This is a genomic window from Nocardia paucivorans NBRC 100373 (assembly GCF_000308675.1).
GTDB lineage: Bacteria > Actinomycetota > Actinomycetes > Mycobacteriales > Mycobacteriaceae > Nocardia > Nocardia paucivorans.
The window spans coordinates 115,343-230,685 of the sequence record NZ_BAGE01000001.1 but is presented as its reverse complement, the minus strand read 5'-3'; the positions used below and the strand labels follow the sequence as shown (position 1 = coordinate 230,685).

The following is a 115,343-nucleotide window of genomic DNA, read 5'->3' as shown; positions in this document are numbered from 1 at the left end:
ATTGAAACGACCCGCGTCGACATAGATTCCGCCATTGCGACCGACCCGAGAGGGGTTGACACAGTCGAAGGTGTCCGCGCCCGCCTCGACGGCGGCGAAAAGATCCTCGGGTTCGCTGATTCCGAGCATATGGCGCGGCTTGTGTTCGGGCAGCTCATCACCGCACCAGCCGACAATGGTGCCGAGATTGTGCTTCTCCAAGGCACCACCGATACCGTAACCATCGAATTCCGTTCCGGCAGCGCCCCGAATCGCTTCCAGATCACGAGATGCCTTGCGACGCAGGTCTTCGTACTGGGCACCCTGTACCACCGCGAACAGTGCCTGGTACGGGCGGTGGTACCGCTGCTCGGTCAACCGCTCGTGCTCGTCTATACAGCGCTGCGCCCAATCGTGGGTGCGCTGCACCGACTGCTCCTGATAACCGCGGGTGTTCATGAGCGTGGTCAACTCGTCGAAGGCGAACATGATGTCTGCGCCCAATCGGTGCTGGATCCCCATCGACACCTCGGGGGTGAACCGGTGTCGGGAACCGTTCAGGTGGGAACGGAAGGTGACGCCGTCGTCGTCCACCGTGGCCAGACGTTCCTTACCGGCCGCGATCACCTCGTCACTGCGCACATCCACCGTTTCCATGGCCAGCACCTTCTTGAAGCCGACCCCCAGCGACATCACCTGGAAACCGCCGCTGTCGGTGAAGGTGGGGCCGGACCAGTTCATGAAGGCGGCCAACCCCCCGGCCTCGTCGACGATATCCGGCCCCGGCTGCAGGTACAGGTGATAGGCGTTCGCCAGCAGAGCCTGCGCTCCCAGCTCCCGCATCGTCTCCGGGAGCACCGCCTTGACCGTGGCCTTGGTCCCCACCGGGATGAATGCGGGGGTGGCGATACTGCCGTGCGGGGTCCGGATGACACCGGTTCGGCCGTGCCGCCCCTCCAGACGGGCATCGATATGGAAGGAGAACCCCTTGTCGGACGCGGTTGTAGGCTCGGACACGCCGGTCATCCTCTCAGGCGGCGTCCGAACGCCGAACAGCGGCGCGAGCGAAACGCTCAGGCCTCGGCCGCGGCGGCGACGAACTGGGCGTGGTAGAGCCGATGGTAGGCGCCGCGTTCGGCGAGGAGTCGCTCGTGGGTACCGTGCTCGACGATCCGCCCCTGCTCCATGACGACAATCAGGTCGGCATCGCGGATGGTGGACAACCGATGCGCGATGACGAAGCTGGTACGGTCGCGCCGCAGTTCCGCCGTGGCCTGCTGAACCAGCAGTTCGGTGCGGGTGTCCACCGAGCTGGTCGCCTCGTCCAGGATCAGGATGGACGGTTTCGCCAGGAAAGCGCGGGCAATGGTGATGAGCTGCTTCTCCCCCGCGCTCACCCCGGCGCCCTCCTCGTCGATGACGGTGTCGTAGCCGTCGGGCAGGGCGTGCACGAATCGGTCCACATAGGCGGCTCGGGCGGCGGCGAGGATCTCATCCTCGGACGCGCGCGGATCGCCGTAGGCGATGTTCTCCCGGATCGTTCCGTGGAACAACCAGGTGTCCTGCAACACCATCCCGATCCGGGATCGCAGGACCTCCCGGGGCAGCTCGGTGATATCGACCCCGTCGATGGTGATGGTGCCCGCGTCCAGTTCGTAGAACCGCATGAGCAGGTTCACCAGTGTCGTCTTACCGGCCCCGGTAGGGCCGACGATGGCCACCACATAACCGGGTTCGGCCACCAGCGACAGCCGTTCGATAACCGGCTTGTCCGGTTCGTACCGGAACGACACCGCCTCGAACTCGACCCGCCCCCGGTCCATCGGCAGGGCCGACGGCAGCGGCGGATCCGGGCTCTGTTCCTCCGCGTCGAGAATCTCGAAGATCCGCTCGGCCGAGGCCACCCCGGACTGCAGCAGATTGGCCATGGCGCCGAGCTGGGTGAGCGGCTGGCTGAACTGGCGAGAGTACTGGATGAACGCCTGCACCTCACCCAACGACAGCTGTCCCGTGGCCACCCGCAGACCACCGACCAGGGCGACCAGCACGAAGTTCACATTCCCCAGGAACATGATCGACGGCATGATCAACCCGGAGATGAACTGCGCCTTGAAACTGGCCTGGTACAACTGCTCGTTACGGCGGTCGAACTCGGCGATGACCTCCTGACCACGACCGAAGGCGGTCACCACCTCATGGCCGGTGTAGGCCTCCTCCACCTGGGCGTTCACCATGCCGGTGTGCTTCCACTGCGCCACGAAATGCGGTTTGGAGCGTTTGGCGATCTGCGCGGTGACCGCCCCTGCCACGGGTACCGTCACCAGCGCGACCACGGCCAGCAGCGGAGAGATCCAGAACATCATCACCAGAATGGCCACCACGCTGCACAGCGAGATCAGCAGCTGACTCATGGTCTGTTGCAGCGTCTGTGACACATTGTCGACGTCATTGGTGACGCGGCTGAGTACATCCCCGCGAGGAGCGGAGTCGAAATAGCGCAACGGCAGTTTGTGGATCTTGTCCTCGACATCGCCGCGCAGCCGTTTCACCGTGCGGTTGATAACCGTATTGAGCAGATAGCCTTGCAACCAGCCGAACAGCGCGGCGGCGAGGTAGCACGCGAGCACCCATGCCAGGACCCGGCCCACGGCCGCGAAATCGACGCCGAGCCCCGGCACCACATCCATACCGGTCAACATGTCCGCGAGGGTGTTCTGACCTCGAGCGCGCAACCCCTCGACGGCTTCGTCCTTGCTCAGCCCGGCGGGCAGCCGTTTACCGATGACACCGTCGAAGACGGTGTCGGTGGCCTTACCCAGCAGATATGGCCCCAGCGTGTTCAGCACCACCGAGGTGGCCGCCAATACCACGATGGCCACCACATACCTGCGTTCCGGGACGAGCCGGCTCAGCAACCGCCTCAGTGACGGCCCGAATGATTTGGGTTTCGCATCCGGAGCCCCCGGCCCCGGCATCCCCGGCCTCATCGCGCCTCCTTGCTCATGCGGGACACCCGCACCCGGTCGGCGCCGACGAGCACCGCGCGATTGTCGCTCATCGCGCCTGCTGTGCTCATGCGGGACACCCGCACCCGGTCGGCGCCGACGAGCACCGCGCAATTGTCGCTCATCGCGCCTCCTCGGCACTCAGCTGCGATTCGACGATCTCCCGGTACTCCGCGCATTCACGCAGGAGCTGCTCATGGGTGCCGAGACCGGCCATTCGTCCGTCCTCGAGGACCACGATCTGGTCGGCGTCGCGAATGGTGGCGACCCGCTGGGCCACGATGATCACCGCGGAGTCGGCGGTTTCCGGACGTAGCGCCTCCCGCAACCGGGCATCGGTGGCGACATCGAGTGCGGAGAACGAATCGTCGAACAAATAGATCCGCGGCCGGCGCACCAGGGCGCGGGCAATGGCCAATCGCTGCCGCTGCCCACCGGAGACCGTAGTGCCGCCCTGGGCGAGTGGAGTCTGTAGCCCTTGGGGCATCTCCCGGACGAAATCCGCGGCCTGGGCGATCTCCAGGGCATGCCACAGTTCCTCGTCGGTGGCATCCGGTTTCCCGTAACGGAGATTACTGGCCACCGTCCCGGAGAACAGATACGCCTTCTGCGGGACCAGGCCGATCTCGGCACGCAGCACGGCCGGGTCCAGCTCCCGCACATCGGTGCCGCCGACATGGACCGCGCCCTCCGTAACATCCATGAGCCGCGGAATCAGGTTGATCAGAGTGGTCTTGCCCGCCCCGGTGGAGCCGACGATGGCGGTGGTCCGTCCCGGTTCCACTCGAAAATCGATCCCGCTCAGCACCGGTTTCTCGGCGCCGGGGAAGCTGAATCCGGCCGAGCGCAGCTCCACCAGCCCAGGGTCCTCCCGGAACGGCTGCGGCACCGCCGGCGGCCGCACCGACGATTCGGTGCGCAACACCTCGCCGATCCGGTCCGCCGACACCGCCGCGCGGGGGGCCATCATGGCAAGGAACGACGCCATCATGACGGCCATCAGGATCTGCATGATGTAGGCCAGCATCGCGGTGAGCGAACCGATCTGCATCTGTCCGGAGTCGACGGCGTGACCGCCGAACCAGATCACCGCGACCGTGGTGAGGTTGCTGATCAGCATGACCGTCGGAAACATCAGCGCCATCAACCGACCGACCCGCAGGGCGGTATCGGTGAGCGCGGTATTGGCCAGGCCGAACCGCCAGACCTCCCGCCGCTCCCGCACGAAGGCGCGCACCACCCGGATACCGGTGATCTGTTCGCGCAGAATCCGATTGACCGTATCGAGACGGGCCTGCATCTCTCGGAAACCGGGCACCATCCGGGCTATGAGCACACCCATGCTCGATGCGAGTACCGGTACCGCGATCAACAGCACCCAGGACAGTCCGAGGCTTTCCCGCAGCGCCATGATGATGCCACCCACGCACATGATCGGCGCCATCACCAATACGGTGGACGCCATGACGATGAGCAGCTGCATCTGCTGAATATCGTTGGTATTGCGGGTGATCAGCGAGGGGGCGCCGAATAGGCCGACCTCCCGCGCGGAGAATGTGCCCACTCGATGCAATACCGCCGCGCGCAGATCACGACCCGCGGCCATGGCGGCATTGGCGGCGAGATACACCGACGCGGCCGAGGCGATGATCTGCACCCCCGACACCAGCAGCATGCGCATCCCGGCCGACCAGATATAGCCGATATCGCCCTTGGTGACGCCCTCGTCGATCAGGTCCGCGTTCAGGCTCGGCAGATACAACATGGCGATCACCGAGATCAGTTGCAGCACCACCACACCGGCCAACTGGGACCGGTAAGGGGCCATATATCTGCGGAGCAACGAGATGAGCATGATGATCGCAGGCTACCGGCAGACACCGACCTCGGTCTCGGCGATTTCCGCCGGGGCCGCGCGAGGTTCGCGGCGCACCCAGGCGCCGGGATCGGCGGTGAGTTCGACGAGGAAATCCGGTAGTTCACCCGCCGCGATATCGGCAATGGTCACATTCTCGAGCACGGCCCGGATATTCACGCGCAGCGCGATCCACACCCGCTGCAGCGCATCCGCCGCCCCGGTGTAGTGCACGTCCTCGGGCCGCTGCCCGCGCACCGAGGCCAGGGGTCCTTCCACCGCTCGGATCACATCGGCCACCGATATATCCGCGGCCGGACGCGCCAGCCGGTAGCCACCGTCGGGCCCACGCCGACTGGTGACCAGGCCGGTCCGCCGCAATTCCCCGAGCACACCTTCCAGCACCTTGGGCGGTATCTGCTGGGATATCGCGATCGTTTCGGATTTCACCGCCACCGACTGCGTCGCCGCCGCGATCTCGAGCAGGGTGCGAACAGCATGGTCCACCCTCGCGGAGATATGCACGACCAACCTGACCTTTCCGGCTGCTATGCCGTCTGCTGACCAGATCGAATCTACGCGGCGCGGCGCTCGAGCACCGCCGTTGCGGCGTCCAGGAGGGTGGACTCCACCAATTCGTCGGAGGCCTCGGGAACCATTTCCATGGACAGCAACGCCACCCGCAAGGCTTCGAGCGCGGCTGCGGCCCGTAGTTTCGCCTCTGCGGTGGGCTCGGGCCCCGCCAGCCAGGCACACAGGGTCTGGTGCGCGTTCCACAGTTCCGGGTAGCGATCGCCCATGGCGTTGAAGATCGCCACGGTGTCGCGCAAGATCAGCGCGCCGGCGTCACGGTGGCGCATCATGCCGCGCACATAGGTTCGCAGGACAGCGCGCCGGCCCTCGGCGTCGTAGGGCACACCCGCTATATCGGCAACCACGGTGCGCAGATGGTCGAGGATCGGATCGATGATCGCAACCAGCAGATCCAGTTTCGAGGAGTAGTGATAGTAGAGGGACGCCTTTGTGATTCCTACCGCATCGGCGACCTCCCGGAGGCTGGTGGGCTCGAACCCTTTGGTCCCGAACAGCCGTACAGCCGCGTCCCTGATCGCCTGTTTAGTGCCTCCAACTGCGGAAATACCGCAGGATGCATCACGTATGGCCATTCACTTCCTCTCATCAACCCTGACGCCGAGCGCACGATCCCCCGCACCGGACCGGGTTGTCCCGTTCCATAACCCACGGGTAGTCTACCTACCGCACGGTAGGCAAAGGCGCGTTTAATGGAGGCAGGCCGAGGAAGGCCGCGGTGAGGCGCTGTCTACAGGTTGTCCAAAGGTTTCGGATCGAAACCCCGCCCCAAGCACGTCCCAGCTATTGCTAGGAGAAACTCCTCGTGTCCGTATATCTATACCGATGGGGAAGGTTCGCTTTCCGCCGGAAATGGATAGTGCTACCGGCCTGGCTGCTGCTCCTCGTACTTCTCGGCGGCTTCTCCGCCACCGTGGCCAAACCATTCCAGGACAAGTTCGAAATGCCGGGCCTGCCCTCCGAACGAGCCACCCGAATCCTCGAAGAACATATGCCGGAAATGGCGTCGATGTTCAGCCTCGACGCCATCACCGGCACCTATGTCATCGCCGCACCGAGCGGCACCCTGACCGACGCGAACAACAAGAGCGCGCTACAGGCCTTCGTTCAGGAACTGAACCGGCTCGATATCGTCGATCACACCAAACCGCTGATCGATCCGGTCACCACGACCATGATGATGCCCGCGAGCTCTGCGGCCGCCGCCAAACAGGCCGAGGCCGCGGCAACGGGTGGCAAGCCGTCGGTACCGACGCCGAACTGCCTCGACGGTAAGGACTCCCCCGAGTTCAAGGCCCTGTGCGGCGGCGCCCCGCTGAACGTGCTCAATACCGAACGGCCCAATACCGTCGCCGTACTCGACGTCCCGTTCACCATGGCGTCCTTCTCCGATATCACCCCGGAGGACCGGGAGAAGGCCCAGGCGGTCGCCGACAAGGCACGCGCCGCGGGGCTCACCGTCGAGATGACCGGCTCCATCGCCCAGGAGCAGCCCGAAACGGGTCGGTCCGAGATGATCGGTATCGCTGTCGCGTTCATCGTGATGATGATCGCCTTCGGCGCCATCATCGCCTCGTTCGTGCCGATCGTCACCGGTGTGGTGGGTGTCGCCTGCGCCGGCGCGCTCATCCTGACCGGTACCTCGCTGACCGCGGTCCCAACCTTCACCCCGATACTGGCCTCGATGATCGGTCTGGCGCTGTCGATCGACTACGCCTTGTTCATCGTGTCCCGGTACAAGCACGAATTGGCCGTGCAGAAGTCCCCGGAAGAAGCGGCCGGTGTCGCGGTCGGCACCGCCGGGTCCGCGGTGGTGTTCGCCGGTCTCACGGTCGTCATCGCCCTGCTCGGCCTCAGCGTGGTCGGTGTCGGCTTCCTCACCATGATGGGTCTGGGCGGCGCGATCGCCGCGGCGTTCGCAGTCCTGGTCGCCATCACCCTGATGCCCGCCCTGCTGGGTGCGCTCGGCCGATTCCTGTTCAAGCCGAAGCTGCCCCTGGTCGCCCAGCACGACCCCGAGGACGACACCGTCGTCACCAATGGCGTGCGCTTCGCCCGGCTGATCGCCAAGGCACCGGCCGTGGCCCTGGTACTGAGCGCGGTCGTTCTCGGCGCCCTCGCGGCGCCCGCGCTGAACCTGAACCTGGGTCTGCCCGGCGGCGACAGCATGCCCGCGGACTCCTCCGCACGCAAGGCCTACGAGCTGCAGACCGAAGGCTTCGGCGAGGGTAGGAACGGCACCCTGATGGTCGCGGTCGATCTCTCCGCGGTGCCCGGGGACCAGCGCGACGTGGCCCTCACCGATCTGCGCGACCGGCTGGCCGGCTACGAGGGCATGGACTATCTGTCCGCCGCCCAGCCCAGCCCCGACGGTCAGGCCGCCCTGTTCTCGGCGGTGCCGAAGTCCGGCCCCAACAGCAAGGACACCCAGGATCTGGTGGTCCACGCCCGCGACGCCGAAGCCGAACTGAAGGATCGGTACGGCATGGAATACGGCATCACGGGTGTCACTGCCATCTATGCCGACGTCAACCGGGTGCTGCTCACCAGCATCCTGCCGTACCTGGCGATCGTGGCGAGCGCGGCCTTCGTGCTGCTGGTGATGGTGTTCCGGTCCATTCTGGTTCCGCTCACCGCGGCGATCGGATTCCTGCTGTCGATGGCCGCCACCTTCGGTGTCACGGTGCTGATCTTCCAGGAGGGCGCGTTCGGGATCATCGACGACACCCACCCGATCATCAGCTTCCTGCCGATCATGCTGATCGGCCTGGTATTCGGCCTCGCCATGGACTACCAGGTGTTCCTGGTGACCCGCATGCGCGAGGAATACGTGCACGGCAAGTCGCCCAAGCAGGCGATGGTCGACGGCTACCATCACGGCGCCCGTGTGGTGACCGCGGCGGCCGTCATCATGATCTCGGTCTTCGGCGGCTTCATGCTGGCGCCCGATATCACCTCGAAGTCCATGGGCTTCGCCATGGCCGCCGGCGTGTTCTTCGACGCCTTCCTGGTGCGCATGGTCCTGATCCCGTCACTGCTGGTGCTGCTGGGCGAACGGGCCTGGTGGATCCCCAAGTGGCTCGACCGCATCCTGCCGGATATCGACGTCGAGGGTGCCAAGGTCCGCGACCTGCAGCAGCGCGAGACCGATGCCGCCACGACCACCGATCGGCAACCCGCCGAGGTCGGCTGAGTCCGAACCGCCACGGCAGACGACCGACCGGTGCCCCACGATCGTGGGGCACCGGTCGGTCGTTTTTCTTCGACTACTGGCTCGGCTCGGGCAGATTACAGTCGCCGATTTGGGGATTCACCCCCATGTAGTTGAGCGGGCCGGCCAATACCGTGGCCGCGAGAGTGGCCAGTCCCGGGCAGGTTTCGGGCGCGGCGCTGAAATACCCCCGCTGCCCGGCGGCCACCAGGCCCGCCACCAACCAGATCAAGACGATCACACTGAGAAATCTGCTACCGGCATATGTGGTGCGCATGACAATCGGTCCTTCCGAGTCCCCGATATTGCGGGGATACCCGCTGCAAGCCGGTCTATCCGCACGCCCTTCACGCATATGGGAGATACCCACCTCGACCTCTGGCGAAGTATCGCCCTCGTCGACCTCGGTGGACAGAACCCGTCGGCCACCAGGCGTAGGTGCGCACCGGGTTCACGGTGATGACATCGGCGATCGACACCAGGGTCCGGGGCACGATGCCGTCGAAGTGCTCCAGGCCGGGGACGAACAGCGCTTCGACGCCGGCGCGACCGATCGCATACACCAATTCGCCGATCGGATCCTCGGTGAACTCGCCGAATACGATCGCCTTGCACAGGTCGTACCCGAATCGCTTGGCCAGACTGCGCATCTGCGCCTTGTCCCACTGCTGATGAACACCGGACTTGGCTTTCCGCAAATGTCCGAGCCTTCGGTTTCGTCATGTGATGATCCCCTGCCGTAATGAAATCCCCCAAGCGAATGGGTCCGCATACTCTGTTCGGTCGGTCACGTGCTTTTCAGCCCCATGACGACGCGCTCCAGCAGCACCACGTCATCACAGACGTCGGCATCCATGACGGAAAACCGTTGTCGGACGCCGTGAACGAACTATCCGTGCTGTTGACCGAAAGGCCGATACGCGCGAGCACTGGAACCTGGTTCACTGGCGCAGCTCGAGGCGGATCCGTCCACGGCACAGGATCTGTACCGCCGAGATCGCCCCCGGAAGACCATCGAGGTCCTACCCAACATCATCCGTCGACTGCATGGTGCCGCGAGGGAACTGTCCGAGGACGAGAAGGCCCACGTATACACACTTCTCACTGCCGCGTATGTACTCGCCGAACGGTCGGCTCGACGAACCGGCCACCTACTGCTCACTCTGCCCGCACTGGAGTTGGCCGACACCTACGCACCGATGGCCGATGACCCCAACTGGGGTGCGTTCTCCATCCTGGTCCGCGCCCGAGTGCTCACCCATTACGGGGAATCGGAAGTCACCGGACAACTCATCGACTCGGCAATAGTGATGGCCGACGACAGTCGTGCCGGTCTGGTCCTGGACGGCTACGCTCACCTTGCCGCCACGGTGAACGATGCCCGGAAACTGAACTACACGGGAGCGTCCGACCATATCGAGGCGGCTCGCGAGATCGCCGCACGCACCGGCGAGACAGACCTGCACCTGGTGGACTTCGGGCCGCTCAACACCGGGATCCACTCTCATGCGGTCGAGCTGGAAGCCGGCGACCCGAACCGGTCGGCGATCGAGGGAGCCGCGCTCACCTACCCGGCCGGAGCATCACGCACCCGGATAGCCCACCACTGGCAGGACAATGCGCGGGCCTGGCCGATGTCGGGCAAACCGGACAAGGCTCTGGCCTCGCTGCACCAGGCCCGCGCCGCGGCGCCCCAACAAACACGCCTGCACCCATCGGTACGGGAAACGGTGCGCGGGATAGCGGCGGCGCAACGGCGACAGAGCGAGGGGCCGGCGGGCTTCGCGTCCTGGCTCGGCACGATGCTGTAGCACCCGAAATCGCCGACACGACCGACGGATAGACATGAAAATGCCCCCCACCCGGTATTCCGGATGAGGGGCGTGAGCGGTGGCGGAGGGATTTGAACCCTCGGAGGGGGGTTACCCCTCACACGCTTTCGAGGCGTGCTCCTTAGGCCGCTCGGACACGCCACCGCGGACAACCATACCGTAACGTTGGGCTATCACTAAATCCGCTGGTCAGCGTTGACCGTGGAAGAACGTATCGAGGAGGGCGGCGCATTCGGCCTCCAGGATTCCGCCCCGGACCTGGGGGCGGTGGTTGAGCCGGCGGTCGCGCACCACATCCCACAGTGAGCAGACGGCTCCGGTTTTCGGTTCCCATGCCCCGAACAGGAGCCGCTCCACCCGAGCCAATACCAGGGCACCCGCGCACATGGTGCACGGTTCCAGGGTGACGGCCAGGGTGGCGCCTTCCAGCCGCCAACCGTCACCGTGGACCTGGGCGGCCCGGCGCAGCGCGAGAACTTCCGCGTGTGCCGTGGGGTCGCCGAACGCCTCCCGGGCATTGGCGGCGCGGGCCAGTTCGCGACCGTCCGCGTCGAATACCACCGCGCCCACCGGAACATCCCGGGGGTCGGCGGAGGCGGCGGCGTCCAGCGCCGCCCGCACCATCTCCTCCTCGGTCACCACCTCAACGGGAGAGTTTGTCCAGCACCGCCGAGTACTCGCCGGCGAAACCGAGTCGTTCGGCGATCTCGGCCAACTGTTCGTCGGCGTACAGGTCGCTTTCCGAGAGGATCACGCTGAGCACCGGTTCGGGTAGGCCCAGATCGGCGAGCACACCGAGGTCACCTTCCTCCCAGGGTTCGATCTCGTCCAGTTCGTCCGGGTCGATATCGGGGATTTCGATATTCAGTGCCTCCAGTACGTCGGCGGCGATGTCGTAGTCGATCGCGGCGGTGGCGTCCGAGAGCAGTAATCGGGTGCCGCTGGGGGCCGGGCGGACCACGACGAAGAACTCGTCGTCGACGTTCAATAATCCGAAGACCGCACCGGAACTGCGGAGAGCCTTGAGTTCGGTTTCGGCGGCGGATAGGTTGGTGAGCGTTTCCGGGCTCAACGGACTGCACCGCCAGGTTCCGTTTTCCCGGACAACGGCTATTGCGAACCCTTCCACGTCGTCGTAATCGTCCGACGCTGCCCTGTTCGTGCCGGAGCGCTGAGCTGCCATGGGCGCAACGGTAGTCGGCTCGAGGCCGATTGTTGAAGTCGTATGCCAATCTGTTCCGGTGACTGGTGACGGCCGAACCGCGCTCTGTGTTCTCGGGGTGGGATTGATCGGGGGTTCTCTGCTGCGTGCGGCGGACGCGGCGGGGTACGACGTGTGGGGGTTCAATCGTTCGGCGGCCGGGGCGGACGCCGCCCGCGCGGACGGGTTCGATGTCACCGTCGATCCCGTCGCCGCCCTGGAGCGCGCCGCCGCGACCGACGCGCTGATCACGGTGGCGGTGCCGATGCCCGCCGTCGACTCGGTTCTGGCCACCGTGGCCGCCACCGCGCCCGACTGCGCGCTGACCGATGTGGTGAGTGTGAAGGCCCCGGTCGCGGAGGCCGTGCGACGGCACGGGTTGACCGAGAACTATGTGGGCGGTCATCCGATGGCCGGTACCGCCAGTTCCGGCTGGTCGGCCACCGATCCCGATCTGTTCCGCGGTGCCGCCTGGGCCGTGGGGGTGGACGAGGGAACCCGACCGGGGCCGTGGACCCGCGTGGTGCGGCTGGCCCTGGACTGCGGTTCCGTGGTGGTGCCGGTGGTCGCCGAGGAACACGATCGCGCGGTCGCCCGAATCTCGCACCTACCGCATGTCCTGGCCGAGGCGCTGGCGTTGTCGGGCGCCGGCGGGGGCGCGCTCGCCCTGGGATTGGCGGCGGGCTCGTTCCGCGACGGCACCCGGGTCGCCGCGACCGCTCCGGAATTGGTGCGCGCCATCTGTGAACCGAACAGCGCGGCCCTGCTGGAAGTGCTGGACGAAACCCTCTCCGTTCTGTCAATGGCCCGTGACACGCTGGCCGCCGATGGCTCGCTCGCGGAACTGGCCGCGACCGGTCATGCCGCGCGGACGAGTTACGAGTCGGCGCGGCGGTGGGAGATCACCGATATCGAACCGGGTCGAGACGACTGGTTGGCACGGCTGCGGGAGGCCGGCCGGCGCGGTGGCGTGATCGGCCGGTTGCCGGCGGATCAGATACGTTCGGCCAACCCGGGATAGTTGAGGACGAAACCATCCGGATCGACGGTGAGGGTCGCGCTGGACACCGGTGACAACACGCTGATCCCGTCGCTACCGCTGCTGTAGGTGAGACTCGCCTCCTGCACGGTCAGCTCCGGTAGCCGCACATAGATCACCGGCACCTGCACGTCCTCCACCGCGTGCTGCAGGTCGAAACGCCGCACCGGCAGAGTGTTGAAGAACGGACTCAGCACCACGTCCACGTCCAGCGCCCCACCGAAGGTGGATCGGATATGTGTCTCGGTGGCGTCGACCATCCAGTAGTTCTCCCCGTCCCGCGCGATCGAGGCATGGCGTTCACCCGCCGCGGTGGTACTGCGCATGGAGAGCCGTTTGGTGGCGCCGTTCTCATCGGTGACCAGGTCGTAGGACGCGCTGAACGGCGGATGCTCGGCGCATTCGCCACCGATGATGCGGCCGGTGGCCCGGATACGGTTGCCGCTGAGCGTCACCCGGACCGATTCCATCCGGGTGGCATCGTGTGCGCGCCAGGTGAGAATCGTCGGCCGCCGCGCGGGCGCCGAACCGGGCCGTGGGCCCGAGGCTTGATCGCTCACATCCGTCACACCTCTACCGTAGGCGAGATGGCGGTGCCCGTCGCCGATGTTCACCCATGAGCCGCGGTATATCCGCGCTGCGGAATTATCGGCCCCGCCTCCGGCTCGAGTAACCTGCCTTTTCGACGGTCGAGCCGAATGAGGAGAGGATCTCGTGGCGGGCGCGCGGATGGTGGGGCTGTTCGCCGGGATCGGCGGACTCGAGCTCGGTCTTTCCCGGCACGGTTGGCGAACCGAACTGCTGTGCGAGATCGAACCCGGCGCCCAGGCCGTGCTCACCGCTCGGTTCCCCGACACACCCCTGCACCCGGATATCACCCGGTTGCGGGCACTACCTGAGGGAACCGAGCTGGTCGCGGCCGGTTTCCCCTGTCAGGACCTATCCCAGGCCGGGCGCACCGCCGGAATAACCGGCTCCCGCTCGGGCCTGGTGGACCAGGTGTTCCGGCTGGTCCGGCGCAAACGCGGGCCGCGCTGGCTGCTGATCGAGAACGTCCCGTTCATGCTGCAACTCGGGCGCGGTGCGGCCATGCGACATATCACCGACGCACTCGAAGAACTCGGTTACACCTGGGCCTACCGTGTGGTCGACGCCCGTTCCTTCGGGCTGCCGCAGCGCCGCAATCGGGTGCTCATGCTGGCCTCGCGCACCGAGGACCCCCGCCCGGTGCTCTTCGCCGACGACGCGGGATCGCGCACGGTGGGCGACCCCGAACACGACCCGTGCGGTTTCTATTGGACGGAGGGGGTGAGGGGGCTCGGCTGGGCGGTGAACGCGGTCCCCACCTTGAAGGGTGGTTCCGGTCTGGGTATCGCCAGCCCGCCGGCGGTGCGGCTGCCCTCCGGCGAGATCGTGACCCCGGGAATTTCGGATGGCGAACGGTTACAGGGGTTCGACCCCGGGTGGACGGCACCGGCACTGGAGGTGCCGGGATTCCGGCAGGGCCACCGCTGGAAACTGGTGGGCAATGCGGTGAGCGTGCGGATGGCGGACTGGGTGGGCGCCCGGTTGAGCTCCCCCGGCGACCCCATCCCCCCCGACCGGCCGCTCCCCGCGGACAAGCCGTGGCCGATCGCCGCCTGGGGGCATGCCGGCCGCGCCCACGCGGTGCCGGTGTCGACCTGGCCGGTGCACGAACCCTACGAGGATCTGAGCGGTTTCCTCACCGAGGCCCGGCTGCTCTCCGCCCGCGCCACCGCGGGTTTTCTGCGCCGCACCGGTATGGGCACCCTGCGCTTCCCCGACGGATTCCTCGACGATGTGCAGTCCCATCTCGCCCGCATGGGAGGGTGGGCGGCATGAGTGGCCGGCATCACACGATCGGGGAGCGCATCGCGTCATGACCGAGGAACACCGCGCACCCACTTCGGACGAGGCGGCGAAGCCACCGGAGCCGCGTCCGCGCAGCTATCGTCCCGGCACCGACCCGAAGACCAGCGCCCGCATGTCCCGGCAGCGCCGCGCCGACACCAAACCCGAGCTGGCCCTGCGCCGAGAACTACACCGCCGCGGCATCCGCTACTTCGTGGACCGCGCTCCCATCCGTGGCCAGCGGCGCCGCGCGGACCTGGTGTTCCCGCGTCGCCGCATCGCCGTTTACGTGGACGGTTGTTTCTGGCACTGCTGTCCCGAACACGCCACCTACCCGAAGAACAACGCCGAATGGTGGGCCGAGAAACTCGCCGGCAATGTCGCCAGGGACCGAGAAACCGACGCCGCCCTGGCCGCCGCCGGGTGGCGGGTCATCCGCATCTGGGAACACGAGGACGCCATACTCGCCGCGGACCGTGTGCAGGCCGCTCTCGGCGAATGAGAGCCTCCTCATACCGTTATCCCGGACCAACACCGCCTCGGCCTACGGTAGCCACGGCGCTAATGTCGTAGCGTGCCCAGCGAAGCCATCGAGCGCATCGAATCCCAGCTCGCGGTGGTGACCGCCGCGACCACCCGTCTACTGGCCACCGTCGACACCCTCGACGACGCCGCGATCCCCCAGCCGTCCCTGCTGCCGAACTGGACCCGCGGCCATGTCCTGGCGCACCTGTCCCGCAGTGCCGACGCCCTGGTCAATCTCCTGCTGTGGGCGCACACCGGCGTCGAGACCCCGCAATACGCCAATGACGCCTTGCGGGATGCCGATATCGAACTCGGCGCCCCGCGTCCCCTCGCCGAGCAGCGCGCCGACCTGGTGCAGTCCGCCGACCGCCTGCTCGGCCTGGCCAAGGCCCTACCGGCCGAGAAATGGAACGCCGAGGTGCGCACCCGACAGGGCCGGACCATCCCCGCGTCCCAGGTGCCATGGCTGCGGTTGCGGGAGGTCGAGATCCACCACGTCGATCTCGACGCCGGCTACACCCCGGCCGATTGGCCCGCCGATTTCGTGAACACCCTGCTGCCCGAGATCACCGCGAGTCTGAGCCCCGCGGCGGAAACCCCGTTCGCGATCCGCGCCGCCGACACCGGCTTCGAGGCGGTCGTGGGCTCCGGTGCCCCCGACCGAACCATCACCGCTCCCGCCTGCCGACTACTGGCGTGGCTCATCGGCCGCGGCGCGAGCGAGGACCTGCCCCGACCACTGCCCGCGCTACCCGCCTGGCTCTGAAATCCCCGACCGGCCGGAGCAGGATCGGTCCGCCTCATTTTCTTTGGGCCGCAACCCAATGCCGACGACCTTGCTAGCGTGTGTGACCATGGCCGCAGTGTTTCCGTCGCCACACGGGCTCCACGACAATATCGAGGCCCGCATCCTGGACGCGGCCCTGATCAGATTCGGCGAGTCCGGCGTCCGGAAAACCACCATCGAGGACATCGCCCGCGAAGCCGGTGTCGACCGGGCAACGGTGTACCGGCGGATCGGCTCCCGCGACGAGGTGGTACAGGCGGTCGCCAGCCGCGAGGTGGCCGCCGTGCTCACCGAGGTGGACGCCATCTCCACCCGGCACGACAACCTGGAAGACCTGATCGCCGACATCTTCGTCACCGTAATGACCCGCTGGCGCGAACACGCTCTGGTGCAGCGGATGCTCGAACAGGAACCGGAACGCCTACTGGAGAAACTCACCGTCGACGGCAGCCCGGTGGTCGCCATGTCGGTAGCGGCCACCCACTCGGCCCTGTGCCGCGCCGTCGACGCCGGCGCGCTCGACGAACCACCGGATCTGCTGAACCGAACCGAGGTGCTGTGCCGGGTGGTGCACTCTATGCTCCTGTGCCCGTCCGTGACGGTCCCCACGGACTCGGATTCCGACCTGGACGAGTTCGCCCGCATCTACCTGGTTCCCATCATCACCGGCTGACCCCGACGTCGAACTACCCGACGACCTTTTCCACGGGTCTGTGGCCGGGGAGGACATGGTCGACGCTTGCGACGAACTTTCGTTCAGGTGACAGCGGTCGGTGTGCCCACCATTGTGGTCAGCGTATCGACGAGGGACTGCGGGTCGGCGGTTCCGGTTGCCGCCCATGCGATGTAGCCATCCGGTTCCGGATGCGCCCTACATGGGCTCGTTCTTGGTAGCGCCAACTTCGAATCGCTGTCTGACTACCGATCACCGTTCAACGTTGTCGGCGAGTTGGATCTCTGCGTCCTCGACAAGCAGGAGTCGATCTTCCGGGCGATTTCATCGGCGATCTCCGTGGCATCTTGATGCTCCCAGAACCGCAGCACCGTCCAGCCTTGCTCGCGCAGCATCTCACTGACATGACGGTCGCGCTCGACATTTCGCTCGACCTTGGACGACCAGTAGTCACTGTTCGACTTAGGGGCCCGATGGTGCTCCTCGCAGCCGTGCCACCAGCATCCGTCGATGAACACAGCCACCTTTGCTCGCGTGAAAACGATGTCGGCTCGATTCCTGAGGTGTCTACGTTCGGGCGCGTAGTCAACGCGATACCGCAGGCCACGCGCGTGGAGCAGCTTTCGGACCGCGATTTCGGGAGCGGTGTCGCGTCGCCGGTTCGACCTCATAGACTTGCGCACTGCCGGCGTCGACGCCCAGCTTTCAGCCGCACTGTTGATTTGACAACGGCTGCGATAGCCATCGCCGTCGACCATCTCTCGCTGGGAGCCGGTCGGATCGTCGAGCGCCATACGACGATGATATTCGGGTGTGATGGATCAACGGGGCCGGCCAGGGGTGCTATGCGCCGACCCGGGTGTGCCTCTAGGCTAATCACATGCCTGTCATTCCATTGCGCCCTGGGCCCCGCGTGCTGGAGTTTTTCGCCGGGGTCGGACTCGCCCGGATGGGTTTAGAACAGGCTGGCTTCGAGACTGTCTGGGCCAATGACATTTCTCCGGACAAGGCTGCGATGTACCGCGCGCAGTTCAAGGATGATGTCATGGTAGTCGACGACGTCAACGATGTGAACCCGGCGACCCTCCCTGCCGCCGACCTGGCCTGGGCGAGCTCGCCGTGCACCGACTTGTCGCTGGCGGGAAACCGCACAGGCCTATCCGGCCGCGAATCCTCGGCATTTTACGCATTCACCAAAGTGCTGCGCGCCATCCCTGAGCACAGACGACCCACAGCGCTGGTGCTGGAAAATGTGATCGGACTGTCCACCTCGCACGGCGGCGACGACCTCACCGCCGCGATTCGCGAGTTCAACGACCTGGGATACTCGGTTGACATTCTCGCGATCGATGCGCTCCGCTTCGTTCCCCAATCCCGGCCACGACTGTTCCTCGTGGGCTCCCTCGAGCCGGTCGAGTCCGACGAGGAGGAGCATCCCTTGCGACCTGGTTGGACCGAAGCGTTCTTCAGCGATCCCACGCTACGCACCCATCGCGCAAGACTGGCCTTCCCCCCTAACTACCTCACGGAAGGGCTTAGCTCCAAATTGGAGAAGCTGCCCGACAACGATCCTCGCTGGTGGGACACCGACCGCGTGAACGCCTTTCTCAACTCCATGTCCAAGGTCCAGCTCGATCGGCTCAAAAAGTTGCGCTATCAGTGTCACAGCCACCAATATCGCACCGCTTACAGGCGCACCCGCGGGGGAATCCCCGTATGGGAGATGCGCTCCGATGATGTGTCGGGTTGTCTGCGGACCGCGCGCGGCGGATCGTCCAAACAGGCCGTCGTCCGCATGGGCTACGGAAAGGTCGCCGTTCGCTGGATGACCGGCGTGGAGTACGCCGCCCTGATGGGCGCCGAGAAATACAACATAGATGAATTCCGGGACTCCCAGGTGCAATTCGCCTTCGGAGACGCCGTGGCAGTACCGGCAGTCGGCTGGCTTGCCGAGAATTACTTGATGCCACTTGTCAAGGGGCATTTTGCCCGTGCAACGCTATTTGGTGAGGATCTCGTCGTTGGGTAGTAGGGGGATCGCCAGCTATAACGATCCGGACAGGAAGCCACCGGCCAAGAAGTCGATGCCGACCCGCTTTGTGCGGGGGTTTCGCGAGAAGTTATCCGAAGCCCTGGACACCGTGGACGAAACGAGCGGCGTCAAGCTGAACAAGTGCATGGGCGTGTACGTCTTCTACGACTATGACGACCAGCCGATCTATGTCGGACAGACCACCGAAGATTTCGGGACCCGAATCGGTCGTCACCTGCGCGGACAGCGCTCGGACACCCTGGCTTATCGAATCCTTGACCCGTTCGAAGTCGCAAAGATGAAGCTGTACCCTGTGGAGTATCTCCGTCAAGAGCCGGCCAAAGTACGGCGCGCACAAGTAGATGCCATCGAGTACTCCGCCTATGTGCACGCGATCGAGGAATCGAGCTATAAGGCGATCCTCAACGAGAAGATCCCTCCATTCTCTCCGATCGTCGACCTGCCCAGACCGTACTGCTTCGACCTCATCCCCAAGGATATGCGTGAGGACCGCGAGCATCCCGATGTGCGGATCGCGCGCCGGGCAGAAACTCTGGCCAGACTAGCAGCAGTTGCCCACGAGCGCGGCGAGGTCTCGCACGGACTCCGACGCGTCATCGTAATCCAGGCGGTGCGACTGGCCGATCTCGCAGCCGCGCGCCTGGCCTATGCAGAGGGCCGCGCACGACCCGCACCAGACGCCATCGACGTGTCCGCGCTCGTCGGAAACGTTATGGCGGAGTCCGAGGGAGCGGATTCAGACGATAGCTGAAACCGAACCGAGGTGCCGTGCCGGGTGGTGCACTCGATGCTCCTGTGCCCGTCCGTGACGGTCTCCATGGACTCGAATGCCGAGCTGGAGGAGTTCGCCCACGCCTACCTGGTTCCCATCATCACCGGCTGACGCCGACGTCGAATCACCCGACAACCTTTTCCACGGGTCTGCGGCCGGGGAGGACATCGTCGGCGCCTGCGGCGAACATTCGTTCAGGTGACGGCGGTCGGTGTGCCCATCATCGTGGTCAGCGTATCGACGAGGGACTGCGGGTCGGCGGTTCCGGTTGCCGCCCATGCGATGTAGCCGTCCGGGCGCAGGAGAAGCGCATCCGTGTCGGGCGGTGTGCCCGCGGGTGTCGCCGTGACGGCGGTCAGCCGGCCGGCCCACCGGTCGGCAACGGCCCGCAGATCGTGCCGAGCGGCGAGATCGATCAGAACGAACCGTCCCGCTCGTAGCAGTTCGGCCGGTCGCGTCGGTCCGGCCGGTGTCTCCAGAGGTAGATCGGTGTATAACGGCCGACGAGCGGATGTCCGGTCTCGCCGTGGGTGAGACGTGGGTTAGATATGTGATATCGAGTCCCGCGAGCCGTCGGGCCAGGCGGCGACCACCTTGTGGGGTGCCGGCAAGAGTGGCGACCACATCGCGAACTGCATCGATATCATGGCCCGGCCGCATGAGATGCACTTGTGCTCGAGTGTTTTCGATGACCCGCGCAACCACGGGGAATCGCTCGGCGTGATAGGTGTCCAGCAGGTCCGCACCGACATGGCCCGCGACGACCGAGGCGAGTTTCCATCCGAGATTTACCGCATCCTGCAACCCGCAGATTGAGCCCTTGTCCCCCCGGCGGGGAAGTGAACGTGGGCCGCGCCACCGGCCAGCGATACACGACCGAGGCGGTAGGCGTCGGCGTGACGGGTGTTGTCGGTGAATCGGATGATCCAGCGCAGGTTCTCGATCGCAACGTCGATACCGCTGACCCGATGGATACTCCGGCACAGTTCGTCACCGATGGCGCGCATGGATCCCGCGTGCCATCGGTGACGATCAGACTGTCGTATCGCGTTCGAGCACCGTAACCGATATCCCGGCCCGCCGTAGTTCACCTGCCGGCATCAGCCCGGTCGAACCGGCGCCCACGATGATCACGCCTGTATCGATGTCGCGATGCCGTCTTCGGCAGTGATTATCTTCTGCCTCCTTGTCTCGGATGCCGTTGGACGTATCGAGCGAATCGTTGATGGGCGGCTTGTTTACTGATCCCGAATGCCGCGCCGATCTCGCTCCATGAGCGACCGTGGTCGACCGCTATGACCACCGCGTGCGCACCGGCCTCCCGAGCTCCTCGTTCGAGGCGGGCAGCGATCGACAACGCTTGCAGCGGATCCGTCCCGCCGAGACGGACCAACTGATCCAACGCCGCGTCGACGGTGCGCACGATGACGTTGCCGTCCGGTCGGGGCGCCTCGACTGTGTCGTTCATAGCGTCAAGGTTATTTGACGATACTGCCGATCGTCAAGGAACCATGACGATTGGGTGCGTGGCGCGAACAGGACCGCGACCGCGGTAACGACACAGGCACTCACCGGGTTTGCGGCACCCACGGACCATCCGAACCGATGCGAATCCCCTCGGTTCGACCGAAGACTCTCGATACAACGTGAAGGCGACAGGAGAGACGGCACGGTTACTCGTGGCGTGCGATAGAGGAAGTAGATAGAGAAAGCAACGGAGTGGCCGGCCCTCCGTGCCCATAAAGAAAGTCCCCGACCCTTCATAACCGGCCGGGGACTTCCTGATGTGCGCCCGAAGGGATTCGAACCCCTAACCTTCTGATCCGTAGTCAGATGCTCTATCCGTTGAGCTACGGGCGCGTGGCGTGTTCAATTGTGGCCCGGTTACCCAGGCATGGCGGAGGCGAGAGGATTTGAACCTCCGGTCCCCGTGAAGGGACAACTCATTAGCAGTGAGTCCCATTCGGCCGCTCTGGCACGCCTCCTGGAGCCTTCTCTTCGAGGGCACCGGTCCTTTCGAACCGCCGAGCAGAAAGGCTACCCGACAGTGTCCCCGAATCGCAAAACGGCTGGTTGTTCAGCGTAAATTGCTGTCGAACCAGTCGAAGATACGGGTCTGGGGGTCGATGTGTTCCTCGCCCCCGATCCCATTTTCCTCATTTTCCTCTTCGGTGGACTGATCGGCACGGTGCAGCAGACCGGGATAAGAGACAACCAGACTCGCCACCGCCGCCCGCGCGCACGCATCGCGCAGTTCCTCCACCTCTTCGGGCGGGGTGCCCGCCTCGGCACCGAACATACCCAGCCAGGGCGCCTTCAGATTCGGGGCGGCGGTCACCAGGGCTTCGGCATCCTTGGTCAGCGGTTTCTTGATACCGGGGGCGCCGACGCTCACCGCCGCGCCGACCGGGCGGTTGGTGGCGACCAGGAAGGCGGCCGTACCGGCGGTATCGAAACCGAGCACACCGATACAGTCCGGGAACACTCCGTGACGGGTCAGCCAATCGAAACAGGCGTCGAAATCCTCGAACAGTTCGTTGCCGAAGACCCCGGTCGATTCGGCGGTGGCCCGGTGGAACAGATTGGGCGCTACGACCATCCACCCCTCGTCGGCCAGGGCCTGCATGAGTTCCAGCAGCGAGCCGGTGAACTCGCGGGACTCGTGCAGCAACACGATCCCGCCACGGGCGTGGTGCTCCGGTTCGACCACCGTGATAGGCACCTGCTCGACGACTTCCGGCACGCGTCGCACCTGGGCCGGTTCCTGTTCGGTACCGTTCGTCACCTCCGCGAAGCGACGCAACACCGCCACATCGTTATAAGTACCCGGCATGTTCCCAGCCTAGGGCGAGAACACGGGCACGTGAACGAACTGCCCGGTCAGCAGCCCAAACGTAACGCAAATCGAGCCGGAACTATGGTTTAAGCGTGACCGCGCACATCCGAGGAGACCTCGATTCCATCCCGGCCTACGTTCCGGGCCGTAGCCACCCCGGCGCGGTCAAACTGGCCAGTAACGAAACCACGGCGGGTCCGCTGCCCAGCACCGTGAAGGCCATAGCCGAGGCGGTCGAGGAGGCCAACCGGTACCCGGACAACCAGTCCGGGGAGTTGCGGGCCGCGCTCGCCGATTTCCTCGGCGTCGCGACAGCGAATGTCGCGGTGGGTTGCGGCAGTGTCGCGCTGTGTCAGGAGCTGGTGCAGATCACCTGCTCGGCGCCCACCGACGAGGTGGTGTTCGCATGGCGTTCGTTCGAGGCATATCCGATCATCACCCGGATCGGGAACGCCACCCCAGTGCCGGTGCCGCTCACCTCGGGGGCGGTACACGACCTGGACGCGCTCGCGGCCGCGGTGACCGAACACACCCGATTGATCTTCGTCTGCAACCCGAACAACCCCACCGGCACCGCGGTCGGCCGGACAGCGCTGACCCGGTTCCTCGATGCGATCCCGGCGCATGTGCTGGTGGCATTGGACGAGGCGTATTTCGAATACCTGCGACTCGACCCCGACGACCACCCGGACGGTATCGAGCTGGCCCGCACTCGGCCCAATGTGGTCGTGCTGCGCACCTTCTCCAAGGCGTACGGACTGGCCGGACTGCGGGTGGGTTACGCAGTGGGCGCGCCCGAGGTGATCACCGCCCTGCTCAAGGTGCATATTCCGTTCAGCGTGAGCCGGGTGGCCCAGGCCGCGGCCATCGCATCCCTCCAGGCCCGGCACGAACTGCTCGACCGCACCGAGCACGTCATCGCCGAACGGGAGCGGATGCGCGCGGAGCTGCTCGCCGCGGGATACCGGGTGCCCCCCAGCGAGGCCAACTTCGTCTGGCTCGATCTCGGCGCCGAAGCCACGGCGTTCACCGAGGCGAGCGCGGAGGCGGGAGTGCTGGTGCGGGGATTCACCGGCGAGGGTGTGCGGGTCACCGCCGGCGATCGGCACGAGAACGACCTCTTCCTACGGTTCGCGACCGCCTCGGAAACAGTCGAGCGGTTCACCCGGGGAAAGCGGTCCGCCGCAGTGTGAGACCGCCGCTCAGTCCATCCCCAGCCCGGCCGCAACGATAGGCCAGGAGCGGACCAGTTCATCCGCCCAGTACGGCCACGCGTGGGTGCCGGTGGGACGGAAATTGGCCGTGTAGGGGATGCCGATGGTGTCCAAACGAGCGGTGATCCGGTGCGTGCAGGCAGCGGTGGCGGCTTCCAGCGGACCGCCGAAACCGACGGCCGCGGGGTATTCGGGAGTACCGGGCACATCATGTTCGCCGGGGAGACCACTGCCGACGGACAGATAGATCGCCTTGCCCCGCAGGGCCTCTGCGTACAGGGTGACGTCATGGTCCAGCCAGGCGGGATCGTCGGGGCGACCGAACATATTGTCGGGGTCGCCGTCATAGGTGGCGACGACGGCGCGAGCCTGCGCCTGACCGAGATCGGTGCCGGTGGAGAAGCAACCGCTGTGCGCCGCGACGGCCGAGTACAGATGCGGTTTGCGGGTGGCCAGCATCATGGCCGCCTCCGCACCCATGGAAACTCCCATAACGGCATTGCGGCCGTTGCCCTCGAACTCGGCGTCGATCAGGGGCGGCAGCTCCTCGGTGAGGAAGGTTTCCCACATATTGGTGCCGAGTACCGGGTCGGGTTTGTGCCAGTCGGTGTAGAAGCTGGCCGGGCCACCCACGGTGAAGACGACATTGACATTTTTGTCGGCGTAGAACTCGGCGGCCCGACCCTGCTCGAGCCAGTTGTTGCTGTAGGGCAGGGTGGCGCGGCCGTCGAGCATGTAGACGGTGGGTCGGGGCGCGCTCCGATCACGCGGCACCAGCACCAGCACCTCCACCGTCCGGCTCATGGCGGGTGAGTCGACGTGCACGCGCAGCAGCCGATCGTCGAGCCGGGTGATGCGGGCAATCCTGGCGCCGGGCGCCATCGGGCGGGTTCGCTCGGCCGGGCCGGGGCCGTCGGACGAGCCGGTACCGGGTTTGTCCGGCGCGGCATGGGCCAGTGGTGCGGCCACGGTCGCATCGACCGGAAACGCGACGCTCAGCAATATGGCGGCCAGACCGGGCAGGAGGCGGTGCCGAGTCAGCATGCGCCCCATCCTGCCAGAGCACACGAGTCGGACAACCACCCCCTGGGCCGGGATCGGACCTGGTCAGGACGTCCACAGGGTTTCGAAGGGATTCGTTCTGCCGGGTGGTGCCCGGCGGCAGGGCGATTCGGAACGGGATCTCGGACCCGGGCGTGTCGGGCCCGGCCCCGTATCGACAACGGGGCCGGGCCCCTCCGAAACCAGCGGAGACGGAGGGATTTGAACCCCCGGTCGCTCTCACGACTCTCGCTTTCAAGGCGAGTGCATTCGGCCGCTCTGCCACGTCTCCAGGCCCCTGATGGTAACCGATACGCCGATCCATCCGATCCGATGCCGAAAACCACCCGTCCCGTTCACCGCTGGATGGCGAGCAGCCCCCGTCCGAGCGCGGCGAGATCGACACAACCGGAAAGACCCATGGCCGAATCGAAATCGGCGAGCAGCAGGCGCAGGGCATGCCGCACCCCGTCACGACCGGCCGTGCCGAGCGCATAGGCCCACGGACGGCCGTAGAGGACCGCCTTGGCGCCGAGCGCCAAGGCCACCAGCACATCCGACCCGGTGCGGATACCGGAATCGAACAGCACATCGGCGCGGTCGCCGATGGCCGCGACCACGGTCGGCAGCGCGTCCAGGGCGGCGATCGCATTGTCCACCTGACGGCCACCGTGGTTGCTGACCACCACGGCATCGGCTCCCGCATCCACGACCAGCCGCGCGTCCTCGGGGTGCAACACCCCCTTCACCGCGATCGGCAGATCGGTCCATTCCCGCAACCGCGCCACATCGGTCGGACGCAGGGTGTGATTACCGAACAACCCCACCCAGGTCAGGATGGCCAGGCGCATGGCCTCTTCGCTCTCCTCCGGCGGCGCGGACAACTTCGCCCGGAACACCGGATCGGAGAGGTAGTTGGCGATGCCCTTGCCGAACAGGAACGGCAGATGCGCCAATTCGAGGTCGCGGGGACGCCATCCCAGCGCGGGCGTGTCCACGGTGACCACGATCGCCTTGGCGCCCGCCGCCTCGGCCCGCCGCACGAAGGAGCAGGCCAGTTCGTCGTCGGCGGGCCAGTACAGCTGGAACCACCAGTCGGTGGCCACCGCCCCCACTTCCTCGATGGTCGACGACGACGCCGTGGACAGGACGGTGCCGATTCCGAGCTCCGCGGCGACCTCGGCGACCACCACCTCACCGTGTTCGTGCAGAAGTTCCAGCACTCCCACAGGCGCGGTCAGCACCGGAGCGGCGAGTCGGGTGCCCAATACCTCGACGCTCAGGTCGCGCGCATCGGGTCCACTGGCCGCGCGCAGCATGCGCGGCACGATCCGGTACCGCTCGAAGGCCGCCCGGTTGGCCGTGGCGGTTCGCTCACCGGACGCGCTTCCGGCCACATAGGCGTAGGCCCGCGCATCGAGCAGCTCCCGCGCCCGTGCCTCCAGCCCATCGGCCGTCATCGGCAGTTCGGGCACCAACCCGCCCATTCCGCGCAGATAGATCTCGTTCTGAAAATTTATGAAGCCGCTCACATTCGGCAACGCTAGTCCCTGTCCGGGCTTCGCATCGGTTCTCCACGCAATCCTCCAGGGTCGACACTGGCGACACACGGGCGCCGACCTGCGTTATTGAACCGAAACTCGCTGGGCGGCAGCATATCCCGCAACCGCAGGCCGAACGATCTGACAATGGTCCGATACATGCCGGTGGCCACCCCGCTACCCGGCCCGCCATCTGCGAGCAAACGACATCCGCGACCGAGGCGACGCGCACCGCAGCGGCATGCGAACCATCGGCCCTCGCCGGCCGGTGCGGCACTATGGGGCGATGCGCGCGATCAACGTGACCGAGTTCGGAGAGCCCGAAGTAATGCAGTGGGGTGAGGCACCCGACCCCGCTCCCGGAGCAGGCGAGGTGCTGATCGATATCGTCGCGGCCGGGGTGAACCGCGCCGATCTGCTCCAGCGGCGCGGGTACTACCAGCCGCCTCCGGGGGCGAGCGAGATCCCCGGGCTGGAATGTTCGGGGGTGATCGCGGCGGTCGGCGCGGGAGTGGACGAATGGGCGGTCGGCGATCGGGTGTGCGCCCTGCTGTCCGGTGGCGGATATGCCGAGAAGGTGGTGGTGCCCGCCGGACAGGTGCTGCCGGTTCCGGAGGGACTGGATCTGGTGGCGGCGGCCGGCCTGCCCGAGGTGGCGGCCACGGTGTGGTCGAACCTGGTGATGACGGCGGGGTTGCGGTCCGGTCACCTGCTGCTCGTCCACGGCGGCGGTAGCGGTATCGGCACCCACGCGATCCAGATCGGGGTCCGGCTGGGGGCCCGGGTCGCGGTGACCGCGGGATCGGCGGCGAAACTGGAACGCTGCCGGGAACTCGGCGCGAGTGTGCTCATCAACTATCGGGACGAGGACTTCGTGGCCGTCGTACGCGGCGAACAGGGGCTCGGCGGACCGGGCGCCGATATCATCCTCGACAATATGGGCGCCGCCTATCTGGCCCGCAATGTGGAAGCGCTGGCCCTCGACGGACAGCTGGTCGTCATCGGTATGCAGGGCGGTACCCGCGCCGAATTGGATCTGGGTGCCCTACTGCGCAAACGCGGTGCGGTGCGGGCCACGAACCTGCGCGGTCGCCCGGCCACCGGACGGGGCAGCAAGGCCGAGATCGTCGCCGAGCTCCGCACACACGTATGGCCACTACTCGCCGAGGGCGCCGTCGTACCGGTGATACACGCCGAGGTGCCGATCGCCGAGGCCGCCACCGCCCACCGCATGCTCGACGAATCCGACACCTTCGGCAAGGTCGTCCTGCGAGTCGGCGCGGACGCGGATCGGTAGCTCAGGTGAGCGCCGCGAGCGCGCTGCCCAGCTGTTCGATCTCGAATTTCGTGGTGTAGGGGGCCAGTCCCACGGTGACCGCTCCCCCCTCGTCGTTGACGCCGAGAGCGTCCAGCAGTCGACTGCCGCCATGGGTGCCGGCCAGGACGAGGATCCGCTCGCGGGCCAGTTCGGCGGCGATCTTCTCCGCCCGCATCCCGTCGATGGTGAAGCTGACGGTCGGGATGCGAGTGGCGGCCCGGCCGATCACATGCAGGCCGGGGATCTTCTCCAACAGGTCCAGCAGGAATTCGAACAGCTGCTCGTGGTAGTCCTGCAACGAGGTGATGGAGATCTCGAGCCGCTCGCGGCGGGAACCGGTGGCGTCATCGTCCAGTCCGGCCAGATAGTCGATGGAGGCGGTCAGCCCGGCCAGCAGCGCGTACTGGTGCGTTCCCATCTCGAGCCGCTCCACCCCTTTGGCGTAGGGGCTCAGCGACATGGACGGAATCCGGTCCAGAAACGCCGGATCGCGGAAGACCAGCGCACCCACCGCAGGCCCGCCCCAGGAGGCGGCGCTCAACGCCACCACATCGGCATTGAGTTCCTCGATATCGACCAGCGCGTACGGCGCCGCGCCGAGCGCGTCCGCGACCAGCAGCCCACCCACCTGATGCACCCGGTCCGCCGCGACCCGCACGGCGGGCGCGGATCCGACGATCGGGGAGGCCGCGGTCAGTGCGACCAATCGCGCGGTGGGACCGATCAACTCCTCGAACTGCCAGGACGGCATCTCACAGGTTTCGATCTCCACCTCCGCCCAGCGCACATGGGCGCCGTACCGGTTGGCGATCCGCAGCCAGGGAGCGACATTGGCCTCGTCGTCCAGCCGGGACAGCACGATCCCGGTGCCCAACCCCAGCCGGGAACTCAGCGATTCGGCCAGACCGGCCAGCAGGACCGCCCGATCCGCTCCGAGCACCACCCCGTCCGGGTCGCCACCCACCAGATCGGCGACGGCCTCACGCGCCGAGCGTAGGATCTCCGCGCTGTGCCGATGCACCGGGTGCGGCCCACCGTGGGAGAAGGATGTGGTGCGGAAGCCGGTCGAGACCGCCCGCGAGACCGATTCCGGAACCAACATGCCCAGCTGGGGGGCCAGATGGGTCCACCCGTCGCCCAGGGACGGTATCAGGCCCCGAACCCGCGCGACGTCGTAAGTCATGCTGGCCACTTTAAGGCCAGCGGTCATGACCCGGTAACCCTGGTCGGCCGCGGTGCGCTCGAACAATCCGTGCCGACACCACCGGCTTTAGCGTCTTCGCCGAGAACGCGCAATGATGGGGACCATGACGCAATCGGATGATCCCTCGGAACCCGTGGTGGTGATCGGGCCGGAAGGCCGTCGACTGATCCTGCCCGCACATCCCGAGTCGGGCGCGGCGTACACCGAGCGCGAGAAATCCGCGGAGGAGTCCGACGAGCACGCGGATTCGGGCGAATCGTTGACGGATATGGTCGAGCAGCCGGCGAAGGTCATGCGGATCGGCACCATGATCAAGCAGCTGCTGGAGGAGGTGCGCGCCGCCCCGCTCGACGATGCCAGCCGGACCCGCCTGGCCGAGATCCACAAATCGTCGATCCGGGAACTGGAGCAGGGGCTGGCCCCGGAACTGCGCGAGGAGCTGGAGCGGCTGGCGTTGCCGTTCAGCGAGGAGGCGGTGCCCTCGGATGCCGAACTGCGGGTGGCCCAGGCCCAGTTGGTGGGTTGGTTGGAGGGGCTGTTCCACGGTATCCAAACCGCGCTCTTCGCCCAGCAGATGGCGGCCCGGGCACAGCTGGAGCAGATGCGCCAAGGAGCGCTGCCGGCGGGTCTGCACGCCGCCGAGGGACGCGCCGCGCAGCACGGCCAGTCGATCGGCGGTACCGGACAGTATCTGTGAGTTCCCCGGCACAGGCGGACACGCAGGTCCCATGGGCCCCGAAACCCCACGGCAGTAGCCGTGAACACCACATCTGGGTGTGCGCTCCGGCCGCACCCGAGTAGTCTCGTGCATCGTGCCCGCAGCTGCCGCTCACTCCGATCAGGTGACAGACGAGACCACAGAGCGCCCCGACGAGAGCTCGGCGCGCCCTGACGACTCCCCAGTTGCAGATGAGAAGCCTGTGAGTTCCGAAACAACCTCGGTATCCGACAACGACACCGCAACCCCCGCGACGGTCGCCGAACCGGACCCGATCGTCAACGACTCACAATCCTTCGCCCGCGCCTGGCGCGATGTTCGTGACGGATTCGCCCAGCGGGAGCTGTGGCTGTCGCTGGGCTGGCAGGACATCAAACAGCGGTATCGCCGCTCGGTGATCGGCCCGTTCTGGATCACCATCGCCACCGCGGTGCAGGCCACCGCCATCGGCATTCTGTACGCGGCCTTGCTCGGCCAACCATTGGCCGATTATCTGCCCTATGTGGCGGTCGGTCTGATCGTGTGGAATGTCATCCAGGCCGGGATCCTCGAGGGCGCCGAGGTGTTCATCGCCAACGAAGGACTGATCAAACAGCTACCGTCGGCGCTGAGCGTGCACATCTACCGGCTGATTTGGCGGCAGATGCTGTTCTTCGCGCACAATATGCTGATCTACCTGGTCATTCTGGTGGCGTTCGGCGTGTGGCGGGATCTGCATCCCACGGCGATCATGGCCATCCCGGCCTTGGCGTTGATCTTCCTGAACGCCATGTGGGTGTCGATCGTGTTCGGCATCTTCAGCACCCGCTACCGCGATATCGCGCCGATCCTGAGCAGTATGACGTTGATGCTGTTCGTGCTGACGCCCGTGATGTGGAGCACCAAGAGCCTGTACGAGCAGGGTGGTGAGATCGCCAACCGCGCCCGGCTCGCCGAGATCGTCCCCACCTACCATTACCTGGAGATCGTCCGCGCTCCGCTGCTCGGGGACGATCAGCAGCTGTATCACTGGGGGATCGTCGGAGCCATTACCGCGGTGGGCTGGATCGTCGCTGTCTTCGCCCTGAAGCAGTACCGGTCGCGCGTGCCGTACTGGGTGTAGGAGGCAGGCGGATCATGACGGATCGAGTCAGTATCGAAACCCGCAACGCGTGGGTGGAGTTCCCGATCTTCGACGCGAAATCGCGGTCGTTGAAGAAGGCGTTCCTCGGCAAGGCAGGCGGCGCAATCGGGCGCAACCAGTCCGATGTGGTGGTTGTGGAGGCGTTGCGCGATATCACCCTGTCGCTGAAGGAAGGCGACCGGGTCGGGTTGGTCGGGCACAATGGCGCGGGCAAGTCCACCCTGCTGCGATTGCTGTCCGGAATCTACGAACCATCCCGTGGTAGCGCTCGCATCCGGGGGCGGGTGGCGCCGGTCTTCGACCTCGGCGTCGGCATGGACCCGGAGATCTCCGGCTACGAGAACATCATCATCCGCGGGTTGTTCCTCGGCCAGACCCGCAAGCAGATGTTGGCGAAGATCGATGAAATCGCCGATTTCACCGAGCTCGGCGAGTATCTGTCGATGCCGCTGCGCACCTATTCGACCGGTATGCGGGTGCGACTGGCGATGGGGGTGGTCACCTCCATCGACCCGGAGATCCTGCTGCTGGACGAGGGGATCGGCGCGGTGGACGCCGAATTCATGAAGAAGGCGCGGCTGCGACTACAGGAACTGGTCGCCCGTTCGGGCATCCTGGTATTCGCCAGCCATTCCAACGAATTCCTCGCCCAACTCTGCGATACCGCATTGTGGGTCGACCACGGACGGATCCGGTTGCAGGGCGGTATCGAGGAAGTCGTGCGAGCCTACGAGGGCCCGGATGCCGGTAACCACGTCGCGTCGATATTGCGCGAACTGGAGGCCGAACGCACCGCGGCGAGTGCGCCCGCGACCGTAGAGGGGTCCGAACCGGTCGGGGAGACGGAAAGAGAATTGGAGAAAAACCAGGTATGAGCGAGCCGACCGGCCAGAACACCGCGGCGTCCGCGGATTCGCGGACAGATGCCGATGCGGGGGCGGTGCTACCGGAGCCGGGGGCCGAGTCACCTGGGCCGGAAAGCGAGAAACCCGAATCGCCTTCCGAGCCCACCACATCCGAGACGGCGACCACCGAAGCCGGGGCCGGGTCCGACTCGGGAGACGGGGGCGCGGCGGAGACGGGGCCGCCCGAGCCCGGAACCGTGCTGCGGGAGGTCGAATTCGGTGAGACGGCGAAGATCGTCGCCGTCGTCGTCACGCACAAGCGGCGTGAACTGCTCGCCGAATCGCTGAAGGCCATTGCCGTCCAGACCCGCCCGGTCGACCACCTGATCGTGATCGACAACGGAAACGAGCCCGAGGTGGCCACCCTGGTGGGGGAGCAGCCGATGGAGACCACCTACCTCGGATCCGCCCATAATCTCGGCGGCGCGGGCGGTTTCGCGCTCGGTATCCTGCATGCCCTGGCGCTCGGCGCCGACTGGGTGTGGCTGGCCGACGACGACGGCCGCCCGGAGGGCCCGGAGGTGCTGGCCACGCTGTTCTCCTGCGCGCGTCGGCACCGTTTGGTCGAGGTGTCGCCGGTGGTCTGCGATATCGATGACCCCGACCGGTTGGCGTTCCCCTTGCGCCGCGGTGTGGTGTGGCGACGGCTACGCTCCGAACTCGGCAGCGACGATTTCCTGCCCGGTATCGCCTCGCTGTTCAACGGCGCACTTATCTCCGCCCAGGCCGTGGATGTGATCGGGGTTCCGGATCTGCGCCTGTTCGTCCGCGGGGACGAGGTGGAGGTGCATCGCCGACTGGTGCGCTCGGGTCTGCCCTTCGGCACCTGTCTGCAAACCGCGTATCTGCACCCCAACGGTTCGGCCGAGTTCAAACCCATTCTCGGGGGACGGATGCACACGCAGTATCCGGATGACCCCGTCAAGCGCTATTTCACCTACCGTAACCGCGGATATCTGATGTCGCAGCCGGGCATGCGCAAGCTGCTCCCCCAGGAATGGATCCGGTTCTCCTGGTTCTTCCTGGTCACCCGCCGCGACCCCGCGGGCCTGCGCGAATGGTTCCACCTGCGCAGCCTGGGCCGCAACGAACAGTTCCAGAAACCGGACTAGAGCGGGCGACCGAACCCGACAGTCTTTCGTCGAACCCGGGTTCCGCGGATATCTGCGCAACCCGGCACCGATGCCTACCCTCTAGATCGGAGGCCCGCCGCGGTCGGCCCGACCGTGGCAGCGACGACAGGAGGGCAGGCAATGACCGACCCCGCAGCCAAACCGTTGGCCGGCCGGACGATGATCATGTCGGGCGGCAGCCGCGGTATCGGCCTCGAAATAGCCCGACGGGCCGCGGCCGACGGCGCGAACATCACCCTGATCGCCAAAACCGACCAACCGCACCCCAAACTGCCCGGCACCATACACACGGCGGCCGCCGAACTCGAGGCCGCGGGCGGGACCGTGCTGCCGTTCGTCGGCGATATCCGCAACGACGACGCGGTCGCCGAGGCGGTGCGGCAAACCGCCGAGCGGTTCGGCGGGATCGATATCGTGGTCAACAACGCCTCGGCCATCGACCTGTCCCCCACCGAGACACTGTCGATGAAGAAGTACGACCTGATGCAGGACATCAACTGTCGAGGCAGTTTCCTGCTGTCCAAGCTGTGCCTGCCGTACCTGCGCGAATCGGCGAAGGCCGGGCGTAACCCGCATATCCTCACCCTGTCCCCGCCACTGAATCTCGACCCGAAGTGGGCAGGGGCCTCGCTCGGTTACACCATCGCCAAGTACGGCATGTCGCTGACCACGCTCGGTCTTGCCGAGGAGTTGAAGAACGACGGTGTCGGCGTGAACTCGCTGTGGCCGCGCACCACCATCGCCACCGCGGCAGTGCGCAATCTCCTCGGTGGGGAGCAGATGATCGCAACCTCGCGCACCCCCGATATCTACGCCGATGCCGCCTACCTGGTGCTCACCTCGCCCGCAGAGAAGACCACCGGCAATTTCTTCATCGACGAGGAGGTGCTCGCCGCGCACGGCATCACAGACCTCGACAAATACCGTGTCGTCCCGGGGGACTCCGAACTCACCACCGACCTGTTCCTCTGATCGGCGCCCGATCCGGGTGCCCTTGCGGACGCCCGGATCGGGGATCGCGCGGCTCAGTCGCCGATGCCGTAGAGGCGCTCCCAGTTGGCGCGCCCGGTGAGTTCCGGCATGGCGGCGCGGTAGCGCTCCTGCAAGGTGGGCAGTTCGCGGCGCAGGCGGCGCAGGACACGGAACGTGCGCAGCAGCAGTTGGCGCGCCCGGGCCTTGTCCCGTCGTCTGACCCGCACACCCGACTGCGAGGCATCGGTCACCACGACATGGTCGAACAGGGATACGTGCCACCAGTGCGCATCCTCGCGGGTGACCCCGACCGGTCCGTGCTCGACCCGGCCGGTCCACTGCATGATCGCGCGTTTGACGAGCACCGCGAGCAACCTGCTCGGTTCACCACCGGCTCGCCGGATCCGGATCTGGGATGACGGCACCGGCGGGTTCGCGGCCGGGTGTTTGATGGTCTCCGGGTAGTCGGCGCGGCTCGACCTGGCCTTCGCCAGGGCGGCGACTCCACCATCGGCCAGGATTTTCGGCCCCTCCAGGAAATCCTCGATGCCCTGCAGGGTGGTGTGGGCGAGGCCGTACTGCATGGCGACCAGGTATTCGGCCAAATTGCGGAACAACAGCCGGGTGACGACCTTGGGGTCGAGGTCGGTGTGCAGGGAGCAGACGATGAGCGAATTGCGGGTGCTGAAATACCGCGCCCAGTCGTCGAAGTCCTTCCAGTAGAAATCCGCGTGCCATACCGCCGCGTTCGGCAGCGTGACCGTGGGATAGCCGTGTTCGCGGGCACGCAGCCCGTATTCGACGTCGTCCCACTGGAAGAAGATCGGGATGGGCAGACCGATCTCGGCGACCACCTCGGCGGGGATCAGACAGGTCCACCAGGCGTTGTAGCCGGCGTCGACGCGGCGTTCCTGGTTGCGCTTGAGCATGCTGGTGTTGCGCAGCGCCTTGGGTACCCGTTGACCGTGCATGAGCTTGTCCAGCCGCACGTCCTCGGCCCCGACATTGAGGTAGTCGGGGTTGAGCAGAAACAGCATCTGCGCGCCGACCAGGGTCGGCTGGGTGGTGAGGTTGGCGAAGGCGTTGAGCCGCAGAACGGTCTCGGGCTCGCAGAGGATGTCGTCGTCCATCAGGATGACATCGGCGTGCTCGTTGACCGCCGACACCTCGTAGAGGCCACGGGTGAAACCGCCCGCACCGCCCAGGTTCGGCTGCCGAATGTAGCGCAGTTTGTCGCCGAAGGCCGGGCGAGTGCTCTGGTAGAGGGGCCGGTCGCAGACCAGGTCGGTGCCCTGATCCACCACGTACACCGCGTCGATGACCGCCAGTACGGTCGGGTCGGAGGCCAGCGCGGCGACGGTATCGGCGCAGTCCTCGGCCCGATTGAAGGTGCAGATGGCGATGGCGACCGGGCGCACATGTTCGGGCGCGGAGGCGGTCCAGGTCAGTTCGGAGACGGTGACCTCGCCGCCCACGGCGTCGAACTCCAGCCACAGCGCCCCACCGTCGACATACTGGTCCAGCGGCGCGGACAGCGTCACCGGACCGTCGGCATCGACCTCGGCGGATGTGATGATGCGGCGGTGACCGGCGATATCGGAGGCCACCAGACGGACCCGGGCCCGGGCAGCGACATCGAGCACCATGGTGGTCTCGATCTCGGTCACGGTGGTCCAGCGCTGCCAGTAGCTGGCGGCGAACCGGCCGAAATAGGTGTTGGTATGGGCGGTGGCGCCCTTCTCCAACCGCAGACTCAGCCGCTCACGCGACGACCGGCCCTTCACGACCGCGTACAGTTCGTCGCTCACTCTGGGCGACGGCCCCGTGAAGATACCCCGCTGTAGGACCAGCCGGTCGGACGCCCGCCGGTGTTCCGAGCGCAGCGACTCCGGCGCGGCCGACGAGAGGTCATTCGTTTCGGTAACTGCCTGCGTGGCCGACTGGTCCATGAACTCCTCGAAATTCCTCATAGTGCCGACGGGACAGGCGTAGCGTCCCCGGATACGGTTCGCGGCGGGAGCGAGGATATCAATCGGTCACGCCGCGCGCCCGTTCGGCAACCGGGGTATCACTTTCTCCGGTGAATACGAACTTGTCATAGGCCCAATATCGGAACAGCACCGCGACGATCTGGCCTATGAGCGTTCCGGAAATATTGTCCGCGACCGGCCCCGCCAGATCCAGGACATAACGAGAAAAGCCCAGACAACCCAGCTGAAGACCGATCGCGACCACATTGACGACGGCATACAGCAGATACTCCCGGACCCGTCCGTCGCTCTTCTTGTGGGAGAAGGTCCACCATTTGTTACCGAAATAGGTGACCACGGTGGCCACCGCGATGGCGATGATCTTGGCGGGCAGTGGCGCGTGGTAGAGCACGCCCTCCCCGTCGAATACCGTCCCGCCCTCCCAGAACACCAGCAGGTTGTAGGCGCCCGCGTCGACCACGAACCCCACGGCGCCGACCACCAGGAAGGCCGCGCCCCGGCGTAGCGCGGCGAACAACCGCGCGACCGGCGAGCGCGACACCGACTCCGCGGCGGGCGCCGACCCGTCCGGCGACACGGATTCGGCATCGGTATCCGATACGGCCGGTGACTCACTGGTTGACACGGGCCGACGGTACCGCAGCGCACCTTGCTCGGCCGACGCCGCGCGAACCCTGTAGTCTCCCGGTGTTCCGATATACCGCCGATCTCCGAGGATTGACCGGGTGGACTCCACCGACCTCCGCATTGCCGCCGTGGTCCCGTGCCACAACGAAGAGGCTTCGGTCGCCAAGGTCGTCACCGACCTGCAGGCCGCCGTGCCCGGAATCGTCGTCTATGTCTACGACAACCTGAGTACGGACGCGACCGCCGAAAAAGCGCGCGCCGCCGGCGCCATCGTGCGCACGGAACACGCCAAGGGCAAGGGCAATGTGGTGCGCCGCGCCTTCGCCGATATCGAGGCCGATGTGTACTTGATGATCGACGGCGACGACACCTACGAGGCGTCGGCGGCACCGCTGATGATCAAAACCCTGCTCGAGGGTCCGTACGACCATGTGTTGGGCATTCGGCAACAGGACGAGGGCGCCTCGGCATATCGAGCCGGCCACGAAACCGGTAACAAGGTGCTCAATGGTGTGGTCTGCAAGGTATTCGGCGAGAACGTCGAGGATATGCTCAGCGGTTTCCGGGTGTTCTCGCGCCGGTTCGTGAAGAGTTTCCCCGCGGTTTCGCGGGAATTCGAGATCGAGACCGAATTGACCGTGCATTCCCTGCACCTGCGAGTTCCGCAGACCTCGGTGCGCGTGGGATTCCGGGATCGCCCCGCAGGCAGCGAGAGCAAACTGCGCACCTATCACGACGGTTTCAAAATCCTCGCCCTGATCATCGGGTTGGCGCGCCATGAACGACCGGTGGCGTTCTACGGCCTGTTCGGTACATTGAGCTGGATTCTTTCGGTGGCGTTGAGTGTCCCGATCGTCGTCGAGTACTACAACACCCATCTGGTGCCGCGCTTCCCGACCCTGTTCGGGGCCTTCACCCTGCTACTGCTCGGCTGCCTGGCCTGGACCGCGGGCCTGATCCTGGACGGTATCCGTCGTTCCCGGCACGAGGCCGCACGTCTGGTGTATCTGCGCTATTCGGCGCCGGGCGTCACCGACGCGTCGTCCCGTTCCGCCGGCGAGGCAGCGCGTTGACCGCCTCGACCGAGGACACCGGCCCCACCGCTGCCCCGGAACGCGATACCGCTACCGCAACCTCCGGTGACGAGGCCGAGAACCCAATCGGGTCGGACGTTCCCGCAGCCCCCGCACCGAAGCGGTTCCGCGCGCTGTGGGCGGCGCTCATCACCCGCCTCGGCCCCGCAACCCTGGCCTTCGCCCTGCTCGCCGGATTCTTCGGCCTGGTGTTCACGGTGACCGCCCCACCCATGTGGGGACATGACGAGATCACCCAGTTCGGCCGCGCCTATCAGGTCGCCCACGGTGGCTTCCTGCCCACCGAGATCGAGGACGAGCGCGGTGTCGCCTACGGCGGCCCGGTACCGACGTCGATCGATGCGCTCATGGCCTATGCCCTGCACGATTACACCACCAACCCACCGGAACCCCACCCGATGGTGGCCGATCCGCACGACTACGACCGGCTCAAAGCCGCCGAGATCACTTCGGACAAGCGGGATGTGTGGTTCACCAATACCGCGGCCTATTCGGCGGTCCCCTATGTGCCCGCCGCCCTCGGTATCCGCACGGCCGAACTGATCGGCGCCGATGTGGGCGGCATGGTGCTGCTCACCCGGCTCGCCGGACTGCTCTCCTATCTGCTGGTGGTGGGCTTCGCGCTGTGGACGTTGCGCGGATATCGCATCCAATGGTTGGTGTTCGCCGTCGCGGTGCTGCCCATCGCGGTCTTCCAGGCCGGCACGGTCACCGCCGACACCCTGACCAACGCATTGGCCCTGCTGGTATCGGCGCTGCTGGTGAAGGGCCTGTTCCTCGGCGCGAACCTGAACCGGGTGGAGCTCGCAGCGCTGCTGATCACCGCCCTCGCCCTACCGTTGTGCAAACCGACCTATGTGCTGCTCGCCTTGCTGATTGTGCTCATTCCGAGCTCCCGGCTGGGGCTGGCGGGATGGTCGCGGGCGCTGCCGTGGATTTCCGCGGCGATGGGCGCGATCGGCTTCGCGATCTGGATGAAGATCGCCGCACCGACCGGTGAGGGCACCAGCCTCATGCGCCCCCCGCACCAGTGGTACACGGTGCACCCGGACGAACAGCTGCGCCATATCCTCGGCCATCCGCTGGATTTCCTCGACACCTTCGGCGACAGCATCCTGCGCCGCGACCAGGAATGGTTCACCGAGTTCTTCGGGGAACTCGGATTCGCCTACATCGACGTTCCCGCCACCACGATCGTCACCTGCCTGTTGGCGTTTGCGGTGAGTGTCGGTATCGCGGAACGGTTGAGCGCCCCCGATTTCCGGCGCACTCTGGTGGTGGCCCTGACCGTCGCCGCGGGCGTGGCCATGATCTACGTCACGCTGTACATGTCGTTCACGCCGGTCGCCTACTTCATCATCGACGGTGTGCAGGGCCGGTATTTCGTGCCTTTGGCGGTCCTGGCGTTCGCGGTTTTGCTGCGGTGGATGCCCTTCCGACTCACCGCGCCGAACGGGCGCACGCCGGGCCGCGGCGCCGCGATCACCGTGATCGCGGCGGCCGCCATCGCGCTACTGGCCGCCGCGGCCAAATATCACCTCATCGTGTGGGGGTGATGGTCACCTCGCCCGCCTCGGCGTACGCGCGTTCGGTGGCGGCCTTGTAGGGACGCCACCAGGATTCGTGTTCGCGATACCAGGCGATGGTGTCGGCGAGACCGGCTCGGAAATCGACATAGCGCGGTTCCCAACCGAGTTCGGTGCGCAGCGGGGTGGCGTCGATGGCGTAGCGTTGATCATGGCCCGCGCGGTCGGTGACATGGTCGAAATCGTTCGGGTCCCGGCCGAATTCGGCCAGGATCATGCCCACCACGGTGCGATTGTCGAGTTCGCCGTCGGCACCGATCAGATAGGTTCGACCGATCTGCCCGCGTTCCAGAATGGCCCAGACCGCGCGGTTGTGGTCGTCGACGTGAATCCAGTCCCGAACCTGGTGGCCGCCGCCGTACAACCGCGGCCGCACCCCATCGATGAGATTGGTGATCTGGCGCGGAATGAATTTCTCCACATGCTGATACGGACCGTAGTTGTTCGAACAGTTCGACAGCGTGGCGCGGATACCGAAGGAGCGCACCCAGGCCCGGACGAGCATATCGCCGGCCGCCTTGGTCGCCGAGTAGGGACTGGACGGGTTGTAGGCGGTGCGCTCGGTGAACGGGGGGTCCTCGGGCCCGAGATCACCGTAGACCTCGTCGGTGGAGACATGGTGATACCGCACCCCGTGACTGCGCACGGCCTGCAACAGCGAATAGGTGCCGACGATATTGGTCTGCACGAACGGCCACGGCTCGGACAGTGAGTTGTCGTTGTGCGACTCGGCGGCGAAGTGGACCACCGCATCGACCCCGCTGACCAGGTCGTCGACCAGGTCCAGATCGGCGATATCGCCGTGGACGAAATCGATCCGGTCGGCGACCGGATCCAGGGAGCTCCGATTGCCGGCGTAGGTCAACGCGTCCAGCACGGTCACCGTCACATCCGGTCGCTCGGTGACGGTTTGCCGTACGAAGTTCGCTCCGATGAAGCCGGCCCCGCCGGTCACTAGCAATCGCACCTTTGCAACTTTACGTCGAGGGCCGTATTGTGCCGGCCACTATGCCGAATCACGGAACATGTGTGACGGGCCACTACATCTCACTCGCCCGAGAGCTCCACTCCCCCACCAGAGTTCAGAAAACCGTATGGTCGGCAGATAAGCAGTTAACGGACAGTGAATAACTGCTCATAACACTTCACAATCATTCGCATCTCCTGAATCCTGATGATTCGGTCGACATGATCTTGCCGACAACACCCTTTCGATGAGGAAACGAGTATGCTGATCAAGAAATTCGCCACGACCGCGGCGCTGCTCATCACCGCCCTGGGTGTGAGCACCGCCACAGCGCATGCCGAGCCCACACCCCAGCCGGCGCCGGTCAACTTCACCGCTCGTGAAGAAGGGGGTCGGTCGATCATCACCACCGATTCCGGTTCCATGGTGGTCGAGGACGGCATCTTCAAGATCAAGGCAACGGACGGCACCGTCCTGGCCGGCACCCCGCTCGCCTTCCGCATCGACGATTTCGAACTGCCCATCGAAGCGGAGATCAACGGCCACACCGCCACACTCACCCCACAGCTGGACGTCTCGAAGGCCGTCTACAAGCCGGTGGCCCTGCCGCACCAGGACTCGGCGCCCTGGAAGACGCCCTACGACCGTGAGGTCGCCGCCTTCACTCGACTGAAGGACACCATCGCCACCGGTGCGGCCATCGGCACCACCGTCGGTTCGCTGGGCGGCGCCGCGATCGGTTGCGTGCTCGGCGGTATCGCGGGCGCCACCGTCGCCTCCGCGACGATCATCGGTCTGTTCGGCCCGTTCATCCCCGCCGCGATCATCGGTTGCCTCGGCGGCGTCATCGCCGTCGGCGCGCTGGGCACCATCGCCGGCCAGCTGTTGGTGACCGCGCCGGTCGCGATCGGAGCGATCATCCAGTACTTCACCACGATCAACGAACCGTTCCCCCCGGCCCAGTAATCGGCGGCGAACCAACGCCGAAGGTCCCGTTGCCCGATGGGTCTCCCACCGGGCAACGGGGCCTTCGGTGCATCGGGGAGACGCGCGGAAACCGCCGATTCTCCGCTCGCCGTGATGTGTCGGACGGCCCGCAGCACCCGGACCGACGGCTGCCGGCAGACTCGACGGACATGCGCGGAATCATCTTGGCCGGCGGCACGGGGTCACGACTGCATCCGATCACGCGCGGGGTCAGCAAACAGTTGGTCCCGGTCTACGACAAGCCGATGATCTACTATCCGCTGTCCACCCTCATGCTGGCGGGTATCCGCGACATCCTGGTGATCACCACCCCCGAGGACGCCGCGGCGTTCCGCCGATTGCTCGGGGACGGTTCGCAATTCGGTATCGCCATCGATTACGTGGTGCAGCCGGTGCCGGATGGACTGGCCCGGGCCTTCGTCCTGGGTGCCGACCATATCGGCACCGATCGGGTGGCCCTGGTGCTCGGCGACAATATCTTCCACGGCCCCGGCCTCGGCACCAGCCTGAACCGATTCGCCGAGATCGACGGTGGGGCGATATTCGCCTACCGGGTCTCGGATCCGAGCGCCTACGGGGTGGTGGAATTCGCCGACGGCAAGGCCATATCCATTGATGAGAAGCCCAAAGTGCCTCGATCGAACTTCGCCGTGCCCGGGCTGTACTTCTACGACAACGATGTGGTGTCCATCGCCCGCGGGCTGCGGCCGTCGGGACGGGGCGAGTACGAGATCAGCGATATCAACCGCGCCTACCTGGAGGCGGGCAAGTTGCACGTCGACGTATTGGCTCGCGGTACCGCCTGGTTGGACACCGGCACCTTCGATTCCCTGCTGGATGCCGCCAACTATGTCCGCACCATAGAGGAACGTCAGGGACTCAAGATCGGCTCCCCGGAGGAGGTCGCCTGGCGGATGGGATTCATCGATGACGACCAACTGCGCGCCCTGGCCGACCCGCTGCTCCGTTCCGGCTACGGTAGATACCTGCTCGATCTACTCGAGCGTGGACGAAGTTGGTGAGTATGCAGTTCAAGGAGATGGCGATACCGGGTGCGTGGGTGTGCACGCCTCGCGTCCTGCGCGATGACCGCGGCACTTTCGCCGAAATGTTCAAGGCCTCCGAATTCGAGAAGGCCACCGGCCGGTCGTTCGACCTGCTCCAGGTGAACACCTCCGTCTCGGCCGCGGGTGTGCTGCGCGGTATCCATTACACCGATACCCCGCCGGGGCAGGCGAAATACGTGAGCTGTGTCCGTGGCGCCTTCCTGGACGTGGTGGTGGACCTGCGGCCCACCTCCCCTACCTTCGGCCGATGGGACAGCGTGATCCTCGACGATATCGACCGTCGGTCGGTATTCCTGTCCGAAGGGCTGGGCCATGCCGTGCTGTCCCTGGCGGACGACTCCACCCTCACCTATCTGTGCTCGCTCGAATACACCCCCGAGCTCGACCACGATCTCGACGCGTTCGACCCGGATCTGGCCATCGATTGGCCCACCACCGATCGGGCGGGACGGCCGCTGCGGTACCTGCGCTCCGCCAAGGACGCGGCCGCGCCACGGCTCGAAACGATCGTCTCCGGCGGCCACTGACCGGCCCTGCCCCCGGAACCGCCGCCCATAACCGGTGGCCTTCCCGGATATTCCCCCGGAATCCAACGATTGACCTGCGTTTTCCCCTATAGCACCGACTTATGACACTTGTCTGCGAATGAGACGTATCCGACAGTCGCAAAAAATTTCGGAATTGGCGTAACGCTTTGGATGTCTGTCGTCGATACGACCTACGAGTGCCGGATCTGATCTGTACCGGGGAATGGAGATGACAGTGCGTACGACGTTTTCGACTTCCGTCTCGGCTGAAGCCAAGGCCGCGGCTGCGCGGGCCTATGGCGAGCGCGGCTGGACGGTTGCCGAAACGGCCAACGGTGTGTGCCTGATCACCGATGACAACTTGGCCGCCGTCGAGGTCAGCGGGGAGCTGGCCGGAGAAGTACGGCGTTTTCTGCGGGCGAACAACCTGTCCGGGCCGGTAATCGAGATCCCGGGTCAGGAGCGTCGGGAAATTCATCTGGTTACCGGTGTCCGCAAGGCCGCCATGGCGATCGAGGCGCTGCGCGCGGCCGGTGCGATCGTCCACATGGACGGCGCGGGTGTCCCACTGCCGCCCACCCACCTGTCCGCCGGCTCGGCCAGCTGGGGTGTGAGCCCCGACGAGGCCCGTTGGATCCCCCCGGTGGTCGCCATCGGGGCCGCCGTGCGGTCTGCGCTGGCCCGGCGTCGCGCACCGCTCACCAGCATCGCCTGCTGAGTCGAAGGCTCACCCGATCCGAGCGGCCTCGACCCTCGGCCTCCCATCTCGGGACACACCAGCGCTCAGTGCCCGGCCCCATCACCCCGTGGGCCGGGCACCACGCTGTTTTCGGCGGATTGCTGTTTTCGCCGAATTTCGAAGATCTTTTCAGCGGAGTTTGAAGATCACTACCCGCTGCACCACGAAATTGATCACCGTCGCCGTGCCCTGGGCCACCACGAAGGCCAGCGGCACCCGCCACCACAGCTCCTCGTCCAGGGCCCCATACACCAGCCCGTTGAGACCCACCTGCACCGCGAAGGTCACCGCATACAGCACCACCACCGCGATGAAGCGGGCCCGACTGGGCGGCGCCTGGAACGTCCAACGGCGGTTGATCAGATAGGCGGTCGTGGTCCCGGCGATAAAACCTATGGCCTTGGCCGGGTCGACCGGCAGACCCACCACCTTCAGCAGCAGGACGTAGAGCCCGAAGTCCACCACCGCGGACAGCCCACCGGTCAGCACGAACCGGATGATCTGCGTTTTCAGATCGACCTGGGTTCCGCCCGGCTCATCCGACAGCGGTATCTCGACCGGAAGCGCCTGCGGTCCGGCCTGCGGTTCGACGGCAACCGGTTCCTGCGCGGAGCGGACCTGCTCGGAAGACTCGGAAGACGCTCCGGCGGACTCCGGTGGCCGGGGGGTGGCGTTGCTGTGTGCGGGCATCGACCGAAATGTACTTGTCGACGACCTCGCGCACGACTACTGGGGTCCGCACGATGAACCGGATTCCGGTGATGCCTGTAGCCTCTATGCCGATGTCCACGAAAGCTCCGACCACCACGACCGGTGCCATGGGGACCGCAGGCAACGACGACCGCGATACGCAGGCCTCCGAGGGCGCGACAGCGTCCCCGCAGCCCGCCGCGGCGCTGCCGACGCGGACCCGGACGCTGACCGGGTGGGGTCGCACCGCACCAACCTCCGCAGAAGTGCTCTCGACCAGCGATCCGGAAGTGATCGCCAAGGCCGTCGCCATGGTCGCCGAGGACAACGACAGTAAGCCCGCCCATCTACGCCGCGGCATCATCGCCCGCGGTCTGGGTCGTTCCTATGGCGACAATGCCCAGAACGCCGGCGGGCTGGTCGTCGACATGACCGCGCTGAACAAGATCCACCGCATCGACCGGGACACCCGGCTGGTGGATGTCGACGCGGGTGTGAACCTGGACCAGCTGATGAAGGCCGCGCTACCGTTCGGCCTGTGGGTGCCGGTGCTGCCCGGCACCCGGCAGGTCACCGTCGGCGGCGCCATCGGCTCCGATATCCACGGTAAGAACCACCACAGCGCGGGTAGCTTCGGCAACCACGTGCGCTCGATCGACCTGCTCACCGCAGACGGCGAAGTCCAGCACATCACCCCCAAGAAGAACGCCAAACTGTTCTGGGCGACCATCGGCGGCTGTGGTCTGACCGGGATCATCCTGCGCGCGACCATCGAGATGACCCCGACGGAGACCGCGTACTTCATCGCCGACGGCGATGTGACCGCCGATCTGGACGAGACCATCGCCTTCCACAGCGACGGCTCCGAAGACCGTTACGAATACAGCTCGGCCTGGTTCGACGCGATCAGCCCGATGCCGAAACTGGGCCGCGCGGCCATCTCCCGCGGCAATCTGGCGAAGCTGGACGAGCTGCCGAAGAAACTGCGCAAGGACCCCCTGCGGTTCAACGGCAAAACCTTCTTCACCCTGCCGGATATCTTCCCCAACGGGCTGGCCAACAAATACACCTTCACCCCGATCGGCGAGCTCTGGTACCGCAAATCGGGCACCTATCGCGGCAAGGTGCAGAACCTGACGCAGTTCTATCACCCTCTGGACATGCTGGGTGAATGGAACCGCGGCTACGGTTCCAACGGCTTCCTGCAGTACCAGTTCGTGGTGCCGCCGGAGTCGGTGGACGAGTTCAAGCGCATCATCATCGACATTCAGAAGTCCGGGTTCTATTCCTTCCTGAACGTCTTCAAACTCTTCGGCCCCGGTAACCAGGCGCCGTTGAGCTTCCCGATGCCGGGTTGGAATATCTGCGTCGACTTCCCCATCGCACCCGGACTCAACGAGTTCGTCACCGAATTGGATCAGCGGGTGCTGGAATTCGGCGGCCGGCTGTACACCGGTAAGGACTCGCGCACGACCGCCGAGACCTTCCACCGGATGTATCCACGGATCGAGGAGTGGATCAAGGTTCGCCGCAGTGTCGATCCCACAGGCGTTTTCATGTCCGATATAGCGAGAAGGCTGGAGCTTTCGTGATCAATGCCGTTGGCAATCCGCAGACCATTCTGCTGCTCGGCGGAACCTCCGAAATCGGTTTGGCGATCTGCGCCGAGTACTTGAAGAAGAGTCCCGCCCGGATCGTGCTGGCCGCCTTGCCGAATGATCCGCTGCGGGAGAGCGCGGTCGAGCAGATGAAGGCCGCCGGTGCGAGCGAGGTCGACGTAATCGATTTCGACGCACTCGATACCGACGGCCACCCCAAGGTGATCGAGGCCGCCTGGGACCGCGGCGATATCGATGTCGCGATCGTGGCCTTCGCGCTGGACGGCGACGCCGAGGAACTATGGCAGAACCAGGCCAAGGCAGTGCGCGTCGCCGGCGTCAACTACACGGCCGGTGTCTCGGTGGGCGTGCTGCTCGGCGAGAAGATGAAGGCCCAGGGCTACGGCCGCATCATCACCATGTCGTCGGTGGCCGGTGAGCGGGTGCGCCGTTCCAATTTCGTGTACGGCTCCACCAAGGCCGGTCTGGACGGGTTCTACCTCGGCCTCGGTGAGGCCCTGCGGCCACACGGGGTGCGGGTCCTGGTCGTGCGCCCCGGACAGGTGCGCACCCGATTCAGCGCGCATGTCAAGGAAGCGCCGCTGACCGTCGACAAGGAAGAGGTCGCGGCACTGGCGGTCGCGGCATCGCAGAAAGGCAAGGAGATCGTCTGGGCGCCCGGCGCGTTCCGCTTCGTGATGATGATCCTGCGCCATATTCCGCGCCCGATCTTCCGCAGGCTGCCCATCTGAACCCGCTCGCACACCGCGGGCCGTATGCCGTCTCGACATACGGCCCGCGGTCGAGCTCGAACGAGTCGATGTGCACGAAGGACCGTCGGACTCGACGTCGTGATGTGGTCGTTGCGCCCCATCTTTCCGATACGGCACAACCGATCCGGCGCGAGGGCATGGCGCCGAAACTCCATTAGGCTGGCCCGGACGTGCAGGCGTATGGATGGAGCCGGAGGTTGGCACGCCGATGACGACGAACGACAGGGCGCGACCGGGACCGCTGGTGCGCCGGGCCGGGACCGCTCTCGGTGAGGCGTTGGCGGCGGCAGTGGTCGCCACGGTGGTCACCGCCATTGGGCTGGTCGCCTTTTCACAGGTGGATTGGCCCGCCTTCAATTCGTCGAATGTCACGCGGGCGCTCACCACGGTGGGGCAGGTGGTATCCGCCGTCATGGTGGCGGGCGCAATCGCGCTGCTGCGGTTGCGACGGGCACGGTGGATGGCGAAACTGCTGTCCTGGACGGGTATCGCCGCCTTCGTCACGGTGACCCTCGGCATGCCGCTGGCCGCCACCAAGCTGTATCTGTTCGGGGTTTCGGTGGACCAGGAGTTCCGCACCGAATACCTCACCCGACTCACCGACAGCCCGGCACTGCGCGATATGACCTATGCCGATCTGCCGCCGTTCTACCCGGCGGGCTGGTTCTGGGTCGGTGGACGGTTCGCCAACCTGCTCGGCATGGACGGCTGGGAAGCGTTCAAGCCGTACGCGATCGGTTCGATCGCGGTGGCCGCGGTGATCGCGCTGGTGCTGTGGTCGCAACTGGTGCGGGCGGACTGGGCGGTGGGGGTCGCGGCGGCCGTGACCGCCGTCACGGTGGCCTATGCCTCGCCCGAGGCCTACGGCGCGGTCATCGCGGTGCTGCTGCCGCCGGTTCTGGTCATGGCCTGGGGCGCCCTGCATCGACCCGCCGAATACGCACGGGATGCCTCGTCGCGGGATTCGGGTGCGACGGCACGGGGTTGGGGCGCCGCGCTCGGCACCGGCCTGTTCCTCGGGCTCGCGGCCGTCTGTTACACCCTGTACTTCGCCTTCGCGGTGTTCACCATCGTGCTGATGGCAGTGATCGCCGCCGGACTCGCCGTACACGCGCATCGCGTCGCCGAACGGGTGCGGCGCCGCACCGGTGGGGAACCGGTGGGCAGTGCGCGCCGGGCCGCGCTCACCCCGCTGCCACGACTGATCCTCATGGGTGTCGTCGCGGGGGCGATCGGCCTCATCGTCTACCTGCCGTTCCTGCTGCGGTTGCTCGAGGGCGTCGGCGCACGGTCCGGGACCGCCTTCCACTATCTGCCGGAAGCGGGCACCCAACTGCCTATGCCGATGACGAACCTGTCGCTGCTGGGTGGGCTGTGCCTGGTCGGCACGCTGTGGCTGGTGCTGCGGGCCGGGTCGTCCCGGCGGGCCCAATCACTCGGTATCGGGGTGCTGGCGGTTTATCTGTGGTCGCTGCTGTCCATGGCGGCCACGGCGGCGGGGACCACGCTGCTGTCCTTCCGGCTGGAACCCATCCTGCTGGTGTTGCTGGCCGCGGCGGGCGGTTTCGGCTTCGTGGAAGGGGCCCGCGCGGTCTACCGGGCTTTCAACGAACCGGCTCGGTTCCGGTTGGCCGCGGTGACGGTGGCTGCCATCGGCGCGCTCGCCTTCACCCAGGACATCCCTCGGGTATTGGCCGCGGAGATCACCACCGCCTACACCGATACCGACGGCGACGGTGTCCGCGCCGATCGCCGGGATCCGGCGGCCGAGGTGCACTACCGCGAGATCGACACCACGTTGCGGGAACAGACCGGTCGTCGACGCTCCGATACCGTGGTGCTCACCGGCGACACCACCTTCCTGGCCTTCTACCCCTACTTCGGTTTCCAGGGGATGACCTCGCACTACGCCAATCCGCTCGCCGATTTCGCGGCCCGGACCACCACCATCGAGGAGTGGAGCGAACTCGACACGCCCCAGCAACTGCTCGACGCCATGGCCGCGGCTCCCTGGCGGGCCCCGGACGCGTTCCTGTTCCGTCGTAGCGGGGAGAACTACACCTTGCGGCTCACCGAGGACGTCTACCCGAATGATCCGAACGTGCGGCGATTCACCGTCGCCTTCCCGCGGAAGATATTCGCAGACCCGCGTTTCACCAGCACGGATATCGGGCCGTTCACCCTCGTCGTGGTGCGGGATCGGTAGCTCGCTCGGATACCGGGGGCCGAGTGCGCTGCTAGGGTGCGGTCGATACCGGCCGGGCACCCGCGATCCGGGTGACGAGGAAGTCGAGCCGTTCCTCCTGCTCGTCCGGGGGTATACGGCCGCAGGCCGGTAGGACGACCATGCCGTGCAAGGCGCTCCAGAGGACTTCGGCGGCCGCCTCGCGTCGCTCGTCGTCCGGGGGGAAGCAGGCGACGAACTCGGCAAAAGCGGCCCGTAGCGGTGGCGGTGGGTCGGCGCTCGCGAACTTCGAGTCGATGGGCAGGATGAACATGGCCCGGTAGAGGGCGGGTCGCTCGGCCGCGAATTCCAGGTAGGCGCGGCAGATGGCACGCAGGGCCTGCTCGGGTTCGGCGACGGCCCGTCGGGCGTGGCGCAGGTGTGCGGCGAGTTCGTCGAACCCGTCCATGGCGACGGCGTTCACAATGGCGTCCTTGCCGTCGAAGTGGCTGTACAGAACCGGTTGGCTGTATTCCACCCGTTCGGCCAGCCGCCGTGTCGTCACCGCCTCCCAGCCCTCGGTCTCAGCGAGTTCGCGTGCGGCCGTGACGATCAGCCGATGGCGTTGCGCGCGTTCCCGTTCGCGGCGTTCGCTGATGGCGGACATGCCGGGATCATAGCAATGCTAGATATCCTGTCGCAGATAAAGCTTCCCGGCCGGATACGCCCCCGGCGGATACGCGCGCCCCGGAGGCGGCGCTCGGCGGGGAGGAGGCAGGTCATAGAGTCTCCCCGTGCGACCGGAACGAACCCCCCGAGCATCGACCCGCATCCGTCTGATCGCCCTCGTCTCCGGGCTTCTCGGATTCGTGCTGGCACTGCTGACGCCGCTGCTCCCGGTGCGGCAGGACCATGCCGCCCTGGACTGGCCCCAGGCGGGGGCGACCAGTGTCGAGGCGCCGCTGGTGAGTTACCAGCCGCTGCGAATGGATCTCACGGTGCCGTGCCAGGTCGTACGGGAAACCACCGGCACCCTGGTCTCGACCGTCCCGGTCGATTCGGGACAGGCCTCGTCGCGCGGTCTGGTGGTGGCGGTCCACGACGACACCCTCTCGGTGTTGCTGCGCGATGTGCCATTGCTCTCGGCGAGCCGCGATGAGCTCGCGAACTGCGAATCCCTCACCGTCTCCTCGACGGCCGCGGCCACCACGGCGGAGCTCGTCGGCGCGCAGCGGTCGGACGGAACATCGTTCGCCGCCCAGGTGGATCGGGATATCCGACCGCAACTGGTCGGGGTGTTCACCGATCTGGACGCCGACCGGCTCGACGGTATCCGGTTGCACGCCGACCTCGATTCCCGGTTCACCTCCTCACCCACCCCGCTGAAACTGGCCGCCATACTCGCGGCGGCGCTGTGCACGGTGATCGCCCTGATCGCCCTGCACCTGCTCGATGTCACCGACGGCCGACGGGCACGGCGCTTCCTGCCCGCGCACTGGTGGCGGTTCGGACTCGCCGATATCACAATCCTCGGCACCCTGGTCGGCTGGCATCTCTTCGGCGCCAACACCTCCGACGACGGCTACATCCTGAGCATGGCGCGCACCGTCGAGCGCTCCGGATACCTGGCCAACTACTACCGCTGGTTCGGGGTGCCGGAGGCACCGTTCGGCTGGTCGTACGAGGTATTGGGCTGGATGTCACGCATCTCCGACGCCAGCCCGTGGATCCGGCTACCAACCTTGCTCGCGGGAATCGTCTGCTGGATGGTGATCAGCCGCGAGGTGCTGCCCCGGCTGGGCGCCCGGATACGCGACAACAAGGTGGCGCTGTGGACCGCCGGACTGGTGTTCCTCACCTTCTGGCTCCCCTACGACAACGGTCTGCGCCCGGAACCGCTCATCGCCGCGGGCGCGCTGTTGACCTGGTGCTCCATCGAACGTGCCATCGCCACCGCCCGGCTGCTGCCCGCGGCCGTTGCGGTGCTCGTCGCGGCCTTCTCGCTGGCCGCCGGCCCCACCGGGCTCATCTGTATCGCGGCGCTGATCGCCGGATCCCGTCCGGTATTGCAGATCATCGTGAAACGGGCCGGCGGGCCCGCTCCGGGCGCGGTGCTGCGCTATGCATCGCTGCTCGCTCCCGGACTGGCGGCCGGGACGCTGGTACTGGTGGTGATCTTCGCCGACCAGACCTTGTCCACGGTGCTGGAGGCCACCCGGGTGCGCACAATCGTCGGCCCGAACGTGGCGTGGTTCGACGAGCGCACCCGCTGGGATTCGCTGCTCATGCTCTCGCCGGACGGTTCACTGGCCCGCCGGTTCGGCGTGCTGCTCATGCTGCTGTGCCTGCTGGTATGCGTATTGCAGGTGCTGCGCAAGGGACGGATCCCGGGGACCTCCCGCGGCCCGTCGGTGCGCATTCTCGGCATCGTGTTCGCCTCGCTGCTGCTGATGATGTTCACCCCGACGAAGTGGACCCATCATTTCGGCGTGTACGCGGGTCTGGCCGGGTCGCTGGCCGCGCTGGCCGCGGTGGCGGTGAGCACCAACGGTATTCGCGCCCCACGCAATCGGGCGTTGTTCGCCGCGGCGGTGCTGTTCCTGCTGGCGATCACTTTCACCGGTTCCAATGGCTGGTGGTATGTCTCCAGCTATGGTGTCCCGTGGTGGGACAAGGCGCCGCTGGTGGCGGGTAAGGGCTTTTCCACCCTGTTCCTCGGTCTCAGCGGAGTGGCGCTGTTGGTCGCGCTCTGGCTGCACTATCGCGCCGGATTATCGACCACGTCCCGCTCACGTGCCGGCTCCCCGTCCCGGACGGTCCGTTACGCCTCGGCCCCGCTGACCGTGGCCGCCGCGCTGCTGGTGCTGTTCGAGGTGGCCTCACTGGCCAAGGCAGCGGTGGGCCAGTATCCGGCGTATTCGGTGGGCAAATCGAATCTGCGCTCCTTGGCCGGCGATCCGTGCGGACTCGCCGACGACGTCCTGGTGGAAACCGATACCGCCGACTCCCTGCTGCTCCCCTACGAGGGCGCACCGGCGGACGGTCTCATCTCCACCGATCCGGATGCGCAGACGGTGGGTTTCACCCCCAATGGGGTGGCGCGCGATCTGACCGCCGACGCCGAGGAAACGGTGAGCGGAAGCGCGAACTCGGTCGAATCGGATACCGAGAACAAGACCACCGACACCACCGGCGCGGGCACCGGCGGCGGTACCACCGCAGAACCGGGAATCAACGGGTCCACGGTGGCACTACCGTTCGGCCTCGATCCGGCCCGCACCCCCGTACTCGGCAGCTATCGGCAGGGCGAACAGCAGCAGGCGAAACTCACCTCGCAGTGGTATCGCCTGGACCTGTCCGACAGCATGCGCGCCGATCCGGCCTATCGGGTGCTCGCCATCACCGCCGCCGGACGGATCCGGTCGGTCGACTCCGACGGTGTGGTCACCTATGGCCAGGAACTGCTGTTGGAGTACGGCACCCGCGCCGCGGATGGGTCCGTGCAGGTATTGGGCTCGGTGTCCCCGCTCGATATCGGCCCGTCGCCGTCCTGGCGGAACCTGCGGGTGCCGCTGGACCGGCTACCCCACGAGGTGAACGCGGTACGACTGGTGGCGGTGGACAACGACATCACCGAACGGCAGTGGTTGGCGGTCACCCCGCCCCGGCTACCACGCCTGGCCACCCTCGATTCCGTAGTGGGACACACCGATCCGGTGCTGTTGGACTGGCATGTCGGACTCGCTTTCCCCTGCCAGCGCCCGTTCGACCACCACGACGGTATCGCCGAGGTGCCCCGCTACCGCATTCTGCCCGACCGGGTCGGCTCCGACGCCTCCAATGCCTGGCAGGACCATATCGGCGGCGGCCCGCTGGGCTGGACGGAACTGCTGTTGCGGGCCGAGACCGTTCCCGCTTATCTGCGCGACGACTGGGGTCGCGACTGGGGCTCGTTGGAACGGTTCACTCCGTATGTGCCCGACGCCCGGACCGCGGATCCGACGGTGCAGGTGCGAACTCGCATGGGATGGGAGACCGACGACCCGATCCGGGTCCAGTGAATCGGGCGGGCGGGCAACCGCCTCTGACCGTTGTGGGTTTCCTCACAGTTTGAAACCCTCCCAGGTGAGGGAAAGGGTGTCGGATGACGGAATCCGGATCCGCTCGTAACCTGTGCTGCATGACGGCGGAACTCGATGACATGGACCTGCGCGATCTCGTCGGACTACTCACCGAGGAAGAGCAGCGCGAGCTGCGTCCTACGGTACTGCGGGTGCTCAACCGGCTACCCGATCCGGAAGTGCTGCGCCGCGAACTCAATATGCGGATGGCACGCGTCTGACGCACCGAACACCGAACGCGGGGCAGCCGGCTCGACCAGCCGAACTCCGCACCACCACTTCGGCACTGTGGGCCGCCGCCTCGGACAACCTGTCCGGGCGGCGGCCCACAGTGTTTCGTACCGCTTCGGTTTCGTGGCCCTTCGACCGGTTCCGCGGACCGGCCGGGCCGGCGATCCGCGGAACCGTATCGCGGCTCAGAACACCCGCAACCGGCCCGGGTCCCAGAAACCGGAGCGCGTGGCGGTTCCGGTTTCCAGCTTCGCCGGGGTGGCCTCGTAATACTGCTCGTAACGTTCCAACGAGCCCCAGTCCCGGGCCCAGTCGTCCCGCAGGTAAGTGGGGACGGTGACCGATTTCGCCAGCATCTGCGAGAAGCCGAGCGGTCCACCGAACTCCTGGGCCTGCCAGGTATTGGTGGAGCTCACCGCCAGTGGCCGGTCGGGCAGGATGCGGTAGCGGGGCACCTCGGCCACACCGTTGCGGTGGTAGAACGGCCGCTGGCAGGGGAACTGCAGACCCACCGCCCAGTCCAGCAGGATCGGCTGCTCGGAACCGAGGTAGCTGTTGATCGTCTGCAGGGTCGGCACCCGCGGCGGGGTGAAGGCCAGCCACTGGTCGCCGATCAGAATCGGATCGTTGGCAACGATACGTACCGCGTCGGCATCGGCAGCGATCTCGTCCAACGGCACCCGCAGATTCCGCCACGACGGAGCCGGACCGATATCGCGCGGCAGGTAGGTGCCCAACGCGGTGACCGTACCGTCGGACTGCCGTTTACCGTATTCCACCACGAGCGACTGGCCGTACTGCATGGCGCCGGTGTCGTCGTAGGACAGAATGCGGCCCGCCGCGCTGATCACGATCAGCGGGGCATCCGGCGAACGTTCGGGCAGGGCGTACCAGCTGGAGGTGAGATGCGCCGGCTGCTGTACCCCGTTCTGGTAGCTGCCCAGCACCGGAGTGGTGGCCGGGTCCAGGCCGAACGGCAGCGCAACCGTACTGCCGTTCACCCCGAGTGCACCCTGCCCACCGCCGGTGCCGGCGCTCTGGCCTTCGGCGAACGCCGCGCCCACCGATTGGCTGGAGGTATTGCCGGTACCCGGCTTCACCTCGACGGCGTCGGCGGACAGATCATCGGGCACCCCATTGGGATCGAAGCCCACCGGATCGACACCGGCGAGCGGATCGTTCGGATTGGTGGGCGGATTCGCCGGGTCGATGATCGGCTGCAACAGCCCGGCGTTCGGATCGGTCTCCACCAGCACATCATTGGCCAGACCGCAGCTCTTGCCGGTGAGCGCGTCGGTGTTCGAGCGGGCCAGCGAATACGCCGGGTACTGCGAATAGGCGCCTTTCGCCAGTGACAGCACCTCGAACAACACCATGGCCGCGGCCACCAGCGTCAATGGGATGGCGGCGAATTTCCGGATCCGTCGACCGCGCGTGGTACGCGACGAACTCGGCGGTTTGGCGTAGCCCTCTCGCAGCGAATGCCAGGCCACCAGGGCCAGGGCCACACCGAACAGGATCAGAATCGCGGTATTGGACTGGTATCCGTGCAACGACACCCGCTTGTCGAACCACGGAACACCGTAGCTGGACACATACCAGTACCCGTTGATGCCGGAGAACGCCACGGCCAGGACGAACAACAGACCGGCCAGGAAGATCGCCCGATTCTTGCGCGCCCGCAGCGCCGTCGCCGACACCGCCACCGCCGTCACCGCCGCCAGAGAACCGGCGATACCGGCGTATGCACCGAAGTGGTGGGTCCACTTCGTCGGGTTGAACATCATGAAGAAGATCGTTCCGTAGACCACGCCCATCAACCGCCAGGTCGGAGCGGCGGCGATACCCGGCACCCGACGCCGGCGCAGCAACACCAGCATGGTGGTGAACAGGCACAGCAACATCACCAGGAACGCGAACCGACGCGACAGCGAACCGTCGACGGTTTCCACGAACAGGTAGTAGTAGCGCAGGTAGTCCTCGTACCAGGCCAGGTTCGGACCGGTCAGCTGCCGCACACGGTTGGCCTCCATGATCCCGGCGAAGGTCTGATCGGAGAACACCACGGTCAGCACCAGGAACCCGGCCGCGGCGAGCGGCGCCAGCAACGCCACCGTGCCGTGTTCACGATGCCGACGCACCACCAGCCGGGTGATCGGCCGGATACCGGCCAGCAGCGCCGCCACACACATCAGACCGGTAGGCGCCGCCGCCAGGGTGAATGCCGCCACCACCACCGCGACCGCGGCGGGCAGCAGGCGGGCGGTGGCAATGGCCCGTTCGATCGACACCCAGGTCAGCAGAGCGCCCAGCGCCACGATCGGCTCGGAACGCAGACCGTTGTCGTAGGGCAGCCAGAACGCCAGGAAGACCAGACCACCGGTCCACAGCGGGACACTGCCGAACCGCAGCTGCGCCGCGCGGCTACCGCGCATACCGCGCAGGCCACGGCCCAGTCGCGGCACCACCTCGCGGCTGATCAGCATCCAGCACAGAATTCCGCAGGCCAGGGCCGGTAGACGCACCCACGGGCTGGCGGTGGAGACCTCTGCGAACAGCTGGATCACGTAGTAGTACCAGCCGAACGGCGCCTCCGGGACGCCGTACCAACGGAAATAGTTGGCCATATAGCCGGCCTCCGGGGCCACCCGGACCATGTTCAGGATGTAACCGTCGTCGGAGGTATTGGCACCGATGAAGTGCCAGAGCACCAAGGTGCCGATGACGGCGGCGTCCGCCCAGGTCGGTTTGAACCAGTTCGCCGGGAAGAACCGGCGATGACCGCGACCGTCGCTGGTATCCAGCCGGGCCAACGCACCCAGCGCGATAAGCGTGCACAACACCGCGGCGATCATCGCGACGAGCTTGATCACCGTCGGGCTGGAGCTGAACCGGGTGTCGATGGTCGCGTCGAACGTCAGACCCTCGGGCACTGCGCCCGTCAGATCGCTGAACACACCCACCACCTGCGGGCGCAGATCACCGATCAGCTGCCCTTCCAGAGGATCGCCCGCCTCATTGGTCAGGCCCTGGAACGTGGCCTGGGTTCGGTCGATATCGGAGTCGATGACAATCGACGAACAGTTGGTCATCTCCGCACGCGGAGCCGAGGCGACCACCGCATTGCGATCCACCACATCGACGGAGTCCTGCGAGACCCGCACGAACAGCGCCTCCAGCGCCGCCCGGTCGCCCTGCGGAGGTGCAGTGGCGAGCAACATGCCGCCCTGCGGAGGTAGCTGCTGCACCGCGGCGCAGGGGATGCTCGCCGTGAGCTCGATCGGCACCTGCGACATCAACGGCGCCTGCACATTGCCGAGCGCGCCGTTTTGCGGCCAACTCAGTGTCGCCGTTGTCTGGACGACCGGCAGAAACGGCGTCGCCAGTGCGAACAAGGCCCCCAATATTCCGAAAACCACGGCGAGCAGGCGCGCCACTCGAAAGTCCCGGGGGGCGACCGTGACGGGTTCGGGCGACGTCTTCGTCGGTACTGCTATGGCGACTCCTGACACGGCTAGCCATGCTAGCCGGGTCGTTTCCCTCGGGTTGGATCAACCACACCGGTCACCGGAATCCATGGGTTATTCGAGGGGCCCGACCGGGTAAAGGGGAGTGGGTATCCCAGGCAGAATCGCGCCGAAACACCCCCGAATGCGAGGGGTTGTGTGGCGGTAATGGAAAGGTAGAGGACATGACCAAGGTGAATCTCGAGACGAACTTCGGCACCATCGGCCTTCAGCTGGACGAGGAGAAGGCACCCAACACCGTGCGCAATTTCGTGGAATACGTGAAATCCGGCCACTACGACGGCACGATCTTCCACCGTGTCATCCCGGGCTTCATGATCCAGGGCGGCGGCTTCACCGGCGAAATGCGGCAAAAGCCCACTCAGGCGCCCATCCAGAACGAGGCGGCCAACGGGCTGAAGAACGACAAGTACACCGTTGCCATGGCGCGGACCAACGACCCGCACTCGGCCACCGCGCAGTTCTTCATCAATGTCGCCGACAACGACTTCCTCAACCACACCCAGCCGTCGGGCCAGGGCTGGGGGTACGCGGTGTTCGGCACCGTCACCGAGGGCACCGACGTGGTCGACCGGATCGCGGCGGTATCCACCTCGTCGAAGGGCATGCACCAGGATGTCCCGGTCGAGAACGTGGTGATCGAGTCGGCGAACATCGCCGGCTGATGGCATCACTCGGCTCGGGCCCGGGCGAATGATCGCCGGGCCCGGGCCCGCCCCGGTGCGGGAACGACTCCCGCCCTCGGCTACAACGGCAGCAGGTGGTGCTTGCGCGGATTGCGGATGACCTTCTTGTCCCGCAGCAGGCGCAATGCCTTGCGCAATTCCAGCCGGGTAGACGCCGGCTCGATGACGGCATCGATGAATCCCCGCTCGGCCGCCACCCACGGCGTGGCCACGGTGGCGTTGTAGAAGTCGATCATCTGCTGTCGGACGGCGGCCTTCTGGTCTTCGGGGGCCGCGTCGATCTGCCGAGCGCCGATCAGACTCACCGCGCTCTCCGCGCCCATGACCGCGATTCGCGCGGTCGGCCACGCCAGGTTCACATCGGCGCCCAGCTGTTTGGAACCCATCACGGCATACCCGCCGCCGTAGGCCTTACGGACCACGACGGTCACCTTCGGCACCGTCGCTTCCACGAAGGCGAACAGGAACCGACCACCGCGTTTGATGACGCCGATCTTCTCCTGTTCCACACCGGGCAGGAAGCCGGGGGTGTCGACGACGAATACCAGCGGAATCTCGAACGCGTCGCACAACCGCACGAAATGCGACGCCTTGTCCGCCGCTCTGGCGTCCAGAGAGCCCGCGTACACCATCGGCTGATTGGCCACCACGCCCACACTGCGGCCGTCCACCCGAGCGAAACCGGTGATGATATTGCGCCCGGATTCGGCGGCGAACTCGTGGAAATTACCGTCGTCGAAGATCCGCAGCAGGACCTCGTGCATATCGTAGCCGGCGTTGTCGGCGTCCGGGATGATCGAGTTCAGCTCCAGGTCCGTCTCGGTGATCTCCGGCTCCAAACCGGGATTCACCACCGGCGGCAGCTCCTGGCAACTGCTCGGCATATAGGACAGGTATTCGCGCACCCACTGGAAAGCGGCCCGCTCGTCCTTGGCGACATGGTGGATATTGCCGTACTGGGCCTGGCTGTGCGCGCCGCCGAGCTCTTCCAGGCTCACATCCTCGCCGGTCACCTCGCGGATCACCTTGGGACCGGTGACGAACATGGACGCGTCCTCGGTCGCCACCACCACATCGGTGTTGATCGGGGAGTACACCGCGCCACCCGCGCATTTACCCAGGATCAACGAGATGGTCGGCACCATGCCCGACAGCGGCTCCTGGCGTCTGCCCAGTTCCGCGTACCAGGCCAGCGAGGACACCGCCTCCTGCACCCGGGCCCCGCCGGAGTCGTTGATACCCACCATCGGGCAGCCGACCTTGGCCGCGTACTCCATGATCGCGGCAACCTTGCGACCGAACATCTCACCCACCGAACCGCCGTAGACGGTCTGATCATGTGAGAAGACCGCGACCGGACGTCCGTCGACCAGTCCGTGTCCGGTCACCACGCCGTCGCCGTACAGCGCCGACGGGTCACCGGGACGCCGAACCAGCGCACCGATCTCCACGAAGGTGCCCGGATCGAGCAGCATATTGATCCGTTCGCGAGCGCTGGGGATCCCCTTCTTCGCCCGCTTGGCCACGCCGGCTTCTCCCGCCGGTTCCTGGGCCAGCTCCAAACGCTTGCGCAGATCCGCGAGTTTCTCGGCGGTAGTGCTCACTTGCTCCCTTTCGCGGCCACGCCCCTCGATGTGCTGATTTCCGCGAGTTTAGCGGTCAGATCGGCACCGATCCGGCCGATACGTGGCTCATCGATGATCTGGAGATGGTCGCCCGGAATGTGGATGACCTCCAGGTTCGGCAGGTACTCGTCCCAGCCGCCATTGGGTCGCCGATGGGCGTAGCGGGGCTCGAGTTCGATCGCCCCATCGTGGTAGCGATCGGCCAGGTAGAGCACGACATCACCGTCGTAGTGGGTCGGCTGCACCTGCTGTAGCGCGCGATTCTCGATCCATGAGGTCTTCTGATGTTCGAGGACACCGCCGGGAATCTTGGCGCCGGTCATCTTGATCAGATCGGAGATCATCTTGAACTGTTCTTCATCGGATGCCTCCGCGAGTTCGCGCAGCTGCTCCGGTCCCAGTTCACCCGTCACGCCATAGGTCTTCTTGGCGAAGGCCTGGTAACGCTGCATCCGAGCGAGCCGCTCGGCCGGGCTGTTGTCCTCCGGTTCGGTGGGGATCGCCAGGTCGATCAGTCCGACGACCCGCACATCGGCACCCTCGGACCGCAGGATCTGCGCGACCGCCATGGCCAGTACCGCACCCAACGACCAGCCGTACAGCACATACGGCCCCTCGCCCTGGAGTTTTCGCAGTTCGGGCACGTACTGGCGGGCCCGTTCCTCGATCGACCCCTCCACCCGCTCGAACCCGTACATCGGGGTGTCGGCCGGCAGGCGCTTGAGCAGCGGTTCGTAGACCAACGTATTGCCGCCGGCGGGGTGGAAGACGAAGACCGGAACGGCATCCGATCCCTCCGGACGGGCACGCAGCGGACGGATGAAACCGTCCACATCGGCACCACTGTCCTGCAGGGTTCGCACGATATCGGCGAGTTCTTCGATGGTCTCGGAGTCGAGCACATCGTCGATGGTGACCTCCGCGCCCACCCGCTCGGTGAGGCGGGCCGCCAACTTCTCTGCGGTGTCCTCGTCCAGGATCGGGAGGGTGTTGAAGATACCGCCGGCCGATTTACCGGTCACCACGGCCCAGGTGGCGAAGGTCAGTCGTTCGGCGGCGTCCCGTGGGGGGACATTGTCATCGTCGGAACCGGACTCCGGGGCACCACCGAACAGCGCGGCGGCCCCGGCCGGAACCGGATCGTCCTGCGTCGCACCGGCTTCGACGGTAACGGACTCACCAGCCGAATCGGAGATACCCGAATCGGACTGCCCGGCAACACTTTCCGTCGCATTCGAGGCGGATTCCGCAGAGGCCTCGGCCGTTTCGGGGCTCGTCGCGGCATCCTCGGTTGCGTCCACGCCTTGTGCCAGGGCGACAACCGGGTCCGCACCCGCTTCCATGGCGGCCTTGGCGGCGGCGACGAAATCGTCGTCCACGGTCAACTCGGCGGATCCCCCGGCGGCCCGAGCCGCGGCCTGCTGGTCGGCCATGGCCTGCACCTGGTCACGGTGCTCGATGGCGTAGTGCAGCACCTTGGCGACCTCGTGCAGGTTGGCATCGCGCACCGCCGACACCTGCAACTGCGGAATATCGAATTCGTATTCGACCCGGTTCTTGATCCGCATGGCCATCAACGAATCCAGCCCCAGCTCCATGAGCGGAATCTCCATGGGCAGGTCCTCGACGGCATAGCCCATGGACTCGGCCACGATCAACGCCAGCCGCTCCTCGACGGTCTGGCCGCTGTCGGGATCCCAGCGCTCCCCGAAACCCGCGGTGTCCGGGGCCTCCTCGGCGGCGGTATCGGCAAGCGGAGCGGAATCCGGCACGGCGACAGCGGTTTCGGCGGAAGAGGCAACTACGCCACCACCGGTGACCACCGCGTCGAACAGCAGTCGGAAGGTGCCTTCTTCCCGCACATGGACCTGCACCGAAGCGCCGCCCGGATGCGGGGTGAGTGTGGTGGTCAGCGTGCCCGAAGCGGGAACCGCACCGTGGGCGACGGTCGCGCCCACCGAGACATCGCCGAGCACCTGCGCCGCGGCGGCCCGCACCAGCTCCACCGGATCGGTAACCGCGGACGCCGATATCTCCCAGGCATGACGCCCATCCGGCAGCGCGACATGCGCGCCGGGCACCCGGGAAGCACCGCCACCGGCGACGAGGGCGCGGGTCTTGGGCCAGTACGACTTACGCAGGAAAGCGGTCCGCGGAATATCGGCGTACTCGCCGGCGGGCAGCAGCGACGCCAGGTCCACCGCATGGCCGTGCACATACAGCTGGGCCAATGCGGCGATGACACCGGCCGATTCGTCTTCCTTGCGCTTGAGTGTGGGAATCAACTGCGCGTCGTGCAGGCCGGCGGCGTAGGTGGTGCCCAACACCTGCATCAGCGCCACGGAATTCGGCGCCAATTCCAGGAAAGTGGTGATACCGCTGTCGACGGCCAATTTGATCGCATTGGTGAAGTACACGCTGTGGCGCATGTTCTTCACCCAGTAGGCCTCGGTGTGGACCGGATCGTGGCCAGGGCGGTAGTACTGCTCCTTGTCGACCGTGGAGTACAGGCCGACCTTCAACCTGGTGGGTTCGATACCGGCCAGTTCGGCGGCCAGTTCACCCAGCAGGGGGTCCATCTGCGAGGTGTGTCCCGCGCCGCGGGTCTGCAGGACCCGGGCGAATTTGCCCGCCTCCTCGACCCGCGCCACGATCGCGGCCACCTGGTCCACCGGCCCACCGATCACGGTATTGGTCGGCGCCGCGTACACCGCGACCTCGACATCGGGGAATTCGTCCAGCAGTGCCTCGATCTCGGCGGCGCTGTACTCCACCAGGGCCATATTGCGCACATCGGCGTCGCTGAGCATCTGCTCACCCTCGCCCATCAACCGCGAGCGGGCGCAGATCACCCGCACCGCGTCCTCGAGCGGCAGACCGCCCGCGATATAGGCACCGGCGACCTCACCCATCGAATGGCCGACCACGGCGGCCGGCTCGGCCCCGTGCGCGCGCAACAACGCGGCCAGGCCGAGCTGGATGGTGAAGATACCGACCTGGGAGGTCCCCACGTCGTAGTCCTGGGCGTCGTCCAGGATCATCTCGCGCACCGAATACCCGGCCTCATCCTGTACCAGCTCGTCGACCTGATCGACGGTGCGGCGGAAGATGGAGTTCTCCCGATAGAGCTGTTTGCCCATCTTGCGGTGCTGGGCGCCGAAACCGGCCATCACCCACATCGGCCCCTGCGCGGCCGGGGCGTCGGCGGTGAACACCCCCGGCCCCGGTTTACCCGCGGCAATGGCGCGCAGTCCGGCGACGGCCTCCTCATGGGTCTTGGCCAGCACAACGCCGCGAGAACGCCAGTGGCTGCGTTTGGCCAGCGACCGGGCCACATTCTCCAGCGGGGTACGACGCCCCTCCTCGGTTTCCAGCCAATCGGCCAGGTCCGCGGCGGCGCGCCGGCGACGCGACGGCAGATATCCGGAGACCGCGAGGATCACCGGCAGCGGCTCTTCCCGCTCCGTCGACCATTCCGGTTCGGACACTTGGTCTTTCGTCGCGGCGGTGTCGGGCGCATCGGGCGTCCCGTCCGCCGCGGACTCGCTCGCGGGCACGTATTCCTGCAGTACGACATGCGCGTTCGTACCGCCGAAGCCGAAACCGGAGATACCGACGGTCGCGACCCCGCTGTACCGCGGGAACTCCGTCGGCTCGTCGACCACCTTCAACCGGGCCTGCTCGAACGGAATATACGGATTGGGTCCGGCGAAGTTGATATTCGGCGGCAGCACATTGTGCTGGAACGCCATGACCACCTTGGCCAGGCTCGCCGCACCCGCACCGGATTCCAGGTGTCCGAAGTTGGTCTTGGCCGAGCCGAGCAAGGCCGGTTTGTCGGCGTCGCGCCCATGGCCCACCACCCGGGCCAGAGCCTCGGCCTCGATGGGATCGCCGAGCAGGGTGCCGGTGCCGTGCGCTTCGATGTAGTCGACGGTGGACGGCACGATCCCCGCGTCGCGGTAGGCGCGCCGCAGCACATCCACCTGGGCCTCCGGGTTCGGCGCGACCAGACCGTTGGAACGACCGTCGCTGTTGACCGCGGAGCCTTTGATGACGGCGAGGACGCGGTCGCCGTCACGTTCGGCGTCGGCCAGTCGTTTGAGCACCACCATGCCGGCGCCCTCGGAGCGGACCATACCGTCGGCATCGGCGGAGAACGCCTTGATCCGACCGTCCGCCGATACCGCCCCGATCTTGTCGAAACCGAGGGTGGCCATCGGCATGAGCAGCATGTTCACCCCGCCGGCCAGTGCTATATCGGCATCACCGTCTCGGAGGGCGCGCACCGCCTGGTGCACCGCGACAATGGTGGACGAGCACGCGGTGTCGATGGCCACCGACGGCCCACGGAAGTCGAAGAAGTAGGACACCCGGTTGGCGATAATGCTCGACGAGCTGCCCGTGATCGCATACGCCTGGGCCGAGGCCGGAACATCGGGGTCCTGTTCCCCCAGACCGAGCGCGGAGATCAGCTGAAAATCGTTGGTGGAGCTACCGATGAAAACACCGACGGGCTCGCCCTTGAGCTCGCTTGCCGGAATCCGGGCGTGCTCGAGCGCCTCCCAGGTGAGTTCCATCATCAACCGCTGCTGTGGATCGACACGCTCCACCTCGACCGGCGACATGGCGAAGAACTCCGCGTCGAAACCGGTGACCACGTCCTGGTCCAGATAACCGCCGCGGGTATTGGCCTCGGCGACGGCCCGGGCCAGCTCCGGCTCGTCCAGGAACTCCGCCCACCGTCCCGGCGGCAGATCCCGGATCGCGTCACCGCGATTGATCAGGAACTCCCAGGTCGATTCCGGGGTGTCACCGGCGCCCGGCAGCCGGGTGGACAGGCCGACAATGGCGATATCGCGCTGCTCACCCGGGGTGTAGCCGGCGGTGTAGAACAGGTCGTCCGACGCCTCGGCGGGCTGCTGAGGATCGCCGTTGACGATGACCTCGGCCAAGGAGGCGATGGTCGGGTGCTGATACACCACCGTGGCGTTCAACACCACCCCGGTCAGCTCCTCGATATCGCCGCCGAGGGCGAGGGCGTCGCGGGAGGCCAACCCGAACTCCTCCATGGGCCGGTCCACCGTGATGTTCTCCAGCGGTTGGCCCGTGGCCTCGGCCACCCAGCGACGCAGCCACTCCCGTAGCTCGGCCACCGTGATCTCGGTGTTCGCACCGGACGACGGCGCGTCCGCACCGGTCCCGCCGGCGGCCGCGGCCTCGGTCGCGGGAAGGTTCTCGGTCGTCTCGTGGGACGTGCCCTCGTTCTCAGCCATCAGTCCTCAAGCTACCTGTCGATGTACGGCACGTGGGGTGTCGGCCGACGCACCGCGGCCATTCTTCCCGGACGCTGTTCGAGGGTCGCGGCCGGGCCCGTCTGCGAACACCTCGCACAAGACGCCGGACAGCACCGCTATTCCTCGGGGGCGTCCGGGAAGGACTGCTGGGTGTAGCCGCCCCGCAGGGTCCCCTCGAGATACGCGGCCTTGCAGGCGCGACGCGCGATCTTGCCACTGGAGGTACGCGGAATCGAACCCGCGGGTACCAACAGCAGGTCACGCACGGTCACCCCGTGGCGGTGCGAAATGGCCGCCCGCACCGCGTCCACGATCGGACCTGGATCGGCCTTACCGGCACCGGGACCACGCTCGGCCACGACGACCAGTTGTTCGGAGGTGTCCTCGGGGTCGAACTTCAGACCCGAGTGTGCGCCCTGCTCGAACACCTCGGCGGGCAACTGGTTGGCGGGCACCGAGAAGGCGGCGATGAAACCGGGCCGCAGCGCGGAGCTGGCCTCCTGGGCGGAAAACTCCAAGTCCTGCGGGTAGTGGTTGCGGCCGTCGACGATCACCAGGTCCTTGACGCGGCCGGTGATGTAGAGCTCGCCCTCGAAGTAGACGCCGTAGTCGCCGGTGCGCATCCAGTTGGCGTCCTCGTCGGCCCCCTCGGCGTGGCTGCCCTCGGGGAGCCGATGCACGACCTTGTTCTGGAAGGTCGCCTTGGTTTCCTCCGGCCGGCCCCAATAGCCGATACCCATGTTGTTTCCGTGCAACCAGATCTCACCGACATGGCCGTCCGGCTGTTCCCGCGCGGTGCCTTCTTCGATGGACGCCGGATCGACGATCACCGCCCACTGGGAATGCGCGACATAACCGCAGCTCACCTGAGCGATGGCGTTTTCCGCATTCGGATCCACCCGCACCATGCGGCCCGCGTTCAGCTCGGCGCGGTCGACATAGGTGACCTTGGCCTCGTCCTCGTGCTTGGTCGCCGAGACGAACAGCGTGGCCTCCGCCATGCCGTAGCAGGGCTTGATTGCGGTCTTGGGCAGCCCGTACGGCGCGAACGCCTCGTTGAACTTCCGCATCGACGAGGTGGTGACCGGCTCGCTGCCGTTGATCAGGCCGATGACATTCGACAGGTCCAGCGTTTCGCCGTTCTTCGGCAGACCGCGAGCGGCGGCGTGCTCGAAGGCGAAGTTCGGCGCGGCGGCGAAAGTGCCGGCACCGTCGGATACCGCGGCCAGCTCCTTGATCCACCGGTAGGGCCGCCGCACGAACGCGGTCGGCGACATGATGGTGATGAACTTGCCGCCCACCGCGGGCAGGATCACCGTCAGCAGGCCCATATCGTGGAACATCGGCAGCCAGGTGACGCCGCGCGAGTTCTCGTCCAGTTTGATGGCGTCCACCATCTGCAGCAGGTTGGTGCCGACCGCGCGATGGGTGATCTCCACACCGGCCGGGGTCCGGGTGGAACCCGAGGTGTACTGCAGGTAGGCAATATCGTCCACCGAGATATCCGGGCGTACCCAGCTTTCGCCGACACTGTCCGGAATGGCGTCCACGGCGATGATGCGCGGGCGTTCGGCGGCCGGCAGCGAACGGAAGAACTGCCGCACCCCGGCCGCGGACGAACCGGCGGTGAGGATCGCCGACGGTTTGCAGTCGCCCAGCACGGCGTGCAGCCGGTCGGTGTGGCCGGGCTCTTCCGGGTCGAACAGCGGCACCGAGATGGTGCCCGCGTAGATGGCGGCGAAGAAGGAGATCACATAGTCCAGCCCCTGCGGTGCGAGCACCGCCACCCGGTCACCGGTCTTGGTGACCTGCTGGAGTCGAGCGGCCACCGCGCGCAGCCGGACACCGAATTCACGCCACGTCAGCTCGTGTACCTCACCGTCCCGCTCCCGCGAGTAATCGATGTAGCGGTACGCCAAGGTGTTCGCGTCGTTTCTGGTGTGCTTCTCGACGTGGTCGACCAGGGTGAGATGGTCGGGAATCGAAATCTTCCCGCTCTCGTCCAGGTAGTCGTCGAAAGTCTCGTCCATTCCTTCTCCTCCGAGGCACACGCAGCAAGACGGCGAGATGCCGCTATCACCTGTGAGGCCCCGACTCGCTTTCGCCCGCAGGTGCCCTCCTCGGTGGGAGGGCCGGCCAGCAGATTTTGGGGTGCGGTCTGCGCGGTGACCGCTATCGGCTAGATGTTCTCAAACCAGAGACATGTTACAGAGAAGCAGCTGTCACTCATCCCTCAGCAGGGGAATCACGGGTGCGAAGGCATCCATCTGGGTCGGGAAGATTCCCACATAGGACATACCGGTGAGCTGTCGCACCCGCCGTATCTGGTCGGCGATCTCCTCGAAGGTGCCGATGGCCACATACGGCGAGTCCAGAATTTCCTCCACCGTCAGTTTCACATCGACCTCGAGATCCGGGTGCAGTCCGCGGTCGAGCGCCGACAGCGCCATTTCCGCGGTCTTCTCCCGGTCGTCGGTGATCACCACCGCGGTGATCGCCCAGTTCAGCTCGATCTGGTCGAATCGATCCCCGGCCGCCTCCTTGATCAGTTGCACCTTCTCGATGGTCTTCTCCATCGTGATGGAGGACAGCATGCCCTTGCCGTTGGAGTTGGTGATCGGCACGACGGAGATGATGTCGGCGTGCTTGGCGGCCAACCGCAGCATCTTCGGACCACCACCACCGGTGCACAACGGCGGTCGCGGACCCTGCCGCGGCCTGGGAGTGCCCTTGACACCCTTCACCTGGTAGTACTTGCCCTCGAAGGTGCACTCCTGCCCCCGCAGCAGCACATCCAGGATGGTGAGTGTCTCCTCCAGTTTGGCCAACCGGGCGCCGGGCCGCTCATAGGGCAGCCCCGCCGCCAGGAATTCGTCCTGCTTCCAGCCGGCGCCGATGCCCACCTCGAGCCGTCCCTTGGACAGCACGTCGATGGTGGCCAGATCCTTGGCCAACACCACCGGATTGCGGAAACCGTTGGCCAGCACCGAGGTACCCAGACGGATCCTCTCGGTGGCCTGGGTCAGCGCGCCGAGGGCTGCGATCGGTCCGACCTGGTCGCCGAGATGGTCCGGCACCACGAAGGTGTCATAGCCGTACTCCTCGGCCTGCTGCGCCGTCTGGATGAACTTGCGCGCACCGCCCTCCTGCTTGTTTCCCTCCCCGGCGGCCGCGAAACGGAATTTGCGCAGCGGGGTGCCCAGCGCGCTCAACTCACCAACCGGTGCGGCGGCTTCTGTCATGAACTCATGCTCCTGGCTATCGGAAAATTACTGCGCACCCCGGGCGAGGAAAGCGACGGGCGCACGATTATCAGCGCACTTTACCGCCTGCCCCGAACTACCCGGCGTGCTGTGTGCGGTGTCCATTGCCGGTCACAACATCACCCGATCAGGAATGTGGCGGATGGGGTGCCGACTCGATGAGTCCGCCGGCCCATTCGGCCGTCCACCGGGTGGCCGTCGTACCGTTCCCGTCGACCACGAAGTCGTGGTAGAGGCTGTGGATCGGGTTGCCGACCGCCTGCACCAGGGTGCCGAGGCTACCGAAGATATTGGTCGGGCTCAGCGCCTGCCGCGGGGCATCACAGATCAGATCGCCCGGCGCGCAGATCGTGTATGTGCGATCGGCCAGCTCCCCGAACCCTCCGACACGCGGACCGGTCATCGTGATCCCGGGGACGTTCAGACCCCCGAGCGCGACTTCCGCGCCCACCCCGGTCGGCACCTCACCGATCGGGATCGGCTGTCCCGGCCCCGGCTCACCACTGCGGCGACCGTCGGCGATCAGGGTCACACCCAGCACCAGATCCGCGGGCACCGGGCCTTCACCCGCGCCGATCCGGGCCGCGATATCACCGGCGATCACCGCTCCCTGGGAGAATCCGGCCAGCACATAGGTGGTCAACGGGCATTCCGCGTGCATGCGTGCCAGCTCGTCGATGGCACGCTGGGTGCCTTCGGAGCGGCTGACGTTATAGGAGGCCTGACCGTCCGGCGGGAACGCGATGGGATTGGAGAACTGCGCCACATACGGCACGGTGTAGATCTCGAGCCGCTCCTCCGGGAACTGCGGCCGCACCGCATTGGTGACGTGCAGCATGAGCGACGCCGGATTCGCGGTCGGGTTTTCCGGATTGTCCTCACGGCTGGATTCCCAAGTACCGGGAATCGACATGAACTGCACATCCGGGCAGGTCTCCGGCTGGGTGAGGGGCGGCTCGGGCGGCGGTGGGGGGCCGGGTTCCGGCTCCCGTAACCGCCCCGCCAGCAGGTACCACAGCAGCAGCACCACGATGACGACCAGCACCACGACCGCGATCGGAATCAGGCATCCCGGTGGTCGCGAGAAACGGGACGCCGTGGAACGACGCGCACTCACTGGCAGTAGTGCTGCTCGGCGGTGTCGATGTAGATCTTCCCGGCCTGCTCAACCGGCATCTTGGACGGGTCGAACGACGGATCGGAACCGGCCATCGCATTGACGAAGGTCGTCATCTCTTCCCTGGACACGCCCTGCGCCAGTCCCTGGCAGACATAATTGCCGATATTCAGGGCGATCTCCGGACTGGCCGGGGACACCCCCTGTTTGCCCAGCTCGTCCAGGAACTGCTGCTCCTTGTCGCCGACCGGGGCGCTATCGGGCGATTCCTGCGGCGGCAGGGGTGCCGGGCGCTCCGGTTCGGCCGGCGGCTCCCCGGCCGACTCGCCCTCGGGAGGCGCGGGGGCCTCGCCCTCCGGCGCCGGGGCCTCGGGGACCGAGCTCGCGGACTGCGGCGCGCTGGTCGCCGCGGACGACAATGTCGGCGTACTCGTCGCGGTCGACTCCTCGTCACCGCAGGCGGCGAGTAGACCGGAAACGGCGATAGCCGCTACCACACCGAAAACCTTGCCTCGGGTCCGATACATACACATCCTGTCCGTGTCCTTCGCCGCGCTTTCGGCGCGGCCGGTCGGGGCCCCTCGGATCTCGGCCGCGAACCTCTCGGGTTCACCGTCGGTTGCGAACCGGCAGGGCGCGACCACCGAGGGTAATACCCGAACGGGCTGTTCGCCGGGCCGGCCTCCGAAGTCTGCGACACCGGCCACCGGCGAACGGCCCACCGCACCGGCCGCACCCGTATCGCACCACCGGCACCGCCGCCTGCCCGAAGCGGCCGGCTCAGCGCGGCGGGTGCACCTCGACCCGATTGTCCCGAATGGTGATGAAACCGCCCTGGAAATTCTGCTGGACGCCTCCCGGCACGGCGAATTCGTCCCCCACCGGATACCCGAGCCTGCCGCCCTCGAACCCGGCTTCCCGCCAGGCGTCCATAATCGGCCCGTTGAGCACCGTCCAGGCGCCGGAAGCCGGAGTCCAGTAGATATTGCCGCCCTCGAAACGACTGAACCGGCCGTCGTCCTTCAGCGGTAGTTCCTCGTCCACGGGGAAACCCAGCCGACTGTTCTCGTACCCGAGCGCCGCGTACTTCTCCAGGATGAGTCCCTGCACCAGGTGGGCTCCGGCGGGTGGGGAGAAATACATGAGCCCATGCTCGAAGCCCTGCACGGCGCCGTCGCGGTGCGGTGTTCGCACCTCCGGACCCATCGGATATCCGGCGGGCCCGCCTTCATGGCCCTGCCTTCCCCATTCGGCCAGAATCTCGCCTCGCACCGGCTGCGCCCCGGTCTGTGGCGTCCAGTACAGCGAACCGTTGCGGAACGGCTGGAACCGCCCTCGTCCGTCCGGCAGCGACTGTTCCGGCCCGGTCGGCAGCCCCAATGAGCCTCCGGGGCCCGCGAAGGCCTGGTATCCGCCCCCGATCATGCCCGCCACCGGTTGTGCCCCACCTTCATCGGAGAAGAACACCCGGCCATGCCGGAAGTCCTGGGCGAGCCCGCCCGGCACCTGGTATTCACCGGTGAGACAGTCACCCAGCCAGGGATTCGCCGCGGCCACCGCGCCGATCGCCCCCTCCGCGGCGCAGGCCGGTTTATCGAGAGGAACACCGAGTGCGGCGGCGGCGTACGGCCAGGACTGCCGCATTTCGAAATCCCAGTAAGGCCAGGTGTGGGTGCCCGCCGAGCGATAGTTGACCTGGGCCGGAATCGATAGTTTCCCCAGTTCGGCAACGAAATTCCGGGAAGTGATCAAAGACAACGTCTCCAATCCCATACCGGCCATATTCGTGCTGACGCCCGGGATATCGGCGCCCGGATCATGGTCCCCGGAGGCACCGGTACCGCTGGAGACGTAGAGAGCGACACCCCGAAGTCGCTCGGCCAACAGCAGCGGATCGTGTTCCCGCCATTCGGGACTGCCCGGCGGCCCCCACATGGCCGTGGAATCGAAACCACCCGCATCGGCCATGGCGAGCTGGATGGCCTGTGGCATTCCCATCGTGGTGGTGGTGAGAAAACCCGAATAGGACGCGGCGTATTTCGCGAAACCGGGATTGCGGGCGGCCAGGAACATGGCCGCGGTGCCACCCATCGACAGACCCGCCAGACCACGGGTCGTCGCAGCCCGCCACTGGCTTTCCAACAGCGGCGGCAACTCCTTGGTCAGGAATGTTTCCCACTTGTAGTTCTTGCCGTTGTCCGGTTTCAGCCAATCGGAGTAGAAACTGGACCGGCCGCCGACCGGTAGGACCACCGTGACGTCCTTGTCGGCGAAGAAATCCACGGCACCGGTTTCGGTGATCCAACCGCTGTTCTCATCGGTGGCCCGCAAACCGTCGAGCATGTACAGCACCGGAAATTTCGCGTCGGACCGGGCATTCCACTCCCGGGCCAGGAGTAGTCGCACCTGGATCGCCTCGCCCATGGCCGGTGAATTCACCCACAACACCACATGTCGATCGGTGAGCCAGACGACATCGCGGACCGTCGCCGACTCCGTGGCCGCGGCCGGGCGGGCGGCGGCCGGTGCGTGGCCGACCCACCACGGCATGACCAGCGCGGTCACCAGCGCCGCCAGGCACCGACGGAGCGACCGTCGGCGGTGACCGGCCCACAACGTGCCCCCACTCCCATGTGTTACCCCTGCCACACACCTGTTTGTACCGTGGCGGCGTGCGAATCCCTAGCGACTCGCGCGGGGATTGACCAGGTCGTTGTGCGCCGGCGACCTTCTCGAATACGAAAGGCGCCCCCTGCTTCCCGGGAAGCGGAGGGCGCCTTTCGAGTCGGCTATCGGTGTGGGATCACCAACCGTTGGTGGAATCCAGGAACATCGGCCGGGACGCGGCGAGCTGGTCCTGCCAGTAGCGCCAGCTGTGCGTACCGGTCGCCGGGAACTCGAAGTGGGCCGGGATGCCCAGAGTCCTCAGACGCGCCTGGAAGGCCCGGGTGTTCACCAGCGACAGCGCTTCCAGTGCCATGGCGTTACCGGTGTTGAACGCGCCGACGGCCGAGTTGGGGTTGTCGTACGGGCCGGGCAGACCGCTACCGGCCGAGATGTACATCGGCAGACCGCGCAGCTGCGGGGCGAAGACGAAGGGGTCCATCCGCAGCCACTGCGGGCTCCACGGCGGAGCCATCGAGTCGACGTTGTAGCGACCGGCGTCCAGCATGGCGATCCGGAGCGCCTCGCGCATACCCGGCGCGGAGATGTTCAGGTAGCCGGAGTAGGAAGCGGCCGACTTGAACTGATCACGGTGGTAGGCGGCCAGGGTCAGGGCGGCGCTACCACCCATGGACAGACCGGCGACCGCGTTGTTGGTGGGCGAGACCCCGTAGTTCGCCAGGAAGGCGGGCAGTTCCTTGGTGAGGAAGGTCTCCCACTTGTAGGTGAACTTCTGGCCGTTGGTGTTGCTCGGGGCATACCAGTCGGCGTAGAAGCTCGACTGACCACCGACCGGCATGACCAGGCTGATGTTGTCGTTGCGGAACATCTCCAGCGCGTTCGTCTCGAACGACCAGGCGTTGCGGTCGTCACGCGCGCGCATACCGTCGAGCAGGTACAGGGCCGCGTCGCCGCCACGCGAGGCCCACTGGACCTGGACCTTGATCGGTCCCATCCCGGACGGAACCATCAGTTCCTCGTAACCACCGGCGGGAGCCCGCAGCACCGGCGCGTGCGCGGGAGCCGCGACCGCGGCGGTCGGAGCCGCGAAACCGGCCGCCACCGGTAGCGCGAGCGCCGCAGCGCCTATGGCCAGAATCCGGTTACGCCAACCGCGAGGTGCACCCCGCCGCCCCGTTCTTCCCTTCGGGGCGGCCGCCCTGCCGAAACGCATGAATTCCGCTCTCTTTCTGCTGTCTGTGATGTCGTCCGCCACACCGCGTGGACAACACCCCTTTTTGTCGGCGAGCGCCATCGGTCCGTTACCGGTTCCCGACCTACTCGACACATCACCGACGGCACTACAACGATCCGGTCACAGATGTGCTCGGTGACAATATTCGACCAATGGGGGCCTTAGCAAGGCCGAGGGGACCCGATGGCCGAAATGCGCCCGCGGAGACTCTGTGATTGCGTCGTGACACTACCGCCTTCGGCTGTTGATGTCTCGCGGGAGAGATTATTTGTTCCATATCTCATTTCCGCCCGCACAACCGCGATGTGTATGCGAACCACCGGCAAATAGGTGTCAGGTTCCGGATACGACACCGCCCGTCGGATACGTCGACCGACGCATCCGGCGGGCGGTGGGATCGAGCGGCGCTAACCGATATGGGCGGACAGATCCGGAATCATCCGGTGAGCTTCGGCCTGCCAATAGGTCCAGGAGTGTATGCCCAGATTCGGGAACGAATAGACGACATTGTTCGCCCCCAGCGTCATCATCCGCACTTGGAAGGCGCGGGTATTGGCCAGTGCGAGCGCTTCCAGCCCCATACCGGTGACGGTATTGCCGTCGAACCCGTCGGCGAGCTCGGGCAGGCCGCTACCGGCCGAAATCCACAACCGCGTGTTGTTGTCCCGCAGCCGCGGCGCGAATACGAAGGGATCCATGTTCAGCCACTGCGGGCTCCACGGGGCGGCCATCGAATCGACGTTGTAGCCCCCGGCATCGATCATGGCCAACCGGATCGCCTCACGCATACCGGGCGCGGAGATGTTCAGATAGCCGGAATAGGAACCGGCGAAGCTGAACTGGTCCGGATAGTAGGCCGCCAGCTTCAGCGCGGCGCTACCACCCATCGATAGCCCGAACACCCCGTTGCGATAGGGGTTGAACCCGAGTCGATCGCGCAGCGCCCAACGCAGATTCTGGGTGAGGAACGTTTCCCATTGGTATCGGTAGCTCTTTCCCGGCCCCTCGGAGAGGACGTTGAGCGCACCCGAACCCGAGGACGAACCGGTCGGTGGCGCTCCGAAGAACGAACTCGGCGCGGCCCAGTCGGCATAGAAACTGGACATACCACCGATCGGCATGACGACATTGATATTCCAGTCCATAAGCGCCTGGGCGATATCGGTTTCCATCTCCCAGCCGTTGTGCGTCTCGGGAGCACGCATACCGTCCAGGGCGTAGACGACCCGATCGGTGTTGCCGTCCTTCGCACGGAAGATCCGAGACCGAATGGGGCCCATCGGAGAGTCGACCCAGAAATCGAATCCCGCGGGGTTCGGCGCCGCCACGGCGGGCGCGACCGAGCTCGTCGCCGAGATTCCGAGCGGCAGGAGTACGGCCAGGGCCAGCCCCAGCGAACCGATCCCCCTCGTCCACCGCTTCAGCCATGAACCGGAGCGCTCCGATCTCCCGGCCCTGCGCGCACTTCGCATTCGACTAGACCTTTCGCCTGGACAGTCGGACAGCAAATCACGAGCTACGTTACCGTCCTGTTGCTCGACATTCCGGTAGGCGAGACCGTACCGCAACGAAACCCGCCCCGGGCGCGTTCACCGGTTCGACCGCGCGCCCCACGGCAAAACAGAGACGGCGCCGCGGAGTCGACCCCGCGGCGCCGTCGACGACTTCCGGTTGTCCCGGCCGATCCGGCTAACCGATATGAGCCGACAGATCCGGGATCATCCGATACACCTCGGTTTCCCAATATCGCCAGTTGTGCACCCCGACGGCCGGGAAGTCGTAGGTCACATTCGTGGCCCCGATCGACATCATCCGCGCCTGGAAGGCACGGGTATTGGCCAGCGCCAGTGCTTCCAGGGCCATGGCGCTGACGGTGTTGCCGTCGAATCCATCACCCGGGCCGGGCAATGCACTACCGGCCGAAACCCACAGCCGCGTATTGTTCTGGCGCAATTGCGGCGCGAAGACGAATGGATCCATTCGCAGCCACTGTGGACTCCACGGCGGCGCCATGGCATCGATATTGAAACCACCGGCGTCGAGCATGGCCACCCGCAATGCCTCCCGCATACCGGGGGCGGAAATGTTCAGATAACCCGAATACGAACCGGCATAAACGAACTGGTCGGGATGATAGGCCGCGAGAGTGAGGGCGGCACTACCACCCATGGACAGGCCGAACACCCCATTGCGATTCGGGTTGAAGCCGAGGCGGTCACGCAATGCCCAACGCAGATTCTGGGTGAGAAACGTTTCCCATTTGTACGTGGTCGACTTACCCGGTCCGCCGGACGAACCCGAGGCCAGTCCGGATCCGGAGGCCGATCCGGTGGCCCCCTGGGCACTTCCGGTGCCACTGAGCCCGAAGAAGTTACTCGGCGCGATCCAGTCGGCGTAGAAACTGGACATACCACCGACCGGCATGACCACGTTGATATTCCATTTGGTCAGCTCACGAGCAATATTCGTGTCGATTTCCCACCCGTTGAGCTCGTTCCCGGCCCGCATCCCGTCGAGCGCGTACACCACTCGGCGGGTATTACCGTCGGCGGCGCGGAAGATCCGGGATTTGATCGGCCCCATCTCCGAATCGACCCAGAAATCGAAACCACTCGGGTCGAATGCCGCCGACGCGGGCGCCGCCGGGCCGACCACCGAAACTCCCAGCGGTAACAGGGCGGTCAGCGCCAACAACACCGAACGGCGCAACCGACCGCGAATACCGCCTCTCGCCCCCCGACCGGTACGCGCACGACGTCCACCCTCACCCTGCTCCTCGGAACCTGTGTGGACACTTTCCACGGATATGTGCGCCACCCCCTCCCGGCGATGACCGCTCATGCTGGACATCTGTTCTCGGCCTTCCCTCGTGCGGCACACTGCCGCGTTACCCCACAAGGCGCCCCCACCGGAACAGCGAGGGCGCCGACACCACGGCAGCCTAACCCGACCACCGGGCCCGCGCGTGCCCCGAATTCCTCCCTCACCCCGAGATTTACCGCACCGAAACGAGGAAGGCACGGGTCAGCGTGGTGACGACGGGTGCGGGTCGACCAGGCCACACCGCTGGATCTCGTACTTGGGTACGCGGTCGATGCGGTAGGAGGCGAACCGCAGGGCGTTGCGCAGATTGTGCGCGAAACGTTTCCAGCCGAGTGGCTCCCGATACGACAGCTGCAAGGCGATGGTGTCCGGGCAGGACATGGCGACCCGGGCCTGATCGACCCATTTCTCGTCCATGTACCAGGGCATCCACGGCTTGCGGTCCACCATCCCGGTATCCACGATCACCCAGTCCGAGTACAGGCTCTTGTCGTGGCCGATTCGTCCGTCGGTGAGCCGGTCGGTATGCGCGGCCAGCGGATAGGCCAGCCCCATCGGATCCAGAACCCGAACATTCAGGGGCACGTTCATACTGGTCATCCCCAGATTCAGGAAGTAGACCGTATGACCGGCCCCACCTTCGGGGATCGGCAGCGGCGGGGGCACCACATGCCAGAACATGAACGACGGCGAGTTCAGCAGCAAACCCCCGTCGGGGTGCTGTTCGATGGCCTCGACCATGGGCCGTATCCGGGCGTAGTCGAGGTAGTGCTCGGCGAGGATGGGATGGTCGTGGCCGGTATTGAGCACGTAGTAGACGCGCTCGTCGACGATCCCGGACCTGCTGATCTTGGTGCCGGTCGTGATGGCGGTGGTTCCCATCGCCAGCAGCGCCCAGACCACCACGACGGTCAGCGCGATCGCGGGCACCCCGATCGTTTTCCCGAGCCCCTCCCGAGACAGCGCGGGAACGCGGACTGGGAAGACCATTACCGGAAGCAGCAGCAGGAACAACTGCGGCAACAACATCCGGCCGTGCATGAAATCGCCGCCCACCCGCAAGGCGTAGACGGTGAGCAGCGCACCGGCGAACAACACCAGCGCGACCACCGCACTCGGCGACCGCAACCGCTTCCGCACCCGGTGCAGCCGCTCACGACCACTGCCCTCGCCGAGGCCGGCGAGCACGATCGGCCGGCGGCCCCATGTCGCAACGGCACCCACGGCGAGCAATGTCAGCAGCGGCACCCACAGAAAATACGGGCCGACCAGATCCCACAGATAGGTGAAACCCTGGCCCCATTTGGCGCCACCTGCGTCCTTGGCCACCGCCGTATTCGGATAGGGCAGACCGTAATAGCCCATCCGGAAGACCTGATACGCCAGCGGCACGAATCCGGCGACGGCCACGATCACCAGTCGCAGTGTCGTCGGCCGCCACCGCGACTCCGGCATCGGCGCCAGCCAGATCAGCAGCAGGGCCAACCCGCCCACCACGGTCATCTCCGGCCGGATGAGCGGCGCCAGTCCGGCGAGGAAGACCAGTCCGAGCAAGGCGGGCACCCGGGGGCGAGCGGCCTGGCTCCAGCGCAGCAACAGCCACCACAGCAGGCCGATCCAGCAGATGACCAGGCAGTTCTCCAGGCCCGAGGTGGCGTAGTCGCGGGCGGGCGGAAGCGCGATATAGACCAGCACACCCGCCGGCAACAACAGTGCCGAGGACGTACCGCCCCACAGCCGGCCGGTGCCGAGCATGGCGAACGTCACGGCCAGCACCGACAGCACCAGCGCGATCCCGAGCACCACGTACTCCAGTCGCGCCTGGGTCACCCAGCTGAAGAACCAGACGATATAGGTCCACGCGGTGCTGGTGTTGGTTTCCACTCGCTCGCCGGCATTGAACACCGGGCCATTGCCCGCCAGCAGATTGCGGACGGTGCGCAATACGATGAGCCCGTCGTCGGCGATCCACCGACGCTGCCAGCCGCCGAGCGCGAACAGGGCGGCGACGAGCACGATCCCACCGACGAAAGTGGTGCGGGACAGTCGCACGAACCGCGACGGAAATTCCCCTTCGACCGCGGAGCGCTCGTGCGCGGGTTCGATTCGCTCCGCCTCCGCTACCAGCTTTTCGTCAGGTGAGGTAGACAGCGACACCTACCGCTCCGATCCAGGCTACGGCGAGAAGTTGCAGAACACGGTCCCGGAAGGCGATCTCCTCGGGCTCACCGGCCTCACCACCGTCCACATCGACCGCGTACCGCAGAATCGCGATGGTGAACGGCACCATCGAGATCGCAAACCACTGTGTGTCGTTGTTCTGGTTCTGCTCGAAGGCCCACAAACCGTAGAACACCACCACCGCGGTCGCCGCCAGGGTCCAGATGAACCGCAGGTAGGTGGGTGTGTAGTACTCCAGCGATTTGCGGATCTTGGCGCCGGTCGACAGCGCGATCTGCAGTTCGGCATAACGTTTACCGGCCGCCATGAACAGCGAGCCGAACGCCATGATCAGCAGGAACCACTGCGACAGCGGTATCCCCGCCGCGGCGCCGCCCGCCACCGCGCGCAGTAGGAAGCCCGAGGACACGATGGAGATGTCCAGGACCGCCTGGTGTTTGAGCCCGAAGCAGTAGCCCAGCTGAATGGCGATGTAGACGGCCATCACCACGGCCAGCTGCCAGGCGGCCAACAGCGAGACCAGCAGTGATCCGATCAACAGCACCGCCGCCAACGCATAGGCCAGGTTCACCGGCACCACCCCGGCCGCGATCGGACGGTTCCGCTTGGTCGGATGCGCCCGATCGGCCTCCACGTCCATGGCGTCGTTGACCAGGTAGATACCCGAGGCGGCCATACAGAAGACCACGAAGGCGATGCCGACATGGGCGAGCACGTCGACATCGGTGACCGTGCCCGCCGCCAGCGGAGCCGCCAGCACCAGGACGTTCTTCACCCACTGCCGCGGACGGACGGCCTTGACCAGGCCGCCGACCAGTGTTTTCGGCGGTCCTTTGACAACGGCTTCGGCCAGATCGGCGCCGGTGGGTTCTTCGCTCATATCAGGCAGCGCCTTTTCTTCTTGTGCGGTCACTGTCGAGTCTCTTTTCGGCGGCGAGCAGGGCGGCGGCGGACGCGGCACCGAGCGCCGAACCGGCGAGTACATCGGAGGGATAGTGGACCCCGAGCACAACCCGTGAGAGCAACATCGGTGGTACGAGCACCGCAGGCAAGGGTAGCCCGGTCAATTTTCCGAGCAACACCGCCGCCGCGGTCGTGGAGGTGGCATGCGAGGACGGGAAGCTCAACTTACTCGGCGTCGATACGTTGACCTGCACCGACGGCGCATGCGGCCGGGGTCGGCGGACGATCCGCTTGATCACGATCGAGGCCGCGTGGGCGCCGACCGCGCCGACCGCCACCCCGACCCAACGCCGCCGCCGCGGCTTGTCCAGCAAGGCGCCGACCGCGGCGATACCGACCCACCCGAGCGCGTGCTCGCCGAAATGCGACATCCCGCGCGCCGCGGAGATCACCGCCGGCGTGCCGATCGCGCCCTGCACGGCCTCGATCACCGCCACCTCGGGTGCGGGGCCGGCACCGCTGCCGGCGTTCAATGCCGTATTCACCGAGGTCACCGATTACCGTCCTTGTTCTCGTCCGTGGTAGCGATACCGAAAACCCGTTCCCAGGCGGCGGTGCTGGTCAGTTTCGGATGCGCGGCCCGATAACGCTGCTGCATTTCGGGGAACCGCGCGGCCAGCTCCTTACGCAACCGCATGGCCTCGGTGAACAGGCCGTAGGCCTGCCTCGGATCGCGTTTGCGGTACACCACACCGCGCCCGTCGGCCGTGGTGACGGTGACCCCGTCGACCTGTGAGAGCAGGAACCAGCGCGCGTCCAGCGTCGGCACGTTCAGCTGCGGACGCTCATGGTGTTCCGCCTTCGCCGGGCGCAGGTTGTGCACCAGGCCCTTACCCAATCGGATGATCTTGGCGATCGGGTTGGGCGGTTCACCCACCGCGCCGATATCGGCCCGACTGGCCTGTGGCAGCGCGGTGGACGAGGGCAGGATGACCGCATCCGGATACTGTTTGCGCAGATCGTGTACGGCGCCGAGGGCGCTGGGCAACAGTTCGAACAACCGGTCCGGTCCGGCCAGGAAATCGCGAATCGCCAGGTTCTGGATGGCGACCGTCGAGTACTCCAGACACAGCAGGTGCTTGATGGTGGCCTTGACCGTATCGAGGATCAGGCCTCGACCGTTGCCCGGCTGGTACAGCGACGCGACCACCAGGCGATTACGCAGGTGGAAGTAGGCCTGCCAGTCGATGGCGTCGTCCTTGTCGCTCCAGGCCATATGCCAGACCGCGGCGCCCGGCAGGGTGACGGTGGGATAGCCGGCGGCGCGGGCCCGCAGCCCGTATTCGGCGTCGTCCCATTTCAGGAACAGCGGCAGCGGCTGGCCGAGTTCCTGGGCGACCCGACGCGGGATCACACAGGTCCACCAGCCGTTGAAGTCCACATCGATTCGCCGGTGCAGCAGTTTGGAGTTGTCCCGATCCCGCAGCGGATATTTGGCGAAATCGTGGTCGTATTCCACATTCGGGGCGGCCGTCCACATGAAGACATTGCGGTCGACCACCTCTCCCATGACGTGCAGATGGGACCGTTCCTGCAGGTTGAGCATCTGACCGCCGACCAGGACCGGCGATTTCGCGAACCGGGAGAACGCCAGGGCACGCAGGATCGAATCGGGTTCGATCTCGATATCGTCGTCCATATAGACGATGTATTCGGCCTCGGTGGTCTTCAGCGCCTCGTACATGACGCGGCTGTAGCCACCGGACCCGCCCAGATTGGGCTGGTCGTGAATGGCCAGTCGATCGCCGAGCACCGCGGCGGCCTCGTCGAACCCCGGTTCGTCGACCACCTTGCGGGTGCCCTGGTCGGGGATGATGACGGCCTCGATCTTCTCCAACACCAGCGGGTCGGAGCCCAATGCCCGCAGGGTGGCGACGGCATCGGTGGGTCGGTTGAAGGTGGGCATACCGACCGCGATGGTGCCCTCACCCGGGGCCTCGATCGGCGCGTACCAACCACCGGCGACCAGGGTGACCGCGGTGTCGGTGGTGATGTCGAACCACATCCAGCCGCCGTCCTCGAACGGGCCCAGATCGGCTTCCATTTCGACGAATACCGTCTCGGCGCCCGACGCGACCGCGAATTCCCGTCCCTGGACGTGGATTCGAGAACCGTCGGCCTTGGAACGGTACAGGTCGACCCGCCCGTGTCCGGCCAGTTCCAGCCGCAGAACCACCGAGCCGAGGATGGACCAGCGGCGCCAGTAGCCGGCGGGCAGAGCGTTGAAGTAGGTGCAGAACGACACCTCCGATTCCGCGCCCACCGACAGGGAGGTGCGGGTGCCGGCATGCGCGCGCCGCGTATTGGTCGCCGATTCCTCCAGGTAGAGGGCGCGCACATCCAGTGGTTCGCCCGGTCGGGGCAGGATGATGCGCTGCAACAGCGATTTCGCGCGGGTTTCGGTGTCGATATGCGCCAGCGATGCGGAGGTCATGCGTCTCCGTTCTCCTGGACCAGCGGCGCACCCGATTCCAGGTGCGGACGCAAAACGTTGTCGAACATATTCAGCGCGCTTGCGATGGCCATGTGCATATCCAGGTATTGATAGGTGCCGAGGCGGCCGCCGAACAGAACTTTCGAGGTGGCGGTCTCCTGCTTGGCCAACGCGCGATACGCGGTCAGTTTGGCCCGGTCCTCGGGGGTGTTGATCGGATAGTACGGTTCGTCGCCGGTCTTGGCGAAACGCGAGTACTCGCGCATGATGACCGTTTTGTCCGTCGGATAGTAGTCGCGCTCGGGATGGAAATGGCGCGGTTCGATGATGCGGGTGTAGGGCACGTCCGCATCGTTGTAGTTCATCACCGAGGTGCCCTGGAAATCGCCGGTGGGCAGTACCTCGGTCTCGAAGTCGATGGTGCGCCAGCCCAGCTCACCCTCGCGATAGTCGAAATAACGATCCAGCGGACCGGTGTAGACGACCGGCGCATCCGGGTTCTGCGCGCGCAGTTCCTCCCGGATATCGAACCAGTCGGTCTCCAGCCGAACCTCGATCAATTCACTGGCCGCCATATTCTCCAGCCACTTGGTGTAGCCGTGTACGGGCAGGCCTTCGTAGGTGTCGTTGAAGTAGCGGTTGTCGAAGGTGTAGCGGACCGGCAGGCGGGTGATATTGCTCGCGGGCAGATCCTTGGGGTCGGTCTGCCACTGCTTGGCGGTGTAGTCGCGGACGAATGCCTCGTACAACGGACGGCCGATCAGCGAGATGGCCTTTTCCTCGAGGTTCTGCGCGTCCTTGGTCTCGATCTCGGACGCCTGTTCGGCGATCAGCGCGCGCGCTTCGTCGGGAGTGAAATAACGACCGAAGAATTGCGAGACCAGTCCCAGCCCCATCGGGAACTGGTACGCCTGCCCCTTGTGCATGGCGAAGACCCGGTGCTGGTAGTTGGTGAACTCGGTGAACTGCGTGACATAGTCCCAAACCCGCTTGTTCGAGGTGTGGAACAGATGTGCACCATATTTGTGCACCTCGATACCGGTTTCCGGTTCCGGCTCCGAATAGGCGTTACCGCCGATATGCGGCCGGCGATCCAATACGAGCACTCTCTTGCCCAGTAGGTTGGCGGTGCGCTCGGCAATGGTCAGCCCGAAGAAACCCGAGCCGACGACGATCAGGTCGAACTGTGCGTTGTTATCTGAGTTACCCGGAGACGATGCGGCGGTCACGGGAGCCCAGAGTATCGGAAGCCGTTCGAACCGCCAGTCCGAGCCGGAGGGTCCGCCTTGTTCCCAGGTCCGCCGGGTGAAATGAGAAACGGAGGATACCGCGGCCGGCATTCGAATCGGACCGCTCGAACGACAATGCCCGCCCCCGAACCCGGGAGCGGGCATCCGACGACGGAATGGGTGATGTCATCCGTAGGTCGGATAGGGCGGTTGACCGTAACCACCGGCGACCGGCATCGGCGACCGACCGGCCTCGATCCAGCGTTTGGTGGACCCCGACGAGGCCATTACCAGAGTGAGCACCGGGAAGAACACGGACAACGGACCGGCGAACGCGCCGACCCGGGCAATACCGACCACTATCATGAGCAGATACACCGAACAGCCCACGATGACCATGATCCGCCCGATACCGCTGCGGCGGAGAAGCATGATGCCGCCGATCAGCAGGAGCAGGGCCACAAGGGCGGCGACGACGCCGAGGAAGAGACTCAGGCCATCGATCCCGCTGAGGTCGATATCGACATCCACATCGCTATGGCTCGAACTACTGCTCCCACGCCTACGCGCGCCGGTTGCCAGTGAACTGTCGCGCCGGTCGAATGCTGCGATAATCCCGGATACGGCGATCAGGAGACTCACCACCCCGCCGATGATCGCCAGGATCCCGGCGGTGATAGCGGTACCGCCGCTCGGTGGCCGCGGCACGTATGGGTAGCCGTATCCCGCCGGGGCCGGGTAGCCGGGCGGTACCGGATGGCCCGGTGGATGCGGATGGCCGGGTCCACCGTATGGATAACTCATCGGGATTCCCTCCCCTGGTCCGTGCGCCCCCGTGGCCGTGCGCATGCGGACCCACTGTGCCACAACGGCCGCCGGAAACGACAGAAAGCGTCTGCACCCGAAGAGTGCGGACGCTTTCCGGTCGCCTCGACGCCCTTACCGTCCGGTGCCCTACGCCAGGTTGATATCGGCGTAGACCCGCATGGCATCACGGACGAATTCCGCGGTACCCGCGCCGTGGACCTCGTAATTCGCCGCGAAACGCTCATCGGCCACATACATCTCACCCAAACCGGCGAAGGCCTGCGCATCGGGTCGTCTACCCTGCCATCCCTGCGCGACCCACTCGTAGTGGCGAGCCGCGATGGCCTGCGCCTCGGCGCTGTCCGGGGCGAGCCCGGCGGTGTGGGCCCGGCCGTAGTCGGCCGCGATATCGCTATGGGTCTGCAGGAATGTCCGTTGGTCGGCCTCGCTCATCGACCGCCACCAGCGGTCCCCGCTCTCGTACGCCTCCTTCCCCCAGCGCTCGATGACCTCGTCCTTGTATCGGGTGTTGTCGAACCCGTCGAAAACCTCGGCGGCCACGAGTCGTTCACCTCTTTCCATCTTGCTCAGCGTGGTGTGTACCGACTCGATCCGGCGGCGGATCCGATCCTGTTCCTGCCGCAGCAGTTCCAGATGGGTGCGCAACGCGGCGGTGGCATCCTGCTCTCCGGCGAGGACTTCGGCGATGACCGGAAGTCCGAGTCCGAGGTCGCGCAACAGCAGAATGCGTTGTAGCCGTACCAGCGAGTCCTGGTCGTAGTAGCGGTACCCGTTGGCGCCGATCCGGCTGGGCGGCAACAGCCCCAATTGCCCGTAGTGGCGCAGGGTGCGGCTGGTGGTACCGGCCGCCTTGGCCAGATCCTGGATGGACCACTCGTCCCGGGTCCGCGTTCCCACGACCTTTCTCCTTTCCGTTCGCGTCGGTACCACCAGCGTGCAAGTTGACGCTACGTCAAGGTCAAGGCCGAATTCCGGCGTTCTCGACCGTTCTCTCGCAGGGGTCACCGCGGGCCGGTACCGGCGGGCGCCTCGGAGTCGGCCGGCCCCTCGGGCAGTCGAGGGGCCGGTATGGCCTGGGACGGGCCCGCGTCACCCGGTTCGGTTCCCTCCATTCCGGGGACCATCCGCATCAGGGCGTCGAAATCGACGACCTGGGTGCCGAGCATGGGGGTATCGATGATCACACCCTTCTCGAACAGTCGGTAGGTGCCTCGATTACCGGGCAGCCGCATCTCCGGACCGAGCGGTTTCCCGACGACGCTGTCGGCGCCGCCCAAGCGGGCGTATTCGGTCTCGATCGCCGTCGGTGGCCGCCTGGGTGTATCGGAGGCACCCGGCGAGTCGGTGGGCGATCCGGTGCCGGGCGCGCCGGGATCGCGGTTCGCGGAGGCATTCGGTTCGGATGCCGCGGGCGCGCTCGGTTCCGCACCCGCCGGAGCACCCGGCCCGGCTCCTGGTGGCGGCCCGGCCGGAGCACCCGGTTGCTGCCCCGGCGAAACATCCGGCCGGGGCCCCGGCTGCGACCCCAGGGGAAGGGAAGCGTTCGGCACCAGCTCGACCCGTTCGTGCCGGGCCTGCTCGGCGGTGGCGGGGTCGGTATTCGGGTCGACGGGCACCCCGAGATCGACCCGGAAGCGCGGCGCGCCCGGAACCGGCGTTCCGATGGTCAGCTCGGCCGGCGTCGGCCCCACCTCGAAGATCCGGATATCCGCCGGAGGGCCGTCCTCGGACGCGGAGGAGTACTCCGCCCGCAGGATCCGTCCCTCCCGCAGCAGGACGGTGCCCGTGGTGGAGTCCACCGCGACGTTGGTGCGCCGGTCTTCCTTGGCGGTCCCGGGATAGGTCTGACAGTCGGAGGTATCGCAGGTCTGGGCGAAGGGATAGCGCTGTTCGGCCAGGGCGTAGGAGCGGGCGGCGATGGCCTGTGCGCGCAGGGCCTCGGCGGCGCCGGAGTCGGCCCAATTCGCCTGGACCTCGGCCGGGAGCACACCGAGCAGATAGTCCTCGACATCGACCCGGTTCACCGTGTGGACGGCACCGCCGGACTCCGCCACACCCAGGGAACCGCGATAGGAGCCACCACCGCACAGGGTCAGATGTTCGGTCGCCGGCCGGTTCGGCGAGGGATCGAGGGGGTAAATCCAGGGATCGTCGGTTTCGGTCTGCCAGATCACCTCGCCTTCACAGCCGGTGGTCACCTTGACATCGGCCCGCCCGTTCGGCCGCGGGATCAGATGGGCCACCTGTCCCGGTTTCACCAGCCGACCGGCCACACGCGCGCCCATATCGGAAAAGGCGCTCAGATCGGCGCCGTCCCGACTGGTGAGCCATACCGATATCGAGGCGGGACCGACGCTGCCCAGGGTGGCGCCCGGATAGTAGTGCCCCAGAATACGTTCGGCCGTCCATCCGTCGCGCGCATTGCGCATGGCGCCCAACTGACTCAGCCCGCGCCCATGCGTGGGTTCGGCGACGGTGCGATAGGCCGGGTCCGCGCTGTCACCGGGCCAGATCAGGGGTTCGGCGAGCAAACCGGCCGCGACCCCGATGGCGAGCGCTGTACCGGCCCGAATGGTTCTCCGCCATGTCAAGCGGGATAACCAGGCCCTTACCGGCGTGTTTCGCGGACGCCGGCCCGGCTGGGGGCGGTTGTTGTGGTTTTGTTGTGGCATCCGTGCACTCCCTCGTTCATCCCTACGCGGCGCGTCCGGCATGTCGTATCGGCGGGTCACGATTCGAGAGCTACATTCGAGCGATCAGGTAAAGCCTCAACCACAGGTTTAGAGATGTGACGTTTGTGACTAGTGTGATCTTTGAGACGTCTGTATGCAAGAGCGAAACATCTCATTGATCACCGGTTCGAAAAACCCTGATTGGAGACGCTCGTGCTCTACCCCAAACCGAAGCGTTCCTATGTTCTCCCTGTAATCGCGGTTCTCGCGGTTGCAACTCCGGCGCTCCTGCCCGGAGATTCCGGCGACTACCGCACAACCGGTGACAACGAACCCGCCGCCGTCGGGACACGGCTGGTCGAGGTGGGCCTGCACACCGCCTCCGATACCGTGCTGCCGCTACGCGAACTCATCGGCGCCGAGTTCTCCGACCTGAGGCTTTCCGATCTACCCGCAACGCTGCCGATCGCGACCGCTGCCGGCCCCACACCCGACGGCATCCAATTCGTCGCCGACCCCCACGCCCCCGCACCGCCCCCCGCTGCCGTCCCACCCGAACTCGGGAACGACGTGGGGGCGCATGTCAAGGAACTCACCCAGGAGACCCCGTTCAGCGTGGTCGCCCTCACCGCCGAAGACCTGACGAACACCACGGCCCTGATCCGCGCGCGGCAACCGGACGGCACCTGGGGTCCGTGGTACCGGGCCGAACCCATAGAGGAACAAGGCGGCACCGCGACGAACGGCCCCCACGGCACCGAACCGATCTATGTCGGCAATACCCAGGCGGTGCAGATTCTGGTGACCCGGAAGGAAAGCGCCCCACCGGCCGACCCCGCGGTCCAACCCGTCACCACGGGCCATCCGGTGGGCGCGACCGTCCCGGGCCTCACCGCGGTGCTCATCGACCCGGGCAACGGGGCCGGTGACGCCGAGCTCGACAGCATCGCGGCGGAACTGCCGAACGGCGGACCGCGCGTGATCACCCGTGGCCAATGGGGAGCCGACGAATCCATCCGCTGCCAGGAACCCACCTACGACGACGGTCTGGGCGGGGTCACCATCCACCACACCGCCGGCCGCAACGACTACTCCAAGGCCGAGTCGGCCGGAATCGTCCGCGCCATCTACACGTATCACGCGCAGACCCTGGGCTGGTGCGATATCGGCTACAACGCCCTGATCGATAAATACGGGCAGATCTTCGAAGGCCGTTACGGCGGGCTGGACAAGCCGGTTCAGGGCGCCCACGCGGGAGGGTTCAACGAGAACACCTCCGGGGTGGCGCTCATGGGCAACTACGAACGCGAGACCCCGTCCGAGGCGAGCATCGAGGCCGCCGGGCGGTTCGTCGGTTGGCGGACCAAGATCGCCGGGCTCGACCCACAGGGACGCACCGTCATGTACTCCGAGGGCACCCAGTTCACCCCGTACGCCCGCGGGGAACAGGTGGAGTTGCCAATCGTCTTCGCCCACCGAGATGTCGGTCACACCAGCTGCCCCGGCGACGCCGCCTACGCCCAGATGGATCGCATCCGCGCCATCGCCGCGGGCACGGCCGGCGGCGGCAGCGTCCGACCCGAACAAACCCGGCGTCCGAACCGGTCGGATATGGCGGCTCTGGCCGCGCTCACCGCCAAACTGCTCGCCATGGCGCACGACAACCTCGTCGCCAGGTATTGGGCTTCCACCGGCGGACCGGACGGTCCACTCGGCCAGGCGGTATCCGAACCGATGCCCGCGGCGCAGGGCCAGCAGTACGCCGAATTCGTCAACGGCAATGTCTACACCGCACCGGACGGATCGGCCCACGAGGTAACCGGCAAGATCCTGGATCGTTTCCTGGAACTGGGCGCCGACACCGGCGCGCTCGGCCTGCCGCTCAGCAATGCCTACCCCGTACCCGACGGGCTGCGCCTCGACTTCCAGAACGGTTCGCTGATCCTCAACGAACTCACCGACATAGTCACCACGGTGTGGCGCAGCTATATCCAGACCCACCAGCAACAGGCCCCGGGCAATACCGAGCCGGACCAGGGCGGACAGCCCCTACCGGCCCCCGCGGCACCGGTTGCCGAAACACCGGCGCCCGCGGCCCCGCAGCCCGGCGGCGACCCACAGCAGGGCGTGTCCGGGCCCGAGCAGACCCCCGTCGCGGAACCATCTCCCGGCGATACACCCCCGCAGGCGGAACCCGAACCGACCCTGGCGGGCTGAACAACCCGATCTCGAACACTTCGGGACGGGCGACAATCGACGTCGCCCGTCCCGAAGTGTTGTCGGGCCCATCCCCGCCGACCGGATACCGTGAGTTCAGTTCCACCAACGCTCGAGCACCCGCGCCACCCCGTCGTCGGTATTCGACGCGGTCACCTCGTCCGCGGCGGCCAGCGCCTCGGGATGGGCCTGGGCCATGGCGACACCGTGTCCGGCCATGAGAAGCATCGGCACGTCATTGGGCATATCACCGAAGGCGATCATGGTCTCCGGATCTATCCCCAGCCGCTCGGTGACCACTGTCAGTCCCGACGCCTTGGTGGTCCCAGGGGCGGACAGTTCGATGAGACCGTGCTCGGTGGAATAGGTGATATCGGCTCGGTCACCGACCAGCGGAGCCAGCGTGGCGCGCATGTCCCCGCTGCGCGCGCCCGGTAGACGGATCAGCATTTTGATGGCGGGCGCGTCGATCACCTCGTCCCGGGCGACCGCGGTGTCGTCGGGGTTGAGCCAAGCGTGTTCGTATTCGGGTGAGCTGACGAATTGCGGGGTCGCCGCGTCGTGGGCGCTGGCGCCCACCCGTTCGGCGGCCAACCCACAGCCGGGTAGTTCCTTCTCGGCGAGCTCGGCCAACCAGCCCAGGGTGTCCACGTCCAGCGCCCGGGCAGCCAACACCCGATCGGCGGCGCTGTCGTAGATGACCGCGCCATTACCGCAGACGCACAACGGCGCGAAACCGAGCCCCTCGACCACCGGCGCGATCCAGCGCGGCGGACGCCCGGTGGCCAGCACGAACGGCACCCCATCGGACACCAGCGCCCCGACCACGGCCTTGGTGCGAGCGCTCACCCGTTCCGCGGGGTCGATGAGGGTGCCGTCGACATCGGTGGCGACAAGCTTCGGTTTGGGCAGTTGCAGACGCGTCACCTCTTCCATTCTGCTGTGTCCCGCGCGGCGCCCTGCTGTGTCCCATCCAGGACGCCGACAGCGTCGTTTGCCGACCGGATCACACCGCCGTACCGAAAGGGGCCGGTGGGCGAACACGCAGCGCGGCCGTTGCCTGCGCGCATCGGGCATCCGCTCCCTATGATCGGGTGCTACACCAGCTCACGAGGGGACGCATGACCGGCTTTCTGCTACGACGCGCGCTCAACTACGTCGTTCTGTTGCTGTTGGCGTCGTTCCTCACGTTCGGCCTCGCGTCACTGACATTTCGGCCGCTGGACAGTCTCGAACAGCGTAATCCGCGCCCGCCCCAGTCGGTGATCGATGCCAAGGCCGAGGAACTGCATCTCAACGATCCCATCCCGCAGCGCTATCTGATCTGGGCGCGGGGGGTGTTGCACGGCGACTTCGGCACCACGCTCACCGGTCAGCCGGTGAGCGAGGAACTGCCTCGCCGGGTGGGGGTGAGTCTGCGCCTGCTGCTCATCGGCTCGATCGTCGGTACCGTACTCGGGGTGCTGATCGGGGCGGCCGGGGCCATCAGGCAGTACCGGTTCAGCGACTATTTCACGACGGTGGTTTCGCTGCTGATCCTGTCCACTCCGATCTTCCTGCTCGCGACCTTGCTGAAATACGGGGCGCTGGAGATCAACGCGCTGACCGGCCAACAGATCTTCCTCTACACCGGTGAGACCTCCGCCGGCAATATCGAGGGTTTCGGCGCGCAACTGCTCGACCGCCTACAGCATCTCGTGCTGCCCACCCTGACCCTGGCATTGGGTGGGATGGCCGGTTACAGCCGCTACCAGCGCAACGCCATGCTCGATGTATTGCAGAGCGATTTCATCCGCACCGCCCGCGCCAAGGGCCTCACCCGCGGCCGGGCCCTGTACAAACACGGCCTGCGCACCGCGCTCATCCCGATGGCAACCCTGTTCGCCTACAGTCTGGGCGGCCTGATCACCGGCGCGACCTTCACCGAGAAGATCTTCGGCTGGCACGGGGTCGGGGAGTGGCTGGTCGATTCGGTCAATGCCCAGGACGTGTACGTGGTGGTCACCGTGACCGCCTTCGCGGGGCTGGTCATCCTGATATCCGGTCTGCTCTCCGATATCGTGTACGCGATTCTCGACCCGAGAGTGCGGGTTGGATGAATATCAGGGCCGAAGCAGGCGACTCGTGTGACCACGTGGGGCCGATATATCCCGCCATGGGGGCAGCATGACCGAAGCCGAGATCATCGTTCAGGGCGCCCCCGAGGTCGCCGCCTCGGGCAGACGCAAGCTGGTATTGCGTCGTTTCCTGCGCAACAAACCGGCCGTGGCCGGAGGCGTGATACTGATCGCGCTGTTCCTCGCGAGTTTTGCGCTCCCGCCGTTTCTTCCCTACGACTACCAGGAACTCGACTACACCGCGCTCCTCCAGCCGCCGAGTCCACAACATCCGTTCGGAACCACCGAGATCGGCCAGGACGTTCTCGCGCAAACCCTGCGCGGATTGCAGAAATCCTTGCTCATAGGCCTGTGTGTGGCGGTGTTCTCCACCACCATCGCGGCGCTGACGGGCACCGTGGCCGGATTGCTGGGCGGTTGGACCGACCGGGCCATCATGTGGTTGGTCGACCTGTTGCTGGTGGTGCCGAGCTTCATCATCATCGCGTTGTTCGCGCCGCGCACCAAAGGTGAGGGCTCGCTGGTGATATTGATCGTCCTGCTCAGTGTGTTCGGCTGGATGATCAGCGCCCGGATCGTACGCGGTCTGACCATGAGCCTGCGCGAGCGCGAATTCGTGCGGGCCGCCCGATATATGGGCGCTCCGACGCGGACCGTCATCCTCACCCATATCGTCCCGAATGTCGCGTCGATCCTGATCATCGACACGACACTCACCGTCGGTGCCGCGATCATGGCCGAAACCGGTCTCAGCTTCCTCGGTTTCGGCGTCCAGCCACCCGATGTCTCGCTGGGCTCGCTGATCGCCGCCGGCACCGGCTCCGCCATGACCTACCCCTGGCTGTTCATGTTCGCGGGTGGACTGCTGATCATCACCGTGCTGTGCGCCAACCTGGTCGGCGACGGCCTGCGCGACGCCTTCGATCCGGGCGCCGGGCAGGCACGGTCGCGGATATCGCGAAAGGCACGTAAGGCCCGCGAATCGGGGGATGCAGGGAAATGACCGACGACACCACCATGACCGAAACCGAGCCGGCACCAACCACCCCGGCCGCGTCCGACGCCTCGAGCACCGGCGCGCCACTACTCGAGGTATCCGACCTCCGGGTCTCCTTCCCCAGCGAGGAAGGGCGGGTCGAGGCGGTGCGCGGTGTGGACTACACCGTGGCCGACGGGGAGGTGCTGGCGATCGTCGGCGAATCCGGATCGGGCAAATCGGTGTCGTCGCTTGCGGTGATGGGCTTGCTACCGGATCAGGCGCGGGTCAGTGGATCGATCCGGTTGCGCGGCCGGGAATTGCTCGGGCTCGGCGACAAGGAACTGTCGAGACTGCGCGGCCGCTCGGTGAGCATGGTTTTCCAGGATCCGCTGTCCGCGCTCACTCCGGTGTATCGGATCGGTGATCAGGTCGCCGAAGCCCTGCTCGCCCACGGGAAGATGAGCAGCGCCGAGGCCGCGAAACGAGCGGTGGAACTGCTGGATCTGGTCGGTATCCCCGAGCCGGAACTGCGCGCGCGGGCCTTCCCGCACGAGTTCTCCGGGGGGATGCGGCAACGCGTGGTCATAGCCATGGCGATCGCCAACGATCCGTCCCTCATCATCTGCGACGAACCGACCACTGCCCTGGATGTGACGGTGCAGAAGCAGATTCTGAATCTGCTGCGCAAGGCGCGCGATATAACCGGTGCCGGGGTCATCATGATCACCCACGATATGGGAATCGCCGCCACCCTGGCCGATCGTGTGGCGGTGATGTACGCGGGGCGGATCGTCGAAACGGCGAGTACCGCGCAACTTTTCCGGGATCCCCGTATGCCCTACACGGTGGGCCTGCTCGGTTCCATTCCCCGGATGGACGGTCCGGCCCGCGCACCATTGATCCCGATCGTCGGCGCTCCCCCCGCCATGCACGCGCTACCGTCCGGTTGCTCGTTCGCACCCAGGTGCCCGGTCGCGATCGACGACTGCCGCACCGCCGAGCCACCACTCGCCGAAACCGGCCCTGGTCACCGCGCCGCCTGCATCCGAACGCAGGAGCTCGACAGCGCGGCGCTGTTCGATGCCTACCGACAGGAGATCGACGAACCCCACGACACCGCCGAAACCGATGCCCATGTGGTGTTGCGGGTGACCGACCTGGTGAAAACCTTCCCCATCACCTCGGGGGTGATCCTGCGCCGCCGGAAGGGCGAGGTTCGCGCGGTGGACGGGATCAGTTTCCAGCTCCGCGCCGGCCGCACCCTCGCATTGGTCGGCGAATCCGGGTCCGGTAAGTCCACCACCCTCACCCAGATCCTGGACCTGGCGAAACCACAATCCGGAACCATCGAGATCCTGGGGCGAAATGTCGCCGACCTCACCAGGTCGCAGCGCCGTGAATTGCGCCGCAAGCTGCAGATCGTCTTCCAGGACCCCACCGCATCCCTGGATCCTCGTCTGCCCATCTCCGACGCCATCGCCGAACCACTGCGCATAGCGGGACGCCCGAAATCGGAGATCGCGGCACGGGTGCCGGAGCTCCTGCGGCAGGTGGGGTTGCGCCCGGAACACGCCGACCGCTACCCCTCCGATTTCTCCGGTGGACAGAAACAGCGCATCTGTATCGCCCGGGCCCTCGCGCTCGACCCGGAAGTACTGGTGCTGGACGAGCCGGTGTCGTCCCTGGACGTTTCCATTCAGGCCGGGGTGCTCAACCTTCTGCGTGATCTCCAGGCCGAACGCGGCCTGTCGTACCTGTTCGTCTCCCACGATCTGTCCGTGGTGCGGAACCTGGCACACGATATCGCCGTGATGTACCGGGGCAAGATAGTCGAAGCGGGTCCGGCGGACCAGATCTTCGGCGATCCGCGGCACGAATACACGCGCTCGTTGATCGACGCGGTGCCCGTACCCGTGGTACGGGATTGATCAACGTGTTCTGCGGCCCACCGGTAGGAAGGATGTATCGGCCATGAGGATTCGATCTCTGCGCAGAAGTCTCGCGGTGCCATTACTCGTCGGTGCGCTGTTCGCGGCCGGCTGCGGCGCGAACGATATGGGGATGCCGGAAGACGCGGTCGCCGCACTCGGCACGGTCAACGACATCAATCCGCACGATGTGAGCGAGCTGCGTGACGGTGGGAATCTTCGCCTGGCCATGTCGTCGTATCCGGCCAACTGGAACGGGTTGAGCAACGACGGCAACGACGCCGAGACCGGCAGCATGCTCAAGATGATGATGCCGCGAGCGTTCAAGACCGACGCCGCCGGAAAGACATCGGTGAACCTCGATTTCTTCACCGATGTCAAACTCACCAACACCGATCCGCAGCAGGTCACCTACACCATCAATCCGGAGGCCGTCTGGTCCGACGGGAGCCCGATCACCTGGGAGGACATCGCCTCTCAGGCCCATGCGTTGAGCGGCCGGGACAAGCGGTACCTGATTGCCCAGCATTCCGGTTTCGACCGGGTGGCGAAGGTGGAGCGCGGCGTCGACGATCGCCAGGCGATCATCACCTTCGCCGAACACTTCGCCGACTGGCGCGGGCAGTTCGCGGGCAACAGCATGCTGTTCCCCAAGGAGCTCACCAGCACTCCCGAGGCCTTCAACGAGAGTTGGCGTGATGCTCCCGGAAAGACCGCGGGTCCGTTCATTCTGCAGTCCACCGATCGGGCACAGTCCCGAATCGTTTTGGGCCGCAATCCCAAATGGTGGGGCGATACCCCGAAGCTCGACAACATCACGTACACCCAGTTGGCAAGCGAGGCGATGGTGCCGGCGCTCGCCAACAACGAGATCGACGCCGTGGGCCTGGCCACCCGCGACCAGATGCAAACCGCCCGCAACACCCCCGGCGTGGTGATCCGCCGGGCACCCGGTAACAGCTGGTCACATCTGACTTTCAACGGCGCGCCCGGCTCCCTGCTCGAGGATCCGCGACTGCGGGTGGCGATCATCAAGGCGATCGACCGCAGCGGTATCGCCAGGGCCATGCAGAACGGCCTGGTGACCGATCCCGTCCCCCTGAACAACCACATCTACCTGCAGGGCCAGGAAGGCTATCAGGACAACAGCATTCCCTACGATCCGGCGGCCGCAGCCCGGGAGCTGGACGAGCTGGGCTGGCGGTTGAACGGTGATGTGCGGGAAAAGGACGGCCGCAGGCTGGAGATCCGCGATGTCATGTACAACGACCAGACCTGGGTACAGGTGGCGAAGATCATTCAGCAGAATCTGAGCAGCGTAGGGGTGAAGCTGAAGATCGAAACCAAGCCCGGCCCAGGCTTCTTCACCGATGTGATCCGTCCCGGCAACTTCGACGTCGGCCAGTGGACGTGGGTCGGCGATCCGTTCCCGCTGGGAAGCATTCCCCAGATCTGGGGTTACTACCCCGACAATACGCAGGGCAACTACGGCCGGATCGGTACTCCTGAGCTGAACGATCTGATCGAAAAGACCCTGTCGGAACTCGACCCGGCCAAGGCACGTGATCTGGCCAACCAGGTCGACCAACAGATCTGGGCCCTGGGGCATTCCATCCCGCTGGTGCAGTCGGCCGGCAATGTGGGCGTGCGCGCCGATCTGGCCAACTACGGCGCGGCCGGTCTCGCCTCGATCGACTACACCAAGATCGGTTTCCTGAAGTGATCCACGGGCCGGGTGCGATCCCGGCCCAGTGGCCGTTCACGATGTTCGGCGCTCGACGGTTGTCACCGTTCGGGCGCCGTTCGTCGTCGACCCACCATGCTCCGGGGCGGTAGCGACCACCACGCATACCGGGAGAGAGTGCGCCCGGGCCGATATCTCCGTGTAGGGGTGCGGGTCGGATTGTCGCCGGTGGGTAGGGTGCGAGCGGATCAGGTTGCCCGCTCGACGGCGGGAAGACGCCTGAAAGGTTGACCCGATGATATTTCCCCGTCCCCTGGCGTATCCGCTGTTGATATCGGCCGCCGTGGTGGTCGTATGCCTCGCCTGGATACCGTTCGCCGATCCGGACCAGCTCAGCGCCCTGGCGGTGGTGGTAGCGGGAATCGTGGGGTATACGGCATATCGCGTGGCCGTGGCGTTGGGCAGGCCGCTACCGAGAACTTCCGGTCCCGTGACGGTGCGGCGAGTACGCCAGCAGTACCGTCTGCTGAGTCGCTCGTGGCTGGAACTGGACGATGGTGAACGTAAGCGCCACCTGCCGGTGTATTTCGATCCGGCGTTGATCGGCCTGGTCGAATCCGAGGCCCGGATCCGAGACGGAAGGATCATGCTCGGCCGACTGCGCATATATCCCGCCGGGCGGATACGGCAGACGGAACCACCCGGGCGATTGATCGATAATCCTTCGCGCCCCTTCCCCGATGCGACACAGCGGGCCGCCGCGGCCGTACGAATACGCAGGCGTCTGCTGTTGGACGCGCAACCCGCGGTGGCCGCGCCCTTCGCCGGTCTGCTGTGGGTGTACGTGGTCGGCGGTGGGGCCGCGGCATTCGTGGGGGCGAGTTGTGTGGCCGCGGCCGCGACGGTGTGGCTGTCGGCGATCCGCGGTTCCGACCCCAGCTGAGCAGAGCATGTTCCGGTGCGCTCTCGGTAGCACGGCCCGGCCGAATTGAATTGGTCTTACCACTTGACCTTATTACCAATTTGCCCCACAGTGGGCTCATGGCATTGCAACGGGTGGTGAAGCGATCGGTCTCGACCGAGGTCTTCGAGCAGATCGCAGCCGATGTGCTCAGCGGGGAACTGGCGCCGGGAACGGCCCTACCGAGCGAACGACAGCTGGCCGAGGCCTTGGGCGTCTCCCGACCGGCGGTGCGGGAAGCGATCCAGCGGTTGGCCGCGGCCGGACTGGTTTCGGTGCGGCAGGGGGACGCCACAACGGTTTTGGATTACCGCCGCGGCGCCGGACTCGAAATACTGCCTCGGCTGCTCATTCGCGACGGCGCGCTCGAACCCACGGTGGCCCGCAGCATCCTGGAGGCACGGCTGCACAACGGGCCGAAAATCGCCGAACTCGCTGCCACCCGATACGCCGCGGCCGACGAAACCGAATCCTCCCGTTCAGCGACCGCCCTGCTCGACAGCGTCGATCGGCTGGCGAGCGCCCGGGAGCCGATCGAACAACAGCGCATCGCCCTCGAATTCTGGGATCACCTGGTCGACGCCGCCGATTCGATCGTCTTCCGCCTTATGTACAACATGCTGCGCGCCGCCTACGAGCCCGCGCTCGAAGCATTGGCCCCCGTGATGTCGGCCGAGGTCGGCAATGCGGCGGGATATCGCGATGTGGCCACCGCCGTGCTGGCGGGTCGGCCCCAACAAGCCGCCGAACAGGCCCGAGAGCTTCTGGAACCGGCGACCACCGCACTGCTCGGCGTCTTCGACCGGACTCGAGCGTGAGATCGGAAACAACGATGAGCACAGCACACCCCGACAAATCGACCGATACGACTGCCAAGGCCGCGGTCCGGCGGGACGAACGCGCACTGCGGCGCGGATTCACCCTGCGGATGGCACTGCGGGAATTCTGGCGGCACCCCTCACCGTTGCTTATCGGCGCCGCCACGGTGGTCGCGCTCACCGGGCGACTGCTGATCGGCGACTGGCAGCTCGGCGATGCGCTACTGCCCCTGGTGATGCTGGCATTGTTTCCGTTCTTCGAATGGATTGTGCACGTCACCGTGCTGCACTGGCGCCCCCGCCGGCTGGGCCCGCTGGCCCTCGACAGCGAACTGGCCCGCAAGCACCGCGAACACCATATCGATCCGCGCGATATCCCCTTGATCTTCATCCCCACCCGAAGTCTGCTGGTGGTGATCGCCGCCCTGGGAGCGGTCGGCCTCCTGGCCTTCCCCCGACTCGGGCTCGGCTTCACCTTCCTACTCACCTTCACCGTGATCGGGTTGATCTACGAGTGGACCCACTACCTGATCCACTCCGACTACAAACCGAAACACGCCTTCTACCGCGCCATCTGGCGCAACCACCGGCACCACCACTACAAGAACGAGCACTACTGGTTCGCGGTGACCACCACCGGGACCGCCGACCGGCTGCTGGGCACATTCCCGGATCCGGCCACGGTCCCTACCTCTCCCACCGCGCGCAATCTGCACGCGGCCTGATCCGACCCCGCCCGGCACCGGCACGCACCCGAAGTCGCCCACGAACGTCGACCACCCCGAACAACCACGCCGGTAGGGTGCGAACATGCTGTCGCGATGGGTGGGGCCGGCGCTCGGTATGGGCATCGGGGCGGGGGTGGCGCTCCAGGCGCGAATCAACGGCGCATTGGGAGAGCGGCTGCAGGACGGCATCGCCGCGGCGGTGGTGAGCTTCGGAACCGGCCTGTTCCTGTTGGTCGTCGCATTCCTGCTCAGCACGCGACTGCGCACCGAGCTACGACGGGTACGCGGCGCCCTCGCCGACGGAATACTACGGCCGTGGCAGCTGCTCGGTGGGCTGTTCGGGGCCGGTTTCGTCGCGACTCAGGGACTCACCGTGGCCGCGCTCGGGGTGACCTCGTTCACGGTGGCCGTGGTCGCGGGACAGCTGCTGAGCAGTCTGGTGGTGGACCGCCTCGGTTTGGCGCCCAGCGGACGCACACCCGTCACCGTTATGCGGGTCGCCGGCGCCGTACTGGCGGTGGCGGCCGTGCTGTTGGCCGGTTCGGGTGGTGGCGAACCGCAGGCCTTCACCGCCATGGCGGCGCTACCCGAGATACCCACACCACTGCTCATCGCGCTCCCCGCCGCGGCCGGTATCGGATTGGCCTGGCAGCAGGCGGTGAACGGGCAGGTCGGCGCGGCAGGCGGACCGATCGCGGCGACCCTGATCAATTTCACCGCCGGACTCACCGCCCTGCTCGTCATCGAAACCGCGGTACTGATCGGCCTCGGCCGGCCGAACCGGTTCCCAACCGAGCCGTGGCTCTACCTCGGCGGACCACTCGGTGTCGTCTTCATCGCCGCCGGGGTGCTGGTGGTGCGCCGAATCGGGGTGCTACTGCTCGGCCTCACCTCGGTCGCCGGACAGCTCCTGGCCTCGGTATTGCTCGACTGGGCCCTGCCCACCGGGCCGGGTCTTTCCCCCACCGCGCTGCTCGGCTGCGCCCTCACCCTGATAGCGGTGCTGGTCGGCGCTTCCCGCCAGGGTGATCACACCCGTGACGATTCGGGACGTGGCGACCGATCCGAACCGACGTGATTACCGCTCGCCCGCCTGATCGGTGAGCTTGCGGGACCGCAGTTCGTGTCCCTTCGAGGTCTTGCACCGTCCGGACTCCAGATCCCACTGCCAACCATGCAGATTGCAGGTGAGAGTGGTGCCCTCCACCACACCGAACTTGGACAGGTCGGCCTTCAGGTGCGGGCAGCGGCGCTGCACCTCCCAGCCGGCGAGCTCCACCGAGGCCGAATCGTCGTGCGCCTCGGAGAACCAGCCGTCGGCGTAGGCGATGCGCTCGTCGGTGAGGCATTTGAAGAAGGTGTAGAGGAATTCGTTGTAGCCGCCGATGCGCCACGCCTGGAAACGGGTGGACAGGAAGATGGTGTTCACCCAGTCGGGCTCATTGTCCCGCAACACCGTGCGCACCAGCTCGGGGGCGATGCGGAAACCGTAGCGGTATCGACCTTCACCGTCGATGGGGGCACGCACGGTTCGCTTGGGGAAGTCCAGCACCACGGTCTCGTCGCCCAGCACCAGACCCACCGGATAGCCGATACCGTCGCAGATCAGATCGCTTTGCGCCATGAGCGGTTCGAACAGCGCCTTCAACGGCTGCAGCAGCGGCTCCCCCTCGGCGGGCGCCCACGACCGCTTCTCCCGCTCCAATACCGGCGCCATCTTCTGGGCCATCTTCTCGATATAGGCGGCCTTGTCGTTCCAGATCTCGTCCGGATCGTAGGGATGGGTGAGTTCCAGTTCGGCGCCGTGCACCTCGGCCACCGAACCCGGAATCATCAGCACACCACCGGTATGGCCGTGGATGCGCATCTGCTCCAGGAAGACCATCTGGTCGGGGAAGATATTTCCCTCGTCACCGCGGTCGTCGTTGAGATAGCGCAGTTCGTCGTCCAGGAAGACCGGCGGACCGGCCGAGGGCACCACCCAGGTGGCGCCGACCTGTTCGATATAGCTGCGGGCCCGGTCCATACCGCGCTGCCGCTTCTGTTTGCCGAAATTCGATTTCGTGCGCGCCGGAATGTCGTAGACCATCGGGTACCAGATAGCGCCCGAATACTGCAGCAGATGGATATCGATATGACCGAACGCCTCGTGCAGAACGTCCATATCCACCGGCCGGGCGTCGTTCATGTTGAAACAGGTGGTTTCGCCATCGGAGACCACCAGGCCGGAATCGCCGATCGGACCGTCGGCAGGCGCGCGCAGCGCGATGATCATGATGTCCAGCTCACCGCCCGGACCCGCGACGGTGTGCTTGACCGAATCCTCGGTTTCGAAGAACTTGTGGAAGCCCAGCTTCTCCAGTTCCCGCCGCAGGTCCGGGACCGGATAGTCGGGCAGCAGGACGACGGCGTCCTTGTTGACGTGATCGGCCAGCGTCTTCGCGTCGAAATGGTCGCGATGCAGATGGGACACGTACAGGAAATCGCAATTACCCAGATCGTCCCAGTCCAAGTCGGTGTTGTCGGGGAAAGGGAACCACGAACCGAAGTAGGCGGGGTTGACCCAGGGATCGCAGAGGATCGTCCCGGCCGCGGTTCGGATATGGAAACCTGCGTGTCCGACGCTGGTGATCTGCACGAGCTTGCTCCTCTTGACCGTTGCCGGCCATCCAGGGTAGTGGGTCAGGGCGTCACATCACCGATGCAGTGGCCATCGGTGGTTTCGGTCACGGTGAATACTCGGCCGCGGGTCGTCCCGGAGGCATCCGTCACCGGGACCCGCACCGCGATATAGCCGGAGCCGAGTTGCTCGGAGCTGATCTCCTGATCGGCGAACGTGGTGATCCCGGTCAGGGCGTCGGGTTCACTTGCCAATGGTGCGGAGACCGGATTTCCCGATCCCTGCGGATCCCAGTTCGCCGGGGTGGCGGGGCAGACCAGCGGATAGGTGTCCTCCCGGTCGGTGGGGTGCAGTGGCCGCCCGACGAGCCGGGCCAGGTAACGACGTACCGTGTGTCGGGCGTCGGCGGTGTCGTAGGTGGGTTCCGTCCCGGCCGGGTGGACCCGCGGACAGGCATAACCGGACTCGACGGCGGCCGTCCCGACGGTGAGCGTGTAGGTGTCGTCGGACCAGGTGATCCGGCCGTCCGCAAGAGTCCCGGGCCCGGACAGAGCGGCCAGCACCCCCGCGCTGTCGGCGTACATATCGGCCAGGGTCAGCGGCGGAATCGTCCAGCACGCGTCCTGCAGGGCGGTCGTATCACCGGCTGCCAGGTCGGTGGCGAAACGCCGGAGGGCGGGCACGGCCTCCGGCATCCCGGCGACGGGGCCGACCTCCGGGGCGTCCGCGGGTACGGGCGGCAATTCGGTGGTTTCCGACGCGGCGCCCGGGCGGCCGTCCGTCGCGCCCGTGGTCGGCGCGGCGGCTTCGGTCGCGGCCTCGGCCACGGGCGGTGGATCCGCGTACTCGTCCTGGATACCGGAGACGGAATCGCATCCGGCGCCGATCAGGGCACCGGCCACGGCGATTCCCGTACTCACGGCGCGCATCGTCCGACGACGCCGGTCGCGGCCGGTCGACGGTACCCGTTGGGCGCGTTCCACTTGGACGATCACCTTTCGTTACGACCCGATCCGAGGCGAGCGGGTTTCCCGGTCCGAACGTTGACATGCCACACCGGTGACGGCGCGATGTGGGGATCGCGCTACCGACGCGTCGCTGCCGAAGGAAACGGCAGCGACTACGCTAGCGAACTTGTGGAACCCGTCTATCGGACGATCATCGGCCTGGCCCGGACCGTCTTCTTCGCCCAAGGCCTGAAGTTCACCGTCACCGGTGATGAACATATCCCGGCCACGGGTGGCGCCGTGATCGCGGTCAACCACACCGGCTATATGGACTTCACCTACGCCGGGCTACCGGCCCGCACACCGAAGCGCTATATCCGGTTCATGGCCAAGAAAGAGGTCTTCGACAACAAGATCTCCGGGCCGATCATGCGTGCGCTCAAGCATATTCCGGTGGACCGCGCCGCGGGCGCGGAGTCCTACAAGACCGCCGTGGAATATCTGCGGCGCGGAGAGCTGGTGGGCGTGTATCCCGAGGCGACCATCAGCCGCAGCTTCGAGATCAAGGAATTCAAATCCGGCGCCGCGCGGATGGCATTGGAGGCCAACGTCCCGATCATCCCGATGGTGATCTGGGGTGCGCAGCGGGTGTGGACGAAGGGCCATCCGAAACGGCTGGGCCGTACCAATACTCCCATTTCCATCGCGGTCGGCGCCCCGATCCAACCCTATGAGCCCGCCGCCGAGCTCACCGCGGAACTTCGCTCCACCATGCAACGGCTGCTGCACGAGATACAGCAGGACTATGTGCACGAACCCGGAGCGTATTGGGTGCCGGCCCGCCTCGGCGGTAGTGCGCCTACCCTGGAAGAAGCCGATGCCATGGACGCCGCCGAAGCCGCGGAGCGGCTCGCCCGGGGCCGGGCTCGGGACGAAGCGGGAGCCGGTGACACGGACGGGGCACGGTCCGGGCACGAGGAAACCGACGCGGGCGAGGGGACCGCACAGCAGTAACAGGAGTTCGTTATGGCCCGTGAACCGGTTTTCGACATTCTCGCCGGACTGGCCCACACCATGGTCTTCGCGCAGGGGCTGCGCATTGATTTCGAAGGCCAGGAGAACATACCCCGCTCCGGCGCCGCCGTTCTCGCCGTGAACCACACCTCCTACGTCGATTTCATCGAGGTGGGTCTGGCGGGCCGCCGGGCCGGACGCAATGTTCGATTCATGATGAAGGCCGAGCTCGAGCACGGCATCGTCGGTTTTCTCATGAAGCACTGCAAGGCGATCGGTGTCGACCGCACCGCGGGCGCGGAGTCCTACACCCGGGCGGTCGCCGCGCTGCGCTCGGGCGAAGTGGTGGTGGTGTATCCGGAGGCGACCATCAGCCGCAGCTTCGAGCTGAAGGAATTCAAATCCGGCGCCGCGCGGATGGCATTGGAGGCCAACGTCCCGATTGTCCCGATGGCCATCTGGGGCGCCCACCGCATCTGGACCAAGGGATTCCCGAAACAGTTGGGTAGACACAACTTTCCGGTGAACATCCGCATCGGCTCCCCCATCGCCCCCCGGGGCACCGCCGGCGAACTGACCGCAACCCTGCGCGCACGTATGAGCGAACTGCTCACCGCCGCTCAGGACGGCTACCCGATGCCGCCGGGCCAACCGTGGGTACCCGCCCGGTTCGGCGGCAGCGCCCCCACCCTCGCCGAAGCCGCGGTTCTCGAAGAGGAGGAATGGGCTCGCCGCCGCGCCCATTCCCAGGCCCGGGCTCGATCGGTCAGTCGGTGACCCAGGGGCCCACACCGCCGACCTTGTCGATGCGTATCCGGGTGAGGTAGCCGGGCGGCGCGTCCGGGGGTGGGAATTCGACCCCCGGACCGACCAGGGCCCGCGCCAGATCGGCAAGGATCTCGGGCGCTCCGCCCTCGACGATCCGGGCGGTTCCGGTGATCGCCAGGTAGGGGCGCATCACCTCGCCGTTCTCCGGGGCGACAATGGTGAGAGCCACCCGCCCGTCACGGCGGATATTGCGTATCTTCTTGTGTTCGCTCAGATGCGCCACCACGAGTTCGTCTTCCTCGGGTGTCGATTCGAGAGCCACCCACACCAGGCTGACCTGGGGGCTTCCGTCCGGATTGAGGGTGACCAGGGTGGCAACGGCACCCGAACCAATGAGCTCGCGGGCCGAATCGTCAAGTTTCATATGTTCTTCTACTGCTCGGCCGCGGCAATAATTCCCGCGGCAGGCCCGGGTCACGGAAGCGCCGGCAGACCCGTGACCCGGTCTCGACTCAACGCGCGGTGGAGCGGAAGCGGCGCAGTCGCAGACTGTTGCTGACCACGAACACCGAGGAGAACGCCATGGCCGCCCCGGCCAGCATGGGATTCAGCAGACCCGCCATGGCCAAGGGGATGGCGGCGACGTTGTAGGCGAAGGCCCAGAACAGATTGCCCTTGATGGTTCCAAGGGTGCGGCGGGACAGGCGGATGGCATCGACAGCGGCCCGTAGATCGCCCCGGACCAGGGTCAGATCGCTCGCCTCGATGGCTATATCGGTGCCGGTGCCCATGGCCAGGCCCAGGTCGGCGCGGGCCAGGGCGGCCGCGTCGTTGACCCCGTCGCCGACCATGGCGACGACCTTGCCCTCCCGCTGTAGGCGTTCGATCACGGCCACCTTGTCCTGGGGCAGCACCTCCGCGATCACCTCATCGATACCGACCTGGGCCGCGATCGCCCGCGCCGACGCCTCGTTGTCGCCAGTGAGCATGATCGGTGTCAGACCGAGACCACGCAACTGCGCCACCGCTTCGGCGGAGGTCGGTTTCACCGTGTCGGAGACGACCAGAACACCACGGACCCGACCATCCCACCCGACCGCCACGGCGGTGCGTCCCTCGGCCTCCGCCGCGCGCATCGCCCGCTCCAATTCGGTGTCCGGGTGCAGGGACCGGTCCGCGAGCAGCCCGGTGCGTCCGACGACCACGGCGTGTCCGTCCACCACACCGTGGACGCCGAGTCCGGCGACATTGGCGAAGTCCTCGACCGGTTCGAGATCGCCCACCCGTTCCCGGGCGCCCTTGGCGATTGCCTGGGCGACGGGGTGCTCGGAGGCGTTCTCCAACGCTCCCGCCAGTCTCAGGATGTGCTCGGGCCGCTCACCGGCGGCGGGGATCACCTCGTGCAGGGTCATCTTGCCCGTGGTGACGGTGCCGGTTTTGTCCAAAACCACCGTGTCCACCCGCCGGGTCGATTCCAGGACCTCGGGGCCCTTGATGAGGATGCCGAGCTGGGCGCCGCGGCCGGTGCCGACCATCAGCGCGGTCGGGGTGGCCAAACCCAGCGCGCACGGGCAGGCGATGATCAACACCGCCACCGCCGCGGTGAACGCCGCCGCGACCGAGCCCCCGGTCCCGAGCCAGAAACCGAGGGTCGCCACGGCCAAGGTGATGACGATCGGAACGAAGACCCCGGCGATACGGTCCGCCAGCCGCTGTGCCTGCGCCTTACCGGTCTGGGCGTCCTCCACCAGTTTCGCCATCTGCGCCAGCTGGGTGTCCGAGCCGATCCGCGTGGCCCGCACCACGATCCGCCCGCCCACATTGACCGTCGCCCCGATCACCGCGTCCTCCGGGCCGACCTCCACCGGAACGGATTCCCCGGTCAGCATGGACGCGTCCACGGCCGAGGAGCCGTCCTCGACCACTCCGTCGGTGGCGATCTTCTCGCCGGGACGCACCACGAAACGGTCGCCGACCTCGAGCTGCTCCACCGGCATCCGCTGTTCGGTTCCACCGCGTAGGACCGAGACCTCCTTGGCGCCGAGTTCCAGCAGCGCCCGCAGTGCCGCGCCGGCCCGCCGCTTGGACCGGGCTTCGAAGTAGCGCCCGGCCAGCAGGAAGGTGGTGACGCCCGCGGCGGCCTCCAGGTAGATATTGCCGGTGCCGTCCATGCGGGCGATGGTCAACTCGAACGGATGGGTCATGCCGGGGATGCCGGCAGTGCCCCAGAACAGGGCGTAGACCGACCAGGCGAAAGCGGCCAGGGTGCCCATGGTGACCAGCGTGTCCATGGTCGCGGTGCCATGCCGCAGATTGGTCCACGCCGCCCGGTGGAATGGCAGCGCGCCCCACACCACCACCGGCGCGGCCAGAGTGAGCGACAGCCACTGCCAGTTGGTGAACTGCAATGCCGGGATCATGGCCATGGCGATCACCGGAATCGTCAGCACCGCCGATACCAGCAGTCGGGTTCGCAACGATGCGGTCGGGTCCGGCTCCGTTGACGTGTCGGCGGCGGTTGCCTCCGGTTGCGGCAGGGTGGCGGTGTAGCCGGCCTGCTCCACCACGGCCACCAGATCCTCCGGGGCGATATCACCGGTGTAGGCGACGCGTGCCTTCTCCGTCGCGTAGTTCACGCTCGCCACGACGCCGTCGAGTCGGTTCAATTTCTTCTCGATACGACTCGCGCAGGATGCGCAGGTCATCCCACCGATCACCAGTTCAACCTGGCCGGTGTGCTGCTGAGCCGTGGTCATGGTGTGCTCCGTTCGGTATTTCCGCCGGTCAGTGTCCGTGGCCCGAGTGGCTCGGGTGGTGCGTGTGTCCGGGGCCGGCCACCGGAGGCTCGGGGTGGTCGCCGGTCATCGGGGTGGCCGGTGCGGCGACCACGGTGAACTCGGCCGTTCGGACCACCCCGCGGTGCCGGAAATCGAGGAACATCCGGTAGTCACCGGCGCTCGGCGCGGTCACCGCGAAGGTGATATCGGGTCCGGCCTTCGTCACTCCGTCACCGGGGTGTCCTTCCGGATGGACGTGGAGGTAACCGAGGTCGGTGGCCCGCAGCGCCACCAAGTGGCCGTATGCCCCCAGGTAGGGCTCCAGATCGGTGACGGGTTCCCCGTCACGGGAAACGGTGAGCGTCACGGTCGAGGCCCGTCCCGGAACGAGTGTGCCGTCGAGTGTGACGGTATACCCGTCGACGGTTGTGGTTGTGGCCGCCTTCGGCAGTGGTTGTGGATGGTAGTCGCCCGTCACACGCAGATCCGCTCCCAGGGTGAACGGTTGCCCGTCGGCGGTGACGAAATCGGCGAAGACGCGGTAGTCGCCGGCGCGGCTCAGATCCACCGGCACACTCCAGGTGCCCTGCTCGTCGAGCACCGGGTGGAGGTGTCGGAAGACGGCCATATCCCGCCGCACCACGATCAGGTGCAGGTCCTTCTCGTGGTTGGGCGTATAGCGGGTGACGGGGGACCCGTCGGCGTCCGAGATCCGGAAACGCAGCGGCACCCGCGAACCCGGGGACACGGTCGGCTCCAGCAGGGTCAATGTGTAGCCACCCGCGGTATCGGTCAGCCCACCGACCTCCCCGCCTTCGGATGGGGTGGATTCGTGCGCACCGTTTCCGTGCGCGCTTGCCTCCTCGTCGACGGGACCGGCCAGGGCACCGAGCCCCAGCGCGATACCGAAGACCGCGGCCAGACCGACCGCGAAACCGGCGAGTTTCAGGGGGTTTTTCATCGGGCGCTCCATTCGGGGTGGACCTGCACAGCGACGTCGGTGCCGCCTCCTCAAGACCTACCATACCCCCCTAGGGTATTTTGTCAACCAAGTCGGACCTCGTCCCGACCTGCTGTTTCCGCACGACGCGGCAGCCAGAAACGGGTCATTACGGCAATGCCCAGAATCGCGATACCGAGCAGGGCAACGGTCGACGACATCGACAACCACAGCGTCGCCGATGCGACGAACCCGAACACCACCAACGAGACCACCTCCTCCAGCAGGCCGGAGACCGAGGTGACGGTGGCCCGCGCCGGCCCTTCGATGGCGTCCTGCAACCTGGCCTCGGCGATAACGGCCGCGTTGTAGACGACACCGTAGGCGGCGGCCATGGCCGCGAACCCGAGACCGGCGCACACATACACCGCCTCCGGCCGACGCACCGCCAGGCCCACGACGACCGCGCCCACCAGGAACAACACACCCCCGATACCGAGCGCAAGAGCCAGGGCCCGGGCGCCGACCCCCTCCGTGCGGCCCGCCAGGCTCGACCCGAACAACGAACCCAACACCGTCACCCCGACCAGCACCGGCACCACCGCAGTCGCAACACCCGCCTCCGCGGCGAGCAGGGCGAAATATTCGTCGAACGCGGTGATACCGGCCAATAACGCAGCCAACACCGCCCCGCGCCGAACCACCCGTATCCGCACCGCCTCCGTCACCCCCGTGCGCAACATCGCGAGATAGCGGGAGACCGATCCGGCGGCGTCGACCGGTCGCGACTCGGTCGGGCCCCCGGCGACAGCGTCGGCGAACTCGTCCACCTCCGTCGCGGAAACGCTTTTCGGCGCAGCGGGCAGCGCACAGGCCAAGGCCGTATGCCCGGCCGCGACCACGACACTGACCCAACCGACGAGCGGATAACCGCCCCACAGATACAGCGGGGTGGCCGCGAGGATGCCGAGTACGGCCGCGATCTCGGTCGCGGCCCGGACATATCCCAGGATGCGCGGATAGGCCCATGTCGAGCCGTATGCGGTGAGCTCGTCGTACAGCAATGCCTCGAAGGTGCCGGAGCGCAGCGCACCCGACACCCCCCACAGCACGAAACCGAGCGCGAAGCCCAGCGGGGACGGCGCCACCGTCCACACCACGAAACCGGTGGTCAGCAGCGCGCCGCTGAGCACCAGCAGAACACGCCGCGAGACGGTGTCGGCCCAGGCGCCGGAAGGCACCTCGAGAAGGAAGGCCGTCATGGACCAGACGGCGAGCAATAGCGATATCTGTCCGGGGCCGAGGCCCTGCTCGGCGAACAACAACGCATAGAGCGCGTAGTACGGGACCAGGTCACCGGTACCGGTGAACAACACCGCGCGCACGGCGAGTGCGCGGAGGCCGAGCGGCCGACCGGCGCCCGTCCGACCGGGTCAACGGTGGTAGAAGAGCAGGCGCATGCCCATAAGCATGCGCACCGCCCCACCGGCCGTCAAGCGAATACATCGGGCCCGATCCACCGGGCCATCGGCGTGTCTCGACAACCTCAGTCGAGCGGTATCCAGCCGCCGGCATCCGACGAGGCGGCACCGCCGAGCTCCCGAGACGCACCCCCGCCGATCCGGCCCTGCTTCTCGTTCAGGTCGTCGATCAACGCCGCGACCGAATGCGATTCGCTGTAGTGGTAGCCCTGCGCCAGCGCGAATCCCAGCTCGGTGAGCACCGCGGCCTGATGTTCGGTCTCCACTCCCTCCGCGATGACCTGCAGATCGAGCGATTTACTCAGGGCGGCGATGACCCCGAGCAACGGTGGCGCGGGCGAATCGGAGCGGATCGCGGCCACGAATGACTGGTCGACCTTGATGATGTCGCTGGGCAGGGTGGCCAATCGGCTCAGCGACGAATAGCCGGTGCCGAAATCGTCGATGGCGATCCGAACGCCCCGATCGCGCAGGATGTGCAGGTTCGTAATGGCGGTCTCGGATTCGGCGGCCAGCTCGCTTTCGGTGACCTCGAGAACCAACTGGTCGGCGGGCCACCCGGTATCGGCGAGGATTTTCGCCACCCGGTCCGCATAACCGGCCTCGGCCAGTTCCAGACCGCTGACGTTCACGTTCAGCGTCAGGTCCAGCTGGGCGAAGGTCTGCCGCAGTTCGGCGGCGTCGGCGCAGGCACGACGCAAGACCAACTCGTCCAGATCGGAGATGAGGTCGTATTCCTCGGCGATCCGGATCAGCCCCTCGGTGGTGACCTCCGGCTGAGAGGCCGACGACCAGCGCAGCAGCGCCTCCACCCCGACGGCCTTACCGCCCTCACCCTCGCCGAGGCTGACGATCGGCTGGTAGTGCACATCCAGGGCGCCTTGGTCGATCGCTTCCCGCAGTTCCACGGCCAATGGCGTGCGCTGGGAGGACTCCAGCACCGTGCGGTTACGACCCGACTGTTTGGCCCGGTACAGACCGACATCGGCGCGGCTCACCAGCAGCGAACCGGATTCGCCCCGCTGCCACGAGGTGACACCGGCCGAGCAACCGGTGGTGATCGCCGCCCGCAGCTTCTCGGTGAGCAGGATCGCGGCCTGTTCGGTAGTGCCGGGGAGCAGTATGGCGAAAACGTCGCCGCCGTAGCGGGCCAGGATCTGACCGGGCTCCAACAACCCCGCCCAGGTATCGGCGACCTTCTGCAGGACGGCGTCCCCGGCTCGATGCCCGAGGTGATCGTTGACCTTCTGGAACCGGTCCAGGTCGACCAGCACCAATGCCAGGCTCTCCCCGGAACGGGTGGAGTTCTCGATCGCGGTATTGACCGCTCGGTCGAAGCCGCGCCGATTGAGCAGACCGGTCAGCACATCGATATCGGCTTCCGACGCCATCCGGGTCAGGATGCCCACCACCACGCCGACGCCGAAGGTAACCCCGGCGGGGACGATGCCGGACCACCATGGCAGCCCGGATCGGGTCGGTATCACGAGCAGACACAGCACGATCGCCAGGGCGATATGTGCGAACGCCTGCGGCCAGGCGAAGAACAGCGCGGCATCACAGGCGATGAAGGCGTAGAACCCGGCCAGGGTTATCGCCCCGACGGTGTTCGGGAAGGAATGCACGGCGATGGTGATCAATACCGTGGCCACCGCGACATACCCGTGGTGCAACCAGTGCGGTAGTCGTGGCCCCCATCCCAGCAGGCTGATTCCCAGCAGCAACGCCACCGCGGCCGCGGAACCGACCAGTACCCGGTTGCCGACATCGTCCGAACTCAGCACATGCGTGGGCGCGACAGCGGTCACCAGTAGACCAAGAACGCCGCCCATGACATAGAACGCCCCGGTGGTTCGGGACATCACCATGGCCGTCGCCAACGCAGACGCGGCCCGCACCCGGGTTCGGGTATCGCCGCGAGACCCGATTCCTCGCACGAGCACAGCCTAGACAACAGCCTCTGTCGAGGTTGTCACAACGGGGCACCCGAGGTACCGCGAATCACATGCGGCGGATCTCGCTATGCCCGCGCGAGGCGCGCACTGCCGGGCGGCGTCAGCACCTCGGTGCCCACGAACGGCACCAGCGCGGCGGGCACGCGGACCGAGCCGTCGGCCAGCTGATGGTTCTCCAGTAGCGCCACCAACCAGCGAGTGGTCGCCAAAGTTCCGTTCAAGGTGGCGGCGATCTGCGGTTTCCCGTTCTCGTCCCGATAGCGCACGGACAACCTGCGGGCCTGGAAAGTGGTGCAGTTCGATGTCGAGGTGAGTTCACGGTAGGTGCCCTGGGTGGGCACCCATGCCTCGCAGTCGAACTTGCGGGCCGCCGAAGAACCCAGATCACCCGCCGCGACATCGATGATCCGATACGGCACCTCGATGGCGGCGAGCATATCCCGCTCCCACCCCAGCAGCCGCTCGTGCTCGGCCTCGGCGTCCTCGGGCCGGCAGTAGACGAACATCTCGACCTTGTCGAACTGGTGCACCCGGATGATGCCCCGGGTGTCCTTGCCGTAGCTGCCGGCCTCCCGCCGGAAGCACGACGACCAACCCGCATACCGTTTCGGACCGTCGCTCAGATCCAGGATCTCGCCGGCGTGGTAGCCGGCCAACGGGACCTCCGAGGTACCGACCAGGTACAGATCGTCATCGGCCAGGTGGTACACCTCGGCCGCGTGCCTGCCGAGGAAGCCCGTGCCCGCCATGATCTCCGGTCGTACCAGCACCGGGGGAATCATCATGGTGAAACCGTGGGCCACCGCCCGCTGCGCCGCCAGCTGCAACAGCCCCAACTGCAGCAGGGCTCCGTAGCCGGTGAGGAAGTAGAACCGGGCGCCGGACACCTTCGCCCCCCGCTCGGTGTCGATCAGTCCGAGCGATTCACCCAGTTCCAGATGGTCCCGCGGGGTGAAGTCGAACTCCGGTACGGTCCCGACGGTCTCCAGTACGACGAAATCGTCCTCACCGCCGGCGGGCACCCCCTCGATGACGATATTGGAGATGGCGCGGTGCGCCGCCGCCAATTTCTCGTCGGCGGCGTGCTGCGCGGCCTCGGCCTCCTTGACCTTGACCGCCATCTCCTGCGCCTGCGCCAACAGCGCCGGTCGCTCCTCCTTGCTCGCCTTGCCGATCTGTTTGCCCATGGCCTTGTGCTCGGCGCGCAGTCGATCGGCGGTGGCGACCGCGGACCGCCGCGCCACGTCCGCCTCGAGCAGGGCGTCGACGAGCGCGGGGTCCTCCCCCCGCGCCCGCTGTGAAGCACGGACCAGGTCGGGATCTTCACGCAGAAGTCGGAGGTCGATCATGGCCGACCAGCCTAGTTGTCGCGATTTCGGGCCCTCAACCGAGTATCGGTCCGGACCACCGCCGGTGCCGGGGCGGGCGGCGCGGAGACCCCACGCGGAAGCAGCCCGACCGACAACGTTCGGGCATCGGCGCCGAAGAAGGCTACGCGGCAGCACCACAGGCACAGGCCGACCATCTCGACCGTGACATCGTTCGGCGGGGTCGTGGCATATTCACACTCCGCACTGCCATGATGGATCGCGATGTCCTCCGATGATGCGCCCATGTTCCCGTCCGAAACCCGGTACGGCGAAGCGTCGCGCTCGCGCGCCGGTCGTCCGGCCCGCCGCCGTGTGACCGGTCGGTCTTCCGATCATCGGTCGCTGCCCACTCGATCACTGGGCTCGATGTTGGACCGGACCGGCTCGTGGCGCCGCTCGCTGGGATCGAAGCAGAACGAACCGGACGAGGCCGGGACGAAGAAACAGTTGCGACTGTCCGCCCGCCAAACCCGTTGGGGTCTCCTCGCCGTCGCAGCGGGCGCCGTGTCCGCGGCATTGGTGACGATGTTCGTCACCGGCTACGACAACGCGAGTTTGCCGCGCAGTGGCGCCATGGGCACGGTCCGCGCCGAGAAGATCTTCGCCTCGGTCGGCCCCGGCGACTGCCTCACCTGGACCGCTCCCGACCACTCCGACCTGGTCGAATTGGATTGTGCGAACAAGCATCTGTTCGAGGTCACCGACACGATCGATCTGAGCCGGTATCCCGGTTCGGAGTTCGGGCCGGATTCGCGGTGGCCGGACTCCCTGCGGCTCAACGAACTGCGGGAAGAACACTGCGTACCCGCCGCGCAGCGTTATCTGAACGGGAAATTCGATCCGCGTGGACGCTATGCCGTCGGGTTGATGTATCCCAGCAACGACGGCTGGACCAAGTCCGGTGATCGGATTCTGCGCTGCGGTCTGCAGACCCCCGGGCTCAGCGGGAATCCACTGCCGAAGACCGGGCGGGTCGCCGATGGCGACCAGTCGAAGGTCTATCCGACCGGCACCTGCCTGGGGATCAACCAGAACCTGCCCACCGATCAGGTGGATTGCGCCGAGGAGCACTCGGTCGAGATGTCGGCCGTGGTCGATCTGGGCGCCCGCTTCCCCGACGGGCCGCCGTCGAAGGAGGAGCAGGAGAAGTTCCTCGAGGAGGAGTGCGGGCGGGTCTCCAACGATTACCTCGGCGGACCGGATGTGCTGCGCAACAAGACCTTGACGGTGTTCTTCGACTATATCGATGCGCGCAGTTGGCTGGCGGGCAGCCGCAAGCTGAACTGCATGATCGGAAAGGGCACCGACCAGGAGGGTTTCGCGCCGATCGTCGGCTCGGCGCGCGGCGATATCCTCATCAACGGCCAGGCGCCGGTTCCACCGCCGGCTACCGGGCGGTACACGCCGCCACCGCTGCCGGGCGCGGCGCCGCTGCCCCCACAGCCGGAACCCCGTCCCGCACCGAGGTAGCGCGATCGACCATGCCGGTCTCCATGTCCGAGGATCGTTTCGAGGAGCTGGTCGCCGATGCGCTCGACCTGATCCCGCCGGAGTTCACGCGCGCCATGGACAACGTGGTCGTGCTGATCGAGCCACGTCACCCCGAGGATCCGCATCTACTCGGCCTGTACCACGGCATAGCGCTCACCGAACGCGACAGTCATTACGGCGGTTCGCTTCCCGATACCATCACCATCTATCGGGACGCGCTGCTCGAGGTCTGCGCTGATGAGGAGGAGGTCGTCGACGAGGTGGCCGTCACTGTGATCCACGAGATCGCACACTATTTCGGGATTGACGAAGAGCGGCTACATCAGTTGGGATGGGGATAATCTATTAGCCCGAGACATTCGCACCCGGGCCGCCTGTATGTGGGAACCTGCAGGGGGATCGCGCACGTCGGTCGGGGGCGCTGAGCACAAACTGAAGAAAGTTCGGATTCGATGGAACCGCAGCCGCGGCCGTTGCGTCCAATCACTCGTAGGGGGAATTCTCGTGGTTCCGCCCCACAGCCACGACAAGAAGGAGTCGAGACTTGATTGGCAACGTTGACGTCACGCCCGAAGCCATCCTTCTCGCCGCCACGGAACTGGATCTGCTGGCCGATCGACTCGCCACGACCGGTGCGATGACCGTACCCGCGACCTATGTCGCCGCGTCCGGTTCCGATGAGGCTTCACTGGTTGGGGCATGGCATATGAACCAGGGCGCGCACACGCACCAGGGCGCGCTCGCACAGGCCGTGCTCGAACTGCATCACACCGCCGCGATCCTGCGCACTCAGCTCGCGCACTACCTGGCCCAGGATGCCGCGTCCGCCGGTGTGCTGACGCTCACCGGTGCTCCGTTCGGCTCGATCAGTGTCTGACGCCCCGGCCGACCGACGCGACCAGCAGGTATAACCACTCAAGGGGAGAAACAAGCATGACCGCAGGTATCACCGGGGTGTTCTGGCTGCCCAGATTGGCGGAGGGCAATTCGATTGCCCTGAATGCCGGTACCCACGCCATCCCGATGTCGGCCGCCGCCACTGCCTGGGGAACACTCACCGGCGCCTGGGCCGACGCCACGTTCACCGTCGCCCGGGTATTGGCCGAGCTGGGCATCGGTATGCAGGGCTTCAACGGTCTCGGTGCCCTCGCTCGCCTCGCCGGCTTCACCGCGTGGAGCGAACAGCAGAGCACGATGGCAGCCGCCCTGGGCACCAAGGCCGCATCCCAGGCCACCGCCTACACCGTGGCCTCGATCGCGATGCCCAGCCTGCCGGAGATCGCCGCCGTGAACGCGGCCCGGATCGCGGCGCACACCACCGGCGGTGTGCTCAACGGCTCCGCGGAGGCCGCCGAGGCGGCCAAGGCCGCGCTCGACCTGCGTGCCGCGCTCACCATGGAGACCTACGAGGCAGCGATCTCCGCCACCGTGATGACCCCCGGTGAGTTCGTTCCTCCGCCACCGATCGCCAATGGCGCCGGACGCGCCGACACCCCATCGCTCGAGGAGGGAATCCGGAGCGCCAACGGCGACCCGGTGCAGATGGCTGCCGCGGCCGCCGGTGCGCTCGCCAACAACCCCGGCATCATGAGCGGCGTGACGCAGGCGGCGAATGTCGCCGGTTCGGTCGCCACCACCGGTGTGACCACGGTCGGCAATATCGGCGCCAATGCGATTGTCGCCGCGACGACCACGAGCACACCGTCGGCGGCGACCATGATCGCTCCGGGCGCGCTCAGCACCGGTCTGGCCGCCGCGGCGGCCGCGGCCACCCGCTCGGCCGGTTTGGCCGGCGGCACCGCCACGGGCCTGCACAACGGTTCGCTGAAACTGCCGGAAGGGTGGGGCGCCCCGCCGGCCGCAGGCTCGTCCACCACTCCGCTTACCGAGGGGGTCGGAGCCGCTCGCACCGAGAACATGGCGGTTCGACCGGCCGCGACCGGCGGACCCAACCCGCTGCTCGGCAACACCGCCCGCGACGACGAGGAAGAGACCGGGCACAAGGGCTCCGAGTACCGGCAGGATGATCTCTTCACCGATGGTCGTTATGTGGCCGACGGTGTGATCGGTGCCGAACCCCCGCGGATGGGCAAGTGACGGTGCTGGGCGCCGGCCGCGGCCCGTCCATGCTCGCGGCGGTGACGTTATCGCTCGACGAAATGCAGTTTCTCCTGGAGAAACTGGAGATCGACGAGGTGCCCGTCGTTCTCGACGCGATGGGCCGTTACGACAACCAGACCGACCACGATGCCGCGATGGGCCTGGCCGCCCAGTCACTCCTCGAACGGGGCCTCCTGGAGGGTGAACAGGTGCACCCCGAGTTGGAGGACCGACTGCGTGGGCTGTATCGCCCCCACTGGGTGGTCGCCCTCCGACTGATCGTCGAGGGACAGGTGAGTCGGATGTGTCTGGCGAAGGGCGACGAGCTGGTCACCGTCGCCCTTCGCGGGCCGGATTCCTATGTGATCGACGAGGCCACCGACGATCTACCGGGCCCGATCATCACCGCCCTCGGCCCGGCCGAGCCGCTCGAGCTCAGCGGGATGAACGCGCCGACCGAGCAATTGGTTCCCATTTTCGACGATGTCGGCGACTCGGCGGCCACCGCAGCGCGATTGAGCAAGGTGGGTAATCCGCCACGTGATGCACAGGCGATTGCCTCGGCCATGGTGCACTGCTATTCACATGCCGAGATCGTCGGTGTGGTGTACCGCGACGGCGGCCGCGATATCGCCGACAATCACATCGCGGTATTCAACACTCGCGCGGGGCGGTTCATCGCTACCGCGAGTCTCGCGGACGATGGCACCAAATGGACCTCGTTCAGCAGCGGAACCACGGCGCGACTGCGCACAGCGCTGCTGGATCTGATCAATTCGCTTCCTGAGCGCGAAAAGTTTCCGCTCGCACCCCCTTCCATCTAGCATCACGCTCGACGGTGGGGCCCGGGGCTCCGGCTCGATAGCGCTGCCGGTCGGCTCAGCCCATCGGATCGTCGCCGGTCGGCGGTGTCGGAATGTCGAACGGCGGGGTGAAACGGCCCCAGCGTGTGCACTCCCAACCACCGTCGGGACGCGGAACGAGTTCGATGGTTTCGGTGTTGTCCAGATGATTGTTCGTGGTGAACGGCGGCGCCACACCGGCCAGGAACCGACCCACCAACCGCATTGCCGCCCCGTGCGACACCACCAGAATGTCGCCGACGCCATCGGCTATCAGATACTCGGCCCGGAGCTGCTCTACCACCGGTAGATACCGGTCCAGCACCTCTTGTCCCGATTCCCCACCCGGTATTCGCGCGGCCAGATCGCCTTCGTGCCAGGAGCGGTAGATCCGTTGGAAGAGTTGGTGCGCCTCCGCGCTTCCCTCCCCTTCCAGATCTCCCACCTGGACCTCGTGCACGCCTTCACGCACCGCGGCAGGTACTCCGACCACGGATTCGATGTATCCGGCCGTCTGCCGGGCCCGTAATGCCGGCGAAC

98 protein-coding genes, 4 tRNA genes and 1 pseudogene (2 of these 103 running past the window's edge) are annotated in these 115,343 nt (G+C 66.3%); 44 read left to right on the top strand and 59 right to left on the bottom strand.

From position 1 onward, the window contains the following. The 6 genes in view from tgt to ON32_RS00950 are tightly spaced (at most 56 nt apart) and all read right to left on the bottom strand, a layout consistent with a single transcriptional unit that may run on beyond the window. Positions 1-996, bottom strand: partial view of a tRNA guanosine(34) transglycosylase Tgt gene (tgt, locus tag ON32_RS00970; RefSeq protein ID WP_245550730.1) — the 5' portion only. It extends 264 nt beyond the left edge of the window; 996 of the gene's 1,260 nt are visible here — the first part of the coding sequence; its start codon is at positions 994-996; its stop codon lies beyond the left edge, outside the window. A 56-nt stretch (positions 997-1,052) separates the two neighbouring features. Beyond that, positions 1,053-2,966 (bottom strand): ABC transporter ATP-binding protein, encoded by a 1,914-nt coding sequence (locus ON32_RS00965; RefSeq protein ID WP_040787872.1) that lies wholly within the window; start codon positions 2,964-2,966, stop codon positions 1,053-1,055. Then, positions 2,963-3,109 carry a hypothetical protein gene (locus ON32_RS29260; protein WP_169331565.1) on the bottom strand — a complete coding sequence of 49 codons (147 nt, stop codon included), beginning with the start codon at positions 3,107-3,109 and terminating at the stop codon, positions 2,963-2,965. The genes ON32_RS00965 and ON32_RS29260 overlap by 4 nt, the downstream gene beginning before the upstream one ends. Then, on the bottom strand, positions 3,106-4,839 hold the full coding sequence (locus ON32_RS00960; protein WP_040787870.1) for an ABC transporter ATP-binding protein: 1,734 nt from the start codon (positions 4,837-4,839) through the stop codon (positions 3,106-3,108). Before ON32_RS00960 ends, ON32_RS29260 begins: the two co-directional genes overlap by 4 nt. A 12-nt stretch (positions 4,840-4,851) precedes the next feature. Beyond that, positions 4,852-5,364, bottom strand: a complete 513-nt coding sequence (locus tag ON32_RS00955; RefSeq protein WP_040787868.1) for an RrF2 family transcriptional regulator — start codon at positions 5,362-5,364, stop codon at positions 4,852-4,854. Positions 5,365-5,414: 50 nt separating this feature from the next. Next, positions 5,415-6,005 carry a TetR/AcrR family transcriptional regulator gene (locus ON32_RS00950; protein WP_040787866.1) on the bottom strand — a complete coding sequence of 197 codons (591 nt, stop codon included), beginning with the start codon at positions 6,003-6,005 and terminating at the stop codon, positions 5,415-5,417. 230 nt (positions 6,006-6,235) lie between these two features. Here ON32_RS00950 and ON32_RS00945 point away from each other — a divergent pair, with 230 nt between their 5' ends. After that, entirely contained in the window at positions 6,236-8,623 is a 2,388-nt protein-coding gene (locus ON32_RS00945) for an MMPL family transporter (RefSeq protein ID WP_040787864.1), read from the top strand. A 73-nt stretch (positions 8,624-8,696) separates the two neighbouring features. Here ON32_RS00945 and ON32_RS00940 read toward each other — a convergent pair whose 3' ends face one another. Together ON32_RS00940 and ON32_RS00935 are read right to left on the bottom strand one after the other, a co-directional pair. After that, a complete protein-coding gene (locus ON32_RS00940; protein ID WP_040787862.1) occupies positions 8,697-8,918 on the bottom strand; it encodes a hypothetical protein in 222 nt (73 codons plus the stop codon). Between the two features lie 70 nt (positions 8,919-8,988). Continuing rightward, positions 8,989-9,339, bottom strand: coding sequence for a hypothetical protein (locus ON32_RS00935; protein ID WP_174361588.1), 351 nt, complete (start codon positions 9,337-9,339; stop codon positions 8,989-8,991). A 501-nt stretch (positions 9,340-9,840) separates the two neighbouring features. On the opposite strand from ON32_RS00935, the gene ON32_RS00930 reads away from it, so the two are divergent. Next, positions 9,841-10,452: a hypothetical protein gene (locus ON32_RS00930; protein WP_157224032.1), complete on the top strand. Its 612-nt coding sequence runs from the start codon at positions 9,841-9,843 to the stop codon at positions 10,450-10,452. A 77-nt stretch (positions 10,453-10,529) separates the two neighbouring features. Here the strand turns inward: ON32_RS00930 and ON32_RS00925 are convergent. The 3 genes from ON32_RS00925 to ON32_RS00915 all read right to left on the bottom strand — a co-directional run bounded on the left by ON32_RS00925 (position 10,530) and on the right by ON32_RS00915 (position 11,656). Further along, a tRNA-Ser gene (locus tag ON32_RS00925) sits at positions 10,530-10,617 on the bottom strand. Between the two features lie 45 nt (positions 10,618-10,662). Further along, positions 10,663-11,097 carry a nucleoside deaminase gene (locus ON32_RS00920; RefSeq protein WP_040787981.1) on the bottom strand — a complete coding sequence of 145 codons (435 nt, stop codon included), beginning with the start codon at positions 11,095-11,097 and terminating at the stop codon, positions 10,663-10,665. A 19-nt stretch (positions 11,098-11,116) separates the two neighbouring features. Then, the gene (locus tag ON32_RS00915; protein ID WP_040787861.1) at positions 11,117-11,656 is read right to left on the bottom strand and encodes a tRNA adenosine deaminase-associated protein; all 540 of its coding nucleotides are present in this window, start codon (positions 11,654-11,656) and stop codon (positions 11,117-11,119) included. Between the two features lie 58 nt (positions 11,657-11,714). Here ON32_RS00915 and ON32_RS00910 point away from each other — a divergent pair, with 58 nt between their 5' ends. Then, positions 11,715-12,695, top strand: coding sequence for a prephenate dehydrogenase (locus ON32_RS00910; protein WP_051132717.1), 981 nt, complete (start codon positions 11,715-11,717; stop codon positions 12,693-12,695). On the opposite strand, the gene ON32_RS00905 is transcribed toward ON32_RS00910, so the two are convergent. After that, complete coding sequence (locus ON32_RS00905) at positions 12,668-13,273, bottom strand: putative glycolipid-binding domain-containing protein (RefSeq protein WP_083873836.1); 606 nt, start codon at positions 13,271-13,273, stop codon at positions 12,668-12,670. The two genes, ON32_RS00910 and ON32_RS00905, sit on opposite strands and share 28 nt — an antisense overlap. A 169-nt stretch (positions 13,274-13,442) precedes the next feature. Between ON32_RS00905 and ON32_RS00900 the strand changes: the two genes are divergently transcribed. From ON32_RS00900 to ON32_RS00885, 4 genes are all read left to right on the top strand, one after another. Further along, on the top strand, positions 13,443-14,576 hold the full coding sequence (locus ON32_RS00900; RefSeq protein WP_040787975.1) for a DNA cytosine methyltransferase: 1,134 nt from the start codon (positions 13,443-13,445) through the stop codon (positions 14,574-14,576). 37 nt (positions 14,577-14,613) lie between these two features. Further along, entirely contained in the window at positions 14,614-15,087 is a 474-nt protein-coding gene (locus ON32_RS00895) for a very short patch repair endonuclease (protein ID WP_083873812.1), read from the top strand. A 72-nt stretch (positions 15,088-15,159) separates the two neighbouring features. Continuing rightward, positions 15,160-15,876 carry a maleylpyruvate isomerase family mycothiol-dependent enzyme gene (locus ON32_RS00890; protein WP_040787860.1) on the top strand — a complete coding sequence of 239 codons (717 nt, stop codon included), beginning with the start codon at positions 15,160-15,162 and terminating at the stop codon, positions 15,874-15,876. 88 nt (positions 15,877-15,964) lie between these two features. After that, positions 15,965-16,570, top strand: a complete 606-nt coding sequence (locus ON32_RS00885) for a TetR/AcrR family transcriptional regulator (RefSeq protein WP_051132715.1) — start codon at positions 15,965-15,967, stop codon at positions 16,568-16,570. A gap of 245 nt (positions 16,571-16,815) precedes the next feature. Here the strand turns inward: ON32_RS00885 and ON32_RS00880 are convergent, their stop codons facing one another. Next, positions 16,816-17,364, bottom strand: coding sequence for a very short patch repair endonuclease (locus ON32_RS00880; protein ID WP_306307638.1), 549 nt, complete (start codon positions 17,362-17,364; stop codon positions 16,816-16,818). Between the two features lie 86 nt (positions 17,365-17,450). On the opposite strand from ON32_RS00880, the gene ON32_RS00875 reads away from it, so the two are divergent. Next, positions 17,451-18,599: a DNA cytosine methyltransferase gene (locus ON32_RS00875; protein ID WP_051132714.1), complete on the top strand. Its 1,149-nt coding sequence runs from the start codon at positions 17,451-17,453 to the stop codon at positions 18,597-18,599. Next, positions 18,592-19,374, top strand: a complete 783-nt coding sequence (locus ON32_RS00870; protein ID WP_040787966.1) for a GIY-YIG nuclease family protein — start codon at positions 18,592-18,594, stop codon at positions 19,372-19,374. Before ON32_RS00875 ends, ON32_RS00870 begins: the two co-directional genes overlap by 8 nt. Positions 19,375-19,589: 215 nt before the next feature. Here the strand turns inward: ON32_RS00870 and ON32_RS30750 are convergent, their stop codons facing one another. From ON32_RS30750 to ON32_RS00840, 8 genes and pseudogenes are all read right to left on the bottom strand, one after another. After that, positions 19,590-19,874 (bottom strand): aromatic-ring hydroxylase C-terminal domain-containing protein, encoded by a 285-nt coding sequence (locus tag ON32_RS30750; protein WP_373284222.1) that lies wholly within the window; start codon positions 19,872-19,874, stop codon positions 19,590-19,592. Positions 19,875-20,133: 259 nt separating this feature from the next. Further along, positions 20,134-20,199 (bottom strand): annotated as a pseudogene (locus tag ON32_RS30960) (hypothetical protein); the annotation flags it as partial. Then, a complete protein-coding gene (locus tag ON32_RS30465; RefSeq protein ID WP_281032094.1) occupies positions 20,184-20,402 on the bottom strand; it encodes an FAD-dependent monooxygenase in 219 nt (72 codons plus the stop codon). The gene ON32_RS30465 and the pseudogene ON32_RS30960, both read right to left, overlap by 16 nt. Positions 20,403-20,427: 25 nt before the next feature. Further along, on the bottom strand, positions 20,428-20,496 hold the full coding sequence (locus ON32_RS30740) for a hypothetical protein (RefSeq protein WP_373284221.1): 69 nt from the start codon (positions 20,494-20,496) through the stop codon (positions 20,428-20,430). Positions 20,497-20,566: 70 nt separating this feature from the next. Further along, positions 20,567-20,863 (bottom strand): beta/alpha barrel domain-containing protein, encoded by a 297-nt coding sequence (locus tag ON32_RS00855; protein ID WP_040787856.1) that lies wholly within the window; start codon positions 20,861-20,863, stop codon positions 20,567-20,569. 319 nt (positions 20,864-21,182) lie between these two features. After that, positions 21,183-21,255, bottom strand: a tRNA-Arg gene (locus ON32_RS00850). 35 nt (positions 21,256-21,290) lie between these two features. Continuing rightward, positions 21,291-21,380, bottom strand: a tRNA-Ser gene (locus ON32_RS00845). Between the two features lie 92 nt (positions 21,381-21,472). Further along, the gene (locus ON32_RS00840) at positions 21,473-22,228 is read right to left on the bottom strand and encodes a dienelactone hydrolase family protein (RefSeq protein WP_040787855.1); all 756 of its coding nucleotides are present in this window, start codon (positions 22,226-22,228) and stop codon (positions 21,473-21,475) included. A gap of 95 nt (positions 22,229-22,323) precedes the next feature. Here ON32_RS00840 and hisC point away from each other — a divergent pair, with 95 nt between their 5' ends. Further along, complete coding sequence (gene hisC, locus ON32_RS00835; RefSeq protein ID WP_040787854.1) at positions 22,324-23,424, top strand: histidinol-phosphate transaminase; 1,101 nt, start codon at positions 22,324-22,326, stop codon at positions 23,422-23,424. Between the two features lie 9 nt (positions 23,425-23,433). On the opposite strand, the gene ON32_RS00830 is transcribed toward hisC, so the two are convergent. The 3 genes from ON32_RS00830 to ON32_RS00820 all read right to left on the bottom strand — a co-directional run bounded on the left by ON32_RS00830 (position 23,434) and on the right by ON32_RS00820 (position 26,018). Beyond that, positions 23,434-24,489, bottom strand: coding sequence for an alpha/beta hydrolase (locus ON32_RS00830; RefSeq protein ID WP_040787852.1), 1,056 nt, complete (start codon positions 24,487-24,489; stop codon positions 23,434-23,436). A 204-nt stretch (positions 24,490-24,693) separates the two neighbouring features. Continuing rightward, positions 24,694-24,778 (bottom strand) — tRNA-Ser (locus tag ON32_RS00825). Between the two features lie 64 nt (positions 24,779-24,842). After that, a complete protein-coding gene (locus ON32_RS00820) occupies positions 24,843-26,018 on the bottom strand; it encodes an alpha-hydroxy-acid oxidizing protein (protein ID WP_040787965.1) in 1,176 nt (391 codons plus the stop codon). A gap of 295 nt (positions 26,019-26,313) precedes the next feature. On the opposite strand from ON32_RS00820, the gene ON32_RS00815 reads away from it, so the two are divergent. After that, on the top strand, positions 26,314-27,324 hold the full coding sequence (locus tag ON32_RS00815) for an NAD(P)H-quinone oxidoreductase (RefSeq protein WP_040787964.1): 1,011 nt from the start codon (positions 26,314-26,316) through the stop codon (positions 27,322-27,324). Between the two features lies 1 nt (position 27,325). Here ON32_RS00815 and ON32_RS00810 read toward each other — a convergent pair whose 3' ends face one another. Continuing rightward, the gene (locus ON32_RS00810) at positions 27,326-28,528 is read right to left on the bottom strand and encodes a cysteine desulfurase-like protein (protein ID WP_040787963.1); all 1,203 of its coding nucleotides are present in this window, start codon (positions 28,526-28,528) and stop codon (positions 27,326-27,328) included. A 124-nt stretch (positions 28,529-28,652) separates the two neighbouring features. Between ON32_RS00810 and ON32_RS00805 the strand changes: the two genes are divergently transcribed. The 5 genes from ON32_RS00805 (at position 28,653) to ON32_RS00785 (ending at position 33,400) form a co-directional block, all read left to right on the top strand. Beyond that, complete coding sequence (locus ON32_RS00805) at positions 28,653-29,246, top strand: bacterial proteasome activator family protein (protein ID WP_040787962.1); 594 nt, start codon at positions 28,653-28,655, stop codon at positions 29,244-29,246. A gap of 295 nt (positions 29,247-29,541) precedes the next feature. Further along, complete coding sequence (gene wzm / locus ON32_RS00800; RefSeq protein WP_051132735.1) at positions 29,542-30,369, top strand: galactan export ABC transporter permease subunit Wzm/RfbD; 828 nt, start codon at positions 29,542-29,544, stop codon at positions 30,367-30,369. A 14-nt stretch (positions 30,370-30,383) separates the two neighbouring features. Next, a complete protein-coding gene (gene wzt, locus ON32_RS00795) occupies positions 30,384-31,265 on the top strand; it encodes a galactan export ABC transporter ATP-binding subunit Wzt/RfbE (RefSeq protein WP_040787848.1) in 882 nt (293 codons plus the stop codon). A 230-nt stretch (positions 31,266-31,495) separates the two neighbouring features. Further along, positions 31,496-32,407, top strand: a complete 912-nt coding sequence (glfT1, locus tag ON32_RS00790) for a galactofuranosyltransferase GlfT1 (protein ID WP_051132734.1) — start codon at positions 31,496-31,498, stop codon at positions 32,405-32,407. A 141-nt stretch (positions 32,408-32,548) separates the two neighbouring features. Continuing rightward, positions 32,549-33,400 (top strand): SDR family oxidoreductase, encoded by an 852-nt coding sequence (locus ON32_RS00785; RefSeq protein WP_040787846.1) that lies wholly within the window; start codon positions 32,549-32,551, stop codon positions 33,398-33,400. 53 nt (positions 33,401-33,453) lie between these two features. Here the strand turns inward: ON32_RS00785 and ON32_RS00780 are convergent, their stop codons facing one another. Then, positions 33,454-35,349: a glycosyltransferase gene (locus ON32_RS00780; protein WP_040787960.1), complete on the bottom strand. Its 1,896-nt coding sequence runs from the start codon at positions 35,347-35,349 to the stop codon at positions 33,454-33,456. 79 nt (positions 35,350-35,428) lie between these two features. Continuing rightward, positions 35,429-36,016 (bottom strand): GtrA family protein, encoded by a 588-nt coding sequence (locus ON32_RS00775; RefSeq protein WP_040787844.1) that lies wholly within the window; start codon positions 36,014-36,016, stop codon positions 35,429-35,431. A 100-nt stretch (positions 36,017-36,116) separates the two neighbouring features. Here ON32_RS00775 and ON32_RS00770 point away from each other — a divergent pair, with 100 nt between their 5' ends. Next, the gene (locus ON32_RS00770) at positions 36,117-37,091 is read left to right on the top strand and encodes a glycosyltransferase (RefSeq protein WP_040787842.1); all 975 of its coding nucleotides are present in this window, start codon (positions 36,117-36,119) and stop codon (positions 37,089-37,091) included. Continuing rightward, positions 37,088-38,668, top strand: coding sequence for a DUF2142 domain-containing protein (locus tag ON32_RS00765; protein WP_051132713.1), 1,581 nt, complete (start codon positions 37,088-37,090; stop codon positions 38,666-38,668). The genes ON32_RS00770 and ON32_RS00765 overlap by 4 nt, the downstream gene beginning before the upstream one ends. On the opposite strand, the gene rfbB is transcribed toward ON32_RS00765, so the two are convergent. Further along, positions 38,652-39,665: a dTDP-glucose 4,6-dehydratase gene (gene rfbB, locus ON32_RS00760; protein ID WP_040787841.1), complete on the bottom strand. Its 1,014-nt coding sequence runs from the start codon at positions 39,663-39,665 to the stop codon at positions 38,652-38,654. The genes ON32_RS00765 and rfbB overlap by 17 nt on opposite strands. 261 nt (positions 39,666-39,926) lie before the next feature. Here rfbB and ON32_RS00755 point away from each other — a divergent pair, with 261 nt between their 5' ends. The 4 genes from ON32_RS00755 to ON32_RS00740 all read left to right on the top strand — a co-directional run bounded on the left by ON32_RS00755 (position 39,927) and on the right by ON32_RS00740 (position 42,964). Beyond that, positions 39,927-40,631: a DUF8020 domain-containing protein gene (locus ON32_RS00755; RefSeq protein WP_040787839.1), complete on the top strand. Its 705-nt coding sequence runs from the start codon at positions 39,927-39,929 to the stop codon at positions 40,629-40,631. 170 nt (positions 40,632-40,801) lie between these two features. Continuing rightward, positions 40,802-41,674 carry a glucose-1-phosphate thymidylyltransferase RfbA gene (gene rfbA, locus ON32_RS00750; protein WP_040787837.1) on the top strand — a complete coding sequence of 291 codons (873 nt, stop codon included), beginning with the start codon at positions 40,802-40,804 and terminating at the stop codon, positions 41,672-41,674. 2 nt (positions 41,675-41,676) lie between these two features. Then, positions 41,677-42,246: a dTDP-4-dehydrorhamnose 3,5-epimerase family protein gene (locus ON32_RS00745; RefSeq protein ID WP_040787836.1), complete on the top strand. Its 570-nt coding sequence runs from the start codon at positions 41,677-41,679 to the stop codon at positions 42,244-42,246. A 223-nt stretch (positions 42,247-42,469) separates the two neighbouring features. Continuing rightward, the gene (locus ON32_RS00740) at positions 42,470-42,964 is read left to right on the top strand and encodes a hypothetical protein (RefSeq protein WP_174361587.1); all 495 of its coding nucleotides are present in this window, start codon (positions 42,470-42,472) and stop codon (positions 42,962-42,964) included. 150 nt (positions 42,965-43,114) lie between these two features. Here the strand turns inward: ON32_RS00740 and ON32_RS00735 are convergent, their stop codons facing one another. Continuing rightward, on the bottom strand, positions 43,115-43,675 hold the full coding sequence (locus ON32_RS00735; RefSeq protein ID WP_083873811.1) for a GtrA family protein: 561 nt from the start codon (positions 43,673-43,675) through the stop codon (positions 43,115-43,117). 128 nt (positions 43,676-43,803) lie between these two features. Here ON32_RS00735 and dprE1 point away from each other — a divergent pair, with 128 nt between their 5' ends. From dprE1 to ON32_RS00720, 3 genes are all read left to right on the top strand, one after another. Next, positions 43,804-45,267 (top strand): decaprenylphosphoryl-beta-D-ribose oxidase, encoded by a 1,464-nt coding sequence (dprE1, locus tag ON32_RS00730; protein ID WP_051132733.1) that lies wholly within the window; start codon positions 43,804-43,806, stop codon positions 45,265-45,267. Then, positions 45,264-46,025, top strand: a complete 762-nt coding sequence (gene dprE2, locus ON32_RS00725; RefSeq protein WP_040787834.1) for a decaprenylphospho-beta-D-erythro-pentofuranosid-2-ulose 2-reductase — start codon at positions 45,264-45,266, stop codon at positions 46,023-46,025. Before dprE1 ends, dprE2 begins: the two co-directional genes overlap by 4 nt. Positions 46,026-46,254: 229 nt before the next feature. Next, positions 46,255-48,252 (top strand): galactan 5-O-arabinofuranosyltransferase, encoded by a 1,998-nt coding sequence (locus ON32_RS00720; protein WP_083873810.1) that lies wholly within the window; start codon positions 46,255-46,257, stop codon positions 48,250-48,252. A gap of 31 nt (positions 48,253-48,283) precedes the next feature. Here ON32_RS00720 and ON32_RS00715 read toward each other — a convergent pair whose 3' ends face one another. Continuing rightward, the gene (locus tag ON32_RS00715; RefSeq protein WP_040787833.1) at positions 48,284-48,877 is read right to left on the bottom strand and encodes a TetR/AcrR family transcriptional regulator; all 594 of its coding nucleotides are present in this window, start codon (positions 48,875-48,877) and stop codon (positions 48,284-48,286) included. A gap of 127 nt (positions 48,878-49,004) precedes the next feature. Here ON32_RS00715 and ON32_RS00710 point away from each other — a divergent pair, with 127 nt between their 5' ends. Further along, positions 49,005-52,271, top strand: coding sequence for an arabinosyltransferase domain-containing protein (locus tag ON32_RS00710; protein WP_040787832.1), 3,267 nt, complete (start codon positions 49,005-49,007; stop codon positions 52,269-52,271). Positions 52,272-52,390: 119 nt separating this feature from the next. Continuing rightward, positions 52,391-52,552: a hypothetical protein gene (locus ON32_RS29255; protein ID WP_217998012.1), complete on the top strand. Its 162-nt coding sequence runs from the start codon at positions 52,391-52,393 to the stop codon at positions 52,550-52,552. Positions 52,553-52,747: 195 nt separating this feature from the next. Here ON32_RS29255 and ON32_RS00705 read toward each other — a convergent pair whose 3' ends face one another. Beyond that, positions 52,748-56,059, bottom strand: a complete 3,312-nt coding sequence (locus tag ON32_RS00705; RefSeq protein WP_051132732.1) for an arabinosyltransferase domain-containing protein — start codon at positions 56,057-56,059, stop codon at positions 52,748-52,750. A 194-nt stretch (positions 56,060-56,253) separates the two neighbouring features. Here ON32_RS00705 and ON32_RS00700 point away from each other — a divergent pair, with 194 nt between their 5' ends. After that, complete coding sequence (locus ON32_RS00700; RefSeq protein WP_040787830.1) at positions 56,254-56,754, top strand: peptidylprolyl isomerase; 501 nt, start codon at positions 56,254-56,256, stop codon at positions 56,752-56,754. A gap of 80 nt (positions 56,755-56,834) precedes the next feature. Here ON32_RS00700 and ON32_RS00695 read toward each other — a convergent pair whose 3' ends face one another. From ON32_RS00695 to ON32_RS00610, 18 genes are all read right to left on the bottom strand, one after another. Next, on the bottom strand, positions 56,835-58,379 hold the full coding sequence (locus ON32_RS00695) for an acyl-CoA carboxylase subunit beta (protein WP_040787828.1): 1,545 nt from the start codon (positions 58,377-58,379) through the stop codon (positions 56,835-56,837). Continuing rightward, complete coding sequence (gene pks13, locus ON32_RS00690) at positions 58,376-63,676, bottom strand: polyketide synthase Pks13 (protein WP_040787826.1); 5,301 nt, start codon at positions 63,674-63,676, stop codon at positions 58,376-58,378. The genes ON32_RS00695 and pks13 overlap by 4 nt, the downstream gene beginning before the upstream one ends. Positions 63,677-63,813: 137 nt before the next feature. Further along, a complete protein-coding gene (gene fadD32 / locus ON32_RS00685) occupies positions 63,814-65,727 on the bottom strand; it encodes a long-chain-fatty-acid--AMP ligase FadD32 (RefSeq protein WP_040787823.1) in 1,914 nt (637 codons plus the stop codon). 192 nt (positions 65,728-65,919) lie between these two features. Beyond that, a complete protein-coding gene (locus tag ON32_RS00680) occupies positions 65,920-66,939 on the bottom strand; it encodes an LLM class F420-dependent oxidoreductase (protein WP_040787822.1) in 1,020 nt (339 codons plus the stop codon). A 148-nt stretch (positions 66,940-67,087) separates the two neighbouring features. Further along, positions 67,088-68,083, bottom strand: coding sequence for a cutinase family protein (locus tag ON32_RS00675; RefSeq protein WP_373284220.1), 996 nt, complete (start codon positions 68,081-68,083; stop codon positions 67,088-67,090). Continuing rightward, positions 68,074-68,574 carry a DUF732 domain-containing protein gene (locus tag ON32_RS00670; protein ID WP_245550728.1) on the bottom strand — a complete coding sequence of 167 codons (501 nt, stop codon included), beginning with the start codon at positions 68,572-68,574 and terminating at the stop codon, positions 68,074-68,076. Before ON32_RS00670 ends, ON32_RS00675 begins: the two co-directional genes overlap by 10 nt. A gap of 283 nt (positions 68,575-68,857) precedes the next feature. Continuing rightward, the gene (locus tag ON32_RS00665; protein WP_040787945.1) at positions 68,858-70,627 is read right to left on the bottom strand and encodes an alpha/beta hydrolase-fold protein; all 1,770 of its coding nucleotides are present in this window, start codon (positions 70,625-70,627) and stop codon (positions 68,858-68,860) included. A gap of 253 nt (positions 70,628-70,880) precedes the next feature. Beyond that, a complete protein-coding gene (locus ON32_RS00660) occupies positions 70,881-71,915 on the bottom strand; it encodes an alpha/beta hydrolase (protein WP_083873830.1) in 1,035 nt (344 codons plus the stop codon). A gap of 428 nt (positions 71,916-72,343) precedes the next feature. Then, the gene (locus tag ON32_RS00655; RefSeq protein WP_083873809.1) at positions 72,344-73,408 is read right to left on the bottom strand and encodes an alpha/beta hydrolase; all 1,065 of its coding nucleotides are present in this window, start codon (positions 73,406-73,408) and stop codon (positions 72,344-72,346) included. Positions 73,409-73,625: 217 nt separating this feature from the next. Further along, positions 73,626-74,777 (bottom strand): alpha/beta hydrolase, encoded by a 1,152-nt coding sequence (locus ON32_RS00650; RefSeq protein ID WP_083873808.1) that lies wholly within the window; start codon positions 74,775-74,777, stop codon positions 73,626-73,628. 183 nt (positions 74,778-74,960) lie between these two features. Beyond that, entirely contained in the window at positions 74,961-76,916 is a 1,956-nt protein-coding gene (locus ON32_RS00645) for an arabinofuranosyltransferase AftB family protein (RefSeq protein ID WP_040787818.1), read from the bottom strand. Continuing rightward, positions 76,894-77,820 (bottom strand): decaprenyl-phosphate phosphoribosyltransferase, encoded by a 927-nt coding sequence (locus tag ON32_RS00640; RefSeq protein ID WP_040787817.1) that lies wholly within the window; start codon positions 77,818-77,820, stop codon positions 76,894-76,896. The genes ON32_RS00645 and ON32_RS00640 overlap by 23 nt, the downstream gene beginning before the upstream one ends. 1 nt (position 77,821) lies before the next feature. Beyond that, complete coding sequence (locus tag ON32_RS00635) at positions 77,822-78,388, bottom strand: phosphatase PAP2 family protein (RefSeq protein WP_373284219.1); 567 nt, start codon at positions 78,386-78,388, stop codon at positions 77,822-77,824. 5 nt (positions 78,389-78,393) lie between these two features. Then, positions 78,394-80,337, bottom strand: coding sequence for a glycosyltransferase (locus tag ON32_RS00630; RefSeq protein WP_040787815.1), 1,944 nt, complete (start codon positions 80,335-80,337; stop codon positions 78,394-78,396). Further along, entirely contained in the window at positions 80,334-81,566 is a 1,233-nt protein-coding gene (gene glf, locus ON32_RS00625; protein WP_040787935.1) for a UDP-galactopyranose mutase, read from the bottom strand. Before glf ends, ON32_RS00630 begins: the two co-directional genes overlap by 4 nt. A 186-nt stretch (positions 81,567-81,752) precedes the next feature. Then, positions 81,753-82,370 carry a hypothetical protein gene (locus ON32_RS00620; RefSeq protein ID WP_040787814.1) on the bottom strand — a complete coding sequence of 206 codons (618 nt, stop codon included), beginning with the start codon at positions 82,368-82,370 and terminating at the stop codon, positions 81,753-81,755. A 150-nt stretch (positions 82,371-82,520) separates the two neighbouring features. Continuing rightward, positions 82,521-83,291, bottom strand: coding sequence for a MerR family transcriptional regulator (locus tag ON32_RS00615; RefSeq protein WP_040787813.1), 771 nt, complete (start codon positions 83,289-83,291; stop codon positions 82,521-82,523). A 104-nt stretch (positions 83,292-83,395) separates the two neighbouring features. Then, the gene (locus ON32_RS00610; RefSeq protein ID WP_051132712.1) at positions 83,396-84,985 is read right to left on the bottom strand and encodes a SpoIID/LytB domain-containing protein; all 1,590 of its coding nucleotides are present in this window, start codon (positions 84,983-84,985) and stop codon (positions 83,396-83,398) included. Between the two features lie 294 nt (positions 84,986-85,279). Between ON32_RS00610 and ON32_RS00605 the strand changes: the two genes are divergently transcribed. Then, positions 85,280-87,283: an N-acetylmuramoyl-L-alanine amidase gene (locus ON32_RS00605; RefSeq protein WP_051132711.1), complete on the top strand. Its 2,004-nt coding sequence runs from the start codon at positions 85,280-85,282 to the stop codon at positions 87,281-87,283. A gap of 96 nt (positions 87,284-87,379) precedes the next feature. On the opposite strand, the gene ON32_RS00600 is transcribed toward ON32_RS00605, so the two are convergent. Further along, the gene (locus tag ON32_RS00600; protein ID WP_040787812.1) at positions 87,380-88,219 is read right to left on the bottom strand and encodes a Cof-type HAD-IIB family hydrolase; all 840 of its coding nucleotides are present in this window, start codon (positions 88,217-88,219) and stop codon (positions 87,380-87,382) included. A 185-nt stretch (positions 88,220-88,404) separates the two neighbouring features. On the opposite strand from ON32_RS00600, the gene ON32_RS00595 reads away from it, so the two are divergent. The 8 genes from ON32_RS00595 (at position 88,405) to ON32_RS00560 (ending at position 97,576) form a co-directional block, all read left to right on the top strand. Continuing rightward, the gene (locus ON32_RS00595; protein WP_040787811.1) at positions 88,405-89,382 is read left to right on the top strand and encodes an ABC transporter permease; all 978 of its coding nucleotides are present in this window, start codon (positions 88,405-88,407) and stop codon (positions 89,380-89,382) included. A gap of 67 nt (positions 89,383-89,449) precedes the next feature. After that, complete coding sequence (locus tag ON32_RS00590) at positions 89,450-90,403, top strand: ABC transporter permease (RefSeq protein ID WP_040787809.1); 954 nt, start codon at positions 89,450-89,452, stop codon at positions 90,401-90,403. Between the two features lie 14 nt (positions 90,404-90,417). Beyond that, the gene (locus ON32_RS00585) at positions 90,418-92,307 is read left to right on the top strand and encodes an ABC transporter ATP-binding protein (RefSeq protein ID WP_040787932.1); all 1,890 of its coding nucleotides are present in this window, start codon (positions 90,418-90,420) and stop codon (positions 92,305-92,307) included. A 43-nt stretch (positions 92,308-92,350) separates the two neighbouring features. Continuing rightward, positions 92,351-94,030: an ABC transporter family substrate-binding protein gene (locus ON32_RS00580; RefSeq protein WP_040787807.1), complete on the top strand. Its 1,680-nt coding sequence runs from the start codon at positions 92,351-92,353 to the stop codon at positions 94,028-94,030. A 256-nt stretch (positions 94,031-94,286) separates the two neighbouring features. Continuing rightward, positions 94,287-94,934, top strand: coding sequence for a hypothetical protein (locus ON32_RS00575; RefSeq protein WP_051132710.1), 648 nt, complete (start codon positions 94,287-94,289; stop codon positions 94,932-94,934). A gap of 98 nt (positions 94,935-95,032) precedes the next feature. Beyond that, complete coding sequence (locus ON32_RS00570; RefSeq protein WP_040787805.1) at positions 95,033-95,770, top strand: FadR/GntR family transcriptional regulator; 738 nt, start codon at positions 95,033-95,035, stop codon at positions 95,768-95,770. Between the two features lie 14 nt (positions 95,771-95,784). Beyond that, the gene (locus ON32_RS00565; protein WP_083873806.1) at positions 95,785-96,495 is read left to right on the top strand and encodes a sterol desaturase family protein; all 711 of its coding nucleotides are present in this window, start codon (positions 95,785-95,787) and stop codon (positions 96,493-96,495) included. Between the two features lie 85 nt (positions 96,496-96,580). After that, the gene (locus ON32_RS00560) at positions 96,581-97,576 is read left to right on the top strand and encodes a DMT family transporter (protein ID WP_051132709.1); all 996 of its coding nucleotides are present in this window, start codon (positions 96,581-96,583) and stop codon (positions 97,574-97,576) included. Here ON32_RS00560 and ON32_RS00555 read toward each other — a convergent pair whose 3' ends face one another. Together ON32_RS00555 and ON32_RS00550 are read right to left on the bottom strand one after the other, a co-directional pair. Continuing rightward, on the bottom strand, positions 97,577-99,136 hold the full coding sequence (locus ON32_RS00555) for a Rieske 2Fe-2S domain-containing protein (protein WP_040787804.1): 1,560 nt from the start codon (positions 99,134-99,136) through the stop codon (positions 97,577-97,579). 44 nt (positions 99,137-99,180) lie between these two features. Then, entirely contained in the window at positions 99,181-100,047 is an 867-nt protein-coding gene (locus ON32_RS00550; RefSeq protein ID WP_040787928.1) for a hypothetical protein, read from the bottom strand. A gap of 207 nt (positions 100,048-100,254) precedes the next feature. Between ON32_RS00550 and ON32_RS00545 the strand changes: the two genes are divergently transcribed. Both ON32_RS00545 and ON32_RS00540 read left to right on the top strand, forming a co-directional pair. After that, a complete protein-coding gene (locus tag ON32_RS00545) occupies positions 100,255-101,079 on the top strand; it encodes a lysophospholipid acyltransferase family protein (protein ID WP_040787803.1) in 825 nt (274 codons plus the stop codon). 12 nt (positions 101,080-101,091) lie between these two features. Then, the gene (locus tag ON32_RS00540; RefSeq protein ID WP_040787802.1) at positions 101,092-101,856 is read left to right on the top strand and encodes a lysophospholipid acyltransferase family protein; all 765 of its coding nucleotides are present in this window, start codon (positions 101,092-101,094) and stop codon (positions 101,854-101,856) included. On the opposite strand, the gene ON32_RS00535 is transcribed toward ON32_RS00540, so the two are convergent. From ON32_RS00535 to serS, 6 genes are all read right to left on the bottom strand, one after another. Next, the gene (locus ON32_RS00535; protein ID WP_040787801.1) at positions 101,846-102,271 is read right to left on the bottom strand and encodes a PPOX class F420-dependent oxidoreductase; all 426 of its coding nucleotides are present in this window, start codon (positions 102,269-102,271) and stop codon (positions 101,846-101,848) included. The genes ON32_RS00540 and ON32_RS00535 overlap by 11 nt on opposite strands. An 88-nt stretch (positions 102,272-102,359) precedes the next feature. Continuing rightward, positions 102,360-104,603, bottom strand: a complete 2,244-nt coding sequence (locus ON32_RS00530; protein WP_040787800.1) for a heavy metal translocating P-type ATPase — start codon at positions 104,601-104,603, stop codon at positions 102,360-102,362. 28 nt (positions 104,604-104,631) lie between these two features. Next, positions 104,632-105,585: a DUF8832 domain-containing protein gene (locus ON32_RS00525; protein ID WP_040787926.1), complete on the bottom strand. Its 954-nt coding sequence runs from the start codon at positions 105,583-105,585 to the stop codon at positions 104,632-104,634. Positions 105,586-105,668: 83 nt separating this feature from the next. Beyond that, entirely contained in the window at positions 105,669-106,940 is a 1,272-nt protein-coding gene (locus ON32_RS00520; RefSeq protein ID WP_040787924.1) for an MFS transporter, read from the bottom strand. 170 nt (positions 106,941-107,110) lie between these two features. Next, entirely contained in the window at positions 107,111-108,982 is a 1,872-nt protein-coding gene (locus ON32_RS00515) for a putative bifunctional diguanylate cyclase/phosphodiesterase (RefSeq protein WP_245550727.1), read from the bottom strand. An 83-nt stretch (positions 108,983-109,065) separates the two neighbouring features. Then, positions 109,066-110,349, bottom strand: a complete 1,284-nt coding sequence (gene serS, locus ON32_RS00510; RefSeq protein ID WP_040787799.1) for a serine--tRNA ligase — start codon at positions 110,347-110,349, stop codon at positions 109,066-109,068. 243 nt (positions 110,350-110,592) lie between these two features. Between serS and ON32_RS00500 the strand changes: the two genes are divergently transcribed. The 5 genes from ON32_RS00500 (at position 110,593) to ON32_RS00480 (ending at position 114,785) form a co-directional block, all read left to right on the top strand. Further along, positions 110,593-111,840, top strand: coding sequence for a septum formation family protein (locus ON32_RS00500; RefSeq protein WP_083873805.1), 1,248 nt, complete (start codon positions 110,593-110,595; stop codon positions 111,838-111,840). A gap of 11 nt (positions 111,841-111,851) precedes the next feature. After that, positions 111,852-112,202 (top strand): metallopeptidase family protein, encoded by a 351-nt coding sequence (locus ON32_RS00495; protein ID WP_040787796.1) that lies wholly within the window; start codon positions 111,852-111,854, stop codon positions 112,200-112,202. A 203-nt stretch (positions 112,203-112,405) separates the two neighbouring features. Next, entirely contained in the window at positions 112,406-112,738 is a 333-nt protein-coding gene (locus ON32_RS00490; protein ID WP_040787794.1) for a PE family protein, read from the top strand. A 56-nt stretch (positions 112,739-112,794) separates the two neighbouring features. Continuing rightward, positions 112,795-113,958, top strand: a complete 1,164-nt coding sequence (locus tag ON32_RS00485; protein ID WP_040787791.1) for a PPE domain-containing protein — start codon at positions 112,795-112,797, stop codon at positions 113,956-113,958. Then, positions 113,955-114,785, top strand: a complete 831-nt coding sequence (locus ON32_RS00480) for an ESX secretion-associated protein EspG (RefSeq protein ID WP_051132707.1) — start codon at positions 113,955-113,957, stop codon at positions 114,783-114,785. The genes ON32_RS00485 and ON32_RS00480 overlap by 4 nt, the downstream gene beginning before the upstream one ends. Before the next feature lie 55 nt (positions 114,786-114,840). Here ON32_RS00480 and ON32_RS00475 read toward each other — a convergent pair whose 3' ends face one another. Beyond that, positions 114,841-115,343: the 3' portion of a histidine phosphatase family protein gene (locus ON32_RS00475; RefSeq protein ID WP_040787789.1), read on the bottom strand. Its footprint extends 160 nt past the window's final position; only the last 503 of its 663 coding nucleotides appear in the window; its start codon lies off the right edge, out of view — the gene reads right to left on this strand; the stop codon is at positions 114,841-114,843.

Coding starts and splice junctions, on each gene's coding strand:
- ON32_RS00965 (WP_040787872.1), bottom strand. CDS start 2,966: ATGAGGCCGGGGATGCCGGGGCCGGGGGCTCCGGATGCGAAACCCAAA.
- ON32_RS29260 (WP_169331565.1), bottom strand. CDS start 3,109: ATGAGCGACAATTGCGCGGTGCTCGTCGGCGCCGACCGGGTGCGGGTG.
- ON32_RS00960 (WP_040787870.1), bottom strand. CDS start 4,839: ATGCTCATCTCGTTGCTCCGCAGATATATGGCCCCTTACCGGTCCCAG.
- ON32_RS00950 (WP_040787866.1), bottom strand. CDS start 6,005: ATGGCCATACGTGATGCATCCTGCGGTATTTCCGCAGTTGGAGGCACT.
- ON32_RS00940 (WP_040787862.1), bottom strand. CDS start 8,918: ATGCGCACCACATATGCCGGTAGCAGATTTCTCAGTGTGATCGTCTTG.
- ON32_RS00930 (WP_157224032.1), top strand. CDS start 9,841: ATGGCCGATGACCCCAACTGGGGTGCGTTCTCCATCCTGGTCCGCGCC.
- ON32_RS00920 (WP_040787981.1), bottom strand. CDS start 11,097: ATGGTGCGGGCGGCGCTGGACGCCGCCGCCTCCGCCGACCCCCGGGAT.
- ON32_RS00915 (WP_040787861.1), bottom strand. CDS start 11,656: ATGGCAGCTCAGCGCTCCGGCACGAACAGGGCAGCGTCGGACGATTAC.
- ON32_RS00900 (WP_040787975.1), top strand. CDS start 13,443: ATGGTGGGGCTGTTCGCCGGGATCGGCGGACTCGAGCTCGGTCTTTCC.
- ON32_RS00895 (WP_083873812.1), top strand. CDS start 14,614: ATGACCGAGGAACACCGCGCACCCACTTCGGACGAGGCGGCGAAGCCA.
- ON32_RS00885 (WP_051132715.1), top strand. CDS start 15,965: ATGGCCGCAGTGTTTCCGTCGCCACACGGGCTCCACGACAATATCGAG.
- ON32_RS00880 (WP_306307638.1), bottom strand. CDS start 17,364: ATGGCGCTCGACGATCCGACCGGCTCCCAGCGAGAGATGGTCGACGGC.
- ON32_RS00875 (WP_051132714.1), top strand. CDS start 17,451: ATGCCTGTCATTCCATTGCGCCCTGGGCCCCGCGTGCTGGAGTTTTTC.
- ON32_RS30465 (WP_281032094.1), bottom strand. CDS start 20,402: ATGCGCGCCATCGGTGACGAACTGTGCCGGAGTATCCATCGGGTCAGC.
- ON32_RS00855 (WP_040787856.1), bottom strand. CDS start 20,863: ATGAACGACACAGTCGAGGCGCCCCGACCGGACGGCAACGTCATCGTG.
- ON32_RS00840 (WP_040787855.1), bottom strand. CDS start 22,228: ATGCCGGGTACTTATAACGATGTGGCGGTGTTGCGTCGCTTCGCGGAG.
- ON32_RS00830 (WP_040787852.1), bottom strand. CDS start 24,489: ATGCTGACTCGGCACCGCCTCCTGCCCGGTCTGGCCGCCATATTGCTG.
- ON32_RS00815 (WP_040787964.1), top strand. CDS start 26,314: ATGCGCGCGATCAACGTGACCGAGTTCGGAGAGCCCGAAGTAATGCAG.
- ON32_RS00810 (WP_040787963.1), bottom strand. CDS start 28,528: ATGACTTACGACGTCGCGCGGGTTCGGGGCCTGATACCGTCCCTGGGC.
- ON32_RS00805 (WP_040787962.1), top strand. CDS start 28,653: ATGACGCAATCGGATGATCCCTCGGAACCCGTGGTGGTGATCGGGCCG.
- wzt (WP_040787848.1), top strand. CDS start 30,384: ATGACGGATCGAGTCAGTATCGAAACCCGCAACGCGTGGGTGGAGTTC.
- ON32_RS00785 (WP_040787846.1), top strand. CDS start 32,549: ATGACCGACCCCGCAGCCAAACCGTTGGCCGGCCGGACGATGATCATG.
- ON32_RS00780 (WP_040787960.1), bottom strand. CDS start 35,349: ATGGACCAGTCGGCCACGCAGGCAGTTACCGAAACGAATGACCTCTCG.
- ON32_RS00755 (WP_040787839.1), top strand. CDS start 39,927: ATGCTGATCAAGAAATTCGCCACGACCGCGGCGCTGCTCATCACCGCC.
- rfbA (WP_040787837.1), top strand. CDS start 40,802: ATGCGCGGAATCATCTTGGCCGGCGGCACGGGGTCACGACTGCATCCG.
- ON32_RS00745 (WP_040787836.1), top strand. CDS start 41,677: ATGCAGTTCAAGGAGATGGCGATACCGGGTGCGTGGGTGTGCACGCCT.
- ON32_RS00740 (WP_174361587.1), top strand. CDS start 42,470: ATGGAGATGACAGTGCGTACGACGTTTTCGACTTCCGTCTCGGCTGAA.
- ON32_RS00735 (WP_083873811.1), bottom strand. CDS start 43,675: ATGCCCGCACACAGCAACGCCACCCCCCGGCCACCGGAGTCCGCCGGA.
- dprE1 (WP_051132733.1), top strand. CDS start 43,804: ATGGGGACCGCAGGCAACGACGACCGCGATACGCAGGCCTCCGAGGGC.
- ON32_RS00720 (WP_083873810.1), top strand. CDS start 46,255: ATGACGACGAACGACAGGGCGCGACCGGGACCGCTGGTGCGCCGGGCC.
- ON32_RS00715 (WP_040787833.1), bottom strand. CDS start 48,877: ATGTCCGCCATCAGCGAACGCCGCGAACGGGAACGCGCGCAACGCCAT.
- ON32_RS29255 (WP_217998012.1), top strand. CDS start 52,391: ATGACGGCGGAACTCGATGACATGGACCTGCGCGATCTCGTCGGACTA.
- ON32_RS00700 (WP_040787830.1), top strand. CDS start 56,254: ATGACCAAGGTGAATCTCGAGACGAACTTCGGCACCATCGGCCTTCAG.
- pks13 (WP_040787826.1), bottom strand. CDS start 63,676: ATGGCTGAGAACGAGGGCACGTCCCACGAGACGACCGAGAACCTTCCC.
- fadD32 (WP_040787823.1), bottom strand. CDS start 65,727: ATGGACGAGACTTTCGACGACTACCTGGACGAGAGCGGGAAGATTTCG.
- ON32_RS00680 (WP_040787822.1), bottom strand. CDS start 66,939: ATGACAGAAGCCGCCGCACCGGTTGGTGAGTTGAGCGCGCTGGGCACC.
- ON32_RS00665 (WP_040787945.1), bottom strand. CDS start 70,627: ATGCCGTGGTGGGTCGGCCACGCACCGGCCGCCGCCCGCCCGGCCGCG.
- ON32_RS00660 (WP_083873830.1), bottom strand. CDS start 71,915: ATGCGTTTCGGCAGGGCGGCCGCCCCGAAGGGAAGAACGGGGCGGCGG.
- ON32_RS00655 (WP_083873809.1), bottom strand. CDS start 73,408: ATGCGAAGTGCGCGCAGGGCCGGGAGATCGGAGCGCTCCGGTTCATGG.
- ON32_RS00650 (WP_083873808.1), bottom strand. CDS start 74,777: ATGAGCGGTCATCGCCGGGAGGGGGTGGCGCACATATCCGTGGAAAGT.
- ON32_RS00640 (WP_040787817.1), bottom strand. CDS start 77,820: ATGAGCGAAGAACCCACCGGCGCCGATCTGGCCGAAGCCGTTGTCAAA.
- ON32_RS00630 (WP_040787815.1), bottom strand. CDS start 80,337: ATGACCTCCGCATCGCTGGCGCATATCGACACCGAAACCCGCGCGAAA.
- ON32_RS00620 (WP_040787814.1), bottom strand. CDS start 82,370: ATGAGTTATCCATACGGTGGACCCGGCCATCCGCATCCACCGGGCCAT.
- ON32_RS00600 (WP_040787812.1), bottom strand. CDS start 88,219: ATGGAAGAGGTGACGCGTCTGCAACTGCCCAAACCGAAGCTTGTCGCC.
- ON32_RS00595 (WP_040787811.1), top strand. CDS start 88,405: ATGACCGGCTTTCTGCTACGACGCGCGCTCAACTACGTCGTTCTGTTG.
- ON32_RS00590 (WP_040787809.1), top strand. CDS start 89,450: ATGACCGAAGCCGAGATCATCGTTCAGGGCGCCCCCGAGGTCGCCGCC.
- ON32_RS00585 (WP_040787932.1), top strand. CDS start 90,418: ATGACCGAAACCGAGCCGGCACCAACCACCCCGGCCGCGTCCGACGCC.
- ON32_RS00580 (WP_040787807.1), top strand. CDS start 92,351: ATGAGGATTCGATCTCTGCGCAGAAGTCTCGCGGTGCCATTACTCGTC.
- ON32_RS00575 (WP_051132710.1), top strand. CDS start 94,287: ATGATATTTCCCCGTCCCCTGGCGTATCCGCTGTTGATATCGGCCGCC.
- ON32_RS00570 (WP_040787805.1), top strand. CDS start 95,033: ATGGCATTGCAACGGGTGGTGAAGCGATCGGTCTCGACCGAGGTCTTC.
- ON32_RS00565 (WP_083873806.1), top strand. CDS start 95,785: ATGAGCACAGCACACCCCGACAAATCGACCGATACGACTGCCAAGGCC.
- ON32_RS00560 (WP_051132709.1), top strand. CDS start 96,581: ATGCTGTCGCGATGGGTGGGGCCGGCGCTCGGTATGGGCATCGGGGCG.
- ON32_RS00550 (WP_040787928.1), bottom strand. CDS start 100,047: ATGCGCGCCGTGAGTACGGGAATCGCCGTGGCCGGTGCCCTGATCGGC.
- ON32_RS00540 (WP_040787802.1), top strand. CDS start 101,092: ATGGCCCGTGAACCGGTTTTCGACATTCTCGCCGGACTGGCCCACACC.
- ON32_RS00535 (WP_040787801.1), bottom strand. CDS start 102,271: ATGAAACTTGACGATTCGGCCCGCGAGCTCATTGGTTCGGGTGCCGTT.
- ON32_RS00530 (WP_040787800.1), bottom strand. CDS start 104,603: ATGACCACGGCTCAGCAGCACACCGGCCAGGTTGAACTGGTGATCGGT.
- ON32_RS00525 (WP_040787926.1), bottom strand. CDS start 105,585: ATGAAAAACCCCCTGAAACTCGCCGGTTTCGCGGTCGGTCTGGCCGCG.
- serS (WP_040787799.1), bottom strand. CDS start 110,349: ATGATCGACCTCCGACTTCTGCGTGAAGATCCCGACCTGGTCCGTGCT.
- ON32_RS00500 (WP_083873805.1), top strand. CDS start 110,593: ATGTCCTCCGATGATGCGCCCATGTTCCCGTCCGAAACCCGGTACGGC.
- ON32_RS00495 (WP_040787796.1), top strand. CDS start 111,852: ATGCCGGTCTCCATGTCCGAGGATCGTTTCGAGGAGCTGGTCGCCGAT.
- ON32_RS00485 (WP_040787791.1), top strand. CDS start 112,795: ATGACCGCAGGTATCACCGGGGTGTTCTGGCTGCCCAGATTGGCGGAG.